This window comes from Sphingopyxis sp. (assembly GCF_040216815.1).
GTDB lineage: Bacteria > Pseudomonadota > Alphaproteobacteria > Sphingomonadales > Sphingomonadaceae > Sphingopyxis.
Genome location: NZ_JAVJOJ010000011.1, coordinates 285822 through 388353, shown reverse-complemented (window position 1 = coordinate 388353; position 102532 = coordinate 285822). Strand labels below are relative to the sequence as shown.

The following is a 102532-nucleotide window of genomic DNA, read 5'->3' as shown; positions in this document are numbered from 1 at the left end:
ATCATGCCCTCGCCCGGTTCGCCTTCGCGTTCGAGCGACAGATAATAGAGGCCGAGGACCATGTCCTGCGACGGCACGATGATCGGCTTGCCGTTCGCGGGGCTGAGGATGTTGTTGGTCGACATCATCAGCACGCGCGCTTCCAGCTGTGCTTCGAGGCTGAGCGGGACGTGGACGGCCATCTGGTCACCGTCGAAGTCGGCGTTGAACGCCGCGCAGACCAGCGGGTGAAGCTGGATCGCCTTGCCCTCGATCAGCACGGGCTCGAACGCCTGGATGCCGAGGCGGTGAAGCGTCGGCGCGCGGTTCAGCAGCACCGGGTGCTCGCGAATGACTTCGTCGAGGATGTCCCAGACTTCCTTGCGTTCCTTTTCGACCCACTTCTTTGCCTGCTTCAGCGTCATCGACAGACCCTTGGCGTCGAGGCGCGCGTAGATGAACGGCTTGAACAGTTCGAGCGCCATCTTCTTGGGCAGGCCGCACTGGTGCAATTTCAGCTCCGGCCCGGTCACGATGACCGAACGGCCCGAATAGTCGACGCGCTTGCCGAGCAGGTTCTGACGGAAGCGGCCCTGCTTGCCCTTGAGCATGTCCGAAAGCGACTTCAGCGGACGCTTGTTGGCGCCGGTGATCGTGCGGCCGCGACGGCCGTTGTCGAACAGCGCATCGACCGCTTCCTGCAACATGCGCTTTTCGTTGCGGACGATGATATCCGGCGCGCGCAATTCCATCAGGCGCTTCAGGCGGTTGTTGCGGTTGATCACGCGGCGATAGAGGTCGTTCAAATCCGACGTCGCAAAGCGGCCGCCGTCGAGCGGTACCAGCGGGCGCAGTTCGGGCGGGATGACCGGTACGACTTCGAGGATCATCCACTCGGGACGATTGCCCGATTCGATGAACGATTCCACAACCTTCAGGCGCTTGATGATCTTCTTGGGCTTCAGCTCCGACTTGGTCGTCGCCAGCTCTTCCATCAGGTCGACGCGCTCCTGCTCGAGGTCGAGATTTTCGAGCAGCACGCGGATCGCCTCAGCGCCGATACCGGCCGAGAAAGCGTCTTCGCCATATTCGTCCTGCGCGTCGAGCAGTTCGTCTTCGGTCAGAAGCTGGAACTTCTCAAGCGGGGTCAGGCCGGGCTCAAGAACGATATAGGCTTCAAAATAGAGGACGCGCTCGAGCTGCTTCAGCTGCATGTCGAGCAGCAAGCCGATGCGCGACGGCAGCGACTTCAGGAACCAGATGTGCGCGACCGGAGCGGCGAGCTCGATATGGCCCATCCGCTCGCGGCGAACCTTCGTGACCGTGACTTCGACACCGCACTTCTCGCAGACGATGCCCTTGTATTTCATGCGCTTATACTTACCGCACAGGCATTCATAATCCTTGATCGGGCCAAAGATGCGCGCGCAGAACAGGCCGTCACGCTCGGGCTTGAACGTGCGGTAGTTGATCGTTTCGGGCTTCTTGATCTCGCCGAACGACCAGGAGCGGATGCGCTCGGGGCTCGCGATGCCGATCTTGATCATGTCGAAGGTTTCGGGCTTCGCGACCGGGTTCATGAAGTTGGTAAGCTGGTTCATTTATCTGCTCCATCTTCCCCTCTCGCGCGAGCGAGAGGGGTGAGGAAAAATCTTATTCGGCGGCTTCGGGAAGGGCTTCCGGACCCTCGTTGTCGTCTTCGTCCGAATAGGACGAAAGCTCGACGTTGAGGCCCAGCGAGCGCATTTCCTTGACGAGCACGTTGAAGCTTTCGGGAATGCCGGCCTCGAACGTGTCGTCGCCCTTGACGATCGCTTCGTAAACCTTGGTGCGGCCGATCACGTCGTCGGACTTCACCGTCAGCATCTCCTGCAGCGTGTACGCCGCGCCATAGGCCTGGAGCGCCCAGACCTCCATTTCACCGAAGCGCTGGCCACCGAACTGCGCCTTACCGCCCAGCGGTTGCTGGGTGACGAGGCTGTAGGGGCCGATCGAACGCGCGTGGATCTTGTCATCGACGAGGTGGTGGAGCTTCAGCATGTAGATGTAGCCCACCGTCACCTTGCGGTCGAACTTGTCACCGGTGCGGCCGTCGTAAAGGTCCGACTGGCCCGATTCATCGAGACCGGCCAAGGTCAGCATGTTCGACACATCGGCTTCTTTCGCACCGTCGAACACCGGCGTCGCGAACGGCACACCGACCTTCAGGTTCGACGCCAGTTCGACGATGCTGTCGGCATCGCGCGACCGGATGTCGTCCAGATATTCGGCGCCATAGACATGCTCAAGCTGTTCCTTGACCGCTTCCGGCATCTGCCCGCCGGTCGCATCGGGATTGGCGTCGCGCCATTCCTCCAGCGCCTGCGTCACCTGCCGCCCCAGGCCGCGCGAAGCCCAGCCGAGGTGCGTTTCCAGGATCTGCCCGACGTTCATGCGCGACGGCACACCCAGCGGGTTGAGCACGATATCCACCGGCGTCCCGTCTTCGAGGAACGGCATGTCCTCGTTGGGCAGGATGCGGCTGATAACGCCCTTGTTCCCGTGACGGCCCGCCATCTTGTCGCCCGGCTGCAGCTTGCGCTTCACCGCAACGAAGACCTTGACCATCTTGAGCACACCCGGCGCGAGTTCGTCGCCGCGCTGCAGCTTCTCGACGCGATCTTCATACTTGGCGTTGATGCGCTTGATCGCCTCGTCATACTGCGCCTTGATCGCTTCCAGCGCGGTCTGCGCCTTGTCGTCCACAACCGCCAGCTTCCACCAGTCGGCGCGGTCGAGTTCGACGAGCGCCTCTTCGGTCAACTCCTCGCCCTTCTTCATACCCTTCGGCACCGCGCTGGTGGTCTGGCCGATCAGCAGTTCCTTGAGGCTGGAGAAGGTCGCACGGTTGAGGATCGCGCGCTCGTCGTCGGCGTCCTGCTTCAGACGCTCGATTTCCTCGCGTTCGATCGCGATCGCGCGCTCGTCCTTGTCGATACCATGGCGGTTGAAGACGCGGACTTCGACGACCGTGCCCGACACGCCCGGCGGCAGGCGGAGCGACGTATCGCGCACGTCGCTGGCCTTTTCGCCAAAGATGGCGCGCAGCAGCTTTTCTTCCGGCGTCATCGGGCTTTCGCCCTTCGGCGTGATCTTGCCCGCCAGGATGTCGCCGGGGCCGACCTCTGCACCGATATAGACGATGCCCGCTTCGTCGAGGTTGCGCAGCGCTTCCTCGCCGACGTTCGGGATGTCGCGGGTGATGTCTTCGGGGCCAAGGCGCGTATCGCGCGCCGTGACTTCAAATTCCTCGATGTGAACAGAGGTGAAGACGTCGTCCTTCACGATACGTTCGGAAATGAGGATCGAGTCCTCATAATTATAGCCGTTCCACGGCATGAACGCGACGAGCACATTCTTGCCGAGCGCCAGTTCGCCAAGCTCGGTCGACGGACCGTCAGCGATGATGTCGCCCGAACGCACGACGTCGCCGACCTTCACCAGCGGCCGCTGGTTGATGCAGGTCGACTGGTTCGAACGCTGGAACTTCTGGAGACGATAGATGTCGACGCCCGACTTGCCGGGCTCGACCATATCGGTCGCGCGGATGACGATACGCGTCGCATCGACCTGGTCGATGACGCCTCCGCGACGCGCCGCGATCGCGGCGCCCGAATCGCGTGCAACGGTGCCTTCCATACCGGTGCCGACGACCGGAGCCTCGGCGCGGAGCAGCGGCACCGCCTGACGCTGCATGTTCGATCCCATGAGCGCGCGGTTGGCGTCGTCGTTCTCGAGGAAGGGGATCAGCGACGCTGCGACCGAAACCAGCTGCTTCGGCGAGACGTCCATCAACGTGATCTGCTCGCGCGGTGCCATCAGGAATTCGCCCGCTTCGCGCGCCGAGATCAGCTCTTCGATGAAGCTTCCATCGGGGTTGAGATCGGCGTTCGCCTGCGCAACCGTATGCTTCTGCTCCTCCATCGCCGACAGATAGACGACTTCGTTCGTTACCTTGCCGTCGACCACGCGGCGATACGGCGTTTCGATGAAGCCGTACTTGTTGACTCGCGCGAAGGTCGCAAGGCTGTTGATCAGGCCGATGTTCGGACCTTCAGGCGTTTCAATGGGGCAGATACGACCATAGTGGGTCGGGTGAACGTCGCGGACTTCAAAGCCCGCGCGCTCGCGGGTCAGACCACCCGGCCCAAGCGCCGACACGCGGCGCTTGTGGGTGACTTCGGACAGCGGGTTCGTCTGGTCCATGAACTGCGAAAGCTGCGACGAGCCGAAGAATTCGCGCACCGCGGCCACCGCGGGCTTGGCGTTGATCAGGTCGTTCGGCATGACGGTCGAGACGTCGACCGAGCTCATGCGCTCCTTCACCGCACGCTCCATGCGGAGCAGGCCCACGCGATACTGGTTTTCGAGCAGCTCGCCGACCGAACGGACGCGGCGGTTGCCGAGGTTGTCGATGTCGTCGATTTCGCCCTTTCCGTCCTTCAGGTTCACCAGCTCCTTGACCACGGCAAGGATGTCCTCGCTGCGGAGCGTCGTGACGGTATCCTCGGCATCGAGGCCGAGGCGCATGTTGAGCTTGACGCGGCCGACCGCCGACAGGTCGTAACGCTCGGGGTCGAAGAACAGGCCGCCGAACAGCGCCTCGGCGGTTTCGCGCGTCGGCGGTTCGCCGGGGCGCATGACGCGGTAGATGTCCGACAGCGCCTGGTCGCGATCCTCGGCCTTGTCGGCCTTCAGCGTGTTGCGGATCCAGGGACCGGTGTTGTTGTGATCGATGTCGAGCAGGACGAGCTTGTCGATTCCCGCCGCGTCGAGCTTTTCCAGATTCTCGGCCGACACTTCGTCGCCGGCCTCGATGTAAATCTCGCCGGTCGCTTCGTTGATCAGATCATAGGCCGAATAACGGCCAAAGATTTCCTCGGTCGGGATCAGCAGCGTGTCGAGACCGTCTTTCGCAGCCTTGTTGGCAAGGCGCGGACTGATCTTGTGGCCCGCGGCAAAGACCACTTCGCCGGTCTTGGCATCCACGACGTCGAACGCGGGCTTGGCGCCACGCCAGTTTTCGACGACGAACGGGACTTTCCAACCGTTTTCAGCGCGCTCGAAGACGAGCCGGTCATAAAAATGATTGAGGATTTCCTCGCCCGACATGCCGAGGGCATAGAGGAGCGACGTCACGGGAAGCTTGCGCTTGCGGTCGATACGGACGTTGACGATGTCCTTGGCGTCGAACTCGAAGTCGAGCCACGAACCGCGATAAGGAATCACGCGCGCGGCGAACAGGAACTTGCCCGACGAGTGGGTCTTGCCGCGGTCATGGTCGAAGAGCACACCCGGCGAACGGTGCATCTGTGACACGATGACACGCTCGGTGCCGTTGACAAAGAAGGTGCCGTTCTCGGTCATGAGCGGCATGTCGCCCATGTAAACGTCCTGCTCCTTGATATCGAGGACGCTGCGCGTGTCGGTTTCGCTGTCGACCTCGAACACGATCAGGCGCAACGTCACCTTCATCGGCGCCGCATAGGTGATGCCGCGCTGACGGCATTCCTCGACGTCATATTTCGGGTCTTCGAGTTCGTAATGGACGAAGTCGAGCTCGGCGGTGCCGGCGAAGTCGCGGATCGGAAAAACGCTGCGCAGCGTCTTTTCGAGGCCCGAAACATAACCGATCGACGGGTCGGACCGCAGGAACTGTTCATAGGATTCGCGCTGCACCTCGATGAGGTTGGGCATCTCCACCGCTTCGTGGATATTGCCGAACAGCTTGCGGATTCGCTTGGTCGCGGTTGCTTCGAGGGCCTGGCCCACCGACTTCGCCTTGGTCGCCATAAATGATTGTCTCGCCTTGATAAAATAACTCGCGGACGCGATAGAGACGCAAAAAGGCCGCAAGCAACCGTCGCCGGTTTACCGCAGCTTCTTAACGCATCTCGAAATCCCGCCGCCCTATCCGTACAGCCTGCCGCGCAAAGTCAGGCTCTATCTCGGACGGTGGGTGTGATCGCCATATAGGATTGCGGGTGGGACAAGTCAACGCCACCGCCCCCCTTGCACTCACTTCGCAAATACGCCACACCTTTACGTGAACGTAAAGGTAAAGCTCCAGCGAGAGGATTCTTCCCCATGACCGACCTGCCCGCTTTCGACACCATCAAACTCGCCATCGCCGACAATGTGGCAACGATCACGCTCAACCGCCCCGACCGCCTCAATTCGATGCCGCCCGCGATGGCTGATGACATCCGTGCGGCGCTCGATCACCTTCCCGGTTTCGGCGCGCGGGCACTGCTTATCACCGGCGAGGGGCGCGGCTTCTGTTCAGGCGCCGACCTGGCGGGCGACCGGTCGGGCGGCGCAGTGGGCGGCGGCGCGCGCAGCCGGAACGCGCTGCGCGCCCACTACAACCCGATGCTGATCGCGCTCGCCAATCTCGATATCCCGGTGATCGTGGCGGTCAACGGCCCCGCCGCGGGCGTCGGTTGCAGCTTCGCTCTTTCCGGGGACTTCACTATCGCGGGCAAAAGCGCCTACTTCCTGCAAGCTTTTGTCAATATCGGCCTCGTCCCCGATGGCGGCTCTTCGTGGCTGCTGCCGCGCCTCGTTGGCGTGCCGCGCGCATTGCAGATGATGATGCTGGGCGAAAAGATCGGCGCCGAGCAGGCGGCCGACTGGGGGATGATCTACAAATGCGTCGAGGATAGCGAGCTGATGGCCGAAGCAAAGGCGCTCGCGGTTCGCCTGGCAAGCGGTCCGACGATCGCGCTAGGCACGATGCGCAAGGTTTTGCGCGACGGCCTGTCGCAGGATTTCGCGGCCACGCTCGATGCCGAAGCCAAGGGTCAGTTCATCGCCGGCAGCACGGCGGACGCGATGGAAGGCATCATGGCGTTCCAGCAGAAGCGCAAGACCGAGTTCAAGGGGAAGTAAGCCCACCCTGCTGCCGCCATCCCGGCGAGAGCCGGGATGGCGGTCGAGGATAGAGACCTACGCCGCCGCTTCTTCGGCCATCACCTTCTTGTAGATGCTCGTGCGCGGATAGGAACAGATCCGCATCACCATCGGCTCGAAAAACTCCAGGCTCTCGCTGTCATAGTCGGGATCGAACGCCGGGGCGTCATATTTTTCGCAGAATTCGGCGCACGCATCATAATAGGGATGATCCCTGAACTGATCGCGCATGTCGCGGTCGAGCCCGAGATAGTGGAAGAAATAATGGCCCTGAAAAATGCCATGGTGCTGAACGATCCACAGATTTTCTTCTGACAGGAAGGGCTTGAGGATCGCCGCCGCGACATCGGGATGGTTGAACGCGCCCAGCGTGTCGCCAATGTCGTGGAGCAGCGCCATCACGACATATTCCTCGTCTCGGCCGTCACGGTATGCGCGCGTCGCGGTCTGCAGGCAATGCTCAAGTCGATCGACCGGAAAACCGCCATAGTCGCCGCCGAGCAATTTCAGATGCTCGATGATCCGCTTGCCGTTCTGCGGTGCAAACGCCTTCTGCTCGCGCGCGATAATATCCCAATCTTCCTGGGTTCCGTCGATCATCGAACGGAAACGCGCATGGTCATGCGTCACGTCGGTCATGGCAGCCTCTCCTCTGGTTGAGGCCAGCCTATCCTATTCGTTGTTATTTGCAACGTTATAGGTTCTGACCTCGGCTTGGGTCAGGCAGCGGCGGGTCGACTTGTCCTCGGCGTTCGCCAACGCCTTCTGCCGGTACATCACCTCGGTCAGCAATTTGCGCGACACACCCATTCGAATGAGGAAATCATTGTCCTCGCTCGCCAGCAGCGCTGCATCCTGTTCGATGTCGCCGATCAGTTCCTTGGTCGCGTCGGTGCCCATCGCGACGCTCATGTCGATGGCGCTGCGATCGCCCGTCCGCGTGAACATGTGAACGATGAACAACCCACCTGGGTCGATCACGCGCGGCTGGCCGCCCATGAAAACAAAGTTGCACGCGCTGAAACACGCCCAGCCAGCGGGGATGCGTGTCGTCAGTCCGAAATTGGAACGGATGATGCGGCCAGCAGCATTGCCCGCGCGCGCATCGCCGCCGGGCGAGCGCAGCCAAATCTCGGCAATATCGGGATTCGCAGCGAGCACCACCTTCAACCGCTCGGGCAGCCCACTATCGATCCGCCCCTCGGCGAGCAGCACCTTGCCACCCTTCTTCGCCACCGGCGTCAGCTTCATCTCTGCATTCGCCGACCAGTCGGGGTTCAGTGGGCAGGTCGGGTTCGCGGGATCGACCGCCGGCCGGGCATTGCCGGCGAAGCAAACGATCATCCCCGCCGCCGCCGCGACCCGGAAGAATTTACGCCGCAAGAACATAGCGCGCCTGCCCCGGCCCCTTGCACATACGTTTCGACACGCGCGTTTCCTCGCCTTCGACGATGATGATGTCTGTGACGTTCATACACTGGGTTCCGTCGGCCAATTGATTTTTCGAGGCCACAGTCGACGATCCGCTAACATTCTCGCGGGTCGCGCTCGTCCAATTCGCCGTCCCACCGACTTCCTCGCCCCGCGTGGCTTCCTCGGTCGCCGCCGCCGCCTGTACCTGTTCGGCGGGATCGAGACGGCAGGCGATCGCGTCGGTCAAAGTGTCGCTAACCTCTGAAATAGGCACATAGGAATAAACGCCCGCCCTGCTTGCCGCGTCGCCGACGGCATCGCGGATCACGCCCCCCAAAATGCCGCGCCCGACCCCGCTTCCTTTCTTGCCCTTCGGACATCCACCATTGTCGTCCTCGCTCGGCGAAGGCGCCGGGGTCGTCACCTTACGCAGCAGGCTGCCAAACTGTGCCTGCGCAGGAGTGATCGCCAGCAGGCAGGCAGCCAGAACGGTCGGGGTCGCCACCAGTTTTCGCATCATCTTATCCATCTATTCCGCGCCCCGATCGGGCAAAGCATGCGACCCCTTGTATCGGCGAAACATGCCACCGGCTGTGATTTTCATCAACCGTGCAACTTATCTCATCCAGACAGGTTGAATTAAGGTGGATTATGCCTCAGTAACGCTGCCATGCTCTCGCAGAAGACCCGCTATACGATCCGCGCGTTCCAGCATCTTGCCGATCATTGGGGCAAGGGGCAGGTCCAGCTTGCGGACATTGCCGAAGCGCAGAATATCCCGCCCAAATTCCTGACCGTCATCCTGTCGGAAATGGCGCGCGAAGGCCTTCTGATCTCGCAGCGGGGGCGCGATGGCGGCTACCAGCTTGCTCTCCCGCCCGTCGACATCAGCTACGGCGACCTCGTCCGGCTGACGCGCGGCTCGCTTGCGCTTGTGCCTTGCGCTGCGCGTAACGCGCACGAACATTGCAAGAACTGCCTGCCCGAAGCCGAATGCCGTCTGCGCAGCCTGATGCTCCGCGTCCGCGACGACACCGCGGCAATCCTCGACCGCATCACGCTGGCCGACCCGATCGCGCTGGAACCGGTTTTCGAGCGGGAAGACGCCGCGGCGTAGACTCGCTTTCCGGCTCGCCAAAACACTCAATATTTGCCGGAGAGCAGCGCGCCGGCGCCGGGTATATGCGTCGACAGGCCGAGCCGCGTGAGCATCTGGTGCGCCGTACAAATCGCGGCCGAAACCACCGGAATGCCGACAGCATCTTCGACCTTCTGGACTGCCGACAGCGAGGGCATCTGGACGCATGCCGAAAGAACGAGCGCATCGACACCGTTCAAATCGAGCCGCTTGTAGTGGTCGAGCAGCTTTGTCGGGTCCTGCGCTGCGACTTCCAGATTGTCGGAAACTTCCAGAGCGAGCCAGTCGGCAACCTCGACACCTTCGCTGGCGATGTAGCCGGCGACCATTTCGGTCAGGGGCTTCATATAGGGTGCGATGAGCGCGATACGCGTGGCGCGCAGCACCTTCAGCCCTTCGACGAGCGCGCCAGCACTGGTGACGACCGGCGCGGCGCGGCCATTCTCGACCGTTCGCTGGTGCAGCCGCGCCTCGGATACGCGGTGATACCCCTCGCCCATGCTCATAATTGCAACGAGGCAAGCATAGCCCAGGACATCGACCGCGGCATCGGACAGTTCGAGCGCGCAGCGGTCGGAATCGGTATCCATCGCTGCCAGCTCTTCCTTCGTGACCTTCTTCATCCGCATCCGCGACGAGTGGAAGGTGAAGCGCTCGGCGGCGATAGCTTCCCGCGCCCGCAGCAGAGCGGGAATCTCGGTTTCCATCGTGACGTTCGAACTGGGCACGATCTGCCCGATACGGATTGGCCGGGTCATACGCGCCTCAGACCGCGACGACCGGGTTGCGCAGCGTGCCGATGCCCTCGACGGTGCATTCGACGACGTCGCCCGGCCACAGGAACTCCTGCGGATCGCGTCCGGCACCGACCCCCGCGGGGGTTCCGGTTGCGATGATGTCACCGGGTTCCAGCGTCATCACGCTCGAAATATCGGCGATCAACTGACCTACATTGAACAGCATGAAGCGCGTATTGCCATTCTGCTTCTCGACCCCGTTCACATGGGTTCGGATATTGAGGTTGTGCGGATCGCCGATTTCTTCCGGGGTCACGATGCACGGCCCCATCGGCGCGAAGCTGTCCTGACCCTTTGACACGATCCACTGCCCGGCGCGGCGGCAATCGCGCGCCGACACATCGTTGATGACGGTATAGCCGAAGACATGGTTCAACGCCTCAGCCTCGGCGACACGGTGCGCCGTGCTGCCGATCACCACCGCCAGCTCGGCTTCCCAGTCGAGTTGCTGCGTCACCTTCGCGTTATGGCGGATCGGATCATTCCACCCGACCACGGCCGTGGGCGGTTTGGAGAAGATCACCGGCTGCTGTGGTAATTCCTTCGACGTATCGAGACTGCGCGCCGATTCGGCGACATGCTCGGTGTAATTGAGCCCGATGCCGAATATATTCTTGCGCGGACGCGGTATCGGCGCCGTCAGGGTGACATTTCCCTGGGGCAGCGACGTGCCGACAAGGTCCGCGGCCGGGGCCGCCGCGACGGCTTCGTGCAGGAAGCGCACGGCAATCGGGCCCAGATCGATGAAATCGAGCATCGTCGACGGCATATCCCTGCCGATCGCATCGCCGAAATATTCGACGTCGATCACAAGCCCGTCATGGAGCAAGCCGAGCCGCGGTTCGGTCAGGGCCGTGCGATAGGTCACAAAGCGCATAAACTTTCCTGTCTGATCAGGCGGGCTGGCGGCCGCCATTTTCGGAATAGGGCTCCTCGATCCGGACGCCGAGCGCCTCCATCACGGGGAAATCGTTGAAAGAGAAGAGAAAGGCCTCCTCGGAAGCGTCGAGATTGACATGCTCGTGCCACGTCCACGCGGGCACGCAGAAAATATCGTGCGCCTGCCAGTCGAACCGCTCGCCGCCGATGATCGAATAACCGCGCCCGCCCGCGACATTATAGATGACATTGCCCGTGTGGCGGTGCGCGAGCCCACGAAAACCGGGCTTCAGCATCTGCATATGCGCGCCCATCGTCTGCAGCGCCCAGCCGCCCGTCAGCGGGTTCGCATAGCGCATCAAATGCCCGTCAAAGGGCGTGCCGTCCGACACTTTGTCGAGATTCCAGAGCGCGTCGCGCGTCGCGTCCCAGCGATAGACCATCACGGGCGAATAGGGCTTCTCCCATGCCGCCGTCCCTTCGGGCCGCAGCGCCGCGCCGCCATAGCTCAGCGGCAGGTCGTCGGCGGGAAAGGCCGGAGTTTGCGCGGGCTGATCGTAAACGGCATAGAAATTCGTCTCGAGGCTGTTCATCAGCGGAATGTCGAGCCCATCCTGCCAGATCGACACTTCGCCGTCGGCGGTCACGCCATGATCGTGCCAGGCGCCGTTCGGGGTCAGGACATAGTCATTGATACCCAGCGTGATAGGATGCCCGTCGACGACGGTATAGGCGCCCTTCCCTTCCATGATAAAGCGGTGCGCCGAGGCCGTGTGCTTGTGCGCGGGAGTGATCTCGCCGGGGCGCATCGCCTGCATCCCGCTGAACAGCCAGCCGCACACCGCGACATTCTCGCGCCCGGCATCGCTGTCGTTGAGCAGGGTGACGACGCGGCGCCCGGCCTCCTCGGGCTTCACCAGGTCGAGCGCCCGCAGGCACAGCGCGCGCATCTCGTCATAACGCCACAATGTCGGACGATAGCGCGTTTCGGGCTCCCACGGCTCGATCGCATTGGCGCGTTTCCAGAAAGCACCGGCGTTGTGGCCGGCGAGTTCCTGATAAAAGACTTCGAGTTCGGGCGTATCGCTCACGCGCGACCGGCCGAGCACATCGTCGCGCGGGTCGATGGTCGTGTTGCCTGTCATGGCGGCGTCTCCTGATCGGGGTCGACGGGCTGCGGCGCATCGACGAACTGGGCCGACGCGCGGGGAGTCCGGTCGACCGTCAGGTTGAAGATGTCGAAGCGATTATAGCCGCCGATAATGTCGTGCATCAGCTTGGGCCGGATACATTCGCCAAGGTCGATGTCGGCATAAATGATGCCCTCGTCATCGATCAGCGGCTCGCCGACCAAATTTCCATGCGGGTCGATGACGCCCGACCAGGCGCTGTTCGGACGCGACAGGAGATCGCGGTTCTGCGGGCGCCCGTCCGACATCGCCGCGACAATCTCCGCGCTCAGTGCCGAGCAGGCGACAATCGTAAAGACCTTGCCTTCGAAGCTGTGGGCGGTTGCCCGGATCTTGATCGCTTCCGCCATATTGTATGACGCGGGCGCGACCGGTAGCGCGATATAGTTGGCGACATGGACAAGCTCGCCCTGCGACAGCAAGGCGAAGCGCGCGAGCGTATTGGTATTCTCACCGCAGGCGAGCGTGCCGAGCGGCCCCACCGGCGTATCGTAGACGCGGATCGAACTACCGTCGCCGCCCGCCCAGCTGAGCTTCTCGGCCCAGGTCGGGACAAGCTTTCGGTGGCGTCCAAGCAGGCTGCCGTCGGCGCCGATAATCAGATTGGTGTTATAAAGCGTGCCGACGCTCACCGGGTCGCGCTCGTTGATCCCGATGACGACCGTGCAGCCGTGGTCGCGGGCGGCATCGCAGAGTGCGGCAACTTCGGGCCCTTCCGCGCGCACTGAAGCCCGATAGAGCTGCTCGTGCCACTCGGCGCCTTCAATCGGCGTCATCAACCAGTTCCAATAGGGATAGGCGGCGACGAACACTTCAGGAAAGGCGACCAGTTGCGCGCCGTTTCCGGCGGCCTCGGCGATCAATGCACGCGCCTTGTCGACCGTGGCGCCGACGTCGAGAAAGACCGGCGCGGCCTGCACCGCGGCGACGCGCGACCTCGGCAGGAAGGGACCCGTCACCTCGCTCATGTCACCGCCGCCCGCTGGTGATATTGCGGCTTGTCCCACGCGCGTGTCACGCAGACTCTTTCGATGCGCCGCACCGTTTCGATAATGTCCGCGTACCGCAGATACAGGGGCGTGAGGCCGAAGCGCAAAATGTCGGGGGCGCGGAAATCGGCGATGACATCATATTCCTTCAGCGCCTGAACGATCTGGTAGCCCTGGAGGTGCGCATAGGCGACCTGACTGCCGCGCTCCGCATGATCCCGCACGCTCGCGAGCGCGAAGCCATAAGCGTCGCACAGCGGGGTCATACGTTCGATGAACAGGTCGCCGAGTGCGAGCGATTTGCGGCGGATTTCGGACATATCGGCTTCGAGAATCAGGTCGATGCCGACCTCCAGCGCCGACAAGCCGAGCACCGGCGGCGTTCCGCACTGAAAGCGCTCGATCCCGGCGGCGGGATCATAATCTTCCTCGAAGGCGAAGGGCCGCGCGTGCCCGAACCAGCCCGACAGCACCGGCGCCGCGCGATGATGTCGCGATGCGGCGAACAGATAGGCAGGTGCCCCCGGTCCTCCGTTCAGATATTTATAACCGCAGCCGACCGCAAAATCGGCGTTCGCGCCGTTGAGATCGACCGGGATCGCGCCCGCACTATGGCTCAAATCCCACACGATCAACGCTCCCGCCTCATGCGCGGCGCGGGTGATTTCGGCCATGTCGCGGACGCGGCCCGACTTGTAATGCACCTGCGTCAACAGCAGCACCGCGACATCGTCGGTCAGCGCCGCGACAATGTCGTCGGGGGCGACGGTGACGGCCTTCACGCGACCGCCCGAAAAGGCTTCGACCCCCTGCATCATATAAATGTCGGTCGGGAAGTTGGTCGTCTCCGACAGGATCACCGATCGGTCACGCCGCAAGGAAAGCGCAGCGGTTATCGCCTTGAAGATATTTACCGATGTCGAATCCGTCGCGACGATCTCGCCAGCTTTGGCGCCGATCAGCCGGCCGATCTTGTCGCCGATGCGCCGCGGCGCGGTCGACCATTGGGCACCGAGCCACGAGGTGATCAGCCCCTCGCCCCACTCGCCGCCGATCACCTCGGCAAGGCGCCCCACGGTCGCCTTGGGCAGCGCGCCCAGCGAATTGCCATCGAGGTAGATCAGGCCTTCGCGCAGATGAAAGCGGTCACGAAAAGGCGCCAGCGGATCGGCAGCGTCGAGCGCCGCGACGTCGGGAGCGATTGTCGTTTCGGTCATCCCACCTCCCTCAGTATCGCGCGAACCGGGCTGGCGTCCGCCCCGACGATGCGCAGCGGCAGCGCGACAAGTTCGTAGCGGCCGGGCCGCACCTCATCGAGCACCAGCCCTTCCAATATCCGCATGTCGGCGGCCTTCACCGCCCGATGCGCGTCGAGCGTTTTCGATTGTTCGGGGTCGAGCGAAGCGGCGTCGGTGCCGATCAGGCGAACGCCCATTGCGCCCAGCCGCGCGATCACGTCGCTCGATACGGCCGTGAAATCACTGTCCCACCGTTGGTGCGGGAAATGCTCATAGGTCCGCAGCAACACGCGCTCGGCGCCTTCGAGGGCACTCCAGTCGATGTCGTCAACCTCCACCCGCCCGGACGCATGGCGTACGTCGAGCAGCATGCAGGGACCGATATAGGGATCGAGATCGCAGTCGGCCGACGAGGCCCCGTCATCGGTATAATGAAGCGGCGCATCGCCATGTGTTCCCGCATGCAGCGGCGTGAACATGCCCCCGACATTGACGGGGCAGCCGTCGCCGATCACCGCATGGCTGTGGAGCGCGAAGGCCGGCTCGCCCGGCCACACGGGCACGTCGGCGTGGAGCGGCTGCGAAATATCCCAGATCCGGCTCATGTGCGCGCTCCTTCGGCATAGTCCCCACCTTGGCGAGGCGCGACCATCGCGGTCCGCATCGACCAGAGTTCGGGGAAAAAGCTGAGGTTCAACGCCTTGACGAGATAATTCACCCCCGACGACCCGCCCGTCCCCGGCTTGTGCCCGATCACGCGCGCCACGGTCTTCATGTGCTTGAAGCGCCATTCCTGGAAATAATATTCGAGCGCGGTGATCTTCTCGGCAAGCGTGTAGAGATCCCAATGCTGATCGGGGTTGGTGTAGATGGCGAGCCACGCCTGTTCGACCGCCTCCGACGGCTCATAAGGCTGCGTCCAGTCGCGCTCCAGATAAGCCGCAGGAATGGAAAAGCCCCGCCGCGCGAGCAGGCGCAGCAATTCGTCATAGAGCGACGGCGCCTCGAACGCCGCCCGCAGCCGCGCGGTCGCTTCCGCATCGCCTTTATGAACGATCATCATGTCGCCGCGCTTGTTGCCGAGCAGATATTCAAGCTCGCGATATTGCTGCGACTGGAACCCCGACGCGCGGCGCAAAAAGCCCCGGAAGGTCAGGAAATCATGCGGGGTCAGCGTCGCGAGCACCTCCCAGCTGTGGATCATGTGCCGCTGGATTGTCGCGATCCGGTCGAGCCCCTTCGCCGCTATTTCGAGCCGGTCGCGCTTGATCGCGTCATAGACGATACGCGCTTCGTGCAGCACGAGCTTGAGCCACAATTCCATCGTCTGATGCATGATGATGAACAGCATCTCGTCGGGCTTGTCCGACACGGGAACCTGCGACGAAAGCAGCTGTGCCGTCTGGATATGCCGCGCATAGGTCAGGCCGTCGTCCCACTGGATCGTCTCGCCGTCGATCTCGGTCTCGAAAACCTCGGTCGCGCCATCACGCGTACGCCTGATCATATGCTTGCCTCTCCGCCTGCCAATCGCGGCGGCGCGGTCGGCAGGCCCCCATCATAGACGACATCGCCGCACCACGCATCACCCGGCGCGAGCGCCGGTTCGTCCGCAATCTTGCTATAGAGGCTTGCGAAATCGGCTTCCTCGGTCGCGGCCAGCAATTGTTCGAATCCCGCGACGACGAAATAGGTCTGCTGGAATGCGTCGAAATGATAGCGCGTCCGCATCACGCGCTCGATGTCGAGCCAGAGCCGACGCGGTTCGGATGCGGTCAGGGCAAAGGCGGTTTCGGCGAGGCTCGACAACAGCCCGCCGCCAAAGGCCCGTAGCTGCCCCTCTTCCACCACAAGCCCGAACTCGACCGTGTATAACCACAGCCGCCCCAGATAGTCCGACGCGCCCAGCTTTTCGGCGCGCAGCCCCGCCTCGCCATATGCGACCAGAAAATCCGCGAAGGCCGGGTCGGTGAGCATGGGGACGTGGCCAAATATGTCGTGGAACATATCGGGCTCTTCGCTGTAGGCGATCTGTTCGGGCGGGCGCAGGAAATTGGCAGCGGGAAACCGGCGGCTCGCCAGATGCTCGAAGAAGGGCCGGTTGGGAATCCAGCCGGGAACGGCAACGATTTCCCATCCCGACACCGGCCCGAGGCGCGCGTTGAGTTCGGCGAAGTCGGGAACACCTGGCCCCAGCCCGCGAAGAATATCGAGTCCGCCCAGAAAGGAACGGCACGCATAACCATCGAGCGACGCCACCTGCCGGTCGAACAGCATCCGCCACGTCGCATGTTGCTCTGGCGTAAACGCCGCCCAGTTTTGCGGCATGGTCCAGTCTGATGCCACGCCTTCCGGCGGCGTATCGAAAATATGGCTCGCGGCCATGCGCTTTCTCCCACGCGGGCAGCATAGGGCTGAAAGCGGCGAACATTGTTCGCGATTTGCATTCAATCGTCGTTCTTAGAAGAACGATTATAGACAAAAGGCACCACATGATAGGAGGATGTTTCGTTGTTTGGAAAGAATTTGCACTTTCGCTGTGCGTTGGCGAATCATTGCCGAACAGCTATCAACCTGAAAATCCCCCTCTCCTCGCCCCCTTTCGCCGGACCGTCAGGAGCAGAATTTATGGACAGGATAGACTGGAAAATCGTGGATGCGCTCGAACGCGACGGGCGCCAGTCGTTCGCGCAGCTCGGCGAAACGGTCGGCCTTTCCAAGTCGCCATGCTGGACGCGCGTGAGGAGTCTGGAGGAGCAAGGGATCATCGGCGGATATGCCGCCCGCCTCGATCCCTTTGCATTGGGCCTCGAAGTACATTGTTTTGTGGAGGTTCGCATCGGCCTCGACGCCCATGCCGATTTTGAGGAGGCGGTGATGGCCCATCCGGCCATTGTCGAATGCCATACCACCGCGGGCGACAGCGACTATATGCTCAAGATTTTCGCACGATCGGTGGATCACCTCGACGAACTGCTGCGGCACGACCTGTCCAAACTGCCGGGGGTGCGTCGACTGGCCACCACGATCTGCCTCAAGACCATCAAGCGGGACGGCAGCCTTTCGGCCTGGGCCAACGCCATCGAGCGACGCTAGCGCCGGGCCTCGCGGGCGACGCGCGGAGCGGGCGGCGCGAACAACCCGTCGCGCGGGCGGCGTGCAAAACTATAGGAAGGAAAATGGTGGAGCCTAGCGGGATCGAACCGCTGACCTCCTGCATGCCATGCAGGCGCTCTCCCAGCTGAGCTAAGGCCCCGTGCCATTTCAGCGCATCACCTTGGTGGTGCGACCGGGACGCCGCCTTTAGCAGCGCCGCCGGGTGATGCAAGGGGCCAAATCGCCATTCGACGAATTTTTGCCCCTCGCCCAATCAGGATCAGCTTTCGTCGTCCTCGTCGTCGCCGGTGGCAACGCCCAGATCGTCGTCGCCGCCGAGATCGACGTCATTGTCCGGCGAATCGCTGTCCTCGTCAACATCGACATCCAGATCTAGATCGCTATCGGCCGAATCGTCCTTGGCCGCCTTGCCTGGCTTTTCCGCTTCCTCGAACGGCATCGGCTGCTTCGATTTCAGCACCGATTCCGGGATCCAGGCGTAGCCGCAGTTGATGCAGGTCACCGGATCGTCGTTCGTCAGGTCATAGAATCGCGTGGCGCATTTCGGGCAGCTGCGTTTGGCGCCCCATTCAGCCTTAATCATATAATCCTCGTAATCCTTTGGAAACAGGATAGAAATACCGGAAAAACGACGGCGCCTGAATAGCTATCCGTCAAATCGGCGTGCGCCTTGCCAGATTGCAAGCCCGCTGTCAAAAGCCGCACACCATGACCGATCAAACTGCCACCCCGCAAAGCTTTTCTGCCTCCGTTCCGCTGAGGGGCCAGATCGCAATTCCGGGTGACAAGAGCATCTCGCACCGCGCGCTGATGCTTTCGGCGCTGGCAGTAGGGACAAGCCGCGTGACCGGCCTGCTCGAAGGGCATGACGTCCTCGCAACCGCTGCGGCGATGCGCGCGATGGGCGCGTCGATCGAACGCCGCGAGGACGGCGAATGGCACATCGACGGGGTCGGCGTCGGCGGCTTGCTGCAACCGCGCCAAGCGCTCGACATGGGCAACAGCGGCACCTCGACCCGCCTGCTCATGGGCCTCGTCGCGAGCCATCCGATCACCGCGACCTTCATCGGCGATGCCAGCCTGTCGGGGCGTCCCATGGGCCGGGTGATCGATCCTCTGGGGCAGATGGGTGCCGACATCAGCGCCTCGCCCGGAGGACGCCTGCCGCTGATGATACGCGGCCTCGCCCCTGCCGTGCCGCTCGCCTACCGACTGCCGATGGCGTCGGCCCAGGTGAAAAGCGCCATACTGCTTGCTGGGCTCAATACGCCGGGGATTACCGAGGTGATCGAGCCCGTCCCCACGCGCGACCACAGCGAGCGGATGCTGCGCGGCTTCGGCGCCGACCTGACGGTCGAGACCGACGGCGAAGGCACGCGCCATATCCGTATCCGCGGCGAAGCCGAGTTGAGGCCCCAGACGATCATTGTCCCCGGCGATCCTTCGTCCGCCGCCTTCTTCATCGTCGCGGCGCTGATCGTGCCCGGGTCCGACATCACCATCGCAAATGTCGGCCTTAACGCCACGCGCGCGGGCCTCGTCGGTGTGCTTGGGCAGATGGGCGGCAACATCGAACTTCTGAACGCGCGCGAAGTCGGCGGCGAACCCGTCGCGGACGTGCGCGTTCGCCACAGCACGCTCACGGGTATCGAGGTGGATCCCGCCGTCGCGCCGAGCATGATCGACGAATTCCCCATTCTCTTTATCGCCGCCGCTCTCGCCCAAGGTCGCACCGTCACCACCGGGCTCGACGAACTTCGCGTCAAGGAAAGCGATCGCCTGGCCGTGATGGCGGCGGGCCTCCGTGCCATCGGCGCGCGGGTCGAGGAGCGCGCGGACGGGCTGATCATCGACGGCAGCGGCGGCGATTCGCTGCCTGGCGGCGCAACGGTCGCCGGCCACCTCGACCACCGCATCTGCATGAGCTTCGCGGTGGCGGGATTGGTCAGCGAGGCGCCGGTGACGATCGACGACATCGCGCCGGTCGCGACGAGCTTCCCCAATTTCGAGGCGCTTCTTGCAGAGCTGCAACAATGATCATCGCGGTCGATGGCCCCACCGCATCGGGCAAGGGTACGATAGCAAGGGCGCTCGCGCAGCATTTCGGCCTCCCCGTTCTCGATACCGGCCTCCTCTATCGCGCGGTCGGCTATCGGACGCAGCTTAATCACGGCGATCCCGACAATGCCGCGGACGCGCTCGCCGCGTGCGACTTTCCAGACAGCCTGCTCGACGATCCGGCGTTGCGCTATGAGAGCACCGGCAGTCTCGCAAGCCGTGCCTCGGTTCATCCCGCGGTGCGCAAGGCGCTGTTCCAGCGGCAGGTCGACTTTGCGAACCAGCCGGGCGGCGCCGTGCTCGATGGCCGCGACATTGGCACCGTCATCGCGCCGCACGCCGACGCCAAAATTTTCGTGACGGCGTCCCCGGAGGAACGTGCGCACCGTCGTCACGCCGAAATGCGCGCACGCGGCGTCGAGGTAAGTTACGACGCGGTGCTTGCGGACATTCACGCGCGCGACGCACGCGACACGGGCCGCACCGACGCGCCCCTCGTTCGCGCTCCGGACGCCATGCTGCTCGACAACAGCGACATGACCCGCGAGGCCGCGCTGGCTGCCGCGATCGCCTTTGTCGAACAGCGGCTTCACGACGCGAACTGAGCCCCCTTTTTCCTTGCTTTCGCGCGGTTCCGCGCCTATAGGCGCCGCGTCCGACGGGCGCTTTTGCCGGTCGAGGCGCGGACAGACCGCCACTCCAGCCGAGTGTCGGGCGTGACGAGGGCAACTCGTCGCGCCCGTTTTGCTTTGTCCACGCCTTGCCGATCTTGGTGCCCCCGAGGATGTTCTGCCTCGCATCCGGCGTGCAGGACGGATCGGCCACAAGACCAGCGGAACCAACCGCTTGGCCGGAACAAATGAAGTAAGGAACAACATCTATGGCCTCTACGGCTTTTCCGACGCGCGACGATTTCGCCGCGATGCTCGACGAATCGCTGGGTGGTGCCGACGGCGGCTTTGAAGGCCGCGTCGTCAAGGGCACCGTAACCGCGATCGAAAACGACCTGGCAGTGATCGACATCGGCCTGAAGAGCGAAGGCCGCGTTGCGCTTCGCGAATTCGCGATGCCCGGCCAGAAGGCTGACCTGAAGGTCGGCGATGAAGTCGAAGTCTATGTCGACCGCGTAGAAAACGCCAATGGCGAAACGATGCTGTCGCGTGACCGCGCCCGCCGCGAAGCCGCGTGGGACCGCCTCGAAGAAGAATTCAACAAGGAAGCCCGCGTCGAAGGCGTCATCTTCGGCCGCGTCAAGGGCGGCTTCACCGTCGACCTCGGCGGCGCCGTGGCCTTCCTTCCCGGCAGCCAGGTCGACATCCGCCCCGTGCGCGACGTCGGCCCGCTGATGGACCTGCCGCAGCCCTTCCAGATCCTCAAGATGGATCGTCGCCGCGGCAACATCGTCGTGTCGCGCCGCGCGATCCTTGAGGAAACGCGCGCCGAACAGCGTTCGGGCCTGATCCAGAACCTGGAAGAAGGCCAGATCATCGAAGGCGCGGTCAAGAACATCACCGATTATGGTGCGTTCGTCGACCTCGGCGGCATCGACGGCCTGCTCCATGTCACCGACATGAGCTACAAGCGCGTCAACCACCCGAGCGAAGTCATCAACATCGGTGACACGGTCAAGGTGCAGATCATCCGCATCAACCGCGACACGCAGCGCATCAGCCTGGGCATGAAGCAGCTCGAAAGCGATCCGTGGGAAGGCGTCGCCGCCAAATATCCGGTCGGTGCAAAGCTGTCAGGTACGGTCACGAACATCACCGACTACGGTGCATTCGTCGAACTCGAACCCGGCATCGAAGGTCTGGTCCACGTCAGCGAAATGTCGTGGGTCAAGAAGAACGTCCACCCCGGCAAGATCGTTTCGACGAGCCAGGAAGTCGACGTCCTGGTGCTCGAAGTCGACAGCGACAAGCGCCGCATCTCGCTTGGGCTCAAGCAGGCCCAGTCGAACCCCTGGGGCGCCTTTGCCGAAGCGCATCCGGTCGGCTCGGTCGTGGAAGGCGAAGTCAAGAATGCGACCGAATTCGGTCTGTTCGTCGGCCTGCCCGGCGACGTCGACGGCATGGTCCACATGTCGGACATCGCCTGGGGCATCTCGGGCGAAGAAGCGCTGCACCTCCACCGCAAGGGCGAGGCCGTGCAGGTCGTCGTTCTCGACGTCGATGTCGAGAAGGAGCGCATCAGCCTCGGCATCAAGCAGCTTGAGAAGGGCGCCCCGGCCGTCGGCGGCGGCGCTGGTGCAGGCTCGCTGAAGAAGAACGACATCGTCACCGTTTCCGTCCTCGAAGTCCGCGACAACGGCCTCGAAGTCCAGGCCGGCGAAGATGGCGCGACCGGCTTCATCAAGCGTGCCGACCTTGGCCGCGACCGCGACGAGCAGCGCCCGGAGCGCTCTCAGGTCGGCCAGAAGTTCGACGCGATGGTGGTCGGCTTCGATCGCTCCAAAAAGCCGAACTTCTCGGTCAAGGCGATGCAGATCGCCGAAGAAAAGGAAGCTGTGGCGCAATATGGTTCGTCGGATTCGGGCGCCTCGCTCGGCGACATTCTTGGCGAAGCGCTGAAGGCCGGCAAGAAGGATTAATTCCTCCTTCCCGCTCCACGCGAAACAAAAGGCCCGCAGAGTGTCCCTCTGCGGGCCTTTTTCTTTCGGTGATACATTTTGACCAGACAATGAAACATGATACCTTCCCAATGCGTTGGGAGGGGTCTCGCGCACAATCGACCGGTAACATCCGGGGTGCCTGCTTCGGCGGGCAAGGCGTGGCTATAAATAATAGGGGAAGCAGATGATCCGGTCAGAACTGGTTCAAAAGATCGCGAACGAAAACAGCGATTTGCGGCTCGAAGAGGTGGAACGCATCGTCGACACTTTTTTTGATTCCATCGTTGACCAACTCGCATCGGGAGGCCGCGTCGAGCTTCGCGGCTTCGGCGCCTTTTCCGTACGGGCGCGCGAGTCGCGCACCGGCCGCAATCCGCGCACGGGGGCCGCGGTCGAAGTGAAGGCCAAAAATGTGCCCTATTTCAAGCCCGGCAAGGAAATGCGCGAGCGACTGAACAGCTGAGCGCGCGACTTTTTCCCGTCATCCCGGCGAAGGCCCGGATCTCACCCTATCGATATGACGCGCGGGCGAGATCCCGGCCTTCGCCGGGATGACGGTTGTTGTTGGCCGACTATCCGCTCAGTTCTTGAGCCGGTAGCCGGTTTTGAACATCCAGAAGATGACGCCGAGACAAATCACCAGAAAAAGCGCGACCGCACCCATGCTGATCTCGATCGCGACATCGCCCTGCCCGAAGAAGGTCCAGCGAAAGCCGCTGATCAGATAAACGACGGGATTGAACAAGGTCACAGTGCGCCACGCGGCGGGCAGCATGTCGAGCGTATAGAAAGCACCACCCAGGAAGGTCAGCGGATAGACGACCAGAAGCGGAATAACCTGAAGCTGTTCGAAGCTTTGCGCCCAGATGCCGATGATGAAGCCGAAAAGGCAAAAAGTCACCGCCATCAATATCATAAATGCGACCATCAGCAGGGGATGCGCGACGTGAACGTCGACGAACAGATGGGCGGTCGCGAATATGATCGATCCGATGATCACCGATTTCGTCGCGGCAGCACCGACATAGGCGATGATCGTCTCGAGCGGCGACAGGGGCGCCGACAGCATTTCATAGATCGTGCCCGTCCATTTCGGCATATAGATGCCGAACGAGGCGTTGCTGATGCTTTCGGTGAACATCGTCAGCATCATCAGGCCCGGCACGATGAAGGCACCGTAAGACACGGTGCCGACCTCGCTCATCCGGCTTCCGATCGCCGAACCGAAAACGACGAAATAGAGCGCCGTCGTGATGACGGGCAGCATCAGGCTGGTCCAGAAGGTGCGGCCGAAGCGCGCCATTTCAAAGAGATAGATAGCGCGGATGCCGCGGATATTGGAAATCATGCGGCCTGCTCCCGCGCGTTTTTGTCTTCATGCACCAGCCCGACGAAAATCTCTTCGAGCGAGCTTTGCTTGGTGTGCAGATCCTTGAACCCCACGCCGATGTCGCTCATCCTGCGCAGCAGCGAAGGCACCCCGGTCGCTTCGGCCTGGCTGTCGAATTCATAGACAAGCTCGTGCCCGTCGCCCACAAGTTCGAGCTTCCAGCCGGACAATTCGCTTGGAATCGACGCCAGCGGCTCGGCGAGATTGAGCGTCAGAGTCTTGCGGCCCAGCTTCTTGATCAGGGCGTGTTTTTCTTCAACCAGGACAATCCTGCCCTTGCTGATGACACCGACGCGGTCGGCCATTTCTTCGGCTTCCTCGATATAATGCGTCGTCAGGATGATCGTCACGCCGCGCTCGCGCAGACCGTGGACCATCTGCCACATGTCACGCCGCAGTTCGACGTCGACCCCGGCGGTCGGTTCGTCGAGAAAGAGGATTTCGGGTTCGTGGCTGAGCGCCTTGGCGATCATCACGCGGCGCTTCATGCCCCCCGACAGTTCCATGATCTTGTTGTTCCGCTTGTCCCAGAGCGACAGGTCGCGGAGCAATTGTTCGATATAGGCGGGGTTCTTCGGCTTGCCGAACAGCCCGCGCGAAAAACTGACCGTCGCGAGCACCGTTTCAAACGCATCGGTGTGCAATTCCTGCGGCACGAGCCCGATCTTCGTTCGCGCAGCCCGATAATCGCGAGCGTGGTCGTGTCCCGCGACCGTTACCGTCCCCGAGCTGGCAGTGACGATTCCGCAGACAATGCTGATCAGCGTCGTCTTGCCCGCCCCATTGGGGCCGAGCAGCGCGAAAATTTCGCCCTTGTTGATTTCAAGATCGACATTGCTGAGCGCTATGTGACCGCTTTTATAGGTTTTTCCGAGTCCGGAAAGCTGGAGAACGGCTGTCATTGCAGCGGTTTAGCCGAGCCGGCGCAGGACGCAAAGCGCGAAACATACTTGACCTGCCCCTGTCGGTCCGCTTGACCGGCCCCGCGCGTGCGGACGTGGCGAAATCGGTAGACGCAGCAGACTTAAAATCTGCCGGCCTAGTGTCATGCGGGTTCAAGTCCCGCCGTCCGCACCAACCCTGGTGGACACTTACCGGCGAATCACCGCCTTCACGCTCGCACGCACGCCCAGCCGGTCGAGCAGATATTTTCCGGTGCCGGCGGCCCGGTCGACACCCGCCATCATGCCAAGCGCGGCGCGATTGCGCAGCGTCGGCCGCAACACCAGGACGTCGACGCAGTCGATCGAGGCACGGCCGAACTGCGCCTTGTGTGCGCCGTCGCCCTCGGTGAAATCGAAGGCGCGAAACCGTCCCTCCGCGAATAAAGCGCGCATGGCATCGACGTGCAGAACAGTGCCCGGCGATAAGGCCGCGAAAGCAGGATCATAGCCGAGATGGGCATAGATCAGAATGTCGCGGTCGACCGGCAGGTAAAGATAAGCGATCGCGCGATCGCCGGCGAACAACAAAAAGGCGCGGACCTGGTCCCGCGCTGCGGCGGCAACGGCACGCGCGCGATCGGCCTCGCCTGCCGGAAGCCCAGCTTGCAATAGCCGAGCCTGGTAGGTTTGCTCGGAAAGCGGGACGGCGATGTCCATAAACTCCTCGATCTCCGCCCCTGTCCGATAACAACGCATCGAGGTTTCACCTGCGAAATGCTCTGCAAGGCGGCGGGCCTTGCGCGATAGCGTCGAACGGGTCCGCGACGAGAATCCCCGCCACCAGTCGTCGAAATCTTGCCCCTCCATCGGCACATAATGGCGTGGATAGGATTGGCGCACCGAAACGAGCCAACCCTCCAGCCGTGCCGTCAGATCGGTCAGCCGGTCGCGGGGCAGCGAGCGGAACAGCCAGCCATCGCGGCCCGCCGACGGGATGGCACGCGTCGCAGGATCCAGAATCGCGTCGAGGCTATGCCCCACCACGGCAAGATCGCGCCGGATATGGCCCAGTGTGCGGCCCGCCACTTCGACGCGCAGCGCCACGCGCCCGCCTGCCTTGTCCTTATTGCTGTCGGTCATCCCTCGCCCGATCTTCACGGCAGTTCCCGGCAAATTGCCCGCACGTTATCGCGCACGCGCAATTAATCGGTCCCTCCTCTATGCAGCTTTGGCAGCACATGGTTATGATTGGCTTACACGGTTTGAAGGAACATGCGGAATGAAAGCAAGCGGCGGGACCAAGCACCGCGCCATGGCGATCGCGGTCGCGACGGGCCTGATGCTCGCGCTGCCCGGCTGCGATCTGTTCGGCGAACGCGGCCCGGTTCGTGTAGCCGCGATGGGTGAGCTCAACCTGCGCGCGAACCCTCTCCGTGGCGAACTTTCTACCGCCAATGCGGCGCTACTCGACGCCACATCGCAGGGTCTCGTCAGCTATGATGGCGAAGGACAGATCGATACCGGCCTTGCCGACCGCTGGACTGTCACCGCCGACGGGCGCAGCTACATATTTCGGATCACCGAGGCCAAATGGACGAATGGCCGCAAGGTGACTGCCGAGACGGTTGCCGGCATCCTGCGTTCCTATCTGGAACCCGCGAGCCGTCATGTACTGAAAGACGATTTTCCGGAGATCGAGACGATCAGGGCGATGACCGATACGGTCATCGAAATCCGCCTGTCGGTCCCGCAGCCGGCACTGCTCGAACTGCTTGCGCAGCCGTCGATGGCGATCGTCAACAAAGGGATGGGATGGGGCCCCATGAGACCACGCAAAATCGGGCAGGCCATGCTGCTTTCGCCCGTTCCCGACCCTTTGGCCGAGGATGCGGAAGCGGCCGAGGCCGCCGCGAACGATCCCGCCGCAGCGATCGAACTCATCGGCACGACGCCGCAGGGCGCGCTCGCGCGGTTCAAGAACGGCTATGCCGACGGCGTGATCGGCGGGCGCTTTTCCACCCTCCCCTATTTCGTCGCGTCGAACATCGGACGCTCGCGGCTGGTGGTCGATCCGGCCCCCGGCCTGTTCGGGCTGGCCTTTGTCCGCGCCGAAGGGTTCCTGGCGACCGATACAAATCGCGAGGCGCTGGTGCGCGCGATCCGGCGCGATCGGTTGATCGAAGCCTTCGGGCTTGCCGAATGGCAACCGCAGGTCACGCTCCGTCCCGCGCTTTATACCCGCGACGGGGGGCCCGCTCCGTTGAGGCCGACCTGGGCGGAGTATGACAATGCGTCGCGGTTGACGCAGGCCAAGCGCATCGTGGACGCCTGGCGCAGCGCGGGGCGGCCGATCGAGCCGTTGCGCATCGCCGTCCCCGATTCGCCCGGCGGGCGCATCCTCTTTGCCTATGTCGCCGCCGATCTGTCAGCCATCGGCGTGCCCAGTCGCCGCGTCAACATGGCCTCTGCCGCCGACCTGCGGTTGATCGACGAGGTCGCGCCCAATGACGATCCGATATGGGCGCTGCGCCGCCTGTCGTGCCGCCGCGACACGCTCTGCAATCGCGAGGCGCAAAATCTGATCGATCAGGCGACGACGAATATCGACGCGGGGCAACGCGCGCGGCAGATCGGGGAGGCGGAGGCGGTGCTTGCCCGCTACGCCCCCTTCATCCCCCTCGCCACGCCGCTGCGCTGGTCGGTCGCGTCGCAGCGCCTCACGGGCCTGCGTGCCAACGGCCGTGCGCAACATCCATTGAATCATCTGATTGCCATACCCAACTAACACAGTGGCGCTCATATGGGAGCGCTTCTGAAAGGACGCCGATGCCCCCCTCGCCGCCCCATCCCGACGCGATCTTCGACGCGCTGATCCAGAATCGCAGTGACCCCGCCGCGCTGCGCAAGCGCGTCGAAATGCTCGAAATCCTGCTCGAACGCAGCTTCGTCATTCCCGGCATCAACCGCCCCGTCGGTCTCGACGCGATCGTCGGACTGGTCCCTGTGGTCGGCGACGTCATCGCCGCGACGATGGGCGCCTATCTGATCTGGGAGGCCCGCAACCTCGGCATGCCCAGGTGGAAGATCTGGCGCATGGTCGGCAATCTGGGCGTCGATACCGCGCTGGGCGCCGTGCCGCTGGTGGGCGATGCCTTCGACTTTTTCTTCCGGTCGAACAGCCGCAATCTGAAGATCATCAAGAAACATCTCGACAAGCATCATCCGGGCACGATCGTCATCGATCAGTGATTTCCCGTCATCCCGGCGAAGGCCGGGATCTCGCCTATGCGTGCGGACAACAGGGTGAGATCCCGGCCTTCGCCGGGATGACGATATACTTTCTCAGGGTGTGTAATGCTGCTAGCACAGCGCCATCACACCCCAGGGGAGATAATCCGAATGATCCGCGCCAGCCTTGCCGCGCTTGCCGTCAGCTATTCGATTGCCGCCGTAGCGGCCGCCGCGCCGCAGGATGAGGATCCCTACATCTGGCTCGAGGATATCGAGGGCGCGGAGGCGCTCCACTGGGTCAAAAAGGAAAATGCTGCGACCGACAAACTGCTCGTCGGTCGTCCCGGCTTTGAGACCGACCGGAGGCGCGCCCGCGAAATCCTCGACGACGACCGCCAGATCGCGATGCCCGGCGAAGTGATGGGCGATGTCGTCACGAACCTGTGGCGCGATGCGAACAACCCGCGCGGGCTGTGGCGGCAAAGCCCGCTCGACGCCTGGTTGGCCGGCAAACCCGAATGGACGGTGCTGATCGACGTCGACGCGCTCGGCAAGGCAGACGGCCAAAGCTGGGTCTGGCACGGCGCCGACTGCCTCGCTCCCGACTATAAGCGCTGTCTTGTCTCGCTGAGCCCCGGCGGCACCGACGCCGACATCGTGCGCGAATGGGACCGCACGACGCGGAGTTTCGTCGACGGCGGCTTCATGCTGCCGCAGGCGAAAAGCAGCGTGACGTGGGAGGATGCCGACACGCTGCTGGTCGCCACCGATTATGGCGAGGGCAGCATGACCGCGTCGGGCTATCCGCGCATCGTCAAGCGCTGGAAGCGCGGCACGCCGCTGTCGTCGGCCGAAACGCTGGTCGAGGGCGCGCATGAGGACGTCGGCATGACCGTCTTCGCGCTGACCGATGGTGACCGGCGCTGGCCGATGATCAGCCGCGGCAAGACCTTTTACACCGCCGATTACATGCTTCCGAACGTCGACGCTTCGCGCTATATCTCGACGATCATTCCCGACACCGCCAGCGTGCGCGACGTTATCGACGGGCAGGTGATCGTCTTTCTCAACAAGGATTGGGCCGACATTCCCGCGGGTTCGCTGGTGGCGCTGTCGCTTGCCGACATGTCCGCCGATCGTCGGGTGCCGATCGTCACCGCGATGACCCCGACAAAGGCGCAGGCTATCGAAAATGTCGCTGCGACCGACAATATCCTGTGGGTGAAGGCGCTCGATCACGTCGAAGGCAAGCTGTTTGCGCTGCGCCGCGACGCTGCGACGGGTCAATGGAGCCGGAAGGAAATTCCCCTCGCCGCCAATGCGACGGTCGGAGTCGCGGGAACGATCGGCAAGCGCGACATCGTGTTGGCGACCGCCGAGACGATGCTGACACCGCCAACACTCTATGCCGTCGCCGAGAATGAGGCGCCTCATCCGGTGCAGAGCCTGCCCGCGACGTTCGACGCGAAGGACATGCTCGTCGAAAAGCGCTTCGCGACATCGAAGGACGGGACCCAAATCCCCTATTTCCTCGTCCGCAAGAAGGGCGCGACGGCACCGGTTCCGGCGCTGATCCACGCCTATGGCGGCTTCCGCGCCGCGCAGACGCCGGGCTATCTGACCGGCCAGCCCTATCGCGCCGGGCCGCTCGGCCTGTTCTGGGTGGAAGGCGGCAATGCCTACGTCCTCGCCAACATTCGCGGCGGCGGCGAATATGGTCCCGCCTGGCATCAGGCGGCGCTGCGCGAAAAGCGCCAGAACAGCTTCGACGACCTGCACGCGGTAGCCGAGGATCTCGTCAAAACGGGGGTCAGCGCCAAGGGCAGGATCGCGATTTCGGGCCGGTCGAACGGCGGCGTGCTCGTCGGCGCGGCGATGACGCAGCGCCCCGATCTCTACGGCGCCGTGATATCGGGATCGCCGATCAAGGATATGTGGCGATACGACAAGATGCTTGCGGGCGCCTCGTGGGTCGCCGAATATGGCGACCCCGACGTGCCCGAAGACTGGGCTTTTCTGTCGGAATATTCGCCCTATCACAACATCCGCAAGGGCGTGACCTATCCGCCGGTCTTCCTCTATCTTTCGACCAAGGACGACCGCGTCCACCCTGGCCACGCGCGCAAATTTGCCGCGCGGCTGATGGCGAATGGCAACCGCGTCTATTATCACGAATATCTGGAAGGCGGTCATTCGGTCGGCGCCGACCATGCCGAGGATGCGGTGCGCGCGGCGATGCTTCACGCCTTCCTGCAACGCGAGCTGGTGGAGAAGGAATAGGCACAAGGCCAGCAAGGCCGCCCCTCCCTCCTCCGCCATCCCGGCGAAGGCCGGGATCTCGCCGGAGCGTAAGGATGAGACGGTGAGATCCCGGCCTTCGCCGGGATGACGATTGAGGCTGGAATTGCCCCAACCGCTCCCCTTCAGCGAATCTGCCGTTTCTCCAGTTTCCGCGCGAGCGTGCGGCGGTGCATCCCCAGCCGGCGCGCGGTTTCGGAGATGTTGAAGCCGGTTTCGACGAGCGTTTGGTGGATATGTTCCCACTCGACGGTCTTGATCGACGACTGGCGGCCATCCACCGGCGTTTCGGCATTGCCTTCGGCGCGGTCGAACGCGGCCTCGATATCGTCGGTGTTCGACGGTTTGGCGAGATAATAGGAGGCGCCGAGCTTGATCGCCTCGACCGCCGTGGCGATGCTGGCAAAGCCGGTCAACACCACGATCCTCATCGCGGCATCGGTGGCGCGCAGCGTCTGCACACACGCGAGCCCCGATGCACCGCCGAGCTTGAGGTCGACGACGGCATAGCCGGGCCGGAAGGTGGCGAGCAGTGCCTCCATCGCCTCCGGGTTGTGCGCGACCTCGACCGTATAGCCGCGCCGTTCAAACGAACGCTTGAGCGTGCGCGCAAACGCCTCGTCATCCTCGACGATCAGCAGGTGTCGCGGCTCGGTCATGGCCTTTCTCCTCCAGGGGGCGCGAGGGCCGAAATGGGCAGGACGATCCGCACCAGCGCGCCACCCGTATCGCGGTTCGCAACGCTGGCGCTGCCGCCGAGCTTGCGCAGCACATTGACGAGCAGGAACAGCCCCAGGCCGCCCCCGGGCCGCCCCTTGGTCGAACGATAAGGCTGGCCGAAATTCTCCAGCATCTCCGGGCTGAACCCCGGTCCGCGATCGGCGATCTCGATCACCAGCATGTCGCCATCGCGCGAGGTCGTGAAGCTGGTCCAGTCGGGCGACACTTCCGCCGCATTATCGAGGACATTGCCGATCACCTGCCGCAGCGCGGGGTCCGACACGATCGCGACGTCAGCGCCGAAGCGGTCGTTGAACTCGACCGTGCCCGGGCGGCGAACGGCGCGGGTGTGCGCGACAATCTCGTTAAACGAGGCGCGCATTGTCGTGAGCTGCGGCGCTTCGCCGCGCGCCTCGCCCGCCGACATCAAGATGCCGCTGACGATGGCCTTGCAACGCTGGACGGCGGTGTCCATGTCGGCCAGATCCTCCTGAAGCTCGCGGTCGTCCTTGAGGCGCGGTGCCGCCTTCCAGTCGCCGATCAGCACCGACAAGGTGGAGAGCGGCGTCCCGAGCTCGTGCGCGGCGCCCGACGCGAGCAGCCCCATGCGCACGATATGGTCCTCCTCGGCCGCGCGCTGGCGGCTGGCCGCGAGCGCGGCGTCGCTGTCGCGCAGATTGCGGCTGATTCGCGTGACGAAAGCGACGAGCAGGACCGCGATGAGCAGGAAGCAGACGAAACTCCCCTGCAGATAGAGTTTCATCGGGTCGGCAGCGTAGGGCGGCGGCAGTACCAGCGGCGTCGGGTCGATGCGCAGCATTGCCAGCGCCGCAAGTGCCGCCGCGACGATTGCCCACGACGAGCGCGGAGTCAGCAAAATCGCCCCGATCACCACTTGCAGCAGGAAAAGCGATGCAAAGGGATTGGCAAGCCCGCCGCTGTGATGAAGCTGCCAGCCGAGCGCCGCGACATCGAAGAGCAGCGCCGCGGTCAGTTCGGCGTTGGTCACCGCTCGGCCGCGGCGGAGCACGGCGGTACTGGCAAGGTTGATCGCGATAAGCACAAGGATCGCGCCGAGCAGCGGCGCGCGCTCCAGCGGAATGCCCATCGGACCGCTGACGATCCCGATCGTCGCCAGCTGGCCGCCGACGGCAAGCCAGCGCAGCTGGATGAGCAGCGTCATGTTGCGGCGGCCGGCAGGGGCGCGGGCAGGCAAGGTTGCGGGATCGGTCATCATTCGCGGATACGCCACAACCGCCAGGCAAAAAAGACACTGAGCGCGGCAAGCGCAAACCAGGTCAGCGCATAAACCAAATGATTATCGGGAAAGCGCACGACGGTCAGGCCGCCGACGGGATAGCCGCCGGGGTTCGGGGAGGCGTCGGCGTCGACGAAATAGGGTGCGGTCGGGCCAAGCCCGCGCGCGCGCGCGATCGCCGCCACATCGCGTGAGAACCAGCGGTCCGCCGCCGGGTCGTTCGCACGGAGAAACGCGCCTTCGGGTTCCGTGACGCGCAGCAGGCCGGTGACGGCGACGCTTCCCGCGACATTGCCCGCCGCGCGCGACCGCGCGCTACGGCGTCCCCTGGGCACAAAGCCGCGGTTGACCAGCAAGGTGAAGTCCGGCGTTTCGAGCGGCGTGACCACCCAAAAGCCCGCGCCGCGCTCGGTGACGGCCTGCACCAGCGTTTCACGATCATGGCGAAACACGCCCGTCGCTGTAACGCGGCGATAGGCGTCGTCCTTTGCGTTGATCCGCAGCCACGCATCGGGTCCCGGTGCCTCGACCGACGCGGCATGGATGCGCGCATCGACCGCGGCGACCAGTTCATGCTTCCAGGCGCGCCGTTCGACCTGCCACACGCCAAGCCCCGCGAGAAGCATCGCCGCGATCAGCGCCGCCGCGGCGAAACCCGCGCGGCGGGTACGCGTCACGGCGCCTGGCTCTCAAGCTGGCTCGTCGGTTCGTGCGGCATCGGCATCATGTTGGTGTTGAGATGGTGCATCACCCACAGCGATCCCGCGAGCATGATCACCACGACGATCACCGTGAACACCAGCGAGGTGAGCGACCAGCCACCCTCTGCTCTAGGCGTCATGTGGAGGAAAAATACCATGTGAACGACGATCTGCACGACCGCAAAGCCCATGATGATCGCCCCTGTCGCCCCGGCGCTGAGCGGCATCGTCATCACCAGCCAAAAGGGTATGGCGGTCAGGATTACCGACAGGACGAAACCGATGACATAGTCGCGCATCGTTGCGTGCGGCATCTCGATTTCATGGTGCCCGTCATGCGCGTGAGCGGCGGCGTGGGGATCGGCGCTCATCGCAGCACTCCCATCAGATAGACAAAGGTGAAGACCCCGATCCAGACAACGTCGAGGAAGTGCCAGAACATCGAAAGGCACATGACCCGGCGCTTGTTCGCAGCGATCAGCCCGTGCTTCGACAACTGAACCATCAGCGTCACCAGCCAGATAATACCGAAAGTGACGTGCAGCCCGTGCGTGCCCACAAGGGTGAAGAAGGCCGAAAGAAAGGCGCTGCGCTGCGGCGTCGCGCCGATCTCGATCAGATGATGGAACTCGTAAAGCTCGATGCCAAGGAAGGCGAGCCCGAACAGGCCCGTGATCGCGAGCCAGAGCTGCACGCCCTTCACCCTGCCCTGCTGCATCTGGAGCACGGCAAAACCGTAGGTGATCGACGAGAAGAGCAGCATCGCGGTGTTGAGCGCGATGAGCTTCAGGTCGAACAGATCCTTAGGCGCGGGACCCGCGGCATAGCTGCCGCCGAGTACCGCATAACAGGCAAAAAGGATCGCAAAGATGAGGCAGTCGCTCATCAGATAGATCCAGAAGCCCAGCATCGTGCTGTGCCCCTCCGGATGCGCATGTTCGTCGAGGTCGTAGAAGGCGACGCGTTCGTCGGCGGTGATGGTTTTCGCACTCATCGCATCAGGCTCCGGCCGCCAGCTGGCGGGTACGCGCTTCTTCGACCGCGGCGACCGTAGCCGCCGGTATGTCGAAATCGCGCTTGTAGTTGAAGGTGTGGATGATCGCGCCCGCAACCACCGCGGCAAAGCTGAGCGCGACGAGCCACCAAATGTGCCACACGAGTGCAAAGCCGAGGACAAGGCAGATGCCCGACAGGATGATCCCCGCGCCCGTATTCGACGGCATGTGGATGTCGCGATAACCGCCCAGAGGACGCTGGTGTCCCCGCCGTTTCATGTCGTGCCAGGCGTCAAGGTCGCGGATCACCGGGGTGAAGGCGAAATTATAATCGGGCGGCGGCGAACTGGTCGCCCATTCGAGCGTGCGGCCGTCCCACGGATCGCCGCTTTCCTCGGCGAGTTCCTTGCGGCGCCAGATGCTCACGGCAAACTGGACCAGCATCGCGCCGATGCCCGCGGCGATGATCAGCGCGCCCACCCCGGCGATCGCAAACCAGATTTGCAGGCTGGGGTCATCGAAAACGCGCATCCGCCGCGTCACACCCATGAGCCCCAGGATATAAAGCGGCATGAAGGCAACCCAGAAACCGACGACCCAGCACCAGAAGCTCACCTTGCCCCAGAAGACATCGAGCTTGAAGCCGAACGCCTTGGGCCACCAGTAATTGATCGCTGCGAACAGGCCGAAAAGAACGCCGCCAATGATGACGTTATGGAAATGCGCGATAAGGAACAGCGAGTTGTGGAGCACGAAATCGGCGGGCGGAACCGCGAGCAGCACGCCGGTCATCCCGCCGATCACAAAGGTGAGCATGAAGGCGATCGTCCACATCATCGGCAGTTCGAAGCGAATACGGCCGCGATACATGGTGAAAAGCCAGTTGAAGAGCTTGGCCCCCGTCGGGATTGAGATCACCATCGTCGTGATGCCGAAAAAGCTGTTGACGCTTGCCCCCGACCCCATGGTGAAGAAATGGTGCAGCCACACGATGTACGACAGGATGGTGATGCACACCGTCGCATACACCATCGACGTATAACCGAAGAGGCGCTTGCCCGAGAAGGTCGAGGTGACTTCGGAAAAGACGCCGAACAGCGGCAGGATGAGGATGTAAACCTCTGGGTGTCCCCAGATCCAGATCAGGTTCACATACATCATCGGCGACCCGCCGAGATCGTTGGTGAAGAAGTTCGTGCCCGCGTAGCGATCGAGGCTCAGGAGCGCGAGCGTCGCGGTCAGGATCGGGAAGCTCGCGACGATCAATATGTTCGAGCAGAGCGAGGTCCAGGTGAAAACGGGCATCTTCATCAGCCCCATGCCCGGCGCGCGCAGCTTCAGGATCGTGACGATCAGGTTGATGCCCGACAGCGTCGTGCCCACCCCGGCAATCTGAAGCCCCCAGATATAATAATCGACGCCGACATTGGGGCTGTAGGCGATCCCCGACAAGGGCGGATAGGCGAGCCAGCCGGTCTGGGCATATTCGCCAACGAACAGCGAGATCATCGTCAGCGCGGCACCTGCGCTCGTCATCCAGAAGCTGAAATTATTGAGGAAAGGAAAGCTGACATCGCGCGCGCCGATCTGCAACGGGACGATGTAGTTCATCAGGCCGGTGATGAACGGCATCGCCACGAAGAAGATCATGATCACGCCGTGCGCGGTGAACACCTGGTCATAATGATGCGCGTTCAGATACCCCTCGGACCCGCCGAAGGCCATCACCTGCTGGAGCCGCATCATAATTGCATCGGCAAAGCCGCGGAGGAACATGATCAGCCCCAGGACCATATACATGATCCCGATGCGCTTATGGTCGACGGTGGTGAACCACTCCTTCCACAAATAGCCCCAGAGACGATATTTGGTCAGCAGGCCGAGCACGGCGATACCGCCGATCGCGACCGCGATGAAGGTCGCGACCAGGATCGGTTCGTGCAGCGGAATTGCGTCCATCGACAGCTTGCCGAGGATCGGGTGCGTCGGTGGGGCGGGGTGCGGGATGATGGTGTCGGACATGGGTTCAGCTCGGCAGGCGTTCAGGACAGCGGGCGCGTGGCGGATGATGCGTTGACCGCGGTGCGGGCGGGCTTGTTGGGCACCGGCAGCCCCTCGCCCTTCAGCTTCCCCGGCGACACGGGCGCGGGCTCGGGGCGGTCGCCCGACATCACCGGCGCACTGCAATAGGCGGCGACATAGCGCATCGACCAGCGTGCGGCCTCGGCAGTCCCGCGCGCGGCGAATTTGTCATATGTGACCTGCCGGACATTGCCGATCCCCGCGATCCCCGCACCGCCCGCGGCATCGACCGACATCATGTCATGCATGCACATCTTGCCGGGTTCGACGCACATATTGACGATCGCGTCGAACAGCTGCGGGTCGGTTGCGGCAAAGCGGCGCACCGGCTCCTTGTGGCTCGGCTTTTCAAGATCGAGATAGGCGTTGCGGCTGAGGTCGCCTTCGGCCGACGCCTTGGTCTCCGCCACCCATTTGTCGAATTCGCCCGCGGGCAGGCTCTTCACGGCAAAACGCATGTTGGAGAAGCCCCAGCCCGAATAATTGGCCGAGAAACCTTCATAATCCCCGGTCTTGTCGAACACGCCGTGCAGCTTCGTCTCCATGCCCGGCATCGCGTAGATTTGCCCGGCGAGCGCCGGCACATAAAAGCTGTTCATCACCGACGAGGAGGAGATACGGAAGCGGACCGGGCGGTTCACCGGCAATGCCAGCTCGTTCACCGTCGCAAGACGCTGCTCGGGGTAGATGAACAGCCATTTCCAGTCGAGCGCAACGACCTGCACGTCGAGTGGCCTCGCCTCGGCGGCGACGCGTTGACCGGGGCCAGTGCGCGCGAGCGGGCGATAGGGATCGAGCAAATGCGTGGCAACCCACGTAACGGCGCCCAGGCAAATGATGATCAGCAGCGGCGCCGACCAGATCACGAGTTCGAGCTGCGTCGAATGGTCCCAGTCGGGCTTGTAGGTCGCATCCCGGTTCGACGCGCGATATTTCCATGCGAAAAAAATCGTGAGCACCATGACGGGCACGATGATCAGGAGCATCAGCACGGTCGAGAGGACAATGAGATCGCCCTGCTGGCGCGCGACGTCGCCCGCCGGATCGAGCACGACAAGGCCGCAGCCCGACAGGAGCGGCAGCGCTGCGAGCAGCGGCAAAAGCCTGAGCCGGGCGAGGAAACGAGGGAGATTGCTTGGCATGATGCGCGCCTAGGCCTCCTTTGTTGCACTGCACATAGGACATTTTGTCCAATCCCGCGGGGGTCCGACATCGCGCAGGGAGATTTTCATTCGGGGCACTTTTGCCCTAAGAACGACTCGTGCCCGCGCATCCTGACGTGCGGCGGGTGCCAGCTCAAGGATTGATACCATGGCTGCCGACACCGTCCCCACGACCGAGGCCGAACGCGACGCGCGCGCGCTCCACGGCGCCGACCAGGAAGGCGCCCACCGCATCGACCCCGCCGAAATCGCCATTGGCGTCATCATCGGGCGGACGTCGGAATTTTTCGACTTTTTCGTCTATGCGATCGCGTCGGTGCTGGTGTTCCCCAAGCTGGTGTTTCCGCATCTCGATCCGCTGACGGGAACGCTCTGGTCGTTTGCGATCTTCGCGCTGGCCTTTGTCGCCCGCCCGGTTGGAACCGTGGTTTTCACGGCAATCGACCGCGCTTATGGCCGGGGAGCAAAGCTCACCATCGCGCTCTTCCTGCTCGGGGGGTCGACCGCCGCCATCGCCTTCCTGCCTGGCTATGAATCGATCGGGATCGGTGCAGCCTTGCTGCTCGCGCTGTTTCGCATGGGCCAGGGGGTTGCGCTTGGCGGCTCGTGGGACGGCCTCGCCTCGCTGCTCGCATTGAACGCTCCTGAATCGAAGCGCGGCTGGTATGCGATGGTGCCGCAGCTCGGCGCGCCGCTCGGCCTGATCGTCGCCAGCCTGCTGTTCATGTTCCTGATTCTGGCGCTTCCGGCCGAGGATTTTCTTGCGTGGGGCTGGCGCTATCCTTTCTTCGTCGCCTTTGCGATCAACGTCGTCGCGCTCTTTGCGCGGCTGCGCATTGTCGTAACGCCGGACTATGCCGCATTGTTTGAAAACCGCGCACTCCAGCCGGCACCGCTCCTCGAAACGATGCGGTCGGAATGGAAAACGATCGTCATCGGCGCCTTCGCCCCGCTCGCCAGTTTCGCGATGTTCCACATGGTCACCGTCTATCCGCTGTCGTGGGTATTCCTCTTCACCGACGAAACGCCCGCGCGCTTTCTGATGATCGAGGCGATCGCCGCGGTGGGCGGCGTGATCGCGATCATCGCTTCGGGTCATCTCGCCGACCGCTTCGGGCGCCGCACGGTATTGGCCGCCACCGCGGCAGCGATTGCGGCATTCAGCGGTTTCGCACCGCAACTGCTTGATGCGGGCCAGTTCGGCGAAGCGAGCTTCATGATTCTGGGTTTCCTGCTGCTTGGCCTGTCGTTCGGTCAGTCGTCGGGGGCATTATCCTCGAACTTCACGCCGCGTCACCGTTACACGGGTTCGGCCTTCACCGCCGACCTTGCGTGGTTGTTCGGCGCCGGCTTCGCGCCCATGGTCGCGCTCTGGTTGTCGAGCGAGTTCGGGCTGCTGGCCGCGGGTGCCTATCTCCTGTCGGGGGCAATCGTCACTCTCGTTGCTCTGTGGCTCAATCGCGAGCTGGCGCGAACAATCGACTGATGGCGGAGGTTCGCGATGGATAGCCGTTCCAGGGCGCCGCTCGACGCAGACCCTGCCGGGTTGCCAACCGGCGAGCGCATAACTACACGCGGGCATGTGATCCGCCCGGCCGCCCTTTTCGACCGCCTGATCGCGGCGCTGTGCGCCGCGTTGATGATATTCTATGCGGCGACCGTTCCGGTGAAGGCCGCGGATCAAATCCAGCACAGCCCGGCCTTCATGGTCGCGCACGATCATGGCGATGCGGGCAGGTTCATCCCCGACACGGTCCATGACAGCATCGCCGAACATGCGGGACATCATGGCGGAGCCTCCGTGGATGACGAGGGCACAGGCGGCGACCATCCAGCTGGCGGGCATCACCATCACGGCGATACCGGCCCCAGCCTGCTCATTCCTAACGCGCTAATCGCCGCAGGCCTGACGCCCCCCGCATCGATGCACGGCATCGGCAAAGACCGGCGCATCGCCGGGCTCCGGCCTATCGGGCCCGAACGCCCGCCCCGTCCTCTCTCGCTGACCGCCTGAGTTCCCGCGCCTCCTGAGGCGTGGGATGTTCCCACGCCTTTCAGCGAGGCCTTTATCATATGTTTTCTTTCTCTCGAGCGCGCTACGGCGCGCGTGTTAGCCGCGGGCTTTTGCTCTGCGGGAGCGTCCTGCTGGCCGCCGCCGCGCAGCCTGCCCTGGCGCAAAATCTGACCTTGGAAGCGGCGCTGGCGCGCGTCGCGACGAGCGATCCCGTCCTTGCCGCCAACGCCGCGCGCCTTGACGCCGCCGATGCCGCGATCCAGCAGGCCAATGTCCGGCCGCGCGATGTCATCGGCGTCGATTTCGAGGAGTTCGCCGGCACGGGCCCCTATTCGCCACTCAGCCAACCCCAAACGACAGGCTGGTATGAGCGAACTTGGGAGCGCGGTGGCAAGCGCGAAGCACGGATCGGCGCGGCGCGCGCTGACATCGTCGTCGTCGGAGCGCAAAACCGGGTTCGCCTGCTAGACCGGCTCGCGCGCGTGCAGGCTGCTTGGGTCGAGGCACTCGCCGCCGAAGCTACCATCCCGGTTGCGGAGGCGCGGCTCGCCGATCTGAAGCGCGTCGAACTCGACGTCGTGAAGCGCGTTACCGGGGCACTCGACCCATGGTTCGCCGCCGAACGCGCGCGCACGAATGTCGCCGAGGCCGAGATCGCCGTCGAGCAGGCGCGAGAGAGCGCGCGCATCGCCCGCGCCAATCTCGCTGCCTGGTGGGGTGGCACGTCCGATGTTCAGCTCGATCCGGTCGCGCTGGAAAATATCGTGGTCGCCGTCCCACCCGGAAGCGCGTCCGCAGACATTGCGGTACTCGGCGCCGAACGCGCGGCGGCCGAGGCGAAGCTACGGCTGGCCGAAGCCGGTAACGTCGCCGATCCGAGCGGCCGTGTAGGGCTCCGCCATGTCGGCGACGGCAATGATTTCGCGGTGATGGTCGGTGGTTCGATCCCGCTTGGCACGAAAGCCGCGAACCGCGGCAATGTGCTGCGCGCGGAAGCCGACCGGCGCGCGATTGAGGCCGATATCGCCGTGGCGCAGGTCGAGATCGAGCGCGAGGTCGACAAGCTCATCGCCGACCGCCGCCTGATCGCGGCGGAGGTGAAGCGCATCGACGCCGAGGTGCTCCCCAGCGCGAGGCGCGCGACGCGCCTCATCCGCGACGGGCTCGCGCGCGGCGGCACCGCCTTCACCTTCCTCGAATATGCGCAGGCGCAGGGCGCGGTGAACGACGCGCAGACGCGCCGCGTCGAGCTGCTCCGCCGCTTTCACTTGCTCGGCGTGCGACTCGACCGGCTCACTGGCCGCCACATCCCATTGCTTGCCACGACGGAGACGATCCGATGACCAAATATCTGCTTGGGACGGTGTCGATCATCGCCCTCTCCCTGCTCGCCGCATGCGGCGGTACCGCCACACCCCAAAAGGAAGGCGCCACCGCCGCGACCGGCGACTATGAGCGCGGGCCGCATCGCGGCCGGATGCTCCGCGACGGCAATTTCGCGCTCGAAATCACCCTCTTCGAGGACGGCGTCGAGCCCGAGTTCCGCGTCTATGCCTATCGTGATGATAAGCCAGTCAAGCCAAACGAGGTAAAGCTGTCCGTCCAGCTCGTCCGCTTGGGCGGCAAGGTCGACACTTTCGCCTTTGCACCGCAGGAAGATTATCTGCGCAGCAATGGCATCATCACCGAGCCGCACAGCTTCGATGTCCGCGTGCAGGCATCGGAAGGCGGCCGCAATCACAAATGGACCTACCCGTCCTACGAGGGCCGCACGACGATCACGCCCGAGGCCGCCAAGGCCGGCGGGGTCAAGATCGAGACGGCGGGCGCCGCGACGGTCAGCGAGTTCATCGACATGGGCGGCCGCGTCGAGGTCACTCCCGAAGGCCGCGCCGAGGTTCGCGCGCGCCTGCCCGGCCTGATCGTGTCGCTCAACGGCAAGATCGGCGATCAGGTGCGCCGCGGCCAGCTGCTGGCCCGCGTCGAATCGAGCCATTCGCTGCAAGTCTATTCGATCACTGCGCCGATCAGCGGTACGATCGTCGAAAAGAATGTCAATGTGGGCGACACCACCGGCGATCGCGCGCTGTTCGCGATCGCCGACGCGACCGACCTGCATGCCGAGTTCTTCGTCTATCCGCGCGACGCCGAGCGCGTACGCGTCGGCCAGCCGGTCAGTCTCAAGAACCTGTCGGGCGACGGCACGATCGAGAGCGTCGTCGAGGCGGTCGTTCCGACCGCCGATGTCGCGAGCCAGACCGTGCTGGCGCACGTCCACCTTCCGCGGATCGCTGCTCGAACCTTCCGGCCCGGCATGGCGGTCGAAGGGAGCTTCGCGGTTGCTGAGGCCAATGTCCCGCTCGCGGTGCGGACGAAGGCGATCCAGCGCTTCCGCGATTTCGAAGTCGTCTTCGCCAAGGTCGGAAATACATACGAGGTGCGGATGCTGGAAATCGGCCGCCGCACTCCCGAATGGACCGAAGTTCTTGGCGGGCTGGAGGCCGGCACGCAATATGTCACCGATGGCGCCTTCCTGATCCGGGCCGACATCGACAAGGCGGGGGCGAGCCATGACCACTGAGACCGCCCTGCCCCCAACGAAATCCGCACTGCTCGAGCATCTTATCGCCGGAGCGATCCGCTTTCGCTGGACCGTCCTCGCCATCGTCGCGCTGCTGTGCGCGATCGGTATCTGGAGTTTCCAGCGGCTGCCGATCGACGCCACGCCCGACATCACCAATGTTCAGGTCCAGATCAACAGCGAGGCGCCCGGCTTTTCCCCGCTCGAGGCCGAGCAGCGCGTTACCTTCCCCGTCGAGACAGCGATAGCGGGTCTTCCCGGTCTCCAATATACCCGCTCGATCTCGCGCTACGGCCTGAGCCAGGTCACGGCCGTGTTCGAGGACGGGACCGACATTTACTTCGCGCGGCAACTCGTCAACGAACGGTTGCAATCGGCACGCGAACAGCTCCCGGCGAATGTTGCCCCCACCATGGGGCCGATCGCGACCGGGCTCGGCGAGATTTTCATGTATACGCTGGAAGCCGAACCGGGCGCGAAGAAGCCGGATGGCAGCGCCTATACCGCCGAGGATATGCGCACCCTGCAGGACTGGGTCATCCGGCCACAGCTGCTGGGGACCCCGGGCGTCACCGAGGTCAACAGCATCGGCGGCTTTGAACGCCAATATCATGTGACCCCCATCCCCGCGCGGCTGTCAGCCTATGGGCTCACCTTGCGCGATGTCGTGCAGGCGCTCGAACTCAACAATGACAATGTCGGCGCAGGCTATGTCGAACGCTATGGCGAGCAATATCTTGTCCGCACGCCGGGCCAGGCCGATGGCATCGACGATCTGAAAGCCATCATCGTCAGCAACCGGAACGGCATCCCGATCCGCGTTGCCGATGTCGCCGACATCGGCATGGGCGAAGAACTGCGCACCGGCGCCGCGACGGAGAATGGTAGAGAGGTGGTCCTCGGCACCGTCGTGATGCTCGCCGGCGAGAACAGCCGCGTTGTCGCGCGTGCGGCGGCAGAACGTCTGACGGTCGCGGCACAGGCGCTCCCCGCGGGCGTCAGGGCCGTGCCGATCTACGATCGCACCAATCTGGTCGAACGCGCGATCTGGACGGTCGAGAAGAATCTTCTCGAAGGTGCGCTCCTCGTCATCGCCGTGCTGTTCCTGCTGCTCGGCAATATCCGGGCGGCCCTGATCACCGCGGCGGTCATCCCGATCTCGATGCTGATGACGATCACCGGCATGGTCCGCGCCGGGGTGTCGGGCAATCTGATGAGTCTGGGCGCGCTCGATTTCGGCCTGATCGTCGACGGCGCCGTCATCATCGTCGAAAACTGCCTCCGCCGGTTCGGCGAAGCGCAACACCGGTTCGGCCGTTTGCTGACCCGCGACGAGCGGTTCGCGCTAGCCGCCTCTGCAAGTTCGGAGGTCATCCGCCCGTCGCTGTTCGGCGTGCTGATCATCGCGCTCGTCTATGTACCGATCTTTGCGCTCACCGGTGTCGAAGGGAAGATGTTTCATCCGATGGCAATCACCGTCGTCATGGCATTGACGGCGGCGCTCATCCTTTCGCTGACCTTCGTGCCCGCGGCGATCGCGCTGTTCGTCAAGGGGAAGGTCGAGGAGAAAGAAAGCCGGCTGATGGGCTGGGCGCGGCGCGCCTATGCTCCGGCGCTCGCCACTGCGTTGCGGCTCCGCGTCGCCTTCGTCGCCGGCGCAGTTGCGCTCGTCGCGCTCGCGGGGCTCGCCGCGACGCGGATGGGATCGGAGTTCGTGCCAAACCTCGACGAAGGCGACATCGCGCTCCACGCCTTGCGCGTTCCGGGCACCAGCATCAGCCAGGCGGTCGACATGCAGGCCGCGCTCGAAGCGCGTATCAAGCGGTTCCCCGAGGTCGACCGGGTGGTCGCAAAGATCGGAACTGCCGAGGTCGCGACCGATCCGATGCCGCCATGGGTCGCCGATACGTTCGTCATCCTGAAAAACCGGAAGGAGTGGCCCGACCCCAGGAAACCCAAGGGCGAACTCGTCAGGGAAATGGAGGCCGCAGTCGCCGAGATTCCGGGCAGCAATTACGAGTTCACCCAGCCGATCCAGATGCGGTTCAACGAGCTGCTCTCCGGGGTTCGCGCCGATGTTGCGGTCAAGATCTTCGGCGACAACCTCGACACCTTGCTCGAGGTCGGCCAGTCGATCGAGGAAGTCGCTTCGGGAATAGACGGCGCGCAGGATGTCAGCGTCGAGCAGGTCAGCGGCCTGCCGATGCTGCAGATCACCCCCGACCGCGCCGCGCTCGCGCGGTTCGGCCTCAATGTGAACGACGTGCAGCAGGCCGTCGCCATCTCGATCGGCGGCGTCGAGGCGGGGCGGATATTCGAGGGAGATCGCCGCTTCCCGATCATCGTGCGCCTGCCCGAAACCGTCCGTGACCGGATTGACGAGATCGGACGGCTGCGTATCCCGCTCCCGGGAAGCGGCCCGGCGGTCGATCCCGCGACGGGCATGGCGATGGACACGGGGCCGCGCGGGTTCGTCCCCCTCGCCGACGTTGCCAGGGTCGAGGTCGCGATCGGCCCCAACCAGGTCAGCCGCGAGAATGGCAAACGCCGTGTCGTCGTGACCGCCAACGTCCGCGGCCGCGACCTCGGCTCGTTCATCGAGGAGCTGGAGGCAAAGGTCGGTGCAGAGGTCGAGTTGCCCGATGGCTATTGGATCACCTATGGCGGCACGTTCGAACAGCTCATCTCCGCGGCGCAACGGCTTAAGCTGGTGGTGCCCGCGGCGCTGCTGCTGATCTTCGGGCTGCTCTATCTGCTGTTCCGATCGGGCAAGGATGCCGCGATCGTCTTCTCGGGCGTGCCGCTGGCGCTCACAGGCGGCGTCGCGGCGCTTCTCGTGCGCGACATGCCGCTGTCGATCTCGGCCGGGGTGGGGTTCATCGCCCTCTCCGGGGTCGCGGTGCTCAACGGCGTGGTGATGCTGAGCTTCATCCGGCAGCTTCGCGAAAGCGGCAGCGCGCTGGAAGAGGCGATCCGCGAAGGCGCCCTAACCCGCCTGCGCCCCGTGTTGATGACCGCGCTCGTCGCGAGCCTCGGCTTCGTCCCGATGGCATTCAACGTCGGGGCGGGTGCCGAGGTGCAGCGGCCGCTCGCAACGGTGGTGATCGGCGGGATCGTCTCCTCGACGATCCTGACGCTGCTCGTGCTGCCGGCGCTCTATCGCATGGTCCACGGGCGTGCGGCGAAGAAGGACGTGCCTCCGCCTGCGGCAGCGCTGGAGCCGCTGCCCGCCTGATACCGGGCCCCGCGCGCGTCGGCGCGCGGGGCCGCATCGGACAAGGCTGGTCCAGCCTCAGGCGGGGTTGAGGCTTTCGAGCTGAGCCGCTGTCCGGCGACGCTGGAAAAGCGCACCGCAAAACACCCATATGATCGCAGTCGTGACGATCGCGACATAGCCGTCGACGGCATAGTGATAGGCCAGGTGAACCGAACCGATCAGGGTGAGAAGAAAGAAAAGGAAAAAGACGATCCCCAGCGCGCGGCCGACCTTCCGGATCGCGAGAAAAAAGAGGAAGGCAAGCGCGACATGCATCGACGGCATGGCGCTGATCCCCCGGCCAAGGCCATGCGAGCCACTCGCATGCCATGCGATCAGTTGCTGCTGGACGTCGACGACCATCACGGGATAAATTTCGTTTGCCCGCAAAAGATACGCCATCTGGTCGGCGAAATGCGCGTTGCCGGTCATGGGTTCGAGGAAGCATGGCCCGACCGATGCGAAAAGCGTCGCCAGCACGACGCCGTTTACGGTCCAGATGCCAAAAAAGGCCGCGAAATATCGCTGCCGCAACGTCCGATCATCGACATGCAGCGCAAAAAAGATCGTGCCAGCGTAAATCAGCAAGATCCAGAGATGATAGGCCACCGACATCGCCGAGGTGATGAGCGGATGGCCCAGCAGGGGTTGCAGGATGCGCCACGGGTCCTGCCCATGCAGCGCAAGGTCGAGGTTGATGAAGCGTTGATCCCAGCCATAGTCGTTGAACAGCGGAATCGCGCTTTTCATCGCCGAAAAGCCCGGCATGAAGAGAACGACCGCGATCAGCAGCGGCGCCGATTGGGCCAGCCGCCGCCGATAGGCCGGACCGAACAGCGTGTCGCGCACGAAGCGGATCGGGCGGTCGGGGCGATGCCGGTACAGGCTGTGCAACACCTGTGCGGCGGCAAAGAAGAACCACGCCGAAAAATAGAGGAAAAAATTAGAGAGATAGGAATAGGGGCGGAACGGAAATACCCCGACTGCCGCCAGCGTTGCCCATATGATGGCCAACACGCCCAGAAAAAACAGCGCGATGCGCCATTCGCCCGTCATCACCGTTGCTCCCCCCGCAACCGAACGGCAAATTAACCCCGCGGCGATCAATTGCAACAGCGGCCCTCCGGCGCCTGCTGCAAAGGCTCAGGCGCGCTGGCGCCAGCGATAGGTGACGTTCACGCGTTCGGACAGAAGCAGGTACGGCAACCAGACGATGATGCTGATGAACGCTTTTTGCAGATTGCCTTCGAGCAGCGGGACGATCGCCGCGGCGACCTGGCCCGGCAGATGCGGCGCGGCGCTGACATAATCGGCGATCATCACCTGCGACGTCACATCGACCGCCCAGGTCAGGAGCAGCAGGCGCGGGAAAAAGGGCACGCGCCGCAGCGCCATGAAAAAACAGAGCGAATAAAGGAAATTCATCAGGATCAGGTCGCTCGCCATCGCGAAATAGATCATCTGTCCCCACAGCGGCGACGATCCGGTCATCGCGGGGACCGCCGCCATGAACTCGGCGGTGCGCACCGGCACGTTGAGCAACATGCCCAGCAAGAGCGACGCCATGATCCCGACTGGGCCAAAGGCGGGGTGGTCGCGCGCCGCCAGCGCGTTCAGCGGCCGCCAGCTGCCGATCCGCGCCAGCCGTATCTGCGGCTGGGCAAAATCGGTGCCGTGCGGGACGAGCGCATTCGCGGTCCAATGGGCGATAAACGGGCTGGCGAGGATCAGCAGATGGGGGACCAGCAGGACCGCGAGCGACGAGGCCGTGGTGGCGGGCGTCACGGGGTTCAGGACGCGCGCGAGACAGATGAGCGCCACAACGACCGTCCAGCCGAGCAGGATGTCGCCGACCCGGCTTTCAAGCGGCGCGACGAAGCGTACGCTCTGATGAAAGAGCCGCTGTTTCATCGATTGGACGGCGGGGCCGGTCATGCTGCAAATCATCCTTTGCATTCGGACGCGATACCATCGGCATATAGGGGCGCATGGTTAATAAACAATTGTATGGACATCATTGTAAATAAAGCGGCCGCGGCCGCGGTGGTTCCAACGGTTTATTAAATGTTCGCCGATGCCCCCTCTTCTGCACCGCACCGCGGCTACATCTCCGAGATAATTGACAATTTCGAATCGCGCGCGACTCGAAGCTTGGGCAGACCCTGTTAACCAAGAATAGGTCGCTTTGCCCGGAATGGTTAATAAAGGATTGATGTTAAGTAGCTGTCATACTTAATTAATAATTGATTGACCATTCCCACCAAATTGGATTGAATCATGGGGTTCCCGAGGGGGGCCGCATTGACAGGTTGAACCGGCGCATGCCGGGGTTTCAATACCGGGTCGCGTCGGTTCCTATGCACTCCTTCTAAGGGAATGTCTGACCGCCTCCATGGGGGGGGAGGACAGACATTACCGTCCTTCGGTTGACGGTTTTCAAGGAGTCCAGACCATGAAGAATTTTCTGAAAAATTTCGTGCGTGACGAAAGCGGCGCCTCGGCCGCCGAATATGTGCTGATCCTCGCGATCATCGGCACGGGCATCGCGGTTGGCGCGGTGACGCTTGGCAACGCTATTGGCGCAGCCATGAGCGAAGCGGCCGATGAAATTAATAAACTCGAATACGCGGCGCCCTAACAAGCCTTAGACGCTTCACAGTTGACCGGATACCACAAGTGGTATCCGGTCAAGATGAAACAGGTCATGGGGGCAGGCCGATGTTTTCCGGGCGAAATGGAATAGTCGCCGCAGTTGCGGTTATCTTGGGGCTCATAGTCGTCTTTCTGGCGAACACTTATTTCAGCGGCGTCGAGAAACAGGAACAGTTGCGGGCCGAACAGGCGCAGCTTGTTCAGGTACTCGTGGCATCGCAGCCGCTCGATTTCGGTACCCAGCTAACCGCGGAAAACACCAGGCTGGTGGCGTGGCCGGCTGCTTCGTTGCCCGAAGGGGCTTTCAAGACGACCATCGGCGTCATCGACAATCCGCGCGGCCCGCGCGTCGCGCTGCGCCCCATCGCCGTGGGCGAGCCCATCCTTGCATCGAAAGTCACCGGCATCGGCGGCCGCGCCGCGGTATCGGCGCTGCTTCCCGATGGCATGCGCGCGGTGGCGGTGGGGGTCAATGCCGTGACCGGCGTGGGCGGGCTGGTGACGCCCGGCGACATCGTCGACGTTCTGGTGACGCGCGAAATGTCGGGCGACGGCGCCAATGCCAAGGACCAGATGACCGACATCGTGCTCGAAAAAGTGCGCGTCATCGCTGTCGACCAGGTTTCCGACGAGGACAAGACCGATCCCAAGGTGGCCAAGACCGCGACGCTGGAGGTCGATGCCGTCGGCGCGCAGAAACTGGCGCTGGCAAGCGAGATCGGCACCATTTCGCTGGCACTGCGGAATGTGACCAGCATCGAGGACGGCGCGAACATGACCGTCACCCAGCAGGATTTGGGAAGCGGCTGGCAATCGGCGCCGTCGCGTCGGTCGCAGAACCAGCCCTCGCCCGGTCTCGCGGGCCTGCCGCCCGGATTTTACAGCGAAGCGCCGATGGGTGCGCCGCGCTATGCCGCGCCGCGCGCGCCAGTGGCGCCGTCCCGCCCCGCGGGGCCGTCGGTCGAAATCGTCCGCGGCACCACGCCGTCGACTTATGAGGTGAAACGTCATGGCTCGTGATCATTGCCGCCGCGCCATGCGCCCCATTCTGGCGTCGCTCGCGCTTGCCGCCGCCGCCATCCCGGCCGTCCAGGCCCAGACCGGCGACGGGGTCGTGGCGGGGCAGCTCGACGTGCCGCTCAACAAAAGCCAGACGGTGACGCTGGACCGCCCGTTCAGCCGCGCGATGATCGGTTCGGAAGAGATCGCCGACATCATGCCGATCTCCGACCGGTCCATCTATGTCCTGGGCAAAAAAATGGGGACCACCAGCCTCACCATCTATGACAAGGGCGGGCGCGTCATCACCATCGTCGACGTCGCGGTCGGCCCCGACGTCCTGACGCTGCGCCGCCAGCTTGGCGAACTGATGCCTAGCGAAAATATCAGCGCGCGGATCGCCAACGACGCCGTCGTCCTGTCGGGCGTGGTCAGCAGCGCCGCCGCGGCGCAGAATGCGGTCCGGATCGCCGGCACCTATGCCGGAGACAAGGTCGTCAACATGATGGGCATCGGATCGAGCCAGCAGGTGATGCTGGAGGTTCGCTTTTCCGAAATCAACCGCCAGACCGGCAAGGAAATCGGCGTCAGCGGCTTTCTGCGCAACCGGTCGGGCAGTTTCGACGGCGCGATCGGCAACGGCGCGTCGCTGGTTCCCAACCCCGACACGGGCATCGGCGAGCTGAAACTGGGATCGATCACCGACAGTTTCGGCATCGTCCAGAAAAGCTTTTCGCTGGGCGGCCTGAACATTCTCGCCGCGCTCGACAGCCTGGAGGACAAGGGGCTGGCAAAGACGCTGGCCGAACCCACGCTCGTCGCGCTTTCCGGCGAAAAGGCCAGTTTCCTGGCCGGCGGCGAATTTCCGATCCCCGTCGTCCAGGGCGGCGGCGGCATCGGCGGCAGCGGCGGGCAGAGCATCACGATCGAGTTCAAGCCGTTCGGGGTCAGCCTGGGCTTTACGCCGACGATCCTTGCGGACGGCGTGATCAACATGATCGTCGAACCCGAAGTCAGTTCGATCGACCCCAATAATTCGATCATCCTCAACGACATCACGATTCCGGGGCTGCAGACCCGCCGGGCGTCGACGACGCTCGAACTGCGCGACGGCGAATCCTTTGCCATCGCCGGTTTGATCCGCCAGGATTTTCGCAGCACGGTGCGCCAGGTGCCGCTGCTGGGGTCGATTCCGATCATCGGATCGCTGTTCCGCTCGTCGGGTTTCCAGCGCGGGGAAACCGAGCTGCTGATCGTCGTGACCCCGCGCCTTGTCCAGCCGATCAAGCCGAACCAGGTCGCGCTTCCGACCGAGCGGGTCGGCGAGCCGACCGAACTCGATCTTTTCCTGTTGGGTCGCACCGACAACGCCGTTCCCGCCATTCCTCCGGTCCAGCAACAGATGCCGCCGGCGAAGACGGGAACCGCGGATCGCCCCGAAGGAGCAACCGGCTATGAATATTGATCGCCGTTTCGCCGCGGCCGCCCTGGCGGCGCTGATCGCCGCTGGCTGCGCGCCCACCGACGCCACCTTCGGCAATGCCGTGCGGCATACGATGGCGGCGCAGGTCGTCGACCCCGATCCGCAATATGAAAATCCGGTGCCGACGACCGAGGGCGCCAAGGGAGCGGCGGCGGTCGAACGCTATCGCACCGACAAGGTGAAGCAACCCGATACGATCCGCACGACGGACACCGAAGCCGGCACGCCGCAATAGGACCGGGGATGGGCCATGGGCAAGAATATCGAAATGGAAACGCCCGTCAGCGATGGACATTTGCGTTTGACCTGCAAGATTAAACTGCTGATCTCCGAAGAGGAGTTCGCACGATCGGCACTGTCGCACGACGACCCGTCAAACCTCTCCTTCGAACTGGTCCATCTGGCCGCAGACGCTCCCATAAGCCCTGACATGATGGGGGACGCCGAACTCGTGGTCGTCGAACTCGTCACCGGCGACCCGCGATCGATGCAGCGGCTTACATCGCTGCGGGCGCGATGGCCGGGGCTGCCGCTGATCGTTGCGCTGCGCGACGGCGACCTTGCAACGACACGCGCGCTGATCCGCCAGGGCGTCGACGATGTCATCGCGCTGCCGATCCAGCGCGCCGAGTTCGACGATGCCGTCAACAATCTGCTCGCCGCGAGCGCCAGGGAAGCTGTGCGCGACCCCACTCTCGCGCCGGTCATCGCGGTGGCGCAAAGCGTCGGCGGCATCGGTGCGACGACCATCGCGACGCACATCGCGCATTATCTGGGCGGCATGGGGCCCAACGGTTGCTGCCTCGTCGATCTCGACCTTCAATTCGGCAATGCCGCCTCCTACCTCGGCCGGGCGTCGGGGCTGACGATGGACAATCTGCTCGATGCGGGGGATCGCGTCGATGGCGAATTGCTGCGCACCGTCGCGGCAACCGAACAGGGGGTCGCAGTCGTTGCCGCCCCCGAAAAGATTTCGCCGCTGGAATCGGTCGATGTCGACCAGTTGATGCGCGTGCTCGACCTTGCGCGCCGGCAGTTCGACCATGTCGTGCTCGACCTGCCCGGAAACTGGGCCAACTGGACCTTGTCGGCGATCGACAAGGCCGATCTCGTCCTCCTCGTCGTCGACCTTTCGATCGGCAGCCTGCGCCAGGCGCGCCGCCGCCTGACGCTGTTCGAGGAAACGGGAATCGATCCGGCGCGCATCCGCATTGTCGCGAACCGCGTCGAAAAGCGCCTGTTCCGCACCATCGGCGTTCAGGACGCCGCCGATGCCCTGCACTATCCCGTCTTTGCGACCGTGCAGAGCGACTATGCCATCGTTCAATCGGCGCAGGATCAGGGCATTCTGGTCGGGACGGCAGCGCGCAAGAACAAGGTGGCCGCCGACCTTTCCACTCTGGCCGAACAGGTCGCCGCAGCCCTTCCCGGCGGAGCCTAGCGCGATGTGGCAAGTCCAGAAGCAGAAGAGCGCCAAAAGCGAAGACAGCGTGATCCCGGTTCAGACGGGCGCGGGCACGGCTCCCGCCTCCGACCGCACGGCGGCGCTGCTGTCGCTCAAGGTTCAGGTCCACCGCGAACTTCTCGACGAAATCAACCTCGCCCAGCTCGACAAAATGTCGCGTGCCCAGATCGAGGCCGAAGCGGGCGATGTCATCACCGGCATTCTGGGCCGTCACCAGATGGCCTTGACCGCCGCCGAACGAAAACTGCTCGTCAGCAACGTCCTCGATGAACTGCTCGGTCTCGGCCCGCTCGAACCGCTGATCGAGGACGAAACCATTACCGACATCCTCGTCAACGGCCACGAGACGGTCTTTGTCGAACGCATGGGCTTGCTCGAAAGGGTCGACACGCGCTTCAAGGACGAGCGGCACCTGTTCCGCATCATCCAGAAAATCGCGAGCGGTGTCGGCCGCCGGATCGACGAATCCTCGCCGTTCGTCGATGCGCGTCTGCCGAACGGGTCGCGCGTCAACGCCATCGTGCCGCCGCTGGCGCTCGATGGTTCGCTGCTGTCGATCCGCAAATTCGGGCACATCCCGATCGACATGGCGAAGCTCATCGAATTCGGCAGCGTTCCCGCCGCGATTGCCGAGGTGTTGAAGGGCGTCGTCGCCGCTCGCCGCAATATCCTGATTTCGGGCGGGACGGGGTCGGGCAAGACGACGCTGCTCAACGCCATTTCCTCCTATATCGATGAGCGCGAGCGCATCGTGACGATCGAGGATTCGGCGGAACTGCAACTGCAACAATCGCACGTCGCGCGGCTGGAGACGCGGCCCGCCAATATCGAAGGCCGGGGCGAGGTAACGCAGCGCGATCTCGTCAAAAATGCCCTGCGTATGCGGCCCGACCGCATCATCATCGGCGAAGTGCGCGCCGGCGAGGCATTCGACATGCTTCAGGCGATGAATACCGGCCACGACGGTTCGATGACGACGGTGCACGCCAATACCGCGCGCGATGCGCTATCGCGCGTCGAACAGATGATAAGCATGAGCGGCATCGAAATGTCGCCGCGCGCCGCGCGGGCGCAAATCGCCTCGGCGATCAACGTCGTCGTGCAAATCGGACGCCTCGCCGACGGTCGCCGCCGCCTTCTCAGCCTGTCGGAAATCACCGGCATGGAAGGCGACATCGTCACCATGCAGGATATTTTCCTCTTCCGCATGGCCGGGCGCGACGCGGAGAATCGTGTTCTTGGACATTTCGAAGCGACAGGCATCAGGCCGAAATTCCTCGATACGCTGTCGGCGCACGGCGTCGAGCTTTCGCCCGACCTTTTCCGCCCCGATCGGCCGGTCCTGTGACATGAGCGATACCGCGCTTCGTTTCCTGACCTTGCTCGCGCTTTTCGCGTTGATCGTCCTCATCGCCCAAGTGGCGGGCGGCGCGATTCTCGAACGCCGCGGCAGAAGCCGTGCCGTCAACCAGCGGCTGCGGATGATCGAGGCCGGGATCGACCGCGAAACCGTGACGGCAAAGCTGCGCAAGGATATTCCGCACGACATACCGGGGGCGCCCGAATGGGTTTCCAATGCCGTGCGCGCTTTTCACCGGATGCTGAACGCGGCCAATATCAAGCGCTCGGCGTTTGAAGTGTTCGGGCTGATGCTCGTAGCTGCAGCGGGGATCACCGTGCTGATACTGGTCCTTGCCGCCTGGTCCGGCGCCGCGGTGACTTTCGGGGTCTTCCAGATCGCAATCGTCATGGGGATCGTCATCGGCGTACTGCTGCCATGGATGGTCGTCGGCCGTCTCGCCGATGCCCGCCGCCGCCGTATGGAAAGTCAGTTTCCGGTCGCACTCGATGTGTTTGTCCGGGGTTTGCGCGCGGGCCATCCGATACCCGCCGCGCTCAATCTGCTGATCGAGGAAATGGAAGATCCCGTCGGCACCGAATTCGGGATCGTCGCCGACGAAATCGCCTTCGGGTTCGGGCTGCGCGAGGCGCTCTCGCGGATGGCCGAACGCTGGGGGCTTGCCGATATAGACATGTTCGTCGTCTCGGTCTCCGTCCAGATGGAAACCGGGGGCAATCTGGCGGAAATCCTGGAAAATCTTGGCCGGGTCATTCGCGAACGCGCGAGCATGTTCATGAAGGTCCGGGCCCTGAGTTCCGAAGGACGCATGACGGCGCTTGTTCTCACGGTCCTGCCTATCCTTGCATTTGCCGGCCTTTTCACCTTCAATCCCGCCTTTTATCTCGATGTAGCCGACGACCCGATCTTCATTTTCGGCTTCGTCGGCATATTGCTGCTCTACATCATCGGGTTCATCGCAATCCGGCGCATGGTGGATCTGAAGGTCTAGCATGGTCGAGCTGATCGCCTTGTCACCGTTCATGCGTTCGGCCTTCCTGCTGCTGCTCTTTGCGGCAGTTTCGGGTCTCGCCTTTCTGGCGATCCGTGCGCTGCTCGGCCGCCGCCTGGTCCTCGACCGGCTCGAGGAACAGTCGCGCGCCGCCATCTCCGAAAGCGCGGCCGCAAGCCTTCAGGCTTCGGAGGTCCGGGCGAGCGCGTGGGCACGGCTCACCGAGCGGATCGAACGCGGTGGTTTGTCGCTCGGGGATTCTGATCCCAAAGCGCTCCAGCGCAAAATGATCGCGGCGGGTTTTCGTTCGCCCGACGCGCCGAAGATATTCACTCTCATCCGCCTGATCATGATCGTAGCCCTGCCATCCGTGATCGTCCTTCCCCAGCTGGCATCCAGCGAACCACCCTCCCCGCTAAGCCTTTATCTTCAGGGGGCGTTGTTCGCGACAATGGGCCTTGTCCTGCCCAATCTTTTCCTGACCGCGAAAGCCGATCGGCGGCGCCAGGAAATTGTGAACGGCTTTCCCGATTGCCTCGACCTGATGCTGGTATGCGTCGAGGCCGGAATGGGCCTTGAAGCCGCGCTCGACCGCGTTGCGCGCGAAATGACCACATCGCATCCACTCGTTGCCGAAACGCTTTTGCAGACAAATCTCGAACTTCGCGCCGGCGCGAGCCGTGAAGAAGCGCTGCGCAACATGGCCGACCGTACAAGGGTCGACGAGATCCGGGCATTTTCGACGCTGCTGATCCAGTCCGACAAGCTCGGATCGAGCATTGCGACGACGCTGCGCACCTATGCCACGGAAATGCGCGAAAAACGTCGGATGCGAGCCGAAGAAAAGGCGCATCGCCTGCCCGTGCTGCTGTCCATTCCGCTCGTCGCCTGCATGTTGCCGGTCATGGTCGGCGTGCTGATGCTTCCCGCAGCGGTTCGGGTGGTACGGGAAATTGCGCCGGCGATGACCGGAGGGGGATGATCATGCGCGATCGACACCGCACCCTGGCATGCGCAGCGGCCACTGTGCTGCTCGCTAGCTGCTCGTTCGGGCCGCCGTTGAAGTCGGCGCTTCCGGTTGTTCGCGATGTGCCGGTTCTGGCGGGTTTGCCGCCTGCTCACGCGCTCGCGCGGGCGCGGACCTATCTGGCTGCACGTCAATATGGACTGGCGATCGAGTTGTTCAAAACCGCCGGCCGCGATCCGGCATTGGAACTCGACAGCCTCAACGGACTGGCGATCGCCTATGACGGCATCGGCCGCGGCGATCTTGCCGAGCGCTATTTCCAAAAGGCGCTCGCGCTGCGCACCGACGACGAGCGCACGCGCCGCAACCTTGCGACATTCTACGCCGCTTCGGGGCAGCAGGAAAAACGGCGCGCCCTGCTGGCCGATCGCGGGGCGGCAGCGGTTGCCGAAGACGTGCTAGCGCCGGGGGTAAATCACGCAGCAATCGCTTCCTCGATCGCGGAAGGCAGAGACGAGGCTGTTGCGGCGAAACTCGCGACGCATAGCCCACTCGGCGATGTTTTCCGGCCGCTCCTTGCCGACGCAACGCTGTTTTCTCCCAACGAAACACCCGATCTAGAACCGGCTGGAGAAACGACGGTCTTTTGCTCTGCGGCATTTGGCACGGCGGCGCCGCAACGCCCCGGCGCCTCTCCGCAGATGGTTCGTATCAGCATCGGCGAAGTCTTTATCGCAACCCAAAGCGATCAGATGGAATGTGCAGCGCTGCCCGCCAATCCGATCGCGGACACGCCGCCGCCCAAGATGAGCAACAAGGCCTATCTGGGCCTTGTTGCAGCCTATCTGGAACAGCTCAACCATTGGCATCGGTTCGCCGGGCTGGCGCTACCGGCAAGAACGGGCATCTCCTGATCGATGCGTCGTCGGCTTCTGGACTGCCTTGTGGCATTCACGCTGTTTTCCAGCGGTGTCGTTGCAACGGCTCGCGCCAGCGAGGGCGACCCGGCGCCGGCGGTCTACTCGTTTGAAACGCAGGTTCCGGCGCTGCTTCGTGCGGCAGATCAGGCTCTTGCCGGGCAGCGACTGGTCGAGGCGAAAGGCCTGCTCGATCGACTGGAGAGCGAAGCGGCGTGGATCGAGGACGCAAGGGTCAAATTGCTGCACGCAGAGTGGCTGATAGCATCCGATCGCCCGGCGGAAGCATGGTCGCGCCTCGAGGCTATCGACGAGGGCAGCGTGCCGGGGTGCCGGGTGGTGGCGGCAAAAGCGATCGCCCTGTTGCAGTTGAACGAGCTTGACCGCGCGGAGCAATTATTTGCCGATCGCCAAACCGCCTGCCGCGACTTTCCGATCTTCTGGCGAAGCCTGGGTCGCTCGCATTTCGTTCGCGGCCGCTTCGACGCGGCCGTCGATGCGCTGAATATTGCGGCGGTCCTCGATCCGGCCGACGATGCCTTGCAAGGCGATCTCGCCGTCGTGCTGATTGCGGCGGGCAAGGCCGCTGACGCCGTGCCACTCCTCACGCGGCTTTTGGCGCGCCAGCCCGATGCGGCGCCGTTGCGGCTCAACCTTGACCATGCGCACGGAATGCTGGGACGGCGTCCGTCGCGCGGCGCGCTCGACGATGATATGTTCTGGAGCCGCCGTCTCCAATCGGCCGGGCTCGGTGCAAAGCGCGCCAATCGCCTTGCGCTCGCCGAAGCGCTGCTCGGTCTCGCCCTGATCGTGCGCCCGCGCCACGACGAGCAGCTGTGGGCACAATATGCGGCGATGGCGGGCGGCGGCGAAAGGCAACGGCATTGATCATCATCAAGGGGCTGTTCGCGGGCCTGCTGTTCCTCGCGGCCTATTCAGACGCTCGGCGCCTTCTGATCCCGAATATCTTGCCGCTGCTTCTGTTTGCGCTGGGGTGCATGGCCTGGTTTACCGGTTTTCCTTTCGCCGAACCCTTCTGGTCGCATCTGCTGCACTTCACGATCGCGCTCGCGATCGGCATGGTCTTGTTCCATTGGGGCTGGTTCGGAGGGGGCGACGTCAAACTCTATGCAGCCCTGGCGTTCTGGTTCCCAATGCCGAGCGCGTTGCTCCTGCTTCTGGCGGTCGCGTTGAGCGGGCTCATAGTGGTCATCTTCGTTATGACCATCCGTCTTATGGGACCGATCGCAGGATCCTCGCCCTCCGCAAAAGCGGGATTAATGAAACGCCGCATCGCCTATGGCGTGGCGATCGCCATCGGCGGCGTCTTTACGATGCTGTGGGTTTATCCTTAGCCCCCCGCTGTCGCGAACAACGCGATAGCTGGCACTATTTTGGCGCCGGATACGACTTTCCGGCAGCGTCAAAAGCTGACGGCCCTATGCCGGAGCGGGACGGCAAGCGCTCGCGGTGATGGTATAGTCGAGCGGAATGACGGGCACGATGGACTGAAACGGATAGGATGCCGTGACCTTTTTGCCCGCAACACTTCCGCATGCCGCAACGCTGGCGTTGAAGGCATCGGCCGTCACCGGGACGCCGAGCGACTTGCTGGCCGCGTAATTTTTGACGTCGGCAACCGTCGCGCATTCGGGGCGCTTGAGCGAGTAGCAACGCACCGCGTCCTCGACCGCGGATTGCAACGAATTGCGTACCCACATCGTGCGGCCGAACTCGATGATCCCAAAGCTGAGGAGCAGCAGTATCGGAATGACCAGCGCGAATTCGGCCGTGATCGAGCCGCGGCAGCCGAGCCTCCGGCGCGATCGCACCGGCCCATGCGTCCGGCCCGCGCCCGAAGGATGACGACGAGCCGTCACGAGATCCGCACCTGCGCCCGCGCCGCCAACGAAACCGGATCCGACAACCCCGGCCAACCGAAGATGGGGCTGTAATCGGCACTGGTGTCGACGGTCACATATTCGCCCGGCATGTCGCCACTGTCGGGGCAGGCCGTGCTCTCATCGGCCGTTTCGGCGATGCCCGTGGTCTCGTTCGGACAACCATAGCTTTGCGTTGGCGTATCGACCGTCACCGCGAGTCCCGTTGCGTTGGAAGCCGCGCTTGTGATCCCCGCTTCGTCGAAACCGCTCGTCAGGGCATAGCTCGCCCCCGCCCGCGCCGCGGCGCCGACCTGAATCTTGGTCCATGCGAGCCCGGCGACATCGACCGCGCCGAACAGCAGGACGGTCATGATCGGCAACACGAGCACAAACTCCGCGGCGCTCGCACCCGCCCGGTCCCCAGCAAGCCGGGCGATCATTGCCCGCAGCCCCGTTTGGAAAATCGTCACTGGAGCAGTGCCACTTTGCCATTGCCGACGTCCCGGATGCCGGAGCCCGGGCATTCGTCGTTCATATTGGCGTTGTTGTTGATCGACACGATGTTCGCGACCAGTTGCGTGCACTGCGCCGAATTGAAGATACTGTTGTTCTTGATCGAAAGTTCCTGATTCGGAAAATACATGGCACCCTGCACGTTGAATATGGCGTTGTTCCACGCGAGAATATTGGTGCCCAGATTGCGTCCCATCAGCGCGACCCCCGCATAGCTCCCACTCGTCGGGGCGGTGATGTTGAGGACAAGATTGTTGCCGAGCGATACGGTGGTGCCGGGCATCAGCACGATCGAAACGCCGGTGCCATTGATCGTCACACCATTGTCCAGCCGGAAAATGCCGCCGACGAAATAGGTTCCCGCAGCGAGGTTCAGCACGTTGTTGCTGGCGTTATTCTTGATCTCGAACCCGGCGCAATATTGCCCGGCCGAGTAGCCGCCGCCGTTGGTGATCTTGACCGAATTATTGCACGGCCCCGGCGAGGGAACATCGGCATAGGGGTCGACGATCGGCGATACGCCGGTGACTTCGTTGCCGATCGTGATCTGGCTGGGATTCTGTTTGTCGATTGCGCCGGCGACAAAAGCCGATCCGTTGATCGAACTGCCGTTCCTCATCGACATGCTGGCGTTCGAGTAAACCGCGCATCCCGGATTGCTGATGCTGTTGTTGTTGTCGATCGAAACCGACGTGCCGCTGGTGCTGAGCCCGATGATGCACGCCGCGCCGCCCGACGCCGTTCCGGCAACAGCACGCGCGCGGGCCGTGGGCGCGCTGCCTAGGAACAAGGCGGCCAGCCCCATCGACTGGGGCTTCGCTATGATGACTTCCCAGAAGTCTCCGGCCTCGCCATCCAGACTGGCAAGCTTTGCCGTCGTGACCGCGATGCCGTTTTGCCCGTGAACATATCCCATGCTCGCGGCGACCGCCTTGCCTTCGAGATGACCGGCGGCATCACCATCGGCCTGCGCGGCGATGGCGGCCGAAAAGGCAGCCTGATCGGCCGCCCCTTGCGCTTCCCGCTTTTGCACAGTCCACAGGCCAAGGTCGACGGCCAGCGCGCTCATGCCGACGAGTACCGGCATGGCGATCGCAAATATGGCAGCTGTCGCGCCCCGATTGTCTTTCGACAACCTTGCCCATTTTCGCATGCGAGTTCCCCTCGACAGAATCACGCTGCGACCCGGTTTGAATTTATAATTTAGTTTACAGATTTTCAATCAATAAAATGGCAGAAAAGTCCCGGTCTGACTTAAAGCGGGACGTGTTCCTCGCTTCGCCTTTGGACAAACAATTGGCGATCATTTCATTTCACGCGGACAAATTTAGAAGAAATACAGTGATTTGCTCAAGACATGTTCACTGCGCGACCAGTTGGCAATTCAGCCGTAACGACAGTTTCACGTCGCTGCCCGGAGCAACTCGACCGGATCGATATTTCCGCTTCGATTCTCCCGCACAGTTTTGTCGAGTTGCAGTGATATGAGATGGGATGCAGAGGGCCGAACCATGCGATGACACGCCAGATTTTCTGCGGCTTCCAGCGATTTCAGGAGATGCCCTCGGGCCAGAGGGTGGTGGACAGGGCTGGATTCGAACCAGCGTACGGAAACCCGGGCAGATTTACAGTCTGCTGCCTTTAACCACTCGGCCACCTGTCCATGGGGCCCGCTTTGGGAAGCGGTCCAATGGCGAAACGAGGCTTGCCTGTCAATGGCGGTCGTGGGAAAGGCGCGCCTTATGAGACAATTTTCCCGCCATCGTCGCCCGGGTGGCCAGAACCAGCGCGGTCAGGCCGTCCGGTTCTGGGGCCGCCACGCCGTTCTGGCCGCCCTCGCCAACCCCGAACGCACGGTCAAGCGCATCTGGGGCACGCGCGAAGCGCTGGGGCAGCTTGACCTGCCGCCGGTGATTCCCATCAGCTACGCCGACGTCGCCGACCTTGCGCGCCTCGTCGCGCGCGATGCGCCGCATCAAGGGCTGGTCATCGAAGTCGATCCGCTCGAAGGCGTGCATCTTGGCGACCTGCTTCAGGAAGAGGTCGATGCGGCGAGCAAGCGCCCGCTCGTCATTCTCGACCAAGTTACCGATCCGCACAATATCGGCGCCGTCCTCCGTTCGGCCGCCGCCTTCGACGCCGCCGCGATCATCACGCAGGACCGGCACAGCCCGCCCGAAAGTGGCGTGATCGCGCGCTCGGCGTCGGGCGCGCTCGAAACCGTGCCATGGGTGCGCGTCGTCAACCTGTCGCGCGCGCTCGAGGAAATCGCCGAGGCGCAATATTGGCGCATCGGCCTGATGGGCGACACCGAAACGACGCTGGGCTCGACGCTCGACGGCAGCAAGGTCGCGCTCGTGCTCGGCTCCGAAGGCGACGGGATGCGCCACAATGTCATGGAGCATTGCGACGTGCTGGCCAAGCTCCCCATCTCGCCGCGGATGGAGAGCCTCAATATCTCGAACGCCGCAGCGATCGCGCTCTACGCCGTCGCAACGGCGCAAAGCTGATCGTCACCCCGGCGAAGGCCGGGGTGACTGAAGCTGATCAATCCTCCGCCGCGATCCGCACCTTCAGCCCGTCGAGCGCGTCGCTGAACGGGATCTGGCACGACAGGCGCGAATTGTCGTCGCGATCGGTGGTCGAATCGAGCAGGTCGTTCTCATCCTCGCTCATCGCGGGCATCGCATCCTTGTTTCCCGCCTCGACATGCACATGGCAGGTCGCGCACGAGCAGCAACCACCACACAGCGCGAGCAATTCGTCGAAACCCGCGTCGCGGATATTTTCCATCACGGTCAGGCTGGTGTCGCCTTCGATCTCATGTTCGGTCCCGTCGCGCGTCACGACAATCAGCTTGGCCATGCTCATCCCTCATAGGTTCTTTGTCGCAGGCGCTATGTCGCGCGTTGCGCGCCAAATCAAGCGTTGCTATCAGCAACCTGGGGAACAAAAGGAGAATATGCGATGGGCCTCACCCAGCAGGAGCTGAACGCCGGAATCGACGCGCTGGCGGAGCGCGACGTCAATTTTGCTCGCGCGCTCGGCAACGCCGGCTATCCCGAACCGCGTATTCGCGAACGCGGCTATGCCACGCTTTTGCGTACCATCGTCGGCCAACAGGTCAGCGTCGCCGCGGCCACGTCGATCTGGAACAAGCTCGAAGCCCAGTTCGGCGAAGGGTGCCCTGCCGAAGTCATCGCGGTCGCCGATTTCGACACGCTGCGCGCTTGCGGCCTTTCGGGGCAGAAGCAAGGCTATGCCAAAAGCCTCGCGCAGCTGATCCTCGACGGCGAGCTGAGCTTCGACGCCCTCCCCGCCGATGATGAGGATGCGATCGCCTTGCTTACGCGCGTCAAGGGCATCGGCCGCTGGTCGGCCGAGATCTACCTGCTTTTCGCCGAAGGCCGCTCCGACATATGGCCTGCCGGCGACCTTGCGGTGCAGGAAGCGATCGGCCGCATTCTGCAACTGGGCGCGCGACCGAGCGAGAAGGAGGCACGCGAACTCGCCGAAGCCTGGCGCCCGCACCGCGGCGCGGCTGCCATCTTCAGCTGGCATTGTTATAATATGGACGTGATTTAGGCGGTGTCCGTCGCCCCCGCGAAGGCGGGGGCTGCCAGCAACCTTGCGTTACACCGGTAGCGGCCGCGTTTAGAGGCACGCGACTCTGAAACGCACTTCGCGGGGGCGACGATTCAAACGAAAAAGCCGGGCGGAGCAACCTCCACCCGGCCCTTTTTATCGATCGTCAGCCGAAGCTTATTTCTTCGCGGCGGCCTTTTTGGCCGGTGCCTTCTTGGCGGGTTCGGCCTTCTCAGCCGGAGCAGCCTTCTTCGCCGCGGGCTTGTCCTCGGCCTTCGAAGCCGCGGCTTTCTTCGCTGGTGCCTTCTTGGCGGGAGCGTCCTCGGCCTTTTCTTCCTTCACCGGATCCTTCTTGGCAGCCGGCTTCTTCGCGGCGGCTTTCTTGGCGGGCTTCGCGTCATGGTCATGGTCGTGACCACAGCCCGGACCGTGGACGTGGCCGTCGTCGTCGGCCTCGATCGCGGCTTCGATCTCTTCGCGCGTCACTTCGCGGTCGCTGATCTCGGCCTTTTCAAACAGGAAGTCGACGACCTTGTCCTCGTAAAGCGGCGCGCGGAGCTGCGCGGCGGCGAGCGCGTCCTGCTGGACATATTCGACGAAGCGCTGACGGTCTTCGGGGCGATATTGCTGCGCCGCCTGCATGATCAGGCGCTGCATTTCCTGGCTCGACACCTGTACGCCATGCGCCTGGCCGATTTCCGACAGGAGCAGGCCCAGGCGGACGCGGCGTACCGCGATGCTGCGATATTCCTCACGATCCTTCTCGAGTTCGGCCTTTGCCGCCTCGGGATCTTCCTCGTGGCTCGCTTCATGCTCGAGCTGCTGCCAGATCTGATTGAATTCGGCCTCCACCATAGTCGGCGGCACCTCGAAGTCGTGGCTCGCCGCGAGCTGGTCGAGCAGCTTGCGCTTCATATAGGTGCGCGTCAGACCGTTGAGCTCCTGCTCGACCTGATCCTTCATCAGCTCCTTGAGCTTGTCGAGGCTCTCGAGGCCGAGCGACTTTGCAAACTCGTCATCGATCTTGGTGTCGGCGGGAACTTTCACTTCCTTCACCGTGACGGCAAATTCGGCGGGCTTGCCCTTCAGATTGTCGACCGGATATTCGTCGGGAAACGTGACCTTCAGAACCTTTTCGTCGCCCGCCTTCACGCCGACAAGCTGGTCCTCGAAACCGGGGATCAGTTGGCCCGAACCGATCTCGACGGCCATGTCTTCGCCCGTGCCGCCGTCGAATGGGGTGCCGTCGACGCTGCCCGCGAAGTCGATGATGACCTGGTCGCCCGTCGCAGCCTTCTTCGTCTTCGGCGCTTCCTCGAAACGCTTCATCTGCGCGGCAAATTCCTCGATCTTCGCCATCACCGCCTTGTCGTCGGCGGGAACGGTCAGGCGCTCGAGCTTCAGCCCGTCGATCGACGGGGTTTCGATTTCGGGCAGCACTTCGAGCGCGACGGTCAGCTCGGCATCCTTGCCGGTTTCATAACCGTCGGCGAGCGTCACCGCAGGCTGCAGCGCCGGACGCAGCTTTTCTTTCGTCATCAGGTCCTTGACGCCCTGATCGATCGCCTTGTTGAGCGCGTCGGCCGACAGCGCGGCGCCGTGCATCTTGCGAATGAGGTTCGGCGGCACCTTGCCGGGGCGAAAGCCGGGCATGCGGACGGTCGGGGCGATGCTCTTCACCTCCTCGTCGACGCGCGCGTCGATATCCTTGGCGGTGATCGTGACGCGATATTCGCGCTTCAGGCCTTCGTTCAGCGTTTCGACGGTCTTCATTGCCTTGGTCTTATCCTTGCTCAAAATCTCTTGTCCGAACCCCGGCCGCATGGCGGAGTTCCCCTTGTCCCGGCTTGCTGCTCACGGGGGGTGGTGCGGGCGAAGGGACTCGAACCCCCACATCTTGCGATACTGGTACCTAAAACCAGCGCGTCTACCAATTCCGCCACGCCCGCGCATGAGCTTTCGGCCGGGTGCACGAAATCGCGCGCTGCCGCGCACGCCCGTGCGGGCCGCGCGGGGCTATAGCAGACGCGCGGACAAGGGCAAGGGCACAAAGCCCCCGCCCAGCAAGGCGGAACATGCGTCGCGCCCGTTCGTTGATCAGGCCAAGGAGAATGACGATGACCGGCAACCCCGACCCGCTTCCCAAGCCCCGGCCCGATACGATCGAACCGCAATCGCCGCCCGAAAGCCCGGTGCAACCCGCCCCGCTCGAAGACCCGGCGGGCCAGCCGGCCGAAATCCCCGGCCGCCCTGGCGGCGGCGACATCGATCAGCCCGGCCGCGGACCCAGCGAGGTTCCACCGCACCCGATTTGATCGGCTTTGAGTGCGGCCGCGATGACCGCAAAGATTAGATTGCTCAGCAACCCTTGACCTCTCCCCTCGCCCCCCGCACGATAGGGCGAGAGGGAGAGAGACATGAAATTCACCGCCGCCGCCGCACTGCTGCTGGCAACCACGGGGCCCGCGCTTGCGCAGGATAAGACCCTGTATCGCGGCGGCCCGATCGTCACGATGGACGGTGACAGCCCCCAATTGGTCGAGGCAATAGTCACGGCGGGCGACCGCATCACCTTCGTTGGGCCCGAAAAAGCGGCGCGGAAGGCGGCGGGCAAGGACGCTGCGATCCACGATCTCAAGGGCGCAACCCTGCTCCCCGGTTTCATCGATGCGCACTCACACTTTGCGGTCGCGCTCCAGATGGCGGGCGGACTCGACCTTTGGGACAAGGCGCTGCCGCCCGTCACCGATATCGCGAGCCTGCAAGGCGTGATCCGCAGCCACATCGCCCGCCGCGCCATTCCCAAGGGCGGCTGGGTCGTCGTGTGGCAATATAATGAAGAGAAGCTGTCGGAAAAGCGCCATATCACGCGGGCCGAACTCGACGCTGTGTCGCCCGATCACAAGATTGTGCTGCTCCACATTTCGCTCCACGGCCTCGTCGCGAACAGCCCCGCACTCGCCGCCGCCGGCCTGTCGGACGCGAGCCAGCCCGAACCCGGCGGACTGATGCTGCGCGACGCAGCCGGACGCCTTAACGGCGTGCTGCTCGAAAAGGCGATGTACCGGCTGATGCCCGCACTGCCGCAACCCACCGACGAACAGAAGCTCGCGATGCTCGACGCTGCGCAGGCGCGTTATTTCGCCGAAGGTTATACACATGCGCAGGACGGCGCGACCCAGCCCGCCGACCTCGCCTTCTTCACCAGCGCCGCCGCGCGCGAAAGGATCAAGATCGACCTCGCGCTGCTTCCCGTCTTTACCGGGCTCGACGCGATGCTTGCCGATTCCGCTTTAGCATTCGGCACTTATGACGGCCATGTAAAGCGACAGGGCATCAAGTTCATGCTCGACGGCAGCCCGCAGGCACGCACCGCGTTCTTCACCCGCGACTATGCGCGCGGCGCCCCCGATGGCGCGCACCCCTGGCACGGCCAGCCGATCGTGAAGCAGGAAGAGTTCGAAACGCTCGCGCGCAAGGTCCACGACCGCGGCTGGCAATTGTTTGTCCACGCGAACGGCGACGCCGCGATCGACATGGCGATCCAGGGTTTCGACGCGCTAGGGATCAAGGCGGCCGACGATCGGCGGCCGGTCGTCATCCACTCGCAATTTCAGCGTCCCGACCAACTCGCCGCCTATAAGCGGATTGGCGTCGGGCCAGCCTATTTTTCAAACCACACATGGTATTGGGCCGACATTCACCGCACGAATTTCCCGAATGAAGTCGTCGACTTCATAAGCCCCTTCGCCTCGGCGCACGCCGTCGGGCTGATCGCCTCCAACCACAGCGATTACAGCGTCACGCCGCTGGACACGCGCTTCATGCTCTGGACCTCGATGGCGCGCGTTTCCCCCACCGGCGCCGTCAGCGGCGAAAGCGAGCGCCTCTCCGCCTACCGAGCGTTGCAGGCGCTGACCACCGGGCCCGCATGGCAGATTTTCGAGGAAGACCGCAAAGGCCGCATCAAACCCGGCCTGCTCGCCGACTTCGTCATCCTCGACAGAAACCCGCTGACAACGCCGGTCGACGGCATCAAGGACATCAAGGTCCGCGAAACGATCAAGGAAGGGCGGACAGTGTGGAAGGCCGCGTCGGACTAGCCGCATCGCTTGCCGTTGCCGGGGCAGCCCCCCGGAAACGGTGTCTCGGTCGCCACCCGGCCCGACATTCGTAGCGCGCCGATTTAGCCGAGCGCCTTCTTCAGCAGTTCATTGACCACCTGCGGATTCGCCTTGCCCTGCATCGCCTTCATCGTCTGACCGACGAAGAAGCCGAACAAAGCTTCCTTGCCGCCCTTATACTGTTCGACCTTGTCGGCATTGGCGGCGAGCACCTTGGCGATCTCGGCCTCGATCGCGCCGGTGTCGCTCGTCTGTTTGAGTCCTTCGCGGTCGACGATCGCCGCGGCGCCGTCGCCGCTCTCGAGCATCTTTTCGAACACCGTCTTCGCGATCGTCCCCGAAATCGTGCCGTCAGCGACGAGACCCAACAATTCGGCGGCCTGCGAGGGTGACACCGGCGAATCCGAAATGTCGCGGCCCATGCGGTTGAGCGCGCCAAACAACTCGCTCGTCACCCAGTTGGCGGCGGCGACCGGCTTGGCGCCCGCGTCGAGCAGCGCGTCGAACCAGCGCGCCGCCTCGACCTCGGCGGTCAGAACGTCGGCGTTATAGGCGCTGATGCCCGCCGCCAGATAGCGCGCGCGCTTGGCGTCGGGCAGTTCGGGCAGGCTTGCGCGGCACTCGGCCAGAAATTCATCGTCGAGTTCGAGCGGCAGCAGGTCGGGATCGGGGAAGTAGCGATAATCATGCGCATCTTCTTTCGACCGCATCGAGCGCGTCTCGCCCCGGTCGGGATCGTAGAGCCGCGTTTCCTGCACCACCGTGCCGCCGCTTTCGATCAGTTCGACCTGGCGCTTCGCCTCGCTCTCGATCACCGCCATCACGAAGCGCACCGAATTGACATTCTTCGTCTCGGTGCGCGTGCCGAAGGCTTCACCGGGCCGCCGCACGCTGACGTTCACGTCGGCACGCATCGAGCCCTCTTCCATATTGCCGTCGCACGAGCCGACATAGCGCAGGATCGAGCGCAGCTTGCGCACGTATGCTCCTGCTTCTGCGGGCGAGCGCATGTCGGGGCGCGAGACGATCTCCATCAGCGCGACGCCCGAGCGGTTGAGGTCGACGAAGCTCATCGTCGGATGCTGGTCGTGCATCAGTTTGCCGGCGTCCTGCTCGACATGGATACGCTCGATCCCGATCACCTTGTCGGCGGGGATACCCGCCTTTTCATCGGCCGCAATCGTCAGCGAACCTTCGCCGACAAGAGGATGATAAAGCTGCGAAATCTGGTAACCCTGCGGCAGGTCGGCATAGAAATAATTCTTGCGGTCGAACCGCGACCATTTGTTGATTTGCGCGTCAATCGCCATCCCCGTGCGCACCGCCTGGCGGATGCACTCGCGGTTCGGCACCGGCAGCATGCCGGGCATGGCGGCGTCGACCAGCGACACCTGCGTGTTCGGTTCCGCCCCGAACGCCGTCGCCGCGCCCGAAAACAGCTTGGCGTTGGAGGTCACCTGCGCATGGACCTCAAGGCCGATCACGACCTCCCACTCGCCGGTTTCGCCCTTGATGCGATAATCAGACATCATTCGTTCCTTCATGTATCCCCGCGAAGGCGGGGATCCAGTGCGGGGCGGCACAAGGCCGCTCTGGGCTCCCGCCTTCGCGGGAGCACGCCGCTAAATTACCACCACTTCTCCGCCCGCGCCGTGAAGCCTGCGCGTTCCTCGATCGCCAGCCCGGCGTTGAGCACGCCCTGCTCGTCGAAGGCCTTGCCGATGATCTGGAGGCCCAGCGGCAGCCCTTCGCGGTTGAGCGCCGCGGGGACCGACATTGCGGGCAATCCCGCGAGGCTCGCGGGCACCGCGAACACGTCGTTGAGGTACATTGCCAGCGGGTCGGCCATCTTCTCACCCAGCCCGAACGCCGCCGACGGCGCGGTCGGCGCGAGGATCACGTCGCACGACGCAAAGGCCGCCTCGAAATCGCGCGCGATCAGCGTCCGCACCTTTTGCGCCTGCGTGTAATAGGCATCATAGAAGCCCGCCGAGAGCACATAGGTGCCGATCATGATGCGGCGCTTGACCTCGGGCCCGAAACCATCGGCGCGCGTCGCGGCGTACATATCCTGCAGCCCCGCCCCCTCGGGCAGGTCGCGCAAACCATAACGCACGCCGTCATAGCGCGCGAGGTTCGACGAAGCCTCGGCGGGCGCGATGATATAATAGGCCGGCAGCGCATATTTGGTGTGCGGCAGGCTGATCTCGACCACGTTCGCGCCCGCATCCTTCAGCATCGCGATCCCCGCGTCCCACATCGCGTCGATGTCGGGGTCGATGCCTTCCAGTCGATATTCCTTGGGAATACCGACCGTCTTGCCCTTCAAATCACTCGACAAAGCGGCTTCCCAATCGGGCACGGGCATGTCGAGGCTCGTCGCGTCCTTGGGGTCGAAGCCCGCCATATTTTCGAGCATGATCGCACAGTCGCGCACGTCGCGCGCCATCGGCCCCGCCTGGTCGAGCGAACTGGCGAACGCCACAATGCCCCAGCGCGAGCAGCGGCCATAGGTCGGCTTGATGCCCGAAATGCCCGTAAAGGCCGCGGGCTGGCGGATCGAGCCGCCGGTGTCGGTCCCCGTCGCAGCGGGGCACAGACGCGCCGCGATCGCGGCCGACGAACCGCCCGACGAACCGCCCGGCGCGAGCGCCGCATTGCCGCCGTCGTTGCGCTTCCACGGGCTGATGACATTGCCGAAATAGCTCGTCTCGTTCGACGATCCCATCGCGAACTGGTCGAGGTTGAGCTTGCCGAGCATCCCCGCGCCCGCGTCCCACAGTTTCTGCGAAACGGTCGATTCATAGCGCGGAACGAAGCCTTCGAGCATATGGCTCGCAGCGGTCGTCTGGACGCCGTTCGTGCAGAACAGGTCTTTCATCCCGATCGGCACGCCCGACAAGGGCTTCAACGTCCCCGCCGCACGGTCGGCATCGGCTGCCTTCGCCGCATCGATCGCATGTTCGGGCGTCTCGACGATAAATGCGTTGAGCGCCTTGGCGGCCGCGACATTCGCATTGAACGCCTCGGCGACCTCGACAGCGCTGAAATCGCCGGCGCGGTGACCATCGCGGATCTGCGCGACGGTGAGATTCGTAAGATCGGTCATTATTCGATCACCTTCGGCACGCCAAAGAAGCCGTGCTGCGGAGCGGGCGCATTCGCGAGCACATCGTCGCGGCGCCCGCCGCCGGTCAGCGGATCGGCATCGACGACATCGTCGCGCAGGCGCAGATGGTTGGGGATCACCGCCGTCATGGGCTCAACCCCGGTCACATCGACCTCGCCGAGTTGCTCGACCCACCCCAAAATGCCGTTGAGTTCGCCTTCCATCGCGGCGGCCTCCGCATCGCTGATCGCGATGCGCGCCAACGACGCGATTTTCCTGACCGTTGCCTGATCGATTGCCATTGAGTCCTGCCTTTACGGGAGAAGAGGCGCCGCTAGCACCGCGTCCCGCGCGCATCAAGCGGCGCTATTCGAACACGCCCGATTCGGCTTCGCCGTCGACGACGATGTGGCGGCGCGTTACCGTTTCGATGCCGATGCGCGCCTTTGACAAATCGATGGCGCGTCCGGTCGGACGGGGCTCGCGCGCGAGGTCGCCCTGCCCCCAGCGTCCATCCTCATTTCGGGTCACGAAATCGAATTCGATCGCCTCGCCCGGCGCATCCTGACCCAGCAGACCGATCCGCCCGTCATCGATCCAGATCGCGACGCACGCCTGGGCGCGATTGCAAATATAGCTGGCAGCGATGCGATCGAGGACCTTGGCCGGCAAGGTCCGCCCTTCGGGCAATGTGCGGAGTCGCTCGGCCAACGGCTTTGGCGGCACCAACCCGCGAGGTCCGCTCAGCGCATAACGATTCTCCGCCGCCAATGCCGCCTTTGCAGCCTCTGCGCGCTGCCCGTCCGGGGATCGTGCCAGTTGATCGAGCGCCGCGCGCCCGCTCGGTCCGAAATCGAATGCCATCGCCGCCCAGTCGAACTTTTCGGCTGGCGTTGTCCCCGATTTCAGCCGCGCGACCTGATCGCGCGTCGAAATCACCCCGAAATCGAGAATTGGCAGCGCAAGGAACAGCGCGAGCAGCATCAGCGCGATCGCGAGCCGCTGCTGGAGCGGGCGCAGAAGCTCGTCGAAGCGCCAGCGCCCCATCGCCACCGCCCATAGCCCCGCAACCCCATAGGCAAGTGCGATGCCGACGGCGATCGCGCCCCAGATGCGCTCCGGCGTCCAGCCATATTCGCCGATCCGCACCTGCATCGAGGCCGCCGCGATCGCCGCGAGCGGCAGCACCGCCAGCGCGAGCGCCGCCGCCGCGCCGCGCATGATCCGGTTCGCCGACCCTTCTTCGCCGCCACTGCCGATCACTGCATTGGCGAGCAGCACCGCAAAGGCCGCCGCCGCGAGCATCAGCGCCGCGGTCGAAAAACCCGAGCTCCACAGTCCGCCCAGTCCCGTGCCGACCAGCGACAGCAGGAACAAGAGCAGCGCCGCCGCGAGCACCGGCGCCAGCACCGCGAGCACGATCATCACCAGCCGCTGCAGCGTCGCGACCAGCCGGTCGCGCTCGCGCAGCAGACCCACCGCTCCGCCAAACGCAGCCCCGCCAAGCATCCACCCGAACCATTCGTCGTTCAAAAGGTCGAAGATCAGGTTGATCCCGATCAGCTTGAACATCTGCCCGATCAGCACGGTGAGAAGGAAGGTCACGCCGACAAAGGCAAGGCTCGCGGCGCCGATCACCGCGTCGGCCCACGCATGGCTGTGCAGCCGCGCATAGGGCATCTGCCACAGCTTCCAGAAACGCCAGTCAGGCGCGACATCGCGCCGCGTCTGAAACAGGGGCGTCGCGACAAGCACCGCGAGCATCCCCGACCAAAAGCGCCATTCGACCGGCGTGCCTTGCAGATTATAGCCCGCGGTCTGCCACGCGATCAGCCCCATGATGACGCCCCACAACGCCGCGAAGCCCAGCGCCCAGTGCCAGCGCCGCTGCTCGACGCCGAGCACGAACACGATTGTCGCGACCGCCACCGCCGTCGCGAGCGCGCTGCGCCAATCGGCGAGCGGTTCGGGATAGTGAAGATCGATCAGCAGGTGGAACAGCAGCCCGGCGGCGGCACAAATCGCGGCCATGATCCACGGCCGCATCGGCCAGGGCGCGTCGCTGTCGTCGAGGCGTGCCGAGGCAGCGCGGGGCGAATCGGCGGCGGGAGGTGGCACAGCGTCGGTCATGGGCGATATCTGGCCTTGTTTCGCCGCCCGCGACAAGCCAAATGCACACCGCCTGCGGGAACCAACGCCCGTTGCCGTTCGTGTCGAGCGAAGTCGAGACACCCCTCGCTGCCGCGCGTGGCCGGTGGGCATCTCGACTTCGCTCGATGCGAACGGATAAACAAGAAGCCGCAAATCGTCGCCGGCCCCTCGATGGAGCTCCTAATTGGCCCGCAAATTCCTCTATTTGATCGCCGCGATCATCCTCCTCATCCTCGCGGCCGGAATCGTCTACCAGCTTTTCCCTGGCTGGCTCGCGCGTACCGCCTTTGTCCCCAGCGCCGAGTTCGAGCAGCAGGCCGCGGTCGCGCCCAACGCCTATGACGATCCCAAGATGTGGTTCGCGCGGCCAGGCATGGAAAACGACCCGTCTGCGTGGCGCCCCGCCGCCGACGGCAGCGAGACGCCGGGCGACGCATCGAACGACAAGGCGGGCGGATCACCGATTGCGCCCACGCTGGCGGCGGAAGCGCCGGCCGAAGCGCCCTTTCCCAAAGGCAACGCCGCGGTCTTTTTTGTCCACCCGACCAGCTATTACAGCCGATCGAGCTGGAACGCCCCGCTCAGCGACCGCGATTCGGATCACCGTGCCAATCTGTTCGTTCAGGGCATGGCAAGCGCCTTTGCCGACGCGGGCGACCTCTGGGCGCCGCGATACCGCCAGGCGACGCTCGGCGCTTTCCTCGCCACCGACCGCGTGACCGCCGGCAAGGCGATCGATTCGGCCTATCGCGATGTCGAAGAGGCGTTCGACGCTTTTCTTGCCGCGCAACCGAAGGACAAGCCCATCATCCTCGCGGGTCACAGCCAGGGCGCGCTCCATCTGACCACGCTGCTGCGCACGAAGATCGCGGGGACGCCGCTCGCCCAGCGGATCGTTGCCGCCTATATCATCGGCTGGCCGGTCAGCCTCGACACCGACATCGCGGCGCTAGGCCTTCCCGCCTGCGAGGCCCCCGACCAGAAATCGTGCATTATTAGCTGGGCGAGCTTCGCCGATCCGGCCGACCCCGCGATGGTCACCGACGCCTATGACGGAACGATCGGTTTCGACGGCCGCCCGCGCGCCGACACGCGAATGCTCTGCACCAATCCGCTCACCGGCATTCCCGATACTGCGGCGGCGGCAGAGGCGAATGTCGGCACGCTGAAGCCCACCGAGGGTTTCAAGTCGGGATCGCTGATCGCAGGCAAAATCGGCGCAACATGCGACGACACGCGCGGTTTCCTGATGATCGGCGATGCTGACGTGGCGAAAAACTACGTCGTTGCAGGCTATGTGCTGCCCGGTAACAATTATCATGTCTATGACATCACATTGTTCTGGGCGAATGTGCGCGCCGACGCGCTCCGCCGCCTTGCCGCTTATGAGGGCAAGCCGTCGCCGGTGCCGCCAGCCGCAGCGCCGCTACCTTCCCCGCCCACGCCCGCGAACTCGGCAAGCTGAACCCGCCTCATGCGCAAAGCTGGCGTTCGCACCGCAAAATTTTCTATCCCTTCCCCCCTCCCCGCAAACGCGTTAGGGCGCGCGCATGATCCTGGTCATCGACAATTATGACAGCTTCACCTTCAACCTCGTTCATTATCTGATCGAGCTGGGGGTGGAGGTCAGCGTCGTGCGCAACGACGCGCTTACAGCGGCTGATGCGATCGCGACGGGCGCGACGGCTTTTCTCGTCTCGCCGGGCCCCTGCACCCCCAATGAAGCGGGGATCAGCCTCGACCTCGTCGCCGCCTGCGCCGATACCGCGCGGCCGCTCCTCGGCGTGTGCCTTGGTCATCAGGCGATCGGCCAGCATTTCGGCGGCACGGTGCAGCGCGGCCATTTGATGCACGGCAAGACCTCGCCCGTGTGCCACGACGCGACCGGGCTCTACGCCGGCCTGCCCTCCCCCTTTCAGGCGACGCGCTATCACAGCCTTGAAGTGGTCGACATTCCGCAGGATCTGGTCGTCAACGCGACGAGCGACGATGGCGCCGTGATGGGTTTTCGCCACATCGGGCTGCCGATCCATGGTGTCCAGTTCCATCCCGAAAGCATCGCCACCGAACATGGCCATGCGATGCTCGCCAATTTTCTGCGCATCGCGGGCCTGCCGGCCGGCGAACGGCAAGCCGCATGAGCCGTTTCGGTCCGTTTCCCGATCCGTCGGAGCTGCTCGGCCATGACGAGGCCGCTGCGGCCTTTGCGACGATGCTCGACGGCGGCGCCAGCGACGAACAGGTCAGCGAATTTCTGGTCGCGCTCGCCGATCGCGGCGAAACAATGGTCGAAATCGCCGCCGCGGCGCAGGCGATGCGCGACCGGCTGATCCCGATCGACGCCCCCGCGGGCGCCATCGACGTCTGCGGCACCGGCGGCGACGGCCATCACACATTGAACGTCTCGACCGCCGTGTCGATCGTGGTCGCGGCGTGCGACGTGCCCGTCGCAAAGCACGGCAATCGCGCGGCGTCGTCGAAATCGGGCGCCGCCGACACGCTGGAGGCCTTGGGGCTCGACATGGAGCGCGCCGACCGCCAGGCGCAGGAGCAGCTCGCCGACCTTGGCATCTGTTTCCTGTTCGCGGGAACGCGCCACCCCGCGATGAAGCGCATCATGCCGATCCGCAAGGCGATCGGGCGGCGGACGATCTTCAACCTGATGGGACCGCTCGCCAATCCCGCGCGCGTGACGCGCCAACTCGTCGGCATCGCGCGTCCCGCCTATGTCCCCGTCTATGCCGAGGCCTTGCACCGGCTCGGAACCGAGCATTCGCGCGTCATCTCCGGCGACGAAGGCCTCGACGAACTGTCGCTTGCGGGCGGCAACGAGGTCGCCGTTATCACGGCCGAAGGCGTGCGGATGCAGCGCAGCCACGCGGCCGACGCCGGGCTGCCGACGCGCTCGCTCGCCGAAATTCGGGGCGGCGACGCCGACTATAACGCCGGGGCGCTGCGCCGCCTGCTCGAAGGCGAGCCCGGCGCCTATCGCGATGCGGTGCTGTACAATGCCGCCGAAGCGCTGATCGTCGCGGGCACGGTCGACAATCTGGTCGACGGAGTCGAGGAAGCCGCCGAAGCGATCGACAAGGGCCTCGCCAACGCGCTGCTCAACTGCTGGATCGCCTATAAATGAACAAGCTCACCCAGATCCTCGAAACCAAGGCCGAGGAAGTCGCTGCGCGCCGCGCCACGCGCTCGCTGGACGAACTCGACGCAATGAGCGCCGGGCCCGTGCGCGGCTTCGCCGCCGCCTTGCAGGCAAAGATCGACGCCGGCGGCTATGGCCTGATCGCCGAGATCAAGAAGGCATCGCCGTCGAAGGGGCTGATAAGGGCGGACTTCGACCCGGCCGATCACGCGCGCGCCTATGCCGCGGGCGGCGCCGCCTGCCTGTCGGTGCTCACCGATGCGCCATATTTTCAGGGGCATGAGGATTATCTGATCGCCGCGCGCGCCGCCTGCGCGCTGCCCGTCCTCCGCAAGGATTTCATGATCGATCCGTGGCAGGTCGCCGAAGCGCGATCGATCGGCGCCGACGCGATCCTGATCATCGTCGCCGCGCTGGACGACGGCGCAATGCGCGAGATCGAGGCCGCGGCGGTCGAGCGCGGCATGGACGTGCTGGTCGAGGTCCACGACGAGGCCGAACTGGGTCGCGCGCTCAGCCAGCTCCAATCGCGCCTGATCGGCGTCAACAACCGCGACCTTCGCATCTTTGAAACCGACCTCGGCGTCACCGAACGGCTGGCCGGACTCATCCCCGCCGGCACCTTGCTCGTCGGCGAAAGCGGCATCACCACCCACGCCGACTGCCAACGCCTCGCCGCCAGCGGCGTGAAAGCCTTCCTCGTCGGCGAAAGCCTGATGCGGCAGAGCGACGTCACGGTGGCAACGAAGGCATTGCTGGAAGGTTGAGCTCAAGATGGCGGGGGTCCTATGACCTTGACGCCCGAATCCCCAATCCCAACGGTAACGCCTGTTCGCCCCTGAATCGGGCGAACAGGCGAAAACCTCATCGCTATTGCTGACGATCGATGATCGACCGCTACCAATAAGCGTGAAGCGCGTTCACATCGCCGCTGGTCAGGATCGGCATCGCTCCGCGAAGCTGATCGTCGCTCCAGTTCCACCATTCAAGCGCCCGCAGCCGTGCGATGTCTGCATCGCCGAAGCGCTTGCGGATCGCTTTCGCCGGATTTCCGGCAACGATGGCATAAGGCTCCACATCGCGCGAAACGAGAGCACGGCTCCCGATCACTGCACCGTCGCCAATCGTCACGCCGGGCATGATCATGGCTTCGGATCCAATCCACACGTCATGGCCAACGATCGTATCACCCGCGGGCAAGAAAGCATTGGCCGCCCCGGCGAACGCGGAAACCTCGGGCATCCAGAAAAATGGGAAGCTGCTGATCCAGTCACTCCGATGTCCCTGGTTCCCTGCCATGATAAAGGCGGCTCCCGATCCGATGGAGCAAAAGCTGCCGATGACAAGCCTGTCGACCCCTTCGTCCGACGCGAGGAATCGCGCGCAGTCGTCGAAACTGTGCCCGTGATAATAGCCTGAATAATAGCTGTATCGACCAACGCTGATGTTGGGATTGGTGACTTGGCGATCAAGCGTAATGCCCTTGAAAGGGCTTTCGAAAAAATTTTCCATGAAAAACACCACTGAATGGGCCGCATCGGCGGCTCGCTTGTGTCTGCGTTCGGACGCGCGAACGCTGTCAGTCAGGCAAAAGGCCTGCCGACACGAAGGCTTTTCGCAAAAAGCGAAAGCCGATTCAGATGGTACAGTCCGCGGACTTCATAGGGACGCTATGCCCCCATTCCTCATGCCATAGCAATATCTCAAAGACGCTTGCCTTTCGACTCGCCCCTTGCTTCGCTCCCTGCATGACACTCAAACCGACTCATCTCGACGATAGCGGCGCCGCGCATATGGTCGACGTCAGCGCCAAAGCCGCGACGCCGCGCCGCGCCGCCGCCGGCGGGCGCATCACCATGTCGGCGGAAGCGCTCGACGCCATTCGGAGCGGCAATGCGCCGAAGGGCGACGTGCTTTCCACCGCGCGCATCGCGGGCATCATGGCCGCCAAGCGCACCGCCGACCTCATCCCGCTTTGCCATCCGCTTGCGCTCACCAAGGTTTGCGTGGATTTCGCGTGGGAGGACGATGGCATCGCTGTCACTGCGGTCGCGCAGACAACCGGGCCAACGGGCGTCGAGATGGAAGCGCTCACCGCGGCGTCGGTCGCGCTGCTCACCCTTTACGACATGGCGAAAGCGCTCGACCGCGCGATGGTGATCGGGGACATTCGACTCCTCGAAAAGAGCGGCGGCCGCTCGGGCGACTGGCGCGCCGAATGAGTGGGCTGCTTCCTGTCGAGGAGGCGCAGGCGCGCCTGCTTGCACTGCGCGCGCCGCTCGCGGCCGAAACGCTCGCGCTCGCCGACGCCTATGGCCGCTACCTCACGGCCGATGTCCTTGCGCTGCGCGACCAGCCCGCGGCGCCTTTATCCGCGATGGACGGCTATGCCATTCGTTTCGACGATCTGCCTGGCCCGTGGACCGTGACGGGTGAGCTTGCCGCCGGGGCCATTCCCGACCGCAGCGTGGGCGCCGGCGAGGCGATTCGCATCTTCACCGGCGCGCTCGTCCCGCCGGGCGCCGACACGGTGGTCGTGCAGGAAGATGTCGCGCGCGACGGCGATCGGCTCACGCTGACCCGCGAGGGGCCGGGCAGCCGTGGCCGCCATATCCGCGCGCGCGCCGCCGATTTCGCGGCCGGCGATGTGCTGCTTTCGGCGGGCACGCGCCTCTCCCCCGGCGCCCTGGCCACCGCAGCGATGAGCGGCGCCGGAACGATTGCGGTCGGTGCCCGGCCACGCGTCGCGATCCTGACCACCGGGGACGAGCTGGTCCCGCCCGGGCAGCCGCTCGCCCCCGGCCGGATTCCCGACAGCAACAGCATCATGCTCGCGGCCATGCTTGCAGGCGATGTCGCCGACGCCGTCCGGCCAGTCCACATGGGCGACGATCGCTCCACCATCGCGCGGGCTTTGAAGGATTTGGCGGCCCATCACGACGTCATCGTTACCGTTGGCGGCGCGTCGGTCGGCGATCACGATCATATCCGCGGCGCGCTGGGCGATGCAGGCGGGCAGCTCGATTTCTGGAAAATCGCGATGAAACCCGGCAAGCCGCTGATCGCCGGAACGCTCGGCGATGCGATCCTGCTCGGCCTGCCGGGCAACCCCTCCTCGGCTTTCGTCACCGCAACGCTCTTCCTTCTGCCGCTCGTGCGCCACCTCGCGGGTGCGCGTGCGCCCTTGCCGCCCGTTCAGCGCGCACCGCTCGCCGCGCCGCTGGATGCGGGCGGCACGCGCCGCGACTATCTCCGCGCACGGGTCGAACGCGGCCGCCTCACGCCGATCATCGGACAGGAAAGCGGCCGCACCCTGCCCTTGGCGTCGGCCAACGCGCTGCTGATCCGCGACATCGACGCTCCGGCGCGCGGCGCAGGCGAGGTCGCGGACTATATCGCCATCGCTTGACAAGTTCCGCTTTGTTCCACTATCGTTCTCAATATGTCCGATATGACATCATGGAGAACGACCGATGTTGACCGCGAAGCAGCATGAACTGCTCCACTTCATCCAGCAGCGCCTCGACGCAAGCGGCATCTCGCCGTCGTTCGAGGAGATGAAGGAGGCGCTTGGCCTCAAGTCGAAATCGGGCATTCATCGGCTGATCAGTGCCTTGGAAGAAAGGGGCTTCCTCCGCCGCCTTCCCAATCGCGCACGCGCGCTGGAGGTATTGAAACTGCCCGAGGCGGCGAAATCCGCCGCGAGCGACAATCGCGACAATGTCGTCCCGCTCCGCAAGGCACCGTCCGCGCTGAAGCCGATTGCCGCCAACGACATCATCGAGGTGCCGCTGCACGGCAAGATCGCAGCGGGCGTGCCGATCGAGGCGTTCGAGGATCACAACAATCTGGCGGTTCCTGCTGCGCTGCTGGGTGCGGGCGAACATTATGCGCTCGAAGTGTCGGGCGATTCGATGGTCGAAGCGGGGATTTTCGACGGCGATTATGCGCTGATCCAGAAAGCCAATACCGCGCGCGAAGGCGATATCGTCGTCGCGCTTGTCGACGGACAGGATGCGACGCTCAAATATTTCCGCCGCGAAGGCACGATGATCCGTCTCGACCCGGCCAACAGCGCCTATGAGCCGCAACGCTACCCCGCCGAGCGCGTCATCGTGCAAGGGCGTTTGTCGGGACTGCTTCGTCGTTACCACTGACCTGGTGCGGGCGGCGCCAGGGATGCTCGTCGCCTGAACGCAGCGTTGCGACGACCCTTGGCCGGTCACCCAGGTAAAGCGCAAGTCCGCCGGTTTCAGTCAGGCTGTCGCGCTCGATCGTCAGCCAGCGGCCGGCGCATTCGCGCGGCAGCCAACGATCGCTGATGACAATATCGGCGGCAGCGCAGGCCGCAGCCATATCCGCGCCGTCGATCCGGTCGCGGCCGCGCGACGCCAGAATGACGCGCCGCGCGCTCCCTTCGCCTTGAACCCAGCGACAGAAATCGCGATTGCATTCGACGTGATCGAGACCTGCGAGCGTGCCGAGCGGGACGTCGATTCCGGCCGCTTCGGCCAGGCTGTCGCGCACATAGTCCCCCGCACGATCGCGCAGCAGAGCGTAACGCCCGTCGGGCAGCGCCGCAGCGACATGCCGCCCATCGCCGGTCACGAGCAGGTCAGGGCGCGGCTGCGCCAGCAACACCGTCATTCCCACGGCCAAGGGAATGAGTCCCAGGCGGCGCCAGCGCGTTTTCCAGACGAGAATCCAGAGCCCGCCGAACGATGCCAGGCCAAAACCCCACGGCGGAAAACTGGGCAGCGTCGTCACCGCGCCCGGCGCGTCGGCGACCGCATGTGCGAGTGCGATCAGCAGCCGCAGCGCGTGATCGGCGACCCACCAGAAGGGCGCGCCGAGCCCGAAGCTGTCGAACAACAGCGCCAGCGCTTCGGCCGGCATCACGACAAAGGTTGTCAGCGGGATCGCAATGACATTGGCGAGCGCGCCGTAGAGGCCCGCCTTGTGAAAATGGAAGAGCGCGATCGGCGCCAGCGCAACCTCGACGACAAGACCGGTGGCGAGCAAACCCGCGACCCCGCGCCCCAGGCGGATCAGGGGCGATTCGTCGCGGCGGGCCAGAAAGGCCTGCATCGCGGGATTTTCATGGAGCGCGACGATCGCCGTCACCGCGGCAAAGCTCAGCTGGAAACTAGGCCCCGCCAGCGCCTCGGGCCGCCAGAGCAGCACGACAAGCGCGCCCGCCGCGATGAGCCGCAAGGTCAAGGCTTCGCGCCCCATGAGGAACGCGATGAGCACCAGCAGCGCCGCGATGAACGACCGGAGTGTCGGCACCTCGGCCCCGGCAAGCAGCGTATAGCCCCCGCCTGCGAGCGCGCCCGCCGCCGCCGCGAACGGCAGGACATAACCGGCGAGCGCAAGCCGTGGGCTGAGCGCGAGCAATCGCATCGCCAGCAACATCGCAAAACCGACGACGGCGGTGACGTGCAGCCCGCTGATCGACAGCAAATGCGCAAGGCCGCTCCGCCGCATCGCCTCTTCGTCGGCCTCGGCGATCGCGCCGCGATCGCCCGTCACCAACGCCGTTGCGATGCCGCCCGCCGATCCGTCGACCTGCGTTTGAATATGCGCGCTCAACCGCGCGCGCAGCGGTGCTTCGCGGCTCGCCCGCCCCGGAGCGCGCACGACATCGCCGAGTACCGTGCCGACCGCGCCGATGCCATCGAACCAGGCACGCTGCGCGAAATCATAGCCGCCGGGCAGGCTCGCGGTCGGCGGCGGCATCAGCCGTGCGCGCACGCCGACCGCCTCGCCCGCCACCAGGTCGCCCGCCTGCTCGGCCCGCAGGGTGAGCCGGATGCGCGGCGGCAGGTCGGCGCGTTCGCTCGGCTGGACGAGAATGCGCACCTGCCCCTTGGCCGGCCGCGGCTCCACTCGCTCGACGACCGCGGAAAATTCGGTCACGGCCGGCGCCGCGAACACCGGCGCGGCGACCCACAGCGCGCGCGCCCAGATGAGCAATATCCCCGCCGCCATCGCGCTGCAGCCAACCGCGACCGCCCGCCCGGTGCGATTGTGCCAGCCGATCAGCAGCCCGCCGAACAGCCCCGCCGCCAGAAGCAGCAAAAGACCGATCCAATGGGTTCGATAGGGCAGCGCGAGCCAGGCCGCGATTCCCGCTCCCAAGGCGACGGGCAGCCACAGGCCGATACGATCGCGCTCGGCTTCCAGCCGCGTTTCGAGCGCCGCGACGAGCCGCGTCCAGCCGCGCAAGCGGCGGGGTGCAATGGGCGTTTGAAGCGGACTTGTCGCCATGCTAGGGGCACCCCCGATCCCCGCTCGACCGGGCGGCAAAGTGAGTGAAAGAGGCCTTTGTGGCAACCGAAAACCCAACCAATCCGGCCGGATCGGCCGCGCCGGTAACAGGCGAAGCCGCTGGCGCCGCGGTGGTCACGCGCTTTGCGCCTTCGCCCACCGGCTATCTGCACATCGGCGGTGCGCGCACCGCGCTGTTCAACTGGCTGTTCGCGCGGCATCACGGCGGCAAATTCCTGCTGCGTATCGAGGATACCGACCGCGCGCGATCGACCAACGCGGCGATCGACGCGATCCTCGACGGGATGCGCTGGCTGGAACTCGACTGGGACGGCGAGACCGTGTTCCAGTTCGCGCGCGCGCCGCGCCACGCCGAGGTCGCGCACGAATTGCTCGCCAGGGGCGCGGCCTATCGCTGTTATCTGACGCAGGACGAACTTGCCGCGATGCGCGCCGAGGCGCAGGAAAAGCGCCAGCCCTTCCGCGTCCGCAGCCCGTGGCGCGACCGCGACGACGGCGACCCCGCCGCGCCGCACGTCCTGCGCCTCCGCGCGCCGCAGGACGGCGCCGTCACCATAGCCGACAAGGTGCAGGGCGAGGTCACGGTGCAGAATGCCGAACTCGACGATTTCATCCTGCTGCGCAGCGACGGCACGCCAACCTATATGCTGAGCGTCGTCGTCGACGATAACGACATGGGCGTGACGCACGTGATCCGCGGCGACGACCACCTCAACAATGCCTTTCGCCAACTGGCGCTGATCCGCGCGATGGGCTGGCGCGAGCCCGTCTATGCGCACGTCCCGCTGATCCACGGCGCCGACGGCGCGAAACTGTCGAAACGGCACGGGGCATTGGGCGTCGATGCGTACCGCGACGAGATGGGATACCTCCCCGAAGCGGTGAACAATTATCTCCTCCGCCTCGGCTGGGGGCATGGCGACGACGAGATTATCAGCCGGGCGCAGGCCGTCGAATGGTTCGACCTCGATCATGTCGGCCGGTCGCCCTCGCGCTTCGATTTCAAGAAGCTGGAGAATCTGAACGGCCATTATCTGCGCGAAGCGGGCGACGCGCGGCTCGCGGACCTTGTCGCGCCGCGAATCGAAACGATCGCCGGCCGGACGTTGGCCGACAGCGACCGCGCTCTGCTCGCCCGTGCGATGGCGGCGCTGAAGCCGCGCGCCAAGACGCTGGACGAGATCGCCGAGGGCGCGACCTTCCTGTTCGCCCCCGACCCGCTGCCGGTGGACGAGAAGGCGGCCGAGGTGCTAAAAGCCGCGCCCGAAGGCCTGCTCGCCGCGGTGACGCAGCGGCTGCGCGGGCTGGACGCCGACAATTGGACGGCCGAAGCGCTGGAAGCGGCGGTGCGCGCCGAGGCTGAAGCCGCCGAACTGGGGCTGGGCAAGCTGGCGCAGCCGCTGCGCGCGGCGCTCACCGGCCGGACGGTTTCGCCGGGAATTTTCGACGTGCTGCTGCTGCTGGGACGTGAAGTCAGCCTGGCGCGACTTGACGCAGCGCAACATTATCCGGCAGGGGCGTAGCCGCAACATGATCCCCGCCGTCAGAACAGGGAAGAAAATATGACCGACACCGCGAAAATCACGCTGGGCGACAAGACCGTCGACAGCCCTGTCCTGTCGGGCACCGTCGGCCCCGACGTGGTCGACATCCGCAAATTCTATGCCCAGACGGGCGCTTTCACTTACGACCCCGGCTTCACCTCGACCGCGAGCTGCGAATCGAAGCTGACCTATATCGACGGCGACGAAGGCGTGCTGCTCCATCGCGGCTATGCGATCGGCGACCTTGCCGAACATTCGTCGTTCATGGAGGTGTGCTACCTCCTGCTCAACGGCGAGCTGCCCAACGCCGACGAGCTCAAGACTTTCGACAGCACGATCACCCGCCACACGATGCTGCACGAACAGCTCGCGACCTTTTACCGCGGGTTCCGCCGCGACGCGCACCCGATGGCGATCATGTGCGGCGTCGTCGGTGCGCTGAGCGCCTTCTATCACGACTCGACCGACATTCAGGACCCGCACCAGCGGATGATCGCCAGCCACCGGCTGATCGCCAAGATGCCGACGATCGCGGCGATGGCGTATAAATATTCGGTCGGCCAGCCGTTCATATACCCCGACAACAAACTGAGCTACACGGGCAATTTCCTGCGCATGACCTTCGGCGTCCCGGCCGAAGAATATGAGGTGGTGCCCGCCGTCGAACGCGCGCTCGACCGCATCTTCATCCTGCACGCCGACCATGAGCAGAATGCGTCGACCTCGACCGTCCGCTTGGCGGGCTCGTCGGGCGCCAATCCCTTTGCGTGCATCGCCGCGGGCATCGCGTGCCTGTGGGGCCCGGCGCACGGCGGCGCGAACGAAGCCGCATTGAACATGCTGCGCGAGATCGGCCGCCCCGAACGCATCCCCGAATATATCGCGCGTGCAAAGGACAAGGACGACCCGTTCCGCCTGATGGGTTTCGGCCACCGCGTGTACAAGAATTACGACCCGCGCGCGACGGTGATGCAGAAAACGGTGCGCGAGGTGTTCGACGCGCTGAAGGTCAACGACCCGGTGTTCGAAGTCGCGCTGCAGCTCGAGGAAATGGCGCTGAACGACGATTATTTCGTCGAGAAAAAGCTGTTCCCCAATGTCGATTTCTATTCGGGCGTGATCCTGTCGGCGATCGGTTTCCCGACGACGATGTTCACCGCGCTGTTCGCGCTCGCCCGCACCGTCGGCTGGGTCGCGCAGTGGAACGAGATGATTTCGGACCCCGCACAGAAGATCGGCCGCCCGCGCCAGCTCTACACCGGCCCGGCGCACCGCCCCTATGTGCCGGTGGACAAGCGTTAAGTCAGCGCCGCACGGCAAGCCATGTGAGGAAGGGGCCGCGCGTTGCGGCCCCTTTTTTCGTGGGCGGTTGGCCGCTCGAACGGCGCATCCCCCTCCCCCTGATCGTCATCCCGGCGAAGGCCGGGATCTCGTCGGTGCGGTAAACCGAGAGGGTGAGATCCCGGCCTTCGCCGGGATGACAGGGGGGGGCAGGTCCAACCCGACCGCGCGCTTAACTTGTCAAACTTGTCACCTTCATGCGCGGGAAATCAGGGGCTTGCGGAGAGCGCGCGGACGGTGGCGGTCGTCGGCGAAGCGCGCGGGCCGCGTCCAAACGTCAGTAAAGGTCAGCCCTGCGCGCTGTCCTGCCGTGCCCCCCGTGGCGCGGGAAAAGACGGCGGGGCGCGCCGCGTCCACTGCGGGCGACGAGCCTTATATCCATGATGCGAAAGAGCCGAATCAAAGGCTGGCACAGCGGCCCCATGTAGGACAGCGTTTTTTTTGCCCCGCTTCCATTCGTCACCCCGGCTCGGAGCGCGACCGCGCGCCGTCATCCAGACTTGATCCGGGGTCGGCGCCGAGCGTGATCATGCGGCCACGGTGTTCGGGGTGAGAATTACGTGGCCCGTGACGAGTTCATTTTTTCTACTCTACGTACCAAACACGTCGAAACAATTTGCAAGCAGATCAACTGTTGATAACTCTCGTAGATGAGTTAGTACTTTCTCTAACATTTTCGATGTGAGCGATTGAGGTAGGATAACTATGCAAATCTCAAAAGCTTTGGGCCTAGGCAAGACGCAGCCAGAGTTGGACTTCGTAGACATCGATCTTTTTTCCGATACCCCTTTGTTCCTAGACCCCGCCGCATTTTATGAGGGCCAAGGAAGGTTCGCGGAGCAATGCTCACAAGACTTGGAAGAGTTTTTTGATGCCGTCCTTCATGCTGCGGGCACAGGAGATTGGGATTTAGGGATTAGGCTCCTCAAAGGCCTCAGAGAACCGGACGAAATTCAAATGGGCTTTTCGCAAGGCCTTCCTCGCGGCAGAGGGGTCGGAGAAAAGCAAGCAGAACAGATATTTGAAGCAATTTTACGAAGCAAGGCCGTACAAACTGGTCTTATTCGAGATTTAAACGACGCGCTGATGTTCATCCCCGGCATAGGCCCAGACAAGGTTTCTGATATAACTACAAATATTGTTCGCCGGCACCTAATACAATATACTCAAAATCAATTTAGCCTGTATGGGATAGAGATAGATAGTTATATGCCGACCGGCCTGATATGGGATTCTGTAGAAGCCGATTGGACTGAGGGATACGATTACATTCCTGTTGTTAAGAATAGAAAGATACTTTTAGTCCCTAAGCGATATGTAAAATATGCGAGAGATTTTACTAGAGCTAGTCAGCGATACTATGATGGATTTATTGCGAGCTTTATCCGACAACGAGAACTATCAGCCATGGGGCGGCTCGTCAGATTTAAAGAAAAGAAGGACGGGTCTCGAACACCCATTGTCTACAAGGAAGATATAGAGAAAGAAGTCCCTAGACATAAGAACAGCATCGCAGACTTTTCATCCCAGCACCCAGAAGTCTATCAGAAGTTCAAGGACGCCTTCTTCCGTCACAATCCCGCGAGCGTAAATGCAATTATCGCTGCACAAGGACAGAATTTCCGAGAAATAGAGTATGCAAAGCACGCCGTAGAAGCGTTACGGGCAGTGCCATCTGGAAATCGCGATGCGAATGATTATCAATCCCTAATCGTCGGTATACTTCATTTCATTCTGTATCCTAATCTCTCAAACCCAGTGCTGGAACGCCCAATCAACGACGGTCGCAAACGCATAGACATCACGTTCGACAACACGTCGGACAAAGGTATTTTCGCTAGGCTACGGCAGGATCCGTTCCTGCAAGCGCGCGAAATAATGATCGAATGCAAGAATTACACGCATGACATAGCCAATCCAGAAATTGATCAAATGATCGGGAGATTTGATCATCGCAGAGGACGGTTTGGTATTGTAACATGCCGATCAGTCGAAGATCGGGGGAACATGATCGCCCGATGCACTGACGCGTTCCGATCACAGCAAGGTGTGGTCGTTGTCTTATCTGACGAGGATATTTGCGAAGCTCTCTTGGCAGGGCCCCTGGGTCGTGAAATCAGATTTGCGGAAATCATTCAATCTCAGCTCAGAGATCAACTAGGCTGAGTCAATCCATGACACTTCCATGACACTCCCTGTCACAAACACGTCACACAAAACCCCCATTGGCGGCTCAGCGAGTCGCCGCGGGGGTGGCGGCTTGGTTCGGTAACGACCCCCGACAGGATCTTTCCATGTTGCAGAAATTCGGTCTTATCGCTGGTGCGGCGACGTGCGCGCTGGCGCTTTCCGCTTGCCAGGATCAGGCGTCTTCGGGCGGCGGCGCGCGCGATTATATCAGCGCGGTCGGCTCCTCCACCGTCTATCCCTTTGCCACCGCGGTCGGCGAGAAATTCGCCGAAGCGACGGGCAACAAGACGCCGAAGATCGACAGCACGGGCACCGGCGGCGGCTTCGAACGCTTCTGCGCCGGCGTCGGCGGCGACACGCCCGACATCGCGAACGCATCGCGCCGCATCAAGAAAAAGGAGTTCGACACCTGCCAGGCGAATGGCGTCAAGGACATCGTCGAAATCCAGATCGGCATCGACGGCATTGCGCTGGGCGAAGCGACGCGCGGCCCCGGTTTCAAGCTGACCGAGGAAGATGTCTACAAGGCGCTGGCCGCCAACCCCTATGGCAAGCCGAACACCGCGAAGACGTGGAAAGACGTCAACCCCGCGCTGCCCGCGGTCGCGATCTCGGTTTTCGGCCCGCCGTCGACCAGCGGCACCTATGATGCGTTCAAGGAGCTGATCCTGGGCCGCGGGTGCGACGCGAATGCGGAGATGAAGGCGCTGAAGGACAGCGACAAGGACCAGCACGAGGCGGTGTGCACGACGCTGCGCGGTTCGCCCTATTATGTCGAGCAGGGCGAGAATGATAATTTGATCATCTCGAAGCTCGACAAGAATCCGACGAGCCTCGGCATCTTTGGCTTTTCCTATCTCGACGCCAACAAGGACAAGATCAAGGCGGTGCCGGTGCAGGGCGTCGCGCCGACCTATGCGGCGATCGCCGACGGCAGCTACCCCGGTTCGCGCCCGCTGTTCATCTATGTGAAGAAGGCGCATGTCGGCGTCGTCCCCGGGCTGGCCGAATTTGTCGCCGAGTTCCTGAAGGGCGCGGCCGACGGCGGATACCTCAACGCCAAGGGGCTGATCGTGTCGCCGAAGGATGTCGCCGACAAGGCCGCCGCCGCGGGCACCGCGATGACCGTGCTGGATGGCAGCGAGCTGAAATAAGCTCTCTTCCGCCGCCCGATGTTCCCCCGCGAAGGCGGGGGTCCATCACCTGCCCTCGCACTCTCCCGCGCCCGTCGTATAAGGCGACAGCATGGGAGATGGGCCCCCGCCTTCGCGGGGGAACATGTGAGGGATAAGCATCGAGCCAGGCTCCGACGCAACGCGTTGGACACACGGGGACATAAGTGACCTTCAACGCCGCCGCCCTTTTGCTTTTGATTGCGGGCCTTGCGCTGATCGGCTGGCTGGCCGGGCGCGCGCGGTCGAAGCTGCTCGCGGGGCGCGCGGGGGCGAAGCTGCATTCGCGGCCGCAATATCATGGCTGGTACGTCGCGCTGTGGCTGTTCGCGCCCGCGGCGATTTTCCTCGCGGTCTGGTCGAGCGTGTCGCCCGCGCTGATCACCAATCAGGTGCTGGCGAGCGAGGCGGCGCAAAACCTGCCGAGTTTCGGGTTCGAGCGCGGGGCGATCCTCTCCGACGCGCGGAGCGTCGCGCAAGGCAAGCAGGCCGATGTGCGGCTGCCCGCCGCGGCGCCGCTGGTCAAACCCTATGCCGACGCGACACGCCATTATGCGTGGATCGGCATCGCCGCGATGCTCGCGCTCGCGCTCGCGGGCGGGCTTTATGCCTTCACACGGATCAAGCCCGATTTCCGCGCGCGAAGCCGCGTCGAAAAGATCGTGATGGCGGTGCTGCTGCTCGCGTCGCTCGTTGCGATCCTGACGACCTTTGGCATCGTGTTGTCGTTGCTCTTTGAATCGATCCGCTTCTTCCGCCTTGTCTCGCCCGCCGAGCTCTTGTTCGGGACGAACTGGGCGCCGCAGAGCGGTGCGCCGCAGCCCGATACGTTTGGCGGCATCCCGCTGTTCTGGGGTACGGTGCTGATCGGCGCGATCATCGCGATGATCGTCGCGATCCCGATCGGGATGATGACCGCGGTGTACCTCACCCAATATGCCGCGCCGACGGTGCGCAAATGGGTGAAGCCGTGCCTCGAGATCCTCGCGGGGGTGCCGACGGTCGTTTACGGCTATTTCGCCGCGCTGACGGTCGCCCCGGCGCTGCGCGAGTTTGCGGTGATGATCGGCATTCCCAATGCCTCGACCGAAAGCGCGCTCGCCGCGGGGATCGTGATGGGGGTGATGATCATTCCCTTCGTCTCCTCGATGGCCGACGACAGCATCAACGCGGTGCCGCAGGCGATGCGCGACGGCAGCCTCGCATTGGGGGCGACGCCGAACGAAACGATCCGCCAGGTGCTGATCCCCGCCGCGCTGCCCGGCGTGATGGGCGGCATCCTGCTCGCGGTCAGCCGCGCGATCGGCGAAACGATGATCGTCGTCATGGCCGCGGGTCTGTCGGCGAACATGACCGCCAACCCCTTTGCCAGCGTCACCACGGTGACGGCGCAGATCGTGAAATTGCTGACGGGCGACCAGGAATTCGACAGCGCCAAGACGCTCGCCGCCTTTGCGCTCGGCCTCGTGCTCTTCATCGTCACGCTGTTGCTCAACATCGCCGCGCTGCGGATCGTCAAAAAGTATCGCGAAGCTTATGAATAGGGACACCACCCCGACCGACTGGAAGGCCGCGGCGATGCAGAAACGCATCGCGGGCCGCTATGCCGCCGAACGCCGGTTCAAGCTGATGGGGCTGGGCGCGGTGCTGCTGTCGGGCGCGTTCCTGGCGTTCCTGCTGTTCGTGATGGTCGGGAACGGCGCGCGCGGCTTTATCTATACGCATGTCGCGGTGCCGATCGATTTCAAGTCGACCCCGCTGACCGTCGACACCGCGCGGCTGGACGATGCCGACGCCGACCAGCTGATCGCGAACGCGGGGCTCGCCGACATCGTCGATTTTGCCGCCGACGAGGCGCTGGGCGACGGCGGGGCAGAGCTGATTTCCGAAAACGCCTGGAAAGAGGTGCGCAGCGCGATCAAGGCCGATCCCGAGCTTTTGAACGGCAGCAGCGTCTTTGAACTGCCCGCGGCGTCCGAAGTCGACATCATGGCGAAGGAAGGCACGCGCGGCGAACTCGGCGCGCGGGTCGATGCGCTGGAAAAGGACGGCAAGCTGTCGACCGGCATCCATTGGCCCTTCTTCAAGAACGCCGACGCGACCGACCCCGCGGTTGCGGGCATATGGGGCGCGCTCAAGGGATCGGTGCTGACGATCTTCATTGCCTTTTTGATCGCCTTTCCGACCGGGGTGCTCGCGGCGCTTTATCTGGAAGAATATGCGCCGAAGAACCGCTGGACCGACCTTATCGAAGTGTCGATCAACAACCTCGCCGCGGTGCCCTCGATCATCTTTGGCCTGCTCGCGCTCGCGGTGTTCATCAACTGGTTCGGGCTGTGCCAGGCGAGCCCGCTCGTCGGCGGGCTGACGCTCGCGCTGATGACGATGCCGGTGATCGTGATCGCCAGCCGTAACGCGATCAAGGCCGTCCCGCCGTCGATCCGCGACGCCGCGCTGGGCGTGGGCGCGAGCCCCGTGCAGGTGGTGTTCCACCATGTCCTTCCCCTCGCCCTCCCCGGCATCCTCACGGGCACGATCATCGGCATGGCGCGCGCGCTGGGCGAAACCGCGCCGCTGCTGCTCGTCGGGATGCGCGCCTTTATCGGCGACGTACCGGGCGGCATCTGTTCGCCCTCGACCGTGCTGCCGATGCAGATCTTCCTCTGGTCGGACGAAGTCGACCGGGGCTTTGTCGAGAAGACCTCCGCCGCGATCATCGTGCTGCTCATCGTGCTGCTGTCGATGAACGCCTTTGCGATCTATCTTCGCAACAAATTCGAAAAACGCTGGTGACCATGACAAACGACGACCTCACTATCGCCGACCCCAAGATGAAGGCCGAAGGCGTCAACGTCTTCTATGGCGAAAAGCAGGCGATCAACGATGTGTCGATCGACGTCGGCACCGACCTCGTCACCGCCTTCATCGGCCCGTCGGGGTGCGGCAAGTCGACCTTTCTGCGGTCGCTCAACCGCATGAACGACACCGTCGCGAGCGCACGCGTCACGGGCAGGATCGAACTCGACGGTGAGGATATTTACGCGCCGTCGATGGACGTCGTGCAGCTGCGCGCGCGCGTCGGCATGGTGTTCCAGAAACCCAATCCCTTTCCCAAGTCGATCTATGACAATGTCGCCTATGGCCCGCGTATCCACGGGCTTGCCCCGTCGAAGGCCGATCTCGACGTCATCGTCGAACGCGCGCTGGTGCGCGCGGGCCTGTGGGACGAGGTCAAGGACCGCCTCGGCGAAAGCGGCACCGCCTTGTCGGGCGGCCAGCAGCAGCGGCTGTGCATCGCGCGCGCGATCGCGGTCGATCCCGAAGTCATTTTGATGGACGAACCCTGTTCGGCGCTCGACCCGATTGCGACGGCGAAGATCGAGGAGCTGATCCACGAACTGCGCGGAAAATATGCGATCGTGATCGTCACCCACAATATGCAGCAGGCGGCGCGCGTGTCGCAGCGCACCGCCTTTTTCCACCTCGGAACGCTGGTCGAATATGGCAAGACGACCGACATATTCACCAACCCGCGGCAGGAACGCACCAAGGATTACATCACCGGGCGCTATGGTTGATCCGTAGCCGCAGAAGGACGAAGCAATGGCAGTTACCAACGATCATACGGTCAAGGCCTTTGACGAGGACCTCAATCGCCTCCGCGGCCTGATCAGCGAGATGGGCGGCCGCGCCGAACAGGCGCTGCTTCAGGCGATGACCGCGCTCGGCAAGGGCGATCTTGACCTTGCGGCGCAGGTCGTGCGCGACGACAAGAAGATCGACGCGCTGGAGGCCGAGGTCGAGCAGCTTGCAGTGCAGACCATCGCGCTCCGGGCGCCGATGGCGGACGATTTGCGCGAAATGATCGCGGCGCTGAAGATCGTTTCGGTCGTCGAGCGCATCGGCGATTATGCGAAGAATATTGCCAAGCGCGTCGCGCTGATGGACCAGACGCGATCGATCGAAGCGATCCCGGTGCTCATGTCGATGTCGAACATCGTCGCCGAGCTGGTTCACGACGCGCTCGACAGCTTTGCCGCGCGCGACGCCGAACTCGCGGTGCGCGTGACGGTGCGCGACAAGAATGTCGACGATTTCTACAACAGCATCTTTCGCACGCTCGTCACCTTCATGATGGAAAATCCGAAATATATTTCGGAAAGCGCACACCTGCTGTTCGTCGCCAAGAATCTGGAGCGCATGGGCGACCATGCGACCAATATCGCCGAGATGGTCTATTATGTCGTCACCGGCGAACATATGGAGGAACGCGAGCGCGGCGAGACCCCCGAAGAAAGCGCGGCGGCGGAGAAGGAGCAAGGCTGATGCCCCAGCCCGACCTGCTGCTGATCGAGGATGACGAGGCGATCGCCGAGCTCATCGTCTGGCATTTCGCGCGCGAGGGATTTTCGGTCCGGCAAACGCCCGACGGCGAACAGGCGCTGGTGCTGGTCGAAGAACGCGTCCCCGACATCGTCCTGCTCGACTGGATGATCGAAAGCCTGCCCGGCATCGAGGTTTGCCGCCGTCTTCGTCGCAACCCCAAATCGGCGAACGTACCGATCATCATGCTCACCGCACGCGGCGAGGAAGAGGACCGCATCCGGGGCCTCGAAACCGGCGCCGACGATTATGTCACCAAGCCATTCAGCCCGCGCGAGCTGGTCGCGCGCGTCCAGGCGGTGCTGCGCCGGCTGCGCCCCGCGCTGGCGGGCGAGATGCTGACCTATGCCGACATCGAGCTCGATTCGGTCGCGCACAAGGTCGTGCGGGCTGGGCATGTCGTCGCGATGGGGCCGACCGAGTTCCGCCTGCTCCGCCATTTCATGGAACATCCCGGCCGCGTCTTTTCGCGCGGGCAATTGCTCGACAGCGTGTGGGGCCAGGACAGCGACATCGAACTGCGCACGGTCGACGTGCATATCCGGCGGCTGCGCAAGGCGATCAACCTGCCCGGCACGAGCGACATTATCCGCACGGTGCGATCGGCGGGTTACGCGCTGGACGCGGGCAAGAGCGTTTGACGGGGATGGCCGGGGTCAGGCGGCGGCGGACCTGAATTTCATCGTCATCCCGGCCTTGGCAAAAGTTGGCGAATGTCCGAAAACGACCGAAAGCTGCCCTCAACTCTATCGTCATCCCGGCGAAGGGTGTTCAGAGGCACGTGACTCTGAAACACGATCTCACCCTATCGGTTTTCAGCAGGGTTGAGATCCCGGCCTTCGCCGGGATGACGGATAAGGGAAGGTCGGCTTCCCACCCCAAAGCCGACGCCCGCTACCCCGCAGGCAAGCGTAGCCGCACCAGCAAACCGCCCAGATCCTCGCTCTCTTCCAGCGTGATCGTGCCGCCATAGATTTCGGCCACATCGCGGACAATCGCGAGGCCGAGGCCGGTCCCCGGCTTGCCGCTGTCCAGCCGGACGCCGCGGTCGAAGATGCGCGTGCGGTCGGCGGGCGAGATTCCGGCGCCGTCGTCCTCGACGATGATCTCCGCCATCGCCCCGTCGCGGCCGATCGTCACGAAAACGCTGCCGCCACCATATTTGGCCGCATTTTCGAGCAGATTGCCGACCAGTTCGTCGAGGTCCTGGCGCTCGACTTGCACCACCAAAGCCCGGTCGCCCGCGGCGTCGAGCCGCGCGTCGGGATAGAGCGCCGCGACCGCGCGCGACACGCTCTGGACGCTGTCCCACACCACCGCGCGCGCCTGCGCCGCGCCGCGCCGCCCGACCGCGCGCGCGCGGGCAAGGTGATGGTCGACCTGCCGCTGCATCGTCGCCGCTTCGCGCCGCACCGTCTCGGCGAGTTCGGAATCGGAGCTGGTCGCGCTGTTCACGAGCACGGTGAGCGGGGTCTTCAGCGCGTGTGCGAGATTACCGGCGTGGAGCCGCGCTTCCTCTGCCTGTTTCTCATTATGCGCGAGCAGCGCGTTGAGTTCGTCGACCATCGGCTGCACCTCGAGCGGCAGCGGCGCATCGACGCGGCGGTTCTGCCCCCCGCGCATCGCCGCAATCGCGCGCCGGATGTGGCGCAGCGGCCAGAGGCCGTAAAAGGTCTGGAGCGCCGCGAGAATGATGAGGCCGAGGCCGAGCAGGGCGAGGCTGGGGATCAGCGTCTTGCGCACCGCCCCGACCTGAACATCCAGCGCCTCGCGCGATTGCGCGATCTGGTAACGCCAGCTCACCTCGCTGCCGGGCAGGATGACATTGCGTTCGAGGATGCGCAGTTCCTCTTCGGGAAACTGGTCGCTGTCATAGGTGTGGATCTGGTCGTCGATGTGCGGCGTCGGCGCCTTCAGCGTCCGTTCCCACAGCGACCGCGAGCGATAGGGTTCCTGCCCGCCGCCGCTGATCTGCCAGTAAAGCCCGCTGTAAGGCTCCAGAAACCGCTGGTCGCCGAGCGGTTCGATCAACCGCACCTCGCCATCGGGGCCGATTTCCGACGAACGGATCATCGCGATCAGGACATATTCGAGGCTCGAATCGAAATTGCGGGTGATCGCGCTGGTCAACACCCGGTCGAGCGCAAAGCCGCCGCCGATCAGAAGCACCGAAATCCACAGCGCCGCGATCGCGATCATGCGCCGCGCGAGCGAACCGGTCATGCGGTTGGTCAAGGCGGGATCCAAAGCCTCCGCCCTTTCATCCTCCGTCATCCCGGCGAAGGCCGGGATCTCGCCCTAGCAGAATGACGCACCGGCGAGATCCCGGCTTTCGCCGGGATGACGGCAAAAGAAAGGGGACAGCCCACTTCAACCCTGCGGGTCGTCGAGCTGGTAGCCGAGTCCGCGGATGGTGGTGATGATGTCGGCCCCCAGCTTTTTGCGGATGCGCGTCACGAACACCTCGATCGTGTTCGAATCGCGGTCGAAATCCTGATCGTAAATATGTTCGATCAATTCGGTTCGCGACACGACCTTGCCCTTGTGATGGAGCAGGTAGGACAGGAGCTTATATTCCTGCGCGGTCAGCTTCACCGGCTCACCCGCGAGCGTGACACGGCCCGACCGCGTGTCGAGCCGCACATCGCCCGCAGTCAGCTCGCTCGACGCATTGCCCGACGCGCGGCGGATGAGCGCGCGCAGCCGCGCGATCAGTTCTTCGGTCTGGAACGGCTTGGCGAGATAATCGTCGGCGCCGGCGTCGAGGCCCGCGACCTTGTCCGACCAGCTGTCGCGCGCGGTCAAAACGAGCACGGGGAAATTGCGCTTTTCGCGGCGCCAGCGGTCGAGCACGGTCAGCCCGTCGATCTCGGGCAGGCCAAGGTCGAGGATCGCGGCGTCATAGGTTTCGGTCGAGCCCAGAAAATGCCCGTCCTCGCCATCAGTCGCAAGGTCCACGGCATAACCCGCGCCCTCCAGCGTCGCTTTGAGCTGCGGCCCCAGCGTGGGTTCGTCCTCGACAATCAAAATCCGCATTCGGGCGCCTTTCCTTTGCACACCGGCGCGGCCGGCGGCATGTTTCGACTATGTATCAAGTCCGGACGTCCATCGCAAAATTTGGTTGCGAGTCCGCCTTTGCTGCTGTGTCAGGGGTTGCGGCCGACGATGCGGCCGGTGCGTGCGTCGACATAGACGACGACGACCTGGCTGCCGTCCATGAATTTGAGCTTGTAGATCATCCGTTCAGCGTCGAACTGCGGTCCGCCGAGAAAGCTCATCTCGCTATAGGGCGGGCGCGACCGCACGTCGGCGATCAGCTTGCCGAGCGGCACCACCTGCCCCTGCGCCGCCGCCTCGCGCAGATGCCGCTGGTCGCGATCGCCGCGCGCGTCCGCAGGTGCCGCCGCGGCGAGCAGCAATCCCGAAAGGAGCGAAAAGGTCAGGGTGCGGATCATGGCCGTTTCTCTATCGCGCGAGCATTGAATAGCCGATGAATGGGCGCGTCAGCCGTGGTTCGGGTTCGGGACCGGTTGATCCATGGCGCCGGGGCCATGGTGGGCGCGACAGGGATTGAACCTGTGACCCCACCCGTGTGAAGGGTGTGCTCTACCGCTGAGCTACGCGCCCGTCCCGGTGCGGAAAACAGGTCCGCGGTCCGAAAGCCGGACGTCCATAGCCGCTGACGCGGCGAATGCAACGCCCATTTGCCCGAAAATCCGGTCATCGATGCAAAACGGGCCGCAGCTTGCGCCGCGGCCCGAGATATGTTCGACAAGAAAAGCCGCCAACCTTAGTTGACGGCGTCCTTGAGGGCCTTGCCGGCCTTGAACTTCGGCTGGTTCGACGCCGCGATGGTCATCGTTTCGCCGGTGCGCGGGTTGCGGCCGGTCGATGCCTTGCGCTTGCTGACCGCGAAGGTACCGAAGCCGACGAGACGGACTTCGCCGCCCTTCTTCAGCGAGCCGGTGATCGCGTCGAAGACGGCTTCGACGGCCTTGCTGGCATCACCCTTGGTCAGGCCGCTCGAATCGGCGACGGCGGCGATCAGGTCTTGTTTGTTCATGCCTAAGGAACCCCTGCATTATGGTTGAATGATTCTCATGGCCCGAAGCCATGGCGCGCCACTAACGATGTTTGACCCCGGCTTGTCAAAGCAAAAAAGGCAGAAAAACGTCCCAAATCGCCGATTATGCGACGAATTTGGGACGAACGCCCCCTCGGCGGCCGGCGAGTCAGTGCCGAATCGCGCTTTCGGGATCGCCCCCGGCGCCGATCGGCGGCGAGGCCGCAAGTTCGTCGGCCTCGGTCCATTCGATCGGTTCGACCGGCGAAACCAGGGCTTCGGCGAGCACCTGATCGACATGGCTGACGGGAATGACCTTCAGCTTTTCGGTGATGTTCGCCGGGATTTCGACCAGATCCTTTTCATTCTCTTCGGGAATGAGCACGGTCGTGATCCCCCCGCGGAGCGCCGCGAGCAGCTTTTCCTTGAGGCCCCCGATCGCGAGCACGCGGCCGCGCAGCGTCACCTCGCCGGTCATTGCGACGTCCTTGCGCACCGCGATGCCGGTGAGCGTCGAGACCATCGCCGTGACCATGCCAACACCCGCCGAAGGGCCGTCCTTGGGCACCGCGCCTTCGGGAAGGTGGATATGGATGTCCTTGCGCGCGAACAGGCTGGGCTTGATCCCGTAGGCGGGCGCGCGCGCCTTTACGAACGACAGCGCCGCCTGCACCGATTCGGTCATCACCTCACCGAGCTTGCCGGTCGTCTTGACCTGGCCCTTGCCCGACGCGGTAACCGCCTCGATCGTCAACAACTCGCCGCCCACTTCGGTCCAGGCAAGGCCGGTGACGGCGCCGACCTGATCCTCGCGGTCCGACACGCCGTGACGGAATTTCCGCACGCCCGAAAATTCGGAGAGGTTGTCGGGCGTGATCGTCACGCTGTCCGCCTTGCCCTCCAATATCTTGCGCAGCGCCTTGCGCGCCAGCCGCGCGATCTCGCGCTCGAGCGTGCGGACGCCCGCTTCGCGCGTGTAATAGCGGATGAGGTCGCGCAGACCCTCTTCGGTCAGCTCGAACTCGCCGTCCTTCAGGCCATGCGCCTCGACCTGCTTGGCGATCAGGTGGCGCCGGGCGATCTCGACCTTTTCGTCCTCGGTATAGCCTTCGAGCCGGATGATCTCCATGCGGTCGAGCAAAGGCTGCGGCAGGTTCAAGGAATTCGCCGTCGTGACGAACATGATGTCCGAAAGGTCGACGTCGATTTCCAGATAATGATCCTGGAATTTCGCATTCTGTTCGGGATCGAGCACCTCGAGCAGCGCCGATGCCGGATCGCCGCGGAAATCCTGGCCCAGCTTGTCGATCTCGTCGAGCAGGAACAGCGGGTTCATCGCGCCCGCTTTTTTAAGGTTGGTGACGATCTTGCCCGGCAGCGAGCCGATATAGGTGCGGCGGTGGCCGCGAATCTCGGCCTCGTCGCGCACGCCGCCCAGCGACTGGCGTACGAACTGGCGGCCCGTCGCCTTGGCGATCGAACGACCGAGCGACGTCTTGCCAACGCCCGGAGGGCCGACGAGGCACAGGATCGGGCCCTTCAGCTTGTTGGTGCGCGCCTGCACCGCCAGATATTCGACGATCCGGTCCTTGACCTTTTCGAGCGCATAATGGTCGTCGTCGAGGACGGCCTGCGCCTTCGCGATATCCTTCTTGAGCTTCGACTTCTTGCCCCATGGCAGGCCGATCAGCGTGTCGAGATAGTTGCGCACCACCGTCGCTTCGGCCGACATCGGCGCCATTGCGCGCAGCTTCTTCAGCTCGGCATTGGCCTTGGCCTTCGCCTCCTTCGACATTTTGAGGCTGTCGACCTTGAGCTGAAGCTCGGCAAGGTCGTCGCCGCCCTCGCCATTGTCGTTGCCCAGTTCGCGCTGGATCGCCTTCAATTGTTCGTTGAGATAATATTCGCGCTGGCTCTTTTCCATCTGGCGCTTCACGCGGCCGCGGATCTTCTTTTCGACCTGCAGCACGCCGAGCTCGCCCTCCATGAAGGCGAACACCATTTCAAGCCGCTTCGACGGCGCATCCTCGACGAGCAGCGCCTGCTTGTCGGCGACCTTGATATTGAGATTGCCCGCGACCGAGTCGGCGAGGCGCGAGGCGTCGTCGATCTGCGACAGCTGCACCGCGGTTTCGGCGGGCATCTTTTTATTGAGCTTCGCGTAATTTTCGAACTGGTCTACGACCGAGCGCATCAGCGCGGCGGTATCGACGCTGTCGTCTACCGTGTCGGCAATCGGCTTGACGCTCGCCATCACGGCCTTGTCGGCGTCGGTGAGCGCCAGCAGTTTCGCGCGCTCCTTGCCCTCGACCAGCACGCGGACGGTGCCGTCGGGCAGCTTCAACAGCTGTAAAACCGTGGCGATCACGCCAACATCATAAAGGTCGTCGCGCTGCGGATCGTCCTCGCCCGGATCGAGCTGTGCCACGAGGAAAATTTCCTTGCCCGCCTCCATCGCGACCTCGAGCGCGGCGACCGAACGGTCGCGGCCGACGAACAGCGGCACGATCATGTGCGGAAAAACGACGATGTCGCGCAGCGGGAGAAGGGGATAAGATTGCGTCATTATGGCTCCTGAACGCGCGCCGCGACCGGGCGCTGCGTCCTTCTTATAAGGTGGTCATCGCTAATATGGCGTAACTTGCGCCGCGTTCAATGTAGGAGCGCTGAATGGCGGAGGGATCGCATCTCGTCCAACATGTCATCCCGGCGAAGGGTGTTCAGAGGCACATGACTCTGAAACACGATCTCGCCATGGCGTTCCCATGCACCCGTGAGATCCCGGCCTTCGCCGGGATGACTATGAGGTCAAAACGGCAGTTTGAACCCTGGCGGCAGCGGCAGGCCGCTCGTCATCTTGCCCATTTCCTCGTTGCTCGCGGCATCGGCCTTTTCGCGGGCGTCGTTGAAGGCCGCGGCGAGCAGGTCCTCGAGCATCTGCTTGTCGGCGGGGACGATCAGGCTGTCGTCGATATGGATTGCCTTGATCCGCCCCTTGGCGGTCGCCTTGATCTTCACCAGGCCGCCGCCCGAGACGCCTTCGACCTCGACACTGTCGAGCTTCGCCTGCGCTTCCTGCATCTGCGCCTGCACGGTGGCCGCGGCTTCCTGCGCCGCCTTCATCATTTCTTCGATCGATTTCATGGATTGGCCCTATGCTGAACATTATCGTCTTCGACAAGCCTGGCGTCGGGAAAAGCCGCCAGGGCGGCCTTTACGACCGGCAGTTCGCGAATGCGCGCGTCATTGTCGGCGAGCTGCGCCGCTTTCATCTGGCCAAGGCTCGGCCGCCCTTCGCCTTCGCCCGCGCGGACCTGCCAGCGGCTGCCGGTCTGGTTGAACAGCGCCTCGCCCAGCCGCCGCGCGAAATCGCCATCGAGAGCGGACACAGGCGCGTAAATCAGGCGACCCGGTTCGAGTTCCAGCAACCGAAGGTCGTCGTAAACCTGCCGTGCAAGCTGATGATTTCCCGTACTTTCGAGGAGCTGGTGAATCTGGGCAATGGTCAGCGCAGTTGCCGCAGCCTCGGCGGGTGACGCGGCCTCTGTCGCCGCGCCCTCCTGCCCGGCGGGTGCGCCCGGAGCGGTCGGCGCAGCAGGGGCGGCGACGGGCATGGCCGGGACACCGCCCGATTCGAGCAATTTCGCTAGCTCACCCGGATCGGGGAGCGAGGCGGCGTAGATGACGCGCAGCAGCAGCATTTCGAGATGTTCGAGCGGATTGTTCGCTCGCAGCACCTCGTCATGCCCCTTGAGCAGCAGCTGCCACAGCCGGTTCAGGGGCGCGAAGCCCAGCTTCTGCGCCCAATCCGTGATGCGCTCGCGGTCGGCCTCCGCGAGCGCAGGGTCGTCGTGCCGCGACACTTTCGCGAGCGTGACCGCGTGGGTGAGATCCATCAGCCCGCGCACCATCGCGACGGGTTCGATCCCGAGCGCATATTGCGCGCGCGCCAGGTCGATCGCACCGCCGCTATTGCCTTCGAGAATCGCCGCCATCAGCTGCGCGATCGACGAGCGGTCGGACAGGCCGAGCATCGTGCGCACCTGATCGGCGCTGACCTTGACGCCGCCGTCGAGGTCGGCGTGCGCGATCGCCTGATCGAGAATCGACAGCCCGTCGCGCACCGATCCTTCGGCGGCGCTCGCGATCAGCCAGATCGCGGGCGCCTCGGCCTCCACGCCCTCCTTCTGCAAAATCGCGCTGAAGTGCGCGAACAACATGTCGGGGGTGATGCGGCGCAGGTCGAAGCGCTGGCAGCGCGAGAGTACCGTCACCGGCACCTTGTTCACTTCGGTCGTCGCGAACAGAAATTTGACGTGCGGCGGCGGTTCTTCGAGCGTTTTCAACAGCGCATTGAAGGCATTGCGCGAAAGCATATGCACTTCGTCGACGATGTAGATCTTGTAGCGCGCCGAGACGGCGGCATAGCGCACCGCCTCGATAATCTCGCGCACGTCATCGACGCCGGTGTTCGACGCCGCGTCCATTTCGATCACGTCGATATGGCGCCCCTCGGTAATCGCGCGGCACGGCTCGCACACGCCGCACGGGTCGATCGTCGGCCCTCCCTGCCCGTCGGGGCCGATGCAGTTGAGCGCCTTCGCGATCAGGCGCGCGGTCGAGGTTTTGCCGACCCCGCGAACGCCGGTCATCAAAAAGGCGTGCGCCAGCCGGTCGCGCGCAATGGCGTTGCCCAGCGTCTTCACCATCGCATCCTGCCCGATCAGTTCGGCGAAGGTCTGCGGGCGATATTTGCGGGCGAGGACGCGATAAGGGCCGGACGATGCCGCCGGCGCAGGCGTCTCGGGCAAGTCCATGCCCAGCATCGGGGGTTCGTCGTCGGCGGAATCGCTCATGGCCCCGTCTTAGGGGGCGGCGGCGCGCTTGTCGAAGGGGGAAATGGGTGGGAGCCGGAACGACCCGCAGCGAATTCGTTGCGGCTGCTTCCTTCCGGACCTGACCGGGTTGGCGAAGACTGCGTCCGCCCGACTCCCGCGGCGCATATGGCGGCAGACGATCCCAAATGCAAGATCGGCGCGGTCAAGGGGGATAGCGACGGCTTGGGGTGGTTTCCCGACCTTCCCTTATCCGTCATCCCGGCGAAGGCCGGGATCTCACCCTGACGGTTTGCCGCACCGGCGAGATCCCGGCCTTCGCCGGGATGACGATAGAGTTGAGGGCGGCTTCCGGTTGAAACCGGACATTCGCACCCTCACCGTCAGTCGCCCCAGATATGATCGGTCTGAATCCAGCCCTTGCGGCCCTTGACGTCAAGGCGGCACCAGCCGTCCTTGCAATCGCTGATGCGCCCGACGACGCCTGGCTCGGCGCGATAGACGACGGGTGCGGTCGCGCTCGGTTCCTCGCGCATCGGGCGCGTTTCACCGGTGACGATCGCGGTGCGGGTCCGGCTCAAAAGCCGCGCCGCCATCCAGCCGCGCGTGCCGTCGGGATCCTCGATGCGGCGCCAGTTTTCATGGCGCGCGATGACTTTCACGGGCAAATCCTTGCGGCGATATTCCCACAATACGGGCACGTCGGGCGACGGCCCCTTGCGCATCCGCGCTTCGTCGACGCTGATCGACGCCCAATAGGGCAATTCGGGGTCCGACTGGGCCGATGCCGGTCCCACCACGGCAAGGCTGAGCGAAATCAGGGCAATTTTCCGGCTGGTCATCGCAAACCCTTGTCAAAGTTGCGGCCCATTATCAACCGGGAGCGTCGGACCGGCGGGCGGTCGTCCACAGCCTTGACCGTCCCTGCCCCCTTGACCCCTCCGCGCGGGCGCGCTCTATCGGCGGCCATGCCCGATTCATCCCGTCCCAAACGTCCGCGCGTCGTCGTAACCCGCCAGCTGATGCCGCATGTCGAGGCGCGCATGGCCGAATTGTTCGACGTGGCGCTGTCGGCGCACGACCATGCCTTTACCAAGGACGAACTCAAGGCGGCTGTGGCCGACTGCGACGTGTTCGTTCCCACCGTGACCGACGCAATCGATGCCGAGGTGATCGCTGCGGCGGGCGAGCGGCTGAAGCTGATCGCCAATTTCGGCGCCGGGGTCGATCATATCGATCTGGCCGCGGCGCGCGCCAAGGGCATCATGGTGTCGAACACGCCCGGTGTTTTTACCGAGGACACCGCCGACATGACGATGGCGCTGATCCTGAGCGTGCCGCGCCGGCTGGCCGAGGGCGAGAAGCTGATGCGGTCGGGCAAGTGGCAAGGCTGGGCGCCGAGCGCGATGCTGGGGCACCGCGTCGGCGGCAAATTGCTCGGCATCATCGGAATGGGCCGCATCGGCCTTGCTGTCGCGCGGCGCGCGCGCGCCTTTGGCCTGTCGATCCATTATCATAATCGCAAGCGGCTTCCCGAAGCCATCGAGGAGGAATTGGGCGCAAGCTATCATGCGAGCGTCGACACGCTGCTGCGGATCAGCGACGTCGTCACGATCCACTGCCCGCACACCAGCGAAACGCACGCGATGGTGAGCGCCGCGCGGATCGGCGCGATGAAGCCGACCGCCTACCTTATCAATACCGCCCGCGGCGAAATCGTCGACGAAAAGGCGCTGATCGCGGCGCTCCAGACCGGCCGCATCGCGGGCGCGGGGCTCGACGTCTACACCCACGAACCCGCCGTCGACCCCGCGCTGCTCGCGCTCGACAATGTCGTGCTGCTCCCGCATCTCGGCTCGGCAACGATCGAGGGCCGCGAAGCGTCGGGCGAAAAGGTCATCGCCAACATCCGCGCCTGGTGCGACGGCCACCGCCCCCCCGATCAGGTGCTGGAGGGGTGGGCTTAGAGTCGACACCCGTTCAATGCCGCCCTGGATTGCTTCGCTACGCTCGCAATGACGGAGTGATTAATCCCCCGTCAAAATCCGGTCGACGAGTTGCTTCACCGTAGGCGTGAAATTGTTCGAGTAAAAAGGATCGGTCTTGAAATTGAACGCGGCATGGCCCGCGAACATCAGATTCTGCTCGACGTCGCCGCCGTGCGCAATGTCCTGGAGCGTCTTCTGGATGCAGAAACTGCGCGGGTCGGCGAGGTAGCCGGTCGAATAATCGTCATGGTCCTTCCACGCCGAAAAGCCGCAATGCGACAGGCAGCCCATGCAGTCGGCCTGGTCCTTGCGGATGGTGCTCTTGTCGGTTTCGGTCACGAACACGACCGTATTGTCGGGGGTTTTCAGCGCCTCGGTATAGCCTTCGGCGTACCAGTCGCGCGCGCGGTCGCGATCGTGCGGCGTGACCCAGAAATTCTTT

Annotated in this window: 93 protein-coding genes, 5 tRNA genes and 1 other RNA gene (1 of these 99 running past the window's edge); 48 read left to right on the top strand and 51 right to left on the bottom strand. The window is 63.9% G+C overall.

Going from position 1 to position 102532, the window contains the following annotated elements; genetic code table 11:
* The coding region (locus tag RIA72_RS16780; protein ID WP_502957977.1) for a DNA-directed RNA polymerase subunit beta' at positions 1 to 1580 on the bottom strand (1580 nt) is incomplete at its 3' end.
* A 52-nt stretch (positions 1581 to 1632) separates the two neighbouring features.
* Positions 1633 to 5811 carry a DNA-directed RNA polymerase subunit beta gene (gene rpoB / locus RIA72_RS16775; protein WP_350033202.1) on the bottom strand — a complete coding sequence of 1393 codons (4179 nt, stop codon included), beginning with the start codon at positions 5809 to 5811 and terminating at the stop codon, positions 1633 to 1635.
* A 294-nt stretch (positions 5812 to 6105) separates the two neighbouring features.
* On the opposite strand from rpoB, the gene RIA72_RS16770 reads away from it, so the two are divergent.
* Positions 6106 to 6909 (top strand): enoyl-CoA hydratase-related protein, encoded by an 804-nt coding sequence (locus RIA72_RS16770; RefSeq protein WP_350033201.1) that lies wholly within the window; start codon positions 6106 to 6108, stop codon positions 6907 to 6909.
* A 57-nt stretch (positions 6910 to 6966) separates the two neighbouring features.
* Here RIA72_RS16770 and RIA72_RS16765 read toward each other — a convergent pair whose 3' ends face one another.
* From RIA72_RS16765 to RIA72_RS16755, 3 genes are read right to left on the bottom strand one after another with little or no spacing between them, the layout of a single operon-like run.
* Positions 6967 to 7569, bottom strand: a complete 603-nt coding sequence (locus RIA72_RS16765; protein ID WP_350033200.1) for an HD domain-containing protein — start codon at positions 7567 to 7569, stop codon at positions 6967 to 6969.
* Positions 7570 to 7602: 33 nt separating this feature from the next.
* Positions 7603 to 8319 (bottom strand): COG3904 family protein, encoded by a 717-nt coding sequence (locus RIA72_RS16760; protein WP_350033199.1) that lies wholly within the window; start codon positions 8317 to 8319, stop codon positions 7603 to 7605.
* Positions 8303 to 8860, bottom strand: coding sequence for a hypothetical protein (locus tag RIA72_RS16755; protein WP_350033198.1), 558 nt, complete (start codon positions 8858 to 8860; stop codon positions 8303 to 8305). The genes RIA72_RS16760 and RIA72_RS16755 overlap by 17 nt, the downstream gene beginning before the upstream one ends.
* Before the next feature lie 153 nt (positions 8861 to 9013).
* Between RIA72_RS16755 and RIA72_RS16750 the strand changes: the two genes are divergently transcribed.
* On the top strand, positions 9014 to 9460 hold the full coding sequence (locus RIA72_RS16750; protein ID WP_350033197.1) for an RrF2 family transcriptional regulator: 447 nt from the start codon (positions 9014 to 9016) through the stop codon (positions 9458 to 9460).
* 26 nt (positions 9461 to 9486) lie between these two features.
* Here RIA72_RS16750 and RIA72_RS16745 read toward each other — a convergent pair whose 3' ends face one another.
* Genes RIA72_RS16745 through phhA form a run of 8 tightly spaced genes read right to left on the bottom strand, consistent with a single transcriptional unit; the run spans position 9487 to position 16959 of the window.
* Positions 9487 to 10239 carry a maleate cis-trans isomerase family protein gene (locus tag RIA72_RS16745; RefSeq protein ID WP_350033196.1) on the bottom strand — a complete coding sequence of 251 codons (753 nt, stop codon included), beginning with the start codon at positions 10237 to 10239 and terminating at the stop codon, positions 9487 to 9489.
* 7 nt (positions 10240 to 10246) lie between these two features.
* Positions 10247 to 11155, bottom strand: coding sequence for a fumarylacetoacetate hydrolase family protein (locus tag RIA72_RS16740; protein ID WP_350033195.1), 909 nt, complete (start codon positions 11153 to 11155; stop codon positions 10247 to 10249).
* 16 nt (positions 11156 to 11171) lie between these two features.
* A complete protein-coding gene (locus tag RIA72_RS16735; RefSeq protein WP_350033194.1) occupies positions 11172 to 12302 on the bottom strand; it encodes a cupin domain-containing protein in 1131 nt (376 codons plus the stop codon).
* The gene (locus tag RIA72_RS16730; protein WP_350033193.1) at positions 12299 to 13315 is read right to left on the bottom strand and encodes a carbon-nitrogen hydrolase family protein; all 1017 of its coding nucleotides are present in this window, start codon (positions 13313 to 13315) and stop codon (positions 12299 to 12301) included. Before RIA72_RS16730 ends, RIA72_RS16735 begins: the two co-directional genes overlap by 4 nt.
* The gene (gene kynU / locus RIA72_RS16725) at positions 13312 to 14553 is read right to left on the bottom strand and encodes a kynureninase (RefSeq protein ID WP_350033192.1); all 1242 of its coding nucleotides are present in this window, start codon (positions 14551 to 14553) and stop codon (positions 13312 to 13314) included. The genes RIA72_RS16730 and kynU overlap by 4 nt, the downstream gene beginning before the upstream one ends.
* Positions 14550 to 15179 carry an arylformamidase gene (kynB, locus tag RIA72_RS16720; protein ID WP_350033191.1) on the bottom strand — a complete coding sequence of 210 codons (630 nt, stop codon included), beginning with the start codon at positions 15177 to 15179 and terminating at the stop codon, positions 14550 to 14552. Before kynB ends, kynU begins: the two co-directional genes overlap by 4 nt.
* Positions 15176 to 16081, bottom strand: coding sequence for a tryptophan 2,3-dioxygenase (locus RIA72_RS16715; protein WP_350033190.1), 906 nt, complete (start codon positions 16079 to 16081; stop codon positions 15176 to 15178). The genes kynB and RIA72_RS16715 overlap by 4 nt, the downstream gene beginning before the upstream one ends.
* Positions 16078 to 16959, bottom strand: coding sequence for a phenylalanine 4-monooxygenase (phhA, locus tag RIA72_RS16710; protein WP_350033189.1), 882 nt, complete (start codon positions 16957 to 16959; stop codon positions 16078 to 16080). The genes RIA72_RS16715 and phhA overlap by 4 nt, the downstream gene beginning before the upstream one ends.
* Before the next feature lie 243 nt (positions 16960 to 17202).
* On the opposite strand from phhA, the gene RIA72_RS16705 reads away from it, so the two are divergent.
* Positions 17203 to 17670 (top strand): Lrp/AsnC family transcriptional regulator, encoded by a 468-nt coding sequence (locus RIA72_RS16705; RefSeq protein WP_350033188.1) that lies wholly within the window; start codon positions 17203 to 17205, stop codon positions 17668 to 17670.
* An 84-nt stretch (positions 17671 to 17754) separates the two neighbouring features.
* On the opposite strand, the gene RIA72_RS16700 is transcribed toward RIA72_RS16705, so the two are convergent.
* Both RIA72_RS16700 and RIA72_RS16695 read right to left on the bottom strand, forming a co-directional pair.
* Positions 17755 to 17830 (bottom strand) — tRNA-Ala (locus RIA72_RS16700).
* A gap of 120 nt (positions 17831 to 17950) precedes the next feature.
* Positions 17951 to 18274, bottom strand: a complete 324-nt coding sequence (locus tag RIA72_RS16695; RefSeq protein ID WP_350033187.1) for an FYDLN acid domain-containing protein — start codon at positions 18272 to 18274, stop codon at positions 17951 to 17953.
* Positions 18275 to 18399: 125 nt separating this feature from the next.
* On the opposite strand from RIA72_RS16695, the gene aroA reads away from it, so the two are divergent.
* From aroA to RIA72_RS16675, 4 genes are all read left to right on the top strand, one after another.
* The gene (gene aroA, locus RIA72_RS16690; RefSeq protein ID WP_350033186.1) at positions 18400 to 19728 is read left to right on the top strand and encodes a 3-phosphoshikimate 1-carboxyvinyltransferase; all 1329 of its coding nucleotides are present in this window, start codon (positions 18400 to 18402) and stop codon (positions 19726 to 19728) included.
* On the top strand, positions 19725 to 20354 hold the full coding sequence (locus RIA72_RS16685) for a (d)CMP kinase (protein ID WP_350033185.1): 630 nt from the start codon (positions 19725 to 19727) through the stop codon (positions 20352 to 20354). Before aroA ends, RIA72_RS16685 begins: the two co-directional genes overlap by 4 nt.
* Positions 20355 to 20629: 275 nt before the next feature.
* Positions 20630 to 22339 carry a 30S ribosomal protein S1 gene (rpsA, locus tag RIA72_RS16680; protein ID WP_350033184.1) on the top strand — a complete coding sequence of 570 codons (1710 nt, stop codon included), beginning with the start codon at positions 20630 to 20632 and terminating at the stop codon, positions 22337 to 22339.
* Positions 22340 to 22544: 205 nt separating this feature from the next.
* A complete protein-coding gene (locus RIA72_RS16675; RefSeq protein WP_350033183.1) occupies positions 22545 to 22823 on the top strand; it encodes an integration host factor subunit beta in 279 nt (92 codons plus the stop codon).
* A gap of 117 nt (positions 22824 to 22940) precedes the next feature.
* Here the strand turns inward: RIA72_RS16675 and RIA72_RS16670 are convergent, their stop codons facing one another.
* Together RIA72_RS16670 and RIA72_RS16665 are read right to left on the bottom strand one after the other, a co-directional pair.
* A complete protein-coding gene (locus RIA72_RS16670; protein WP_350033182.1) occupies positions 22941 to 23708 on the bottom strand; it encodes an ABC transporter permease in 768 nt (255 codons plus the stop codon).
* Positions 23705 to 24652 carry an ABC transporter ATP-binding protein gene (locus RIA72_RS16665; RefSeq protein WP_350033181.1) on the bottom strand — a complete coding sequence of 316 codons (948 nt, stop codon included), beginning with the start codon at positions 24650 to 24652 and terminating at the stop codon, positions 23705 to 23707. The genes RIA72_RS16670 and RIA72_RS16665 overlap by 4 nt, the downstream gene beginning before the upstream one ends.
* An 89-nt stretch (positions 24653 to 24741) precedes the next feature.
* Here RIA72_RS16665 and RIA72_RS16660 point away from each other — a divergent pair.
* Positions 24742 to 24827: transfer RNA gene (locus tag RIA72_RS16660), tRNA-Leu, on the top strand.
* A 14-nt stretch (positions 24828 to 24841) separates the two neighbouring features.
* On the opposite strand, the gene RIA72_RS16655 is transcribed toward RIA72_RS16660, so the two are convergent.
* Positions 24842 to 25774, bottom strand: a complete 933-nt coding sequence (locus RIA72_RS16655) for a GNAT family N-acetyltransferase (RefSeq protein ID WP_350033180.1) — start codon at positions 25772 to 25774, stop codon at positions 24842 to 24844.
* Positions 25775 to 25913: 139 nt separating this feature from the next.
* Between RIA72_RS16655 and RIA72_RS16650 the strand changes: the two genes are divergently transcribed.
* From RIA72_RS16650 to RIA72_RS16640, 3 genes are all read left to right on the top strand, one after another.
* The gene (locus RIA72_RS16650) at positions 25914 to 27419 is read left to right on the top strand and encodes an ABC transporter substrate-binding protein (RefSeq protein WP_350033179.1); all 1506 of its coding nucleotides are present in this window, start codon (positions 25914 to 25916) and stop codon (positions 27417 to 27419) included.
* 41 nt (positions 27420 to 27460) lie between these two features.
* Positions 27461 to 27883, top strand: a complete 423-nt coding sequence (locus tag RIA72_RS16645) for a DUF4112 domain-containing protein (protein WP_350033178.1) — start codon at positions 27461 to 27463, stop codon at positions 27881 to 27883.
* A 150-nt stretch (positions 27884 to 28033) separates the two neighbouring features.
* Positions 28034 to 30145: a prolyl oligopeptidase family serine peptidase gene (locus tag RIA72_RS16640; RefSeq protein ID WP_350033177.1), complete on the top strand. Its 2112-nt coding sequence runs from the start codon at positions 28034 to 28036 to the stop codon at positions 30143 to 30145.
* Positions 30146 to 30288: 143 nt separating this feature from the next.
* Here RIA72_RS16640 and RIA72_RS16635 read toward each other — a convergent pair whose 3' ends face one another.
* The 7 genes from RIA72_RS16635 to cyoA are packed head-to-tail and all read right to left on the bottom strand — an operon-like array spanning position 30289 to position 37061.
* Positions 30289 to 30822: a response regulator transcription factor gene (locus RIA72_RS16635; RefSeq protein WP_350033176.1), complete on the bottom strand. Its 534-nt coding sequence runs from the start codon at positions 30820 to 30822 to the stop codon at positions 30289 to 30291.
* Positions 30819 to 32117 (bottom strand): ATP-binding protein, encoded by a 1299-nt coding sequence (locus RIA72_RS16630; protein WP_350033175.1) that lies wholly within the window; start codon positions 32115 to 32117, stop codon positions 30819 to 30821. The genes RIA72_RS16635 and RIA72_RS16630 overlap by 4 nt, the downstream gene beginning before the upstream one ends.
* Positions 32117 to 32818 (bottom strand): SURF1 family protein, encoded by a 702-nt coding sequence (locus RIA72_RS16625; RefSeq protein WP_350033174.1) that lies wholly within the window; start codon positions 32816 to 32818, stop codon positions 32117 to 32119. The genes RIA72_RS16630 and RIA72_RS16625 overlap by 1 nt, the downstream gene beginning before the upstream one ends.
* A complete protein-coding gene (gene cyoD / locus RIA72_RS16620; protein WP_350033173.1) occupies positions 32815 to 33213 on the bottom strand; it encodes a cytochrome o ubiquinol oxidase subunit IV in 399 nt (132 codons plus the stop codon). The genes RIA72_RS16625 and cyoD overlap by 4 nt, the downstream gene beginning before the upstream one ends.
* A complete protein-coding gene (cyoC, locus tag RIA72_RS16615; protein ID WP_350033172.1) occupies positions 33210 to 33836 on the bottom strand; it encodes a cytochrome o ubiquinol oxidase subunit III in 627 nt (208 codons plus the stop codon). Before cyoC ends, cyoD begins: the two co-directional genes overlap by 4 nt.
* Before the next feature lie 4 nt (positions 33837 to 33840).
* Positions 33841 to 35859: a cytochrome o ubiquinol oxidase subunit I gene (gene cyoB / locus RIA72_RS16610; RefSeq protein WP_350033171.1), complete on the bottom strand. Its 2019-nt coding sequence runs from the start codon at positions 35857 to 35859 to the stop codon at positions 33841 to 33843.
* A gap of 20 nt (positions 35860 to 35879) precedes the next feature.
* The gene (cyoA, locus tag RIA72_RS16605; protein WP_350033170.1) at positions 35880 to 37061 is read right to left on the bottom strand and encodes a ubiquinol oxidase subunit II; all 1182 of its coding nucleotides are present in this window, start codon (positions 37059 to 37061) and stop codon (positions 35880 to 35882) included.
* Positions 37062 to 37230: 169 nt separating this feature from the next.
* On the opposite strand from cyoA, the gene RIA72_RS16600 reads away from it, so the two are divergent.
* From RIA72_RS16600 to RIA72_RS16580, 5 genes are read left to right on the top strand one after another with little or no spacing between them, the layout of a single operon-like run.
* The gene (locus tag RIA72_RS16600; protein WP_350033169.1) at positions 37231 to 38568 is read left to right on the top strand and encodes an MFS transporter; all 1338 of its coding nucleotides are present in this window, start codon (positions 37231 to 37233) and stop codon (positions 38566 to 38568) included.
* Positions 38569 to 38583: 15 nt separating this feature from the next.
* Positions 38584 to 39096 carry a hypothetical protein gene (locus tag RIA72_RS16595; protein ID WP_350033168.1) on the top strand — a complete coding sequence of 171 codons (513 nt, stop codon included), beginning with the start codon at positions 38584 to 38586 and terminating at the stop codon, positions 39094 to 39096.
* Between the two features lie 59 nt (positions 39097 to 39155).
* On the top strand, positions 39156 to 40439 hold the full coding sequence (locus tag RIA72_RS16590; RefSeq protein ID WP_350033167.1) for a TolC family protein: 1284 nt from the start codon (positions 39156 to 39158) through the stop codon (positions 40437 to 40439).
* Positions 40436 to 41677, top strand: coding sequence for an efflux RND transporter periplasmic adaptor subunit (locus tag RIA72_RS16585; RefSeq protein WP_350033166.1), 1242 nt, complete (start codon positions 40436 to 40438; stop codon positions 41675 to 41677). Before RIA72_RS16590 ends, RIA72_RS16585 begins: the two co-directional genes overlap by 4 nt.
* Positions 41667 to 44912 carry an efflux RND transporter permease subunit gene (locus RIA72_RS16580; RefSeq protein WP_502957976.1) on the top strand — a complete coding sequence of 1082 codons (3246 nt, stop codon included), beginning with the start codon at positions 41667 to 41669 and terminating at the stop codon, positions 44910 to 44912. Before RIA72_RS16585 ends, RIA72_RS16580 begins: the two co-directional genes overlap by 11 nt.
* Positions 44913 to 44969: 57 nt before the next feature.
* On the opposite strand, the gene RIA72_RS16575 is transcribed toward RIA72_RS16580, so the two are convergent.
* Both RIA72_RS16575 and RIA72_RS16570 read right to left on the bottom strand, forming a co-directional pair.
* Positions 44970 to 46046, bottom strand: a complete 1077-nt coding sequence (locus RIA72_RS16575) for a phosphatase PAP2 family protein (protein ID WP_350033165.1) — start codon at positions 46044 to 46046, stop codon at positions 44970 to 44972.
* Positions 46047 to 46076: 30 nt separating this feature from the next.
* Positions 46077 to 46868, bottom strand: coding sequence for a DUF2569 domain-containing protein (locus RIA72_RS16570; protein WP_350033164.1), 792 nt, complete (start codon positions 46866 to 46868; stop codon positions 46077 to 46079).
* 517 nt (positions 46869 to 47385) lie between these two features.
* On the opposite strand from RIA72_RS16570, the gene RIA72_RS16565 reads away from it, so the two are divergent.
* The 11 genes from RIA72_RS16565 (at position 47386) to RIA72_RS16515 (ending at position 57122) form a co-directional block, all read left to right on the top strand.
* Positions 47386 to 47571: a Flp family type IVb pilin gene (locus tag RIA72_RS16565; protein ID WP_350033163.1), complete on the top strand. Its 186-nt coding sequence runs from the start codon at positions 47386 to 47388 to the stop codon at positions 47569 to 47571.
* Positions 47572 to 47651: 80 nt separating this feature from the next.
* A complete protein-coding gene (gene cpaB, locus RIA72_RS16560) occupies positions 47652 to 48605 on the top strand; it encodes a Flp pilus assembly protein CpaB (RefSeq protein WP_350033162.1) in 954 nt (317 codons plus the stop codon).
* Complete coding sequence (locus tag RIA72_RS16555; RefSeq protein ID WP_350033161.1) at positions 48595 to 50049, top strand: type II and III secretion system protein family protein; 1455 nt, start codon at positions 48595 to 48597, stop codon at positions 50047 to 50049. The genes cpaB and RIA72_RS16555 overlap by 11 nt, the downstream gene beginning before the upstream one ends.
* A complete protein-coding gene (locus tag RIA72_RS16550) occupies positions 50039 to 50302 on the top strand; it encodes a hypothetical protein (RefSeq protein ID WP_350033160.1) in 264 nt (87 codons plus the stop codon). The genes RIA72_RS16555 and RIA72_RS16550 overlap by 11 nt, the downstream gene beginning before the upstream one ends.
* A 15-nt stretch (positions 50303 to 50317) precedes the next feature.
* Positions 50318 to 51508: a CpaE/TadZ family protein gene (locus RIA72_RS16545; RefSeq protein ID WP_350033159.1), complete on the top strand. Its 1191-nt coding sequence runs from the start codon at positions 50318 to 50320 to the stop codon at positions 51506 to 51508.
* Between the two features lie 4 nt (positions 51509 to 51512).
* Positions 51513 to 52880: a TadA family conjugal transfer-associated ATPase gene (locus RIA72_RS16540; protein ID WP_350033158.1), complete on the top strand. Its 1368-nt coding sequence runs from the start codon at positions 51513 to 51515 to the stop codon at positions 52878 to 52880.
* A gap of 1 nt (position 52881) precedes the next feature.
* Entirely contained in the window at positions 52882 to 53883 is a 1002-nt protein-coding gene (locus RIA72_RS16535) for a type II secretion system F family protein (protein ID WP_350033157.1), read from the top strand.
* 1 nt (position 53884) lies between these two features.
* Entirely contained in the window at positions 53885 to 54865 is a 981-nt protein-coding gene (locus RIA72_RS16530; protein ID WP_350033156.1) for a type II secretion system F family protein, read from the top strand.
* A 2-nt stretch (positions 54866 to 54867) separates the two neighbouring features.
* Positions 54868 to 55764, top strand: a complete 897-nt coding sequence (locus RIA72_RS16525) for a hypothetical protein (RefSeq protein ID WP_350033155.1) — start codon at positions 54868 to 54870, stop codon at positions 55762 to 55764.
* 30 nt (positions 55765 to 55794) lie between these two features.
* A complete protein-coding gene (locus RIA72_RS16520; RefSeq protein WP_350033154.1) occupies positions 55795 to 56655 on the top strand; it encodes a tetratricopeptide repeat protein in 861 nt (286 codons plus the stop codon).
* On the top strand, positions 56652 to 57122 hold the full coding sequence (locus RIA72_RS16515; RefSeq protein ID WP_350033153.1) for an A24 family peptidase: 471 nt from the start codon (positions 56652 to 56654) through the stop codon (positions 57120 to 57122). Before RIA72_RS16520 ends, RIA72_RS16515 begins: the two co-directional genes overlap by 4 nt.
* Positions 57123 to 57206: 84 nt before the next feature.
* Here RIA72_RS16515 and RIA72_RS16510 read toward each other — a convergent pair whose 3' ends face one another.
* The 4 genes from RIA72_RS16510 to RIA72_RS16495 all read right to left on the bottom strand — a co-directional run bounded on the left by RIA72_RS16510 (position 57207) and on the right by RIA72_RS16495 (position 59826).
* Positions 57207 to 57599, bottom strand: coding sequence for a TadE/TadG family type IV pilus assembly protein (locus tag RIA72_RS16510; RefSeq protein WP_350033152.1), 393 nt, complete (start codon positions 57597 to 57599; stop codon positions 57207 to 57209).
* A gap of 44 nt (positions 57600 to 57643) precedes the next feature.
* Entirely contained in the window at positions 57644 to 58090 is a 447-nt protein-coding gene (locus RIA72_RS16505; RefSeq protein WP_350033151.1) for a TadE/TadG family type IV pilus assembly protein, read from the bottom strand.
* A gap of 26 nt (positions 58091 to 58116) precedes the next feature.
* Positions 58117 to 59316: a pilus assembly protein TadG-related protein gene (locus RIA72_RS16500; protein WP_350033150.1), complete on the bottom strand. Its 1200-nt coding sequence runs from the start codon at positions 59314 to 59316 to the stop codon at positions 58117 to 58119.
* 424 nt (positions 59317 to 59740) lie between these two features.
* Positions 59741 to 59826 (bottom strand) — tRNA-Tyr (locus RIA72_RS16495).
* A 79-nt stretch (positions 59827 to 59905) separates the two neighbouring features.
* Between RIA72_RS16495 and rlmB the strand changes: the two genes are divergently transcribed.
* Positions 59906 to 60673 carry a 23S rRNA (guanosine(2251)-2'-O)-methyltransferase RlmB gene (gene rlmB, locus RIA72_RS16490; RefSeq protein ID WP_350033149.1) on the top strand — a complete coding sequence of 256 codons (768 nt, stop codon included), beginning with the start codon at positions 59906 to 59908 and terminating at the stop codon, positions 60671 to 60673.
* 37 nt (positions 60674 to 60710) lie between these two features.
* On the opposite strand, the gene RIA72_RS16485 is transcribed toward rlmB, so the two are convergent.
* Positions 60711 to 61028 (bottom strand): 2Fe-2S iron-sulfur cluster-binding protein, encoded by a 318-nt coding sequence (locus tag RIA72_RS16485; protein WP_350033148.1) that lies wholly within the window; start codon positions 61026 to 61028, stop codon positions 60711 to 60713.
* Positions 61029 to 61130: 102 nt separating this feature from the next.
* On the opposite strand from RIA72_RS16485, the gene RIA72_RS16480 reads away from it, so the two are divergent.
* Positions 61131 to 61748 carry a DNA-3-methyladenine glycosylase family protein gene (locus RIA72_RS16480; protein WP_350033147.1) on the top strand — a complete coding sequence of 206 codons (618 nt, stop codon included), beginning with the start codon at positions 61131 to 61133 and terminating at the stop codon, positions 61746 to 61748.
* Positions 61749 to 61925: 177 nt separating this feature from the next.
* On the opposite strand, the gene tig is transcribed toward RIA72_RS16480, so the two are convergent.
* Positions 61926 to 63521, bottom strand: coding sequence for a trigger factor (tig, locus tag RIA72_RS16475; RefSeq protein WP_350033146.1), 1596 nt, complete (start codon positions 63519 to 63521; stop codon positions 61926 to 61928).
* A gap of 91 nt (positions 63522 to 63612) precedes the next feature.
* Positions 63613 to 63697, bottom strand: a tRNA-Leu gene (locus RIA72_RS16470).
* A 168-nt stretch (positions 63698 to 63865) separates the two neighbouring features.
* Here RIA72_RS16470 and RIA72_RS16465 point away from each other — a divergent pair.
* On the top strand, positions 63866 to 64063 hold the full coding sequence (locus tag RIA72_RS16465) for a hypothetical protein (protein ID WP_350033145.1): 198 nt from the start codon (positions 63866 to 63868) through the stop codon (positions 64061 to 64063).
* 102 nt (positions 64064 to 64165) lie between these two features.
* Positions 64166 to 65851: an amidohydrolase gene (locus tag RIA72_RS16460; protein WP_350033144.1), complete on the top strand. Its 1686-nt coding sequence runs from the start codon at positions 64166 to 64168 to the stop codon at positions 65849 to 65851.
* 83 nt (positions 65852 to 65934) lie between these two features.
* Here RIA72_RS16460 and gatB read toward each other — a convergent pair whose 3' ends face one another.
* The 4 genes from gatB to RIA72_RS16440 form a co-directional block, all read right to left on the bottom strand.
* Positions 65935 to 67401: an Asp-tRNA(Asn)/Glu-tRNA(Gln) amidotransferase subunit GatB gene (gene gatB, locus RIA72_RS16455; RefSeq protein ID WP_350033143.1), complete on the bottom strand. Its 1467-nt coding sequence runs from the start codon at positions 67399 to 67401 to the stop codon at positions 65935 to 65937.
* Positions 67402 to 67499: 98 nt separating this feature from the next.
* Positions 67500 to 68981 carry an Asp-tRNA(Asn)/Glu-tRNA(Gln) amidotransferase subunit GatA gene (gene gatA, locus RIA72_RS16450; RefSeq protein WP_350033142.1) on the bottom strand — a complete coding sequence of 494 codons (1482 nt, stop codon included), beginning with the start codon at positions 68979 to 68981 and terminating at the stop codon, positions 67500 to 67502.
* Positions 68981 to 69283 (bottom strand): Asp-tRNA(Asn)/Glu-tRNA(Gln) amidotransferase subunit GatC, encoded by a 303-nt coding sequence (gene gatC, locus RIA72_RS16445; protein ID WP_350033141.1) that lies wholly within the window; start codon positions 69281 to 69283, stop codon positions 68981 to 68983. The genes gatA and gatC overlap by 1 nt, the downstream gene beginning before the upstream one ends.
* A 64-nt stretch (positions 69284 to 69347) precedes the next feature.
* Positions 69348 to 71111 carry a DUF4153 domain-containing protein gene (locus RIA72_RS16440; protein WP_350033140.1) on the bottom strand — a complete coding sequence of 588 codons (1764 nt, stop codon included), beginning with the start codon at positions 71109 to 71111 and terminating at the stop codon, positions 69348 to 69350.
* Positions 71112 to 71316: 205 nt separating this feature from the next.
* Here RIA72_RS16440 and RIA72_RS16435 point away from each other — a divergent pair, with 205 nt between their 5' ends.
* The 4 genes from RIA72_RS16435 (at position 71317) to trpC (ending at position 75050) form a co-directional block, all read left to right on the top strand.
* Positions 71317 to 72597: a DUF3089 domain-containing protein gene (locus tag RIA72_RS16435; RefSeq protein ID WP_350033139.1), complete on the top strand. Its 1281-nt coding sequence runs from the start codon at positions 71317 to 71319 to the stop codon at positions 72595 to 72597.
* An 85-nt stretch (positions 72598 to 72682) separates the two neighbouring features.
* Positions 72683 to 73273 (top strand): anthranilate synthase component II, encoded by a 591-nt coding sequence (locus tag RIA72_RS16430; RefSeq protein WP_350033138.1) that lies wholly within the window; start codon positions 72683 to 72685, stop codon positions 73271 to 73273.
* Entirely contained in the window at positions 73270 to 74268 is a 999-nt protein-coding gene (gene trpD, locus RIA72_RS16425; RefSeq protein ID WP_350033137.1) for an anthranilate phosphoribosyltransferase, read from the top strand. Before RIA72_RS16430 ends, trpD begins: the two co-directional genes overlap by 4 nt.
* A complete protein-coding gene (gene trpC, locus RIA72_RS16420; protein WP_350033136.1) occupies positions 74265 to 75050 on the top strand; it encodes an indole-3-glycerol phosphate synthase TrpC in 786 nt (261 codons plus the stop codon). The genes trpD and trpC overlap by 4 nt, the downstream gene beginning before the upstream one ends.
* A gap of 130 nt (positions 75051 to 75180) precedes the next feature.
* On the opposite strand, the gene catB is transcribed toward trpC, so the two are convergent.
* Complete coding sequence (gene catB, locus RIA72_RS16415) at positions 75181 to 75795, bottom strand: type B chloramphenicol O-acetyltransferase (protein ID WP_350033135.1); 615 nt, start codon at positions 75793 to 75795, stop codon at positions 75181 to 75183.
* A gap of 236 nt (positions 75796 to 76031) precedes the next feature.
* On the opposite strand from catB, the gene moaC reads away from it, so the two are divergent.
* The 3 genes from moaC (at position 76032) to lexA (ending at position 78440) form a co-directional block, all read left to right on the top strand.
* Entirely contained in the window at positions 76032 to 76505 is a 474-nt protein-coding gene (moaC, locus tag RIA72_RS16410) for a cyclic pyranopterin monophosphate synthase MoaC (protein ID WP_350033134.1), read from the top strand.
* A complete protein-coding gene (locus RIA72_RS16405; protein WP_350033133.1) occupies positions 76502 to 77692 on the top strand; it encodes a molybdopterin molybdotransferase MoeA in 1191 nt (396 codons plus the stop codon). Before moaC ends, RIA72_RS16405 begins: the two co-directional genes overlap by 4 nt.
* Before the next feature lie 64 nt (positions 77693 to 77756).
* On the top strand, positions 77757 to 78440 hold the full coding sequence (lexA, locus tag RIA72_RS16400) for a transcriptional repressor LexA (protein WP_350033132.1): 684 nt from the start codon (positions 77757 to 77759) through the stop codon (positions 78438 to 78440).
* Here the strand turns inward: lexA and RIA72_RS16395 are convergent.
* Positions 78394 to 80553: a ComEC/Rec2 family competence protein gene (locus RIA72_RS16395; protein WP_350033131.1), complete on the bottom strand. Its 2160-nt coding sequence runs from the start codon at positions 80551 to 80553 to the stop codon at positions 78394 to 78396. The genes lexA and RIA72_RS16395 overlap by 47 nt on opposite strands.
* A gap of 59 nt (positions 80554 to 80612) precedes the next feature.
* On the opposite strand from RIA72_RS16395, the gene gltX reads away from it, so the two are divergent.
* The 9 genes from gltX (at position 80613) to phoB (ending at position 91845) form a co-directional block, all read left to right on the top strand.
* Positions 80613 to 82097: a glutamate--tRNA ligase gene (gltX, locus tag RIA72_RS16390; protein WP_350033130.1), complete on the top strand. Its 1485-nt coding sequence runs from the start codon at positions 80613 to 80615 to the stop codon at positions 82095 to 82097.
* A gap of 39 nt (positions 82098 to 82136) precedes the next feature.
* A complete protein-coding gene (locus RIA72_RS16385; RefSeq protein WP_350033129.1) occupies positions 82137 to 83420 on the top strand; it encodes a citrate synthase in 1284 nt (427 codons plus the stop codon).
* A gap of 744 nt (positions 83421 to 84164) precedes the next feature.
* On the top strand, positions 84165 to 85625 hold the full coding sequence (locus RIA72_RS16380; RefSeq protein ID WP_350033128.1) for a DUF8370 family protein: 1461 nt from the start codon (positions 84165 to 84167) through the stop codon (positions 85623 to 85625).
* A 128-nt stretch (positions 85626 to 85753) separates the two neighbouring features.
* A complete protein-coding gene (locus RIA72_RS16375) occupies positions 85754 to 86803 on the top strand; it encodes a substrate-binding domain-containing protein (RefSeq protein ID WP_350033127.1) in 1050 nt (349 codons plus the stop codon).
* Between the two features lie 185 nt (positions 86804 to 86988).
* A complete protein-coding gene (gene pstC / locus RIA72_RS16370; protein WP_350033126.1) occupies positions 86989 to 88365 on the top strand; it encodes a phosphate ABC transporter permease subunit PstC in 1377 nt (458 codons plus the stop codon).
* Positions 88358 to 89614, top strand: coding sequence for a phosphate ABC transporter permease PstA (pstA, locus tag RIA72_RS16365; RefSeq protein WP_350033125.1), 1257 nt, complete (start codon positions 88358 to 88360; stop codon positions 89612 to 89614). The genes pstC and pstA overlap by 8 nt, the downstream gene beginning before the upstream one ends.
* A gap of 2 nt (positions 89615 to 89616) precedes the next feature.
* Entirely contained in the window at positions 89617 to 90399 is a 783-nt protein-coding gene (pstB, locus tag RIA72_RS16360; protein WP_350033124.1) for a phosphate ABC transporter ATP-binding protein PstB, read from the top strand.
* A gap of 25 nt (positions 90400 to 90424) precedes the next feature.
* Positions 90425 to 91147 (top strand): phosphate signaling complex protein PhoU, encoded by a 723-nt coding sequence (gene phoU / locus RIA72_RS16355; RefSeq protein ID WP_350033123.1) that lies wholly within the window; start codon positions 90425 to 90427, stop codon positions 91145 to 91147.
* Positions 91147 to 91845, top strand: coding sequence for a phosphate regulon transcriptional regulator PhoB (phoB, locus tag RIA72_RS16350; RefSeq protein WP_350033122.1), 699 nt, complete (start codon positions 91147 to 91149; stop codon positions 91843 to 91845). The genes phoU and phoB overlap by 1 nt, the downstream gene beginning before the upstream one ends.
* 253 nt (positions 91846 to 92098) lie before the next feature.
* Here the strand turns inward: phoB and RIA72_RS16345 are convergent, their stop codons facing one another.
* The 10 genes from RIA72_RS16345 to RIA72_RS16300 all read right to left on the bottom strand — a co-directional run bounded on the left by RIA72_RS16345 (position 92099) and on the right by RIA72_RS16300 (position 100944).
* Positions 92099 to 93403, bottom strand: a complete 1305-nt coding sequence (locus RIA72_RS16345; protein WP_502957979.1) for a sensor histidine kinase — start codon at positions 93401 to 93403, stop codon at positions 92099 to 92101.
* Between the two features lie 171 nt (positions 93404 to 93574).
* Positions 93575 to 94240: a response regulator transcription factor gene (locus tag RIA72_RS16340; protein WP_011541111.1), complete on the bottom strand. Its 666-nt coding sequence runs from the start codon at positions 94238 to 94240 to the stop codon at positions 93575 to 93577.
* Positions 94241 to 94350: 110 nt separating this feature from the next.
* Positions 94351 to 94659, bottom strand: coding sequence for a hypothetical protein (locus RIA72_RS16335; RefSeq protein ID WP_350033120.1), 309 nt, complete (start codon positions 94657 to 94659; stop codon positions 94351 to 94353).
* Positions 94660 to 94756: 97 nt separating this feature from the next.
* Positions 94757 to 94831: transfer RNA gene (locus RIA72_RS16330), tRNA-Val, on the bottom strand.
* A gap of 163 nt (positions 94832 to 94994) precedes the next feature.
* The gene (locus RIA72_RS16325; protein WP_037510426.1) at positions 94995 to 95267 is read right to left on the bottom strand and encodes an HU family DNA-binding protein; all 273 of its coding nucleotides are present in this window, start codon (positions 95265 to 95267) and stop codon (positions 94995 to 94997) included.
* Between the two features lie 169 nt (positions 95268 to 95436).
* The gene (lon, locus tag RIA72_RS16320; RefSeq protein ID WP_350033119.1) at positions 95437 to 97833 is read right to left on the bottom strand and encodes an endopeptidase La; all 2397 of its coding nucleotides are present in this window, start codon (positions 97831 to 97833) and stop codon (positions 95437 to 95439) included.
* A gap of 242 nt (positions 97834 to 98075) precedes the next feature.
* Positions 98076 to 98411, bottom strand: a complete 336-nt coding sequence (locus RIA72_RS16315) for a YbaB/EbfC family nucleoid-associated protein (RefSeq protein WP_338425640.1) — start codon at positions 98409 to 98411, stop codon at positions 98076 to 98078.
* Positions 98408 to 100123: a DNA polymerase III subunit gamma/tau gene (locus tag RIA72_RS16310; RefSeq protein ID WP_350033118.1), complete on the bottom strand. Its 1716-nt coding sequence runs from the start codon at positions 100121 to 100123 to the stop codon at positions 98408 to 98410. Before RIA72_RS16310 ends, RIA72_RS16315 begins: the two co-directional genes overlap by 4 nt.
* Positions 100124 to 100166: 43 nt before the next feature.
* Positions 100167 to 100264, bottom strand: an RNA gene (ffs, locus tag RIA72_RS16305) — signal recognition particle sRNA small type.
* Positions 100265 to 100485: 221 nt separating this feature from the next.
* Positions 100486 to 100944, bottom strand: a complete 459-nt coding sequence (locus RIA72_RS16300; protein ID WP_350033117.1) for an SH3 domain-containing protein — start codon at positions 100942 to 100944, stop codon at positions 100486 to 100488.
* A 126-nt stretch (positions 100945 to 101070) separates the two neighbouring features.
* Here RIA72_RS16300 and RIA72_RS16295 point away from each other — a divergent pair, with 126 nt between their 5' ends.
* The gene (locus tag RIA72_RS16295) at positions 101071 to 102069 is read left to right on the top strand and encodes a 2-hydroxyacid dehydrogenase (protein ID WP_350033116.1); all 999 of its coding nucleotides are present in this window, start codon (positions 101071 to 101073) and stop codon (positions 102067 to 102069) included.
* 60 nt (positions 102070 to 102129) lie between these two features.
* Here the strand turns inward: RIA72_RS16295 and RIA72_RS16290 are convergent, their stop codons facing one another.
* On the bottom strand, positions 102130 to 102532 hold the 3' end of the coding sequence (locus RIA72_RS16290) for an NAD(P)H-dependent flavin oxidoreductase (RefSeq protein ID WP_350033115.1). 1001 nt of this gene lie beyond the right edge of the window; 403 of the gene's 1404 nt are visible here — the last part of the coding sequence; the start codon falls outside the window, past its right edge — the gene reads right to left on this strand; its stop codon occupies positions 102130 to 102132.

Coding starts and splice junctions, on each gene's coding strand:
- RIA72_RS16630 (WP_350033175.1), bottom strand. CDS start 32,117: ATGACCGATCCCGCAACCTTGCCTGCCCGCGCCCCTGCCGGCCGCCGC.
- RIA72_RS16685 (WP_350033185.1), top strand. CDS start 19,725: ATGATCATCGCGGTCGATGGCCCCACCGCATCGGGCAAGGGTACGATA.
- moaC (WP_350033134.1), top strand. CDS start 76,032: ATGACACTCAAACCGACTCATCTCGACGATAGCGGCGCCGCGCATATG.
- RIA72_RS16310 (WP_350033118.1), bottom strand. CDS start 100,123: ATGAGCGATTCCGCCGACGACGAACCCCCGATGCTGGGCATGGACTTG.
- RIA72_RS16505 (WP_350033151.1), bottom strand. CDS start 58,090: ATGATCGCCCGGCTTGCTGGGGACCGGGCGGGTGCGAGCGCCGCGGAG.
- RIA72_RS16395 (WP_350033131.1), bottom strand. CDS start 80,553: ATGGCGACAAGTCCGCTTCAAACGCCCATTGCACCCCGCCGCTTGCGC.
- RIA72_RS16600 (WP_350033169.1), top strand. CDS start 37,231: ATGGCTGCCGACACCGTCCCCACGACCGAGGCCGAACGCGACGCGCGC.
- RIA72_RS16340 (WP_011541111.1), bottom strand. CDS start 94,240: ATGCGGATTTTGATTGTCGAGGACGAACCCACGCTGGGGCCGCAGCTC.
- kynU (WP_350033192.1), bottom strand. CDS start 14,553: ATGACCGAAACGACAATCGCTCCCGACGTCGCGGCGCTCGACGCTGCC.
- RIA72_RS16500 (WP_350033150.1), bottom strand. CDS start 59,316: ATGCGAAAATGGGCAAGGTTGTCGAAAGACAATCGGGGCGCGACAGCT.
- phhA (WP_350033189.1), bottom strand. CDS start 16,959: ATGGCCGCGAGCCATATTTTCGATACGCCGCCGGAAGGCGTGGCATCA.
- RIA72_RS16675 (WP_350033183.1), top strand. CDS start 22,545: ATGATCCGGTCAGAACTGGTTCAAAAGATCGCGAACGAAAACAGCGAT.
- RIA72_RS16745 (WP_350033196.1), bottom strand. CDS start 10,239: ATGACCCGGCCAATCCGTATCGGGCAGATCGTGCCCAGTTCGAACGTC.
- RIA72_RS16670 (WP_350033182.1), bottom strand. CDS start 23,708: ATGATTTCCAATATCCGCGGCATCCGCGCTATCTATCTCTTTGAAATG.
- RIA72_RS16325 (WP_037510426.1), bottom strand. CDS start 95,267: ATGAACAAACAAGACCTGATCGCCGCCGTCGCCGATTCGAGCGGCCTG.
- trpC (WP_350033136.1), top strand. CDS start 74,265: ATGAACAAGCTCACCCAGATCCTCGAAACCAAGGCCGAGGAAGTCGCT.
- RIA72_RS16345 (WP_502957979.1), bottom strand. CDS start 93,403: ATGATCGCGATCGCGGCGCTGTGGATTTCGGTGCTTCTGATCGGCGGC.
- RIA72_RS16750 (WP_350033197.1), top strand. CDS start 9,014: ATGCTCTCGCAGAAGACCCGCTATACGATCCGCGCGTTCCAGCATCTT.
- cyoA (WP_350033170.1), bottom strand. CDS start 37,061: ATGCCAAGCAATCTCCCTCGTTTCCTCGCCCGGCTCAGGCTTTTGCCG.
- RIA72_RS16315 (WP_338425640.1), bottom strand. CDS start 98,411: ATGAAATCGATCGAAGAAATGATGAAGGCGGCGCAGGAAGCCGCGGCC.
- pstB (WP_350033124.1), top strand. CDS start 89,617: ATGACAAACGACGACCTCACTATCGCCGACCCCAAGATGAAGGCCGAA.
- RIA72_RS16580 (WP_502957976.1), top strand. CDS start 41,667: ATGACCACTGAGACCGCCCTGCCCCCAACGAAATCCGCACTGCTCGAG.
- RIA72_RS16535 (WP_350033157.1), top strand. CDS start 52,882: ATGAGCGATACCGCGCTTCGTTTCCTGACCTTGCTCGCGCTTTTCGCG.
- kynB (WP_350033191.1), bottom strand. CDS start 15,179: ATGAGCCGGATCTGGGATATTTCGCAGCCGCTCCACGCCGACGTGCCC.
- RIA72_RS16770 (WP_350033201.1), top strand. CDS start 6,106: ATGACCGACCTGCCCGCTTTCGACACCATCAAACTCGCCATCGCCGAC.
- gatC (WP_350033141.1), bottom strand. CDS start 69,283: ATGGCAATCGATCAGGCAACGGTCAGGAAAATCGCGTCGTTGGCGCGC.
- phoB (WP_350033122.1), top strand. CDS start 91,147: ATGCCCCAGCCCGACCTGCTGCTGATCGAGGATGACGAGGCGATCGCC.
- RIA72_RS16590 (WP_350033167.1), top strand. CDS start 39,156: ATGTTTTCTTTCTCTCGAGCGCGCTACGGCGCGCGTGTTAGCCGCGGG.
- rpsA (WP_350033184.1), top strand. CDS start 20,630: ATGGCCTCTACGGCTTTTCCGACGCGCGACGATTTCGCCGCGATGCTC.
- RIA72_RS16650 (WP_350033179.1), top strand. CDS start 25,914: ATGAAAGCAAGCGGCGGGACCAAGCACCGCGCCATGGCGATCGCGGTC.
- RIA72_RS16525 (WP_350033155.1), top strand. CDS start 54,868: ATGCGCGATCGACACCGCACCCTGGCATGCGCAGCGGCCACTGTGCTG.
- RIA72_RS16735 (WP_350033194.1), bottom strand. CDS start 12,302: ATGACAGGCAACACGACCATCGACCCGCGCGACGATGTGCTCGGCCGG.
- trpD (WP_350033137.1), top strand. CDS start 73,270: ATGAGCCGTTTCGGTCCGTTTCCCGATCCGTCGGAGCTGCTCGGCCAT.
- cpaB (WP_350033162.1), top strand. CDS start 47,652: ATGTTTTCCGGGCGAAATGGAATAGTCGCCGCAGTTGCGGTTATCTTG.
- RIA72_RS16295 (WP_350033116.1), top strand. CDS start 101,071: ATGCCCGATTCATCCCGTCCCAAACGTCCGCGCGTCGTCGTAACCCGC.
- RIA72_RS16755 (WP_350033198.1), bottom strand. CDS start 8,860: ATGCGAAAACTGGTGGCGACCCCGACCGTTCTGGCTGCCTGCCTGCTG.
- RIA72_RS16730 (WP_350033193.1), bottom strand. CDS start 13,315: ATGAGCGAGGTGACGGGTCCCTTCCTGCCGAGGTCGCGCGTCGCCGCG.
- RIA72_RS16595 (WP_350033168.1), top strand. CDS start 38,584: ATGGATAGCCGTTCCAGGGCGCCGCTCGACGCAGACCCTGCCGGGTTG.
- pstA (WP_350033125.1), top strand. CDS start 88,358: ATGAATAGGGACACCACCCCGACCGACTGGAAGGCCGCGGCGATGCAG.
- RIA72_RS16440 (WP_350033140.1), bottom strand. CDS start 71,111: ATGACCGACGCTGTGCCACCTCCCGCCGCCGATTCGCCCCGCGCTGCC.
- gatA (WP_350033142.1), bottom strand. CDS start 68,981: ATGACCGATCTTACGAATCTCACCGTCGCGCAGATCCGCGATGGTCAC.
- RIA72_RS16460 (WP_350033144.1), top strand. CDS start 64,166: ATGAAATTCACCGCCGCCGCCGCACTGCTGCTGGCAACCACGGGGCCC.
- cyoB (WP_350033171.1), bottom strand. CDS start 35,859: ATGTCCGACACCATCATCCCGCACCCCGCCCCACCGACGCACCCGATC.
- RIA72_RS16385 (WP_350033129.1), top strand. CDS start 82,137: ATGACCGACACCGCGAAAATCACGCTGGGCGACAAGACCGTCGACAGC.
- RIA72_RS16760 (WP_350033199.1), bottom strand. CDS start 8,319: ATGTTCTTGCGGCGTAAATTCTTCCGGGTCGCGGCGGCGGCGGGGATG.
- RIA72_RS16550 (WP_350033160.1), top strand. CDS start 50,039: ATGAATATTGATCGCCGTTTCGCCGCGGCCGCCCTGGCGGCGCTGATC.
- RIA72_RS16570 (WP_350033164.1), bottom strand. CDS start 46,868: ATGACCGGCCCCGCCGTCCAATCGATGAAACAGCGGCTCTTTCATCAG.
- RIA72_RS16695 (WP_350033187.1), bottom strand. CDS start 18,274: ATGATTAAGGCTGAATGGGGCGCCAAACGCAGCTGCCCGAAATGCGCC.
- RIA72_RS16430 (WP_350033138.1), top strand. CDS start 72,683: ATGATCCTGGTCATCGACAATTATGACAGCTTCACCTTCAACCTCGTT.
- RIA72_RS16485 (WP_350033148.1), bottom strand. CDS start 61,028: ATGGCCAAGCTGATTGTCGTGACGCGCGACGGGACCGAACATGAGATC.
- lon (WP_350033119.1), bottom strand. CDS start 97,833: ATGACGCAATCTTATCCCCTTCTCCCGCTGCGCGACATCGTCGTTTTT.
- RIA72_RS16545 (WP_350033159.1), top strand. CDS start 50,318: ATGGGCAAGAATATCGAAATGGAAACGCCCGTCAGCGATGGACATTTG.
- catB (WP_350033135.1), bottom strand. CDS start 75,795: ATGGAAAATTTTTTCGAAAGCCCTTTCAAGGGCATTACGCTTGATCGC.
- RIA72_RS16585 (WP_350033166.1), top strand. CDS start 40,436: ATGACCAAATATCTGCTTGGGACGGTGTCGATCATCGCCCTCTCCCTG.
- RIA72_RS16380 (WP_350033128.1), top strand. CDS start 84,165: ATGCAAATCTCAAAAGCTTTGGGCCTAGGCAAGACGCAGCCAGAGTTG.
- tig (WP_350033146.1), bottom strand. CDS start 63,521: ATGAAGACCGTCGAAACGCTGAACGAAGGCCTGAAGCGCGAATATCGC.
- RIA72_RS16665 (WP_350033181.1), bottom strand. CDS start 24,652: ATGACAGCCGTTCTCCAGCTTTCCGGACTCGGAAAAACCTATAAAAGC.
- rlmB (WP_350033149.1), top strand. CDS start 59,906: ATGAGACAATTTTCCCGCCATCGTCGCCCGGGTGGCCAGAACCAGCGC.
- RIA72_RS16465 (WP_350033145.1), top strand. CDS start 63,866: ATGACCGGCAACCCCGACCCGCTTCCCAAGCCCCGGCCCGATACGATC.
- RIA72_RS16640 (WP_350033177.1), top strand. CDS start 28,034: ATGATCCGCGCCAGCCTTGCCGCGCTTGCCGTCAGCTATTCGATTGCC.
- RIA72_RS16540 (WP_350033158.1), top strand. CDS start 51,513: ATGTGGCAAGTCCAGAAGCAGAAGAGCGCCAAAAGCGAAGACAGCGTG.
- gatB (WP_350033143.1), bottom strand. CDS start 67,401: ATGTCTGATTATCGCATCAAGGGCGAAACCGGCGAGTGGGAGGTCGTG.
- RIA72_RS16405 (WP_350033133.1), top strand. CDS start 76,502: ATGAGTGGGCTGCTTCCTGTCGAGGAGGCGCAGGCGCGCCTGCTTGCA.
- RIA72_RS16300 (WP_350033117.1), bottom strand. CDS start 100,944: ATGACCAGCCGGAAAATTGCCCTGATTTCGCTCAGCCTTGCCGTGGTG.
- RIA72_RS16480 (WP_350033147.1), top strand. CDS start 61,131: ATGGGCCTCACCCAGCAGGAGCTGAACGCCGGAATCGACGCGCTGGCG.
- RIA72_RS16655 (WP_350033180.1), bottom strand. CDS start 25,774: ATGACCGACAGCAATAAGGACAAGGCAGGCGGGCGCGTGGCGCTGCGC.
- cyoD (WP_350033173.1), bottom strand. CDS start 33,213: ATGAGCGCCGATCCCCACGCCGCCGCTCACGCGCATGACGGGCACCAT.
- RIA72_RS16555 (WP_350033161.1), top strand. CDS start 48,595: ATGGCTCGTGATCATTGCCGCCGCGCCATGCGCCCCATTCTGGCGTCG.
- RIA72_RS16335 (WP_350033120.1), bottom strand. CDS start 94,659: ATGATCCGCACCCTGACCTTTTCGCTCCTTTCGGGATTGCTGCTCGCC.
- RIA72_RS16645 (WP_350033178.1), top strand. CDS start 27,461: ATGCCCCCCTCGCCGCCCCATCCCGACGCGATCTTCGACGCGCTGATC.
- aroA (WP_350033186.1), top strand. CDS start 18,400: ATGACCGATCAAACTGCCACCCCGCAAAGCTTTTCTGCCTCCGTTCCG.
- RIA72_RS16530 (WP_350033156.1), top strand. CDS start 53,885: ATGGTCGAGCTGATCGCCTTGTCACCGTTCATGCGTTCGGCCTTCCTG.
- RIA72_RS16765 (WP_350033200.1), bottom strand. CDS start 7,569: ATGACCGACGTGACGCATGACCATGCGCGTTTCCGTTCGATGATCGAC.
- RIA72_RS16565 (WP_350033163.1), top strand. CDS start 47,386: ATGAAGAATTTTCTGAAAAATTTCGTGCGTGACGAAAGCGGCGCCTCG.
- RIA72_RS16705 (WP_350033188.1), top strand. CDS start 17,203: ATGGACAGGATAGACTGGAAAATCGTGGATGCGCTCGAACGCGACGGG.
- rpoB (WP_350033202.1), bottom strand. CDS start 5,811: ATGGCGACCAAGGCGAAGTCGGTGGGCCAGGCCCTCGAAGCAACCGCG.
- RIA72_RS16635 (WP_350033176.1), bottom strand. CDS start 30,822: ATGACCGAGCCGCGACACCTGCTGATCGTCGAGGATGACGAGGCGTTT.
- lexA (WP_350033132.1), top strand. CDS start 77,757: ATGTTGACCGCGAAGCAGCATGAACTGCTCCACTTCATCCAGCAGCGC.
- RIA72_RS16740 (WP_350033195.1), bottom strand. CDS start 11,155: ATGCGCTTTGTGACCTATCGCACGGCCCTGACCGAACCGCGGCTCGGC.
- RIA72_RS16715 (WP_350033190.1), bottom strand. CDS start 16,081: ATGATCAGGCGTACGCGTGATGGCGCGACCGAGGTTTTCGAGACCGAG.
- cyoC (WP_350033172.1), bottom strand. CDS start 33,836: ATGAGTGCGAAAACCATCACCGCCGACGAACGCGTCGCCTTCTACGAC.
- phoU (WP_350033123.1), top strand. CDS start 90,425: ATGGCAGTTACCAACGATCATACGGTCAAGGCCTTTGACGAGGACCTC.
- RIA72_RS16375 (WP_350033127.1), top strand. CDS start 85,754: ATGTTGCAGAAATTCGGTCTTATCGCTGGTGCGGCGACGTGCGCGCTG.